We start from the raw sequence: 114748 nt of genomic DNA on the forward strand, positions 1-114748 counted from the left end.
GACGGCGGGCGTCCGGGAACTTCCCGTGCCGGCCGGGGCCGTGAGCCCGGCGGACGGGCTTCCCCGGGCCGGCCGCGCCACGGCGCCCGGCCGCCCCGAGTCGCCGGGCGACGAGGAGTCCCCGGCCGGGGACGAGCAGCTCGGCTCGGCGCTCACCGGCCCGGACGCGAGCCGCGGCGGCCCGGGACCGGCCCGGTCCGGCGCCGGATCCGCCCGGCCCCCCGCCGGAGGCGGCGCGTCTTCCGGGCCACACCCGCCGCGGCAGAGCCGTGGCCGATAGTCTCGCGACATGTCGGTGCACTCAGCGAACTCCTCAGCGACGGCCGCCGCGACCGGCCGTTCCCGCGCGGTGAAGGCCGTGATCCCGGCCGCCGGTCTGGCCACCCGCTTCCTGCCGGCCACGAAGGCGGTGCCCAAGGAGCTGTTGCCGGTGGTCGACCGGCCGGTGCTGCAGTACATCGTCGAGGAGGCCACCCAGGCCGGCATCAACGACGTGCTGTTGATCACCGGACGGGGTAAGACCTCGATGGTGGACCACTTCGACCGCCGCCCCGACCTGGAGGCCCGGCTGGAGAACAAGCCGGAGATCCTGGCCGCGGTGCAGCGCCCCAGCGAGCTGGCCGACATCTACACCGTCCGGCAGCCCGAGCAGCTCGGCCTCGGCCACGCCGTGGGCTACGCCGAGTCGCACGTGGGCGATCAGCCCTTCGCCGTGCTGCTCGGCGACGAGTTCGTGAAGCTCGACCAGCCGCTGCTGCCGGCGATGCTCGAACTGCAGGCCCGCACGGGCGGCGTGGTGCTCGCCTTCTTCGAGGTCGACCCGGCCGACACCAAGCGGTACGGGATCGCCTCGGTGGAGCCGGCCGAGGCCGAGCTCACCGACATCGGCGAGGTCGTGAAGGTCACCGGCATGGTGGAGAAGCCGAAGCCGGAGGAGGCGCCGAGCAACCTCGCCGTGCTCGGCCGGTACGTGCTCCCGGCGACGATCTTCGACGCGATCCGCCGGACGAAGCCGGGCAGCGGCGGCGAGATCCAGCTGACCGACGCCATGGAGCTGCTGCGCAACGAGGGCACACCGGTGCACGCGATCGTCTACCGCGGCACCCGTTACGACACCGGGATGCCGCTGGGCTACCTCCAGACAGTCGTGCAGATCGCCGCCGAGCGCGAGGACTTCGGGGCCGAGTTCCGCAAGTGGCTCGCGGACTTCGTGAACTCCGACGCGTCGGGCGGTCCTAATACATGACCGCGACGGCCGACGCCGAGGCGGCCGCGAACGAGTTGACGCCGCTCGCCGACTACCTGGGCAGTGTGCTGCGCAGGTTACGCGCGCTGCCGCCGCTCGACCTCGACCTCACCCAGGCGTACGGCAACGTCCTCGCCGAGGACGTCGTCGCGCCGCACGCGTTCCCGGCCTTCGACCAGGCGGCCGTCGACGGGTACGCGGCGCGCTGGGAGGACATCTCCGGCGCGGGCCGGGCCGCCGGCGGGCGGGCGGTCCGGCTCAACGTCGTCGGTGACCTCGGCGCCGCGAGCTGGCGGCCGGTACGGCTCACCCCCGGCTCCTGCTTCTCGGTGGCCGCCGGCGCGCCGCTGCCGATCGCCGCCGACGTCGTGGTGCCGGTCGAGTGGACCGACCAGGGCATGGCCGCCGTCGAGATCTACCGCACCCCGAAGCGGGGGTACGGGGTACGCCGGGCCGGCGAGGAACTGCCCGCCGGAACGGTGCTCGCCCGCGCCGGCACGTACGTCAGCCCCGCGCTGGTCGCCGTCTTCGCGGCGACCGGCATCGGGCACGTCGTGGTGCGGCCCACGCCGCGGGTGGTCGTCGTGGCCACCGGCGACGAACTCGTCGACGTGGGACGGGGCAGCCAGCCCGGCCAGGTCGTGGACGCGAACTCGCACGCCCTGACGGCGGCGGCCGCGGAGGCCGGCGCGCTCGCGTACCGCGTCGGGATCTGCGACGACGACCCGGAGGCGCTGCGCGGGCTGCTGGAGGACCAGACGCTGCGCGCCGACCTCATCATCACGACCGGCGGCACCGGCACCGGCCCCGGCGACATGGTGCGCCGGATCCTCTCCCGCCGCGAGGGCGGCCGCGCCGGGCCGGTCACCTTCACCGACGTCGCGCTCTACCCGGGCACGGCGCTCGGCTTCGGCACCGTGGGCGCCGAGGAGGTGCCGGTCGTCTGCCTGCCCGGCGACCCGGGCGCGGCGCTGATCGGCTTCGAGGTGCTGGCCCGACCGGCGATCCAACTGCTCGCCGGCGCCGAGCCGGTGTTCCGGCCCAGCGTCCGGGCGCACCTGCTGGAGACCGTCTCGTCCCCGGGCGGGCTGCGCGAGTTCCGCCCCGCCCACGTCGCCGAGCGGCGCGGCGGCGGCTACACCGTCCAGCCACTCAGCGGCGGGCCGTTCACCCTCTCCGGGCTCGCCGAGGCCAACGGCCTGCTGGTGCTCGGCGAGCGGGTCACGACCGCCGCCGCGGGCTCCACCGTGGACGTCCTCCTGCTGGACCGCCGCCGGTGACCGCTCGGCGTGCCGGCGCGAGCGGTGCGGTCGCGGGCCGTGCCGCCGCGAGCGTAGGGTCCGCCCCGTGAGCCTCTTCCGAACCGGACGCGCGCCCGGTTGGCCGGCCGTCCTCGAGGACGGCCCGGTGGTGCTGCGACCGTACCGGCGCTCGGACGCCGCCGCCTGGTCCGAGGTGCGGCGCGCCAACCAGGCCTGGCTGGCGCCGTGGGAGTCGTCGGTGCCCGGTGACTGGTACGACCTGAACTCGCCGGCCGCGTTCCGCTGGGTCTACCGCGACCAGCGACGCTCCGCGAAGACGGGCGAGGGCATGCCGTTCGCCGTCTGTCTGCGTGAGGACGGCCAGGAGCGGCTCGTCGGGCACCTCAACGTGGGCAGCATCGTGCGGCGGGCGTTCTGCTCCGGGTACGTGGGTTACTGGGTGGACCGTCGGGTCGCCGGCCGGGGTGTCATCCCCACGGCGCTCGCGCTCGCCGTCGACCACGCCTTCGGCCCCGGCGGGCTGCACCGCATCGAGGTGAACATCCGGCCCGAGAACCGGCCGTCCCGCCGGGTCGTGGAGAAGCTCGGGTTCCGCGAGGAGTCGTACCACGTGCGCTACATGCACATCGACGGCGCCTGGCGCGACCACATCGGATACGCGATGACCAGCGAGGAGGTCGCCGCCGAAGGTGGGCTGCTGGCTCGCTGGCACCGCGTACGCGCCGCGGCCAGGTGACGCGTCCCGCGCACGGGATCGGCGCGGCGCGTCCCCATCACGCACCGTCGCCCGTAACCTCAAGTAACTGCAAGCTGTGGCAAGCGCTGCTCGCCCGTACGATCGTCGCGGCCGACACCGGTCGGCGAAAGATCCTGCGGCCGGGCTGCGGTTGCTCCGAATTCGGTGACGGGAGGGGTGAGGGTGCCGACCTCGGTGCTCCTCGCCGTCCTCGCCGCCGCCGGCCTGCTCGCCCTCGCTCCGGCGCTGGTTCGCCGGTACGACGCCACCGAGCGGCTGGTGGCGGAGCGGGCGCAGTCGACGGCGCGGGTGCTCCAGCGCCAGCGCCGCCGCCGTACTGTGCCGGGGCGGCGGCCGGTGCGCCCGCCGCGACACCTCGTCGTCACCCTCAGTGAAAACCCGAACACGGGCAGTCTCGACCGGCCCGTGTCGGCCCCGCCCGCGCCGGCCCGCCGGTCCGCCCGGCTGCGCGCCGTGCCGCCCGCCCCGAACCGGGCCCGCCGCCGGCCGCCGCCGCGCCGCCACACCCCGGCCGTCTACCGGCGCCGCCGGGTGCTCGCCGCGTTGCTGCTGCTCAACGGCGTCGAGCTGATCGGCGTGATCGTGGTCGGCCCCGGGTTCTGGATCAGCTTCGCCGTCACCGGCACGCTGCTCGTGGCGTACGTCGTACACCTGCGGCAGCGGGCCATCGCCGACCAGCGCCGGCGGCGCGCGCGGGCCCGGGAGGCGGCCTGGCTCGCCGCCCGGCAGGCGGAGGTGCGGCGGGAACAGGCCCGGCGCGCGGCGGCCCGCCGGGAGGCGCAGCGCCGGCTCGCGGCGCAGCGCGAGGTGGTACGCCGGGCGGCCATGGGGCTCGACCGGCCCGCCGACCTGCCGCCCGCGGCGAACGGCGGCACGGTGTCCTACCGGCGTGCCGGTGGCCTGCGCGGCCGACCCTACGAGGCCGGCCGCACCACCCACACGGCCTAACCCCCCCCGCGCCCCCGCCCCCGCGCCCCCGCCCCGCGATCTTGCACTTTCGGCCCCTCTTGTGCCCGCTTATGCCTGTTTTGTCGGGGCGGAAGTGCAAGATCGGCGCAGGGGAGGTGTGGCGCGCGGGGGTGGATTCGCCCCCGCGCCGGTGGACCTGTTAGCCTTGTCGCCGGCCCGCCCGGTGTAAGCCGGGTGGGACCGACGCCGGTCCGCCGGCGGAGGGGCTGTGGCGCAGACCGGTAGCGCACCTCGTTCGCATCGAGGGGGTCAGGGGTTCAAATCCCCTCAGCTCCACCCAGCTCACAGGCCGTTTCCCGTGGTGGGAGGCGGCCTGATCTTGTAATGCCGGACCGCCGCTAGCATCGTCGGCATGGCGACGCGGCTCGTGCAGATCAACATGAAGGCTCGGGACGACTCCGCGTTGGGCGGTTTCTGGGCGGAGGCGCTCGGCTGGGGAGTCTCCAGCGAGGGGCCCGGCGTGACCAACCTCGAACCGGAGGGTTTCGCCTACCCCGACCCCGTCGCCGTCTGCATCGACCTCATCGCCTCACCGGAACCCAAGACGGTGAAGAACCGCGTGCACGTCGACCTCGCCACCACCTCGGCGGCCCATCAGGCGGAGGTGGTCGCGCGCCTGAAGGAACTCGGCGCAACCTCCGCCGACGTGGGCCAGGGCGACGTCCCGTGGACGGTCATGGCCGACCCGGAGGGCAACGAGTTCTGCGTGCTGGACCCGCGGCCGCTCTACCGGGACACCGGACCGATCGCCGCGGTCGTGGTCGACTGCGCGGATCCCCGCGCCATGGCCCGCTTCTGGGGCGAGGCCATGGACTGGACAGTGCACGAGGTGACCGACCACCACGCGCTGCTGCGCTCCGCCAAGGGCGTCGGCCCGTATCTGCGGTTCGTTCGGACGCCCGACGTGAAGACCGTGTGGAACCGCGTCCATCTCGACGTGCGCCCGTACCCCGGTGACGACGTGGAGGCCGAGGCGGCCAGACTGCGGACGCTCGGCGCCACGGCCATCGACCTCGGCGACGACGTCCGGTGGACGGTCATGGCCGACCCGGAGGGTAACGAGTTCTGCCTGCTCGCCCCCGCCTGACCCAGACCCTCGTCATCCGCTCACCCCGGCCACGAGCCCGGTCCCTGCGAACGCACCACGGCGGGCCAGGTCGCGGCGACGGTGACAGCGCCCGGGGCCGGCGAGGGGGGATCAGCGCCCGACACGTCTGCGGACGCGCCCCCACGAGGCTCCCGTGTGGTTGGTGAGTTGAGCGGCCCGCGAGGGCAGCGTTCTGGCGACAGGCACGTGTACGGTCATGCGGCCCGCAGGAATACCAGTAGGTGGAGCAGCCGATGGGCTTGTTCAGCATGTTCACCCGCCGCCGCCGCGACGACGAGCCTGTCGACCTGGACGAGCGCTCACCGAGCCTGGGCGTGAGGTATCGGGATCTGCTGCTCATGAACGAGATCGCCAAGAGGGCAGCGGATCTGTCGCAGCCGCGACATGTCGTATTCTATCTCGACGCCCCGTCTGAGGACATCGGGCGTCTCATCGCTGCGGAGGCGGGCACGCACGGGTTCGAGGCCGGGGTGCGTGAGCCTCTCCCGGAGTATCCGGGTAGCTGGACCGTGGTGTGCGAGACCCACACGGTGTTGACGCCGGAGTTCGTTCGCGACAGCGTCGACCTCTTCGAAGCCCTGGCCGAGCGCCATCACGCCGACTACGACGGCTGGGAAGCCGCCGTCTAGCCCACGCCAAGTGCCGTCACGTGCCGTCACGTGACGACGTGACCACTCGTCGGTTCTGCGGCCACCGTGAACCCTCCGCGCGCCTTCCGCTGATAACACGGTGAACCCTTCCCGCGCCCGGACGAAAGGTCGCGTATGAACCAGACAGGGCAAGGCAGGACCGTCGTCGATGTGGAGGACGACGCGTCCGTCATCGGGAGGTCGGCCCGAGAGCCCGAACGTTTCGCCGCCATCTTCGATCGCCACGCTCCCCACATCCACCGGTACCTGGCTCGGCGCCTGGGTCGGGAAGCCGCCGACGATCTCGTGGCGGAGACGTTCCTCGCCGCGTTCCGGAAGCGGCAGCAGTACGACCTTCAGCGGCCCGACGCCAGGCCGTGGTTGTACGGGATCGCCACCAACCTCATCGGTCAGCACTGGCGTGACGAACTGCGCGAGTACCGCCTCCGGCAGGTCCTCGTCGCGGAACGTGACGAGGTGTCCCACGCGGATCGCGTCGCGGCCGACGTGACGGCCCGGGCCGTCCGCCCGCTGCTGACCTCGGCGCTGGCCGACCTGGCGCAGGGGGACCGGGACGTGCTGCTCCTGATCGCCTGGGAGGAGCTGACCTACGAGGAGGTGGCGGCGGCGCTGGAGATTCCGCTGGGCACCGTCCGTTCCCGCCTGAACCGGGCGCGCAGAAAGGTACGCGAGGCGCTGGGCCACGCCGATCCCACCACGACGTTCGAGGAGAGCCTGAGCAATGGATGACCTGCGACTGGTCCGGGAGTTGGGGCGGGACACTCCTCTCCTGGCATCTGACGAACTCGCGCCCGCCCGCGGGCGACTCCTCGCCGCGGTGGCCGCGGCGCCCACGGCCAATCCGATCGGTGCCAACCCGACCGGTGCCCAACCGACGGGTGCCGAGCCGACCGGCGTGAGGCCGACCGGCGCCGAGCGTCGGCGGCGGCCGGGGCGGCCGCGTCGCCCGGTGCGGCGGATCATGCTGGCCGGCTGGACGGCGATCGGTGTCGCGGCGGCTGCGGCCGCGGTGCTCGTCCTGGCACCCGACAAGATCGGCGGCCAGGTCCCGCCCGCCAACGCGGAGGCGGCCCAGGTCCTGCACAACGCGGCGGCCGCAGCGCTCGGGCTTCCGGACGTCGAGCCGCGCCCCGACCAGTTCGTCTACACGAAGAGCCGGTCCGGGGAATCGATGCGGGAGGCCTGGCTGTCGGTGGACGGCACCCGCGACGGGCTGATCCGGGAGATCCCCGCCGGCGAGGTCGAGGAGACCCCGGTGCCCGGCTGCCGTGACGGCCGGGCCGCCACCGTGAAGGGCGGCCGGGTGAACCCGCGCCAGACCGAGCCGTGCACGCCGGCACCCGCGTACCTGCCCGACCTGCCGACCGACGCCGACGCGATGCTGGACTACCTCAACCGGAGCTACAAGGGTGAGCCGGGCGATTCGAACGCCATGGGGAAGGACGTCCTGGCGCTCGTCGCCGAGAACTACCTTCGCCCCCGGTCGCGGGCCGCGCTGTTCCAGGCGGCGGCGGACCTCCCCGGGCTCGAGGTCGTCCGCGACGTGAAGGACGGTGCGGGGCGCCCCGGCATCGGGATCGCCTGGTCGTCCGAGGAGAAGTCCGCCGTGCTGGTCTTCGACGCGGACACCTACGCCTTCCTGGGCATGGCCGACACCCTGGCGACGCTGGAGGTGGCTGTCGTGGACGCGGTGGGCGAGCGGCCCTGAGCACGCTCGGGGAGACGACGAACGAACACCCCGGCCGAGGGGCGTGCCGCGCGACGGCACGCCCCTCGGCCGTCCCATGCCGGCACCAGGCGGACGGTACTCCCGCATGTCGGCCCCCGCTGGTTGAATCTCTTCCCATGGACGACCGGACGCCACTCTCCGCCGACGAGCTGCTCGACATCGTCGACGAGCACGACCATGTGGTGGGGCAGGCGCGGCGCAGCGAGGCGTACGCCCGCCGGCTGCGCCACCGCTGCGCGTTCGTGCTGGCGCGGGACGCCGACGGGCGCATCTTCGTGCACCGCCGCACCGACCGGAAGCTCGTCTTCCCCTCGCTCTACGACATCTTCGTGGGCGGGGTCGTCGGCGCCGGCGAGTCGTACGACGAGGCGGCGCGCCGGGAGGCCGAGGAGGAGCTGGGCGTACGCGGGCTGCCCGCCCCCGTCCCGCTGTTCAAGTTCCTCTACGAGACGCCCGAGCACAGCTGGTGGTCCTTCCTCTACGAGGTGCGCTGCCCGACGGCGGTCGCGCCGCAGCCCGAGGAGGTCGCCTGGTACGCGTTCCTCACCGAGGACGAGCTGGCGCGGCGACTGCCCGAGTGGGAGTGGGTGCCGGACGGCCTGGAGGCGTACCACCGGTTCACGGCCTGGCGCGCGAGCGGCCAGGCGGGATAGCGCGGGCGGCGGTGTCGAGCGCCCGCGGGACAGGGGGCGCAGAGCAGGGGGAGGGGCCGTGCGACTGCCGGCGACAGACGACGGGACGGTCTCCGTCGTACCGGCCAACGAGGCCAGCTGGGACGACCTTCAGGCCGTGTTCGGGCCGCGGGGCGACGCGGCCCGCTGCCAGTGCCAGTGGTTCAAGTACCGGCGCAGCGACTGGCGGTCGGTCCCGGTCGAGGTACGCGCCGACCAGTTGCGCGAGCAGACCGCCTGCGGTGATCCCGAGGCGGGCCGGACCAGCGGCCTCGTGGCGTACCTCGACGGCGAGCCGGCCGGCTGGTGCGCCGTCGAACCGCGCATCGAGTACCCGCGGCTCCAGGGCGCGCGCATACCGTGGACCGGCCGGGACGAGGACCGCGCCGACCCCGCTGTCTGGGCCGTCACCTGCTTCGTGACGCGCGCCGGGTTCCGGCGCAGGGGCGTGAGCCGTGCGCTCGCACGTGCCGCCGTCGCCTTCGCCCGCGACCGGGGTGCCCGCGCCGTCGAGGGGTACCCGGTCGTCGTCGAGCCGGGCGTGGAGATGGCGTGCGGCGAGCTGTTCGTGGGGACCCGCACCGTCTTCGCCGACGCCGGCTTCAGCGAGGTCAGCCGACCCACGCCCCGCCGGGCCGTGATGCGGGTCGACCTCGCCACCTGAAGTCGTGTCGGGCAGCGGCCGGACCGGTCCCGGCCGCTGCCCGACACGACTACGGCCGCCAGGAGCCGGCGGGCCGGAACCGGTGCAGGTACTCCACCACGCCGTTCCTGTCCGCCACGTTGAACACCAGCGTGCCGGTGCGCTTGCCGCCGGCCGCCACGTCACCGGCCTCCATGGACTCCCCGCAGAACGAGGCGTACCCGGAGGCGGAGCTGATCTCCGCCCCGTCCGCCGCCACCCACCGGAAGTAGAGCGGGTTGACCGAGACGGTGCCCTTGGTGACCTCCACCGTCACGTCGGCGAGCAGGTACGTCCCCCGGTCCGGGGCCAGCCCGAACTCCTCGCAGGCCTTGCTCCGGGTGCTGACCTTCGTCACGGTGATCTCGACGGTCCCGTCGTCGTCGCTGATCACCAGCGTGTCACCGATCGCCATGTTCCGGGTCTCGCCGTCGGCGGTGGCGCGGGGGCCCGCCGTCGGGCCGCCGGGTAGCGCCGGTTCCCTGGTGGGCGTGTCGTCCAGGTCCCCCGTCGGCAGCGTGGTGGGGAGCGAGCTGACCGCCTCGTCCGCCTTCTGCGCGCCGACGATCAGCGCCACGGCGCCACCACCGCAGCAGAGCAGGGCCAGCACCGCCACCACGATGACGACGATCAGCACCGTCCGGTTCGACTTCTTCTGCGGGGGCGGATAACCCGCACCGGGCGGGTACGCGCCGGGCATCGGCGGGTACGGCGGCTGCGGCCCACCGGAAGGCGGGTACGGCGGCTGCGGCCCACCGGAGGGCGGGTACGTCGGCTGCGGCGTGCCGAGCTGGTACGGCGGCTGCGGCGCGCCGGGCGCGGGCGCGTACGGCCCGGGCGGCGCCGGCGGCTGGGGCGCGCCCGACACCGGCGGCTGGGGCGCGCCCGACACCGGGGGCGCGGTGGGCGGGGCCCAGGGACTGACCGGGGCCGGCGGAGGGGCGACGGTGGGTTCGCCCGACGCGGGTGGCTGCGGGGCCGCCGAGACGGGAGGCTGCGGGGCTCCCGGCGGGGCCGACACGGGCGGCTCGGCGGGCTGCTGCGGGGAACCCCCGATCGGCGCCCACGGGTTGTGCGGCATCCGGGTCGTCGCGTCGCCCGGATCCCGCGGCGCCGGTGCCGTCGACGGACCGCCCGCGCCTGGCGCGGGGCCGCCCGGCTGCGCAGGCCGGATCGGTGCCGTCGGGAACGCCTCGGTCGGCGGTTCGGGGATCGGCTGGGTGGGCGGCTCGGCCACCGGCTGCGTCGGGGGCTCCGCGATCGGCTGGGTCGGCGGCTCCGGGTTCGCCTGGGCCGAGGGCTCCGCGATCGGCTCGGCCGTCGGCTGGTTCGGGGGCTCCGCGATCGGCTGCGTCGGCGGCGCCGGGAACGCCTGGGTCGGCGGCTCGGCGATCGGCTGGGTCGGCGGCTCCGGCATCGCCTGGGCGGGCGGCTTCGGCATCGGTTCCGTCGGGGGTTCCGGCATCGCCTCGGTGGGGGGCTCCGGCTGCGGCTTGTCGGCGTCGTGCGGCCCGGTGGGCGGCTCGGGGTGGCTCACCGTACTCCTTGAATCGTGCCGTGTGGGGTTGGAATCCCGCCGACGCTACCGCGCCCGGGCGACGGCCCGGCGCGGCGACATGTCCAGGGCGGCGGCATTGCCGGCAGCGCCGCGGGCGGTCAGGGCAGGGGGAGCACCGCGGCGGTACGGACGAGGCCGTCGGACACGGTGAAACGGCCCCGTACCGTCCTCGGTGGACGCGGGACCGGCGCGGCGTCCACCCGGGCCGGTGCGATCCGGGCGGTGAACGAACCCTCGTCCGGGTCGATCTCCAGCCGGGCGTCGGTGAAGTCGAGCCACGTGCCGACCACCGGGTGCCAGACCTTGTAGACGGTCTCCTTGGCGCTGAACAGCACCGCCGGCCAGGAGACGCCGCCCGGCAGCCGGGCGAGGTGGTCGTCCTCCTCGGGCAGGCAGATCATCCGGCGTACGCCCGGGTTGAGCTCCTTGTGCTGCTCGGCGTCCATCCCGACGGCGCGGACGTCGGTGGCGCGGGCGGCGGCGGCCGCGCAGTACCCGCGCGTGTGCGTGATCGTGCCCACCACGCCAGCCGGCCAGACGGGCGCGCGGTCGGCGCGCGACGGCACCGCCTCCTCCGGCAGCCCGAGCGCGGTCATCGCCCGGCGGGCGCAGACCCGCCCCGCGGTGAAGTCCCGCCGCCGGCTCTCCACCGCCCGTTCACTGAGGCAGGCGAGTTCCTCGGCGAGCAGGCGGCCGGTCCAGTCGTCGGGCGTGGCCACGGCCACCGCGACCTCGGGCGGAAGCAGGTCACGCATCACGACCTCCACCACAGCCGTACGCCCCGACGTGGCGCCCGCCGCCGGGCAGGGCGACCCCGGCGGGCAGGCACGCCTGCGGGTGTCGAGGTGACCGCCGGCGGCACATGTGCCGTACGGTCAACTTTCTGACTGCCATGAATGGGCAAGGTACCGCAACGATGTAACGCAGGATTGTCCCGGAACGCGGGTGTGCGTGCCCAGCGTGGGCGCCGACCGCGTGCGGTCGATCCGGGCCGAGCTGCTTCGGCCCCTGTCAGGAACCGGAGAGGGAGTGCGATGACCGGTGGTGCCGAGCCGTCCGGCCAGGTGAGCGACGAACACGCACCGGAGATGCCGGGCTGGAGGTGCGGCTCCTGCGGCGAGGACTGGCCGTGCGCCACGAAGCGCAGCCGGTTGCTGACGGAGTACGGCGACCGGGCGACCCTCAGCGTCTATCTCGGATCCTGTCTCGCCGCCGCCAGCGAGGACCTGCGCACCGCGTCCGTGACGTCCCTTCAGGACCGCTTCATCGGCTGGCTCCCGCGAGGGCCGCGCACGACCTGACCGCGGCGCACCACCTGACGGCCGCGCACCACCTGACCGCCGCAAGCACCGGCCGTGCACTCTCGCGCGCTACCGTCGGCTCCCGTACGCCCGCGTCGGCTCCCGTACGCCCGCGTCGGCTCCCGTACGCCCGCGTCGGCTCCCGTACGCCCGCGTCGGCTTCCCACCCGCCGCCGACTTCCGCGCACCCGCCGTCGGCCCTCCGGTGACCGTCGGTCAGCTGGCGAATCTGCCTCATGAACAGAAGGTGTCCGTCAGGAATCTGACCCAAGTCGACCCGTTGTGCGGGTGGTGCGCGGTGGTTAAGCTTCACCTGCGCGCCCCAATCGCCCGCTTCCCCCGTGGCAGGCGATCGGGGCGCGCTTTTTGTCCGCCCGGGCCCGGTTCCGCCGGGTCAGATCCAGCGGCCGCCCAGCCACATGCGGGCCGACCAGTCCGCGTACGGCATCACCGTGCCCACGAAGATCGGGTAGAAGTACGCGAAGCAGAGCGCCACCAGCAGCATGTAGGCGCCCACGACGACCCCGCCGACCAGCCGGCGGTCGTACCCCGGCTCGCCGGGCGCGGGTGACCGGACCGCGCCGGCGCCCACCCGGGCGGGCGAGATGATCGCGCCGAGCACGTAGACCACGGCGAGCACCAGGAACGGCAGCGCGGGCGCCGTGTAGAAGGAGAACATCGTCCGCCCGTCCAGGGCGAACCAGAACCAGGGCAGCAGGCCGGCGGCCACCATCAGCAGGATGGCCCCCGCCCGCCAGTCCCGGCGGGCGAGGCCGAGCCAGGCCACCGCCACCAGGGCCGGCAGGAACGACCACCACAGCAGCGGGGTGCCGAGCAGCAGGATCTCCGCGGCGCAGCTCGCCGCGCCGCACGGCCCGTCGCTCGACCAGTGGAAGGCCACGGGCCGCCCCAGCAGCAGCCACTGCCACGGCCAGGACTGGTACTTGTGGGGGTCGTCGAGCTGGGCGTGGAAGCCGTACGCCGCCTTGTGGTACTGGAAGAGGTTGATGAGCGGCCCGATCACCGGGGTGTCGCTGAGCGGGGCGCCCGGGTACTTGGAGGCGAGGCGGTAGTAGCCGTCGTCGGTGAGCAGCCAGCCGGACCAGGTGGCCAGGTAGGTGCCCACCATGAGCACCCCGGCCAGCGCGAGCCACGGCAGTTCCTCCACGAGCGCGTTCCGCCACGGCCGGCGTACTCCGGCCGACCGGCGGACGCCGGCCTCCCAGAACAGGACCAGCAGCACGAACGCGGGCAGGAAGTAGAGCCCGCTCCACTTGACGGCGCAGGCGCAGCCGAACAGCACACCGGCGGCGAGCCGCCACCACGGCCACTCCCGCCACCCGCCGGTCGGACGCCCGGCCCGGCCCGGCAGCGTGGGGTCCAGCCCGGCCTCCAGGGCGCGCGCCCAGCGGCGGCGGCGGGCGTCCCGGTCGAGCACGAGCGCGCCGAACGCGGCCAGCACGAAGAAGAGCAGGAAGATGTCGAGCAGGGCCGTGCGGGACAGCACCAGGTGGAAGCCGTCCAGCGCGAGCAGCAGCCCGGCCGCGCAGCCGAGCGCGGTGGACCGGAACAGCCGCCGGCCGACGCGGACGAGCAGCAGCACGGAGAGCGTCCCGACGACGGCCGCCGAGAAGCGCCAGCCGAACTCCGGCGCGGTCGTCACGAGGTGCCCGGGCACGGAGATCCCGCTCTCCGCGTCCTGGTAGCCGAACGCCCACTCGCCGAGCCCGATGAGCCACTTGCCGAGCGGCGGGTGCACCACGTACGACGGGCCGCCGTCCTTGTAGTTCCACTCGACGCCGCGCGAGATGAGCCCGTACGCGTCCTTGGCGTAGTAGGTCTCGTCGAAGATCTTGCCGGCGGGGCCGGAGAGGCCGAGGAAGCGCAGGATGCCGGCGATGAGCACCACCACGCCGGTGGCCGGCCACGACCACCGGTCGAGCCGGGCGTCGACGGTGGCCAGCCGTGCCCGGACCACCGCCGGGATGCCGGCGTCGGAGGCGGGGGCGGCGGGCCGGGCGTCGGCCGTCCGCTCGAACTCCACGTGGACCGCTTTCGCGCTCTGTGCTGTCGACGCACTCGTCACCCGGCGATCGTAGGCTGCGGAGGTGGCCGGTGGCGCCCGTCGTCCCGGATACCGTCACGCTGTCGATCAAGGAGCGGAAGATCCGTGGGTGATATGTCGGATGGCGGGCGTCTCGTCCTGCTCGGCGCGCCGCTCGGCAATCCGGGCGACGCCTCGGCACGGTTCCGGGAGATCCTCGCCGCCGCCGACGTGGTGGCCGCCGAGGACACCCGCCGCCTCACCCGGCTGGCCAGAGACCTCGGTGTCACCGTCCCGGGCCGGATCGTCTCGTACTTCGAGGGCAACGAGGAACGACGTACCCCGGAACTGGTGGAGGTGATCCAGGCCGGCTACGTGGTGGCGCTGGTCACCGACGGCGGCATGCCGAGCGTCTCCGACCCCGGCTACCGGCTGGTCCGGGCCGCTCTCGACGCCGGCGCGCCGGTCACCGCCGCGCCCGGGCCCAGCGCCGTGACCACGGCGCTCGCCCTCTCCGGGCTGCCCGTCGACCGGTTCTGCTTCGAGGGGTTCCTGCCCCGCTCGCCGGGTGCCCGGCGGTCCCGCCTGCGGGCGCTGGCCGGCGAGGAGCGCACCCTGGTGTTCTTCGAGGCGCCGCACCGGGTCGCGGGCGCCCTGGCCGACCTGGCGGACGCGTTCGGCGCCGACCGGCCGGCCGCGCTCTGCCGGGAGCTTACGAAGACGTACGAGGAGGTGCTGCGCCGGCCCCTCGGCGAACTGGCCCGCTGGGCCGCCGAGGGGGAGCCGCGCGGCGAGATCACGCTCGTGGTGGCCGGCGCGCCGGCGACCGCACCGGAGCGCCCCGACGACGACACGCTGCGGGCCGCCGTGGCCGACCGGGAGGCGGCCGGCATGAGCCGCCGGGACGCGGTCACCGACGTCGCCACGGCGTACGGCCTGCGCCGCCGCGACGTCTACGACGTCGTCCACCGCTGACCCGCCCCACGACCGACCGGTCTCCCCCGGGGTCTACCAGGCGGCGGTCAGGAAGCCCAGCAGGATCAGGACGGGGCCGGCGAACGCGGCGCCGACGGCCCAGCGCCGCGCCCGGGGCCCGGACAGCCGGGTCGCGCCGGTCCAGCGGGCGATCCCGGCGCCGCAGCCCACCACCGCCAGCAGTCCGAGCAGCCAGCGCAGGTGGTGGGCGGCGCCCGCGGTGTCGGCGTACGCGGTCGTGCCCCGCGGACCGGTCATCCGGGCGGGGAGCGCGCCGCCGGTGGTCGCCCGGTCGGCCGGTACGCCGCTGACCCGTACCCCGTGTGCGACGAAGCGCCCGCCGTCGGCCGTGAAGATGCCCCGGCAGCGCTGCGTCAACCCGCCCCCCGTGCAGTCGGTGAGCACCACCGTGCCCGCGGTGCGGTGGCCCAGCGCCACCCAGAGCGGACCGGCGCTCACCCACGCGAAGAACGTCGCGACGAGGCTCAGCGCCAGCAGCGCGGCGATCCCGGGCAGCGGGTCGGGCGGGTACGCCGGTCGGCGGTCACGCCGCCGGGCGGCGCGGTCGGGACGGACCCGCTCCGGCGGGAGGTCGTCCCGGATCGGCGTGCCGTCCCAGTGCACCTCCTCGATGGGCTTCCAGTCGGCGGGGTCCTCGTCGGCCGGCGCGCCCACCCGGGCCAGGCGGCGCCAGCGCTTCGGCTGCCGTACGGGCACCCGGCGGGGCAACGCGTCCACCGGCGCCCCGGTGGTCGGCTCCACCTCCACGGCGGGCTCGGCCCGGTCGCGAGCGCGCCCGGTGGCCGCGCGGCTCACCTGGTGCGGTGCCGCCGGGCCGTCCGGCCGCTGCGCCACCTGCCCGGCCCGGCCGAGGAGCGTGGCGTCCTGCCCGGCCCCGCCGGGGAGCGTGGCGTCCTGGCCGGCCCGGCCCGGCCGCGTGGCCTCCGGCTGCCCGGGGCGGCCGTCCGAGGGCGTGGACGGCTCGGGCAGGTGATCCGCCGGGTCGCCCTGCCGTGGCGGCGTGGGCCGCTCCCGCGTCGCCCGCCGGGGGCGCTCGTCCTGCCTCCGGGTTCCTCGTCTGCCAGCCACGACCTTCATTGCACACCAACGACCGGGCCGGGTCGGGCAGCTCAGGCCGTGTGTCGGCGACAAATCGGACCAACGGGGGAGCGGCTCGCGCCCGTCCGTCGACGCGCGGGCCCCATTGGTTCGCAGCCGCCCGGTGCGGGTCACTAGGCTTGCTGGTCATGAGTCACGTTCTCGCGGCGGTTGCCTGGCCGTACGCCAACGGCCCGCGCCACATCGGCCACGTATCCGGTTTCGGCGTTCCCTCCGACGTCTTCAGCCGGTACATGCGCATGGCCGGCCACGACGTGCTCATGGTCTCCGGCACGGACGAGCACGGCACTCCCATCCAGGTGCAGGCCGACGCGGAGGGCGTCACCCCGCGCGAGCTGGCCGACCGCTACAACCGGGTGATCGTCGAGGACCTGCACGGCCTCGGGCTGTCGTACGACCTGTTCACCCGCACCACCACGCGCAACCACTACGCCGTGGTGCAGGAGTTGTTCGAGGGGATGTACCGCAACGGCTACATCGTGCCGAAGACCACCATGGGGGCGATCTCCCCGTCGACCGGCCGGACGCTGCCCGACCGCTACATCGAGGGCACCTGCCCCATCTGCGGCTACGACAGCGCCCGCGGCGACCAGTGCGACAACTGCGGCAACCAGCTCGACCCGGTCGACCTCATCAACCCGAAGTCGAAGATCAACGGTGAGACGCCGGAGTTCGTCGAGACCGAGCACTTCTTCCTCGACCTGCCCGCCCTCGCCGACGTGCTGCGGCAGTGGCTCGACACCCGCGAGGGCTGGCGCCCCAACGTGCTGCGGTTCTCCCGCAACCTCCTCGACGACCTCCAGCCCCGCGCGATCACCCGGGACCTGGAGTGGGGTGTGCCGATCCCGCTCGAGGGCTGGCGCGACCGGCCCGACAAGCGGATCTACGTCTGGTTCGACGCCGTCATCGGCTACCTCTCCGCGTCGATCGAGTGGGCCCGCCGTTCCGGTGACCCGGAGGCGTGGCGCCGCTGGTGGTCCACCGACGGCGAGGGCAAGGACGCCCGGACGTACTACTTCATGGGCAAGGACAACATCGTCTTCCACTCGGTGATCTGGCCCGCGCTGCTCGCCGGCTACTCGGGCGAGGGGGCGCGCGACGGCGAGCCGGGCGAGCTGGGCCGCCTCAACCTGCCCACCGAGGTGGTCTCCAGCGAGTTCCTCACCATGGAGGGGCGGAAGTTCTCCTCGTCCCGCCGGATCGTCATCTACGTCCGCGACTTCCTGGAGCGCTACGACGCCGACGCGTTGCGCTACTTCATCGCGGTGGCCGGGCCGGAGAGCAACGACACCGACTTCACCTGGGCGGAGTTCCTGCGCCGCAACAACGACGAGCTGGTGGCCGGTTGGGGCAACCTCGTCAACCGGTCCATCTCGATGGCGGCGAAGAACTTCGGCGCGATCCCCCCGGTCGACCCGGCGGGCCTCACCGAGGCCGACCAGGCGCTGCTCGCCACCGCCCGGGCCGGTTTCGCCACCGTCGGGGACCTGATCGCGCGCCACCGGCAGAAGCAGGCCATCGGCGAGGCCATGAAGGTGGTCGCCGAGGCGAACAAGTACCTCTCCGAGCAGGCACCGTGGAAGCTCAAGGGCGAGGCCGACAAGCCCCGGATGGGCACCATCCTGCACGTCGCCCTCCAGGTGGTCAGCGACGCCAACACGCTGCTCACGCCGTTCCTGCCGCACTCGGCGCAGAAGGTGTACGAGCTGCTCGGCGGCACCGGCGTGCACGCGCCGATGCCGCGGATCGTCGAGGTGGAGGACCTCGACGGCGGGCCGTCGTACCCGGTGCTGACCGGTGACTACACGCAGGGCGCGCGCTGGGAGTCCGTACCCCTGGAGGTCGGCCGGCCGCTCGCGGCACCGAAGCCGGTGTTCCGCAAGCTCGACCCGTCGATCGTCGACGAGGAGCTGGCCCGGCTCGGCGCCTGAGCGGCGGCGCGGATCCCGCCGCAGGCCCGTACACGGCGGTGCGGCCCGGGGCACCCCCGGGCCGCACCTCACCCGGCCGGCCCGCGGGCCGGCCGTGCCCGGTCCGCGCCCCGCACCAGGCGCGGACCACGTGTGGGCGTCAGGCGCGCGCCATGGTCGGCGCGCCGATGAACTCCATGATCGCCTGGTTGACCTCGTCGGCGTTCGTCCAGGGAATGCCGTGCGGGGCGCCCTTCAACGTGATCAGCCGGCTGCCGGCGAGCATCGGCTGGAGACGCTGGCCGGTCTTCGCGTACGGCAGCACGTTGTCCTTGTCGCCCTGCACGATGAGCACCGGCACGTCGATCTGGGGCAGGTCACCCCGGAAGTCGGTGAGCCAGGCGTCCACGCTGTCGTGGGTGCCCTTCGCGGAGGCCCGCGCGCCGATGTCCCAGTGCGCCCGGTACGCCTCCTCGCTGACCAGCCGTCCCTTGTTCTCGTCCCAGTTGAAGAAGTTGTTGCAGAACTGGGTGAGGTAGGCGAAGCGGTCCTGGATGATCGCCTGCTTGAAACCCTCGAAGAGGCTCTTCTCCACGCCCTCCGGGTTGTCCGCGGTCTGGAGCAGGAACGGCGCGAGCGGGGCCAGCAGGATGGCCCGGTTCACCCGCTGCGAGCCGTACGCGCCGAGGTAGCGGGTCACCTCGCCGGTGCCCATCGAGTGGCCGATGAGGATCACGTTGCGCAGGTCCAGCTCCGTCATCAGCACGTCGAGGTCGGCGGCGAAGGTGTCGTAGTCGTACCCCATCGTCGGCTGCGCGGAGTTGCCGAATCCCCGCCGGTCGTACGTGATGACCCCGCGTTCAGCAGCGGGATGGCCTGCTTCTCCCACGTCGCGCCGTTGAACGGGAAGCCGTGGATCATCACGACCGGCTGACCGGAGCCGTGATCCTCGTAGTACAGGTCGATGGGCGCGGAGTTCTCCGTCCCCACGGTGATGAAGGGCATGCTCTTCTCCTGAATCGGGCTCGGTTCTCTCCTGGCCCCGGCGCATTCCCGTCCGATGCGCCGATATGCCCCCGTCACGCCGCGTCACCCCGCCCGCCGGCGGGCTCCCGTCAGAGCGGGTAGCGGACGTCCACCACCCGGTCGTCGGTCACCTCCGCGCCGGGCGCCCACGTCTCGTACACGCCCCGGTCGTGGCACTGCGCCCCGGTGGCGGCCACCGTGTCCGGATCCGGCCGCCGCAGCCGCACCCGCAGCCAGCCCGCCTCCTCCCGCAGCACGACGCACGCCGCGCCCCGCCACTCCGCGAGCCGCAACCGCCGGGCCACCGTCTCCACCGGGTACCGGGCGGCCCGCGTCATGGCGAGCACCCGGAACCCGCCGGGCAGGTCGGCCACCGCCTCGTACTCGTTCCCGCCGTACGTGCCGACGAGGTGGGTGGAGCGGGCGACGTCCCCGGTCGGCACGTACTCCTGGTCGGGCGACAGCCCGGGGACCGCGGCGAGCAGGTGACGCCACTGCGGCCCGACCATCCGCAGCCAGCCCCGCTGCTCGGCCTGGTAGGTGTAGAGCACCACCTCGACCCCCTCGGCTGGGTAGGCCACGAGGGTGGCGTTCGCCGGCATCGGCAGGTCGGCGAAGTCGCGGGTGACGAACTCCGGGACCAGGTGGGTGCTGGAGGGCACGAAGCCGGTGCCGAGCACGGGCGGGCCCGCCCGGTCCCGGGGCGCGAGCGCCGTGAGGCCGAGGTGCGCCTCGCCCGCCGGCACCTCGTAGTCGACCGGGTCGGCGGCCCGCCACCGCAGGGCGTACGCCACGTCCATGCCGTCGCGCCCGGTCTCCCCGTCTGTGCGCAGCACGGTCGTGGCCGCCGGCGTACGCAGGTGCGCCACGTCGTGCTCGCGGTAGCAGAAGCCGTGCGGCAACCAGCCCCGCACGTACCCGGCGAGCTGCCGCGCCGACAGCATCTTCACCATCCGGGTGCCCCGCCGGACCACCGCCGAGCCGCGCACCGCGGCGAGCACGGGGTCGCCGGCCGCGTCGGGCCGCTGGCTGAGCTGGTGCACGTACGCCCAGCCGCGCTCGCGGTGCACCGGCATCATGAGCGGCGCCTCCGGCTCCTCCGACGCCTCGGGGGCGCCGTGCACCGCGTCGACCTCCGTGACGTGCACGAAACGCCGCCACGGCAGGGCCGAGCCGGGCCGGGGCGACCACTCGAACCCGGCCACCTCGTCGGCGCTGAACAGCTCGTACGCGGCGCCCCGGACGATCTCCTCGGCCGGGTAGACGGCACCGCCGTACGCCACCCGCAGCCCGGTCCGGTCGCTCATCCGGCGACCGTAGAGTCGCTCCGGGTAGCCGAGGTGAACAGCAGGTGGCGGGCGGATGGCCCGGCACGGTGTGTGATCCTTTGGGTGATGACCGAGCCAACCGAACAGACGACCGACCGGACCGAGTCCCGCCGCGCCCGGGCCGCCCGCCGGGCGGGGGAGTTCCCGCCCGCGCCGGAGCCCCTGCCCCGCCCGGTGCTCGACAGCCACACCCACCTGGACATCACCGTCAGCGAGGCCGGCGTGCCCGGCGGCGGCACCGCCGACGACCCCGTCGCCGCGGCCGTCGAGGTCGCCACCCGGGTCGGCGTGGACCGCCTCGTGCAGGTGGGCGTGGACGTCGCGTCCTCCCGCTGGGGGGTGGAGGTCGCGGCACGGTACCCGGCGGTGGTCGCCACCGTGGCCCTGCACCCGAACGACGCCCCCCGCCTGCCCGACCTCGACGAGGCGCTGCGCGAGATCGAGGCGCTCGCCGCCCACGACCGGGTGCGCGGCATCGGCGAGACCGGCATGGACTTCTTCCGCACCGGCGACGAGGGCCGCGCCGCCCAGGAGGAGAGCTTCCGGGCGCACATCGCCATCGCCAAGCGGTACGGCAAGGCGCTGGTCATCCACGACCGCGACGCGCACGCCGACGTGCTGCGCGTCCTCGACGACGAGGGCGCGCCCGAGACGGTGGTGCTGCACTGCTTCTCCGGCGACGCCGAGTTCGCCACCGAGTGCGTACGCCGCGGCTACCTGCTGAGCTTCGCCGGAACGGTCACCTTCGCGAGCGCCAACGCGCTGCGCGAGGCCGCCGCCGTGACCCCGCTCGACCAGATCCTCGTCGAGACCGACGCCCCGTACCTCACGCCCACGCCGCACCGGGGCCGGCCCAACGCGTCGTACCTCATCCCGCTGACCGTGCGGTCGCTCGCCGCGACCACCGGCGCCGACCTCGACGACCTCTGCGCCGCCATCTCCGCGACGGGCGACCGGGTGTTCGGGCCGTGGTGACGTCCCGGCGACGGCCGGGGTGCGCGCCGCTCGCGCCCGCTCCCCGCCTACGCTGCTGCCCATGACCGGTCTCCTCGGCCCGGCGGAGATCCGGGACCTCGCCGCCCGGCTGGGCGTCGCACCCACCAAGAAGCTCGGGCAGAACTTCGTGCACGACCCGAACACGGTGCGGCGGATCGTCACCACGGCCGGGCTCGCCCCCGACGACGTGGCGCTGGAGGTCGGCCCCGGGCTCGGCTCGCTCACCCTGGCCCTGCTCCCGGTCGCCGCCCACGTGCACGCCGTGGAGATCGACCCGGTGCTGGCCGGCACGCTCCCCGAGACCGCGGCGCGGCACGCCGGCCCGGACGCCGCGCGCCTCACCGTGCACCAGGCCGACGCGCTGCGCGTCACCGCCGCCGACCTGGCCGACCCGCCGCCCACCGCGCTGGTGGCGAACCTGCCATACAACGTCGCCGTGCCCGTGGTGCTGCACCTGCTCGCCGAACTGCCCGGCCTGCGGCACGGCCTGGTCATGGTGCAGAAGGAGGTCGCCGACCGGCTGGTCGCCGGTCCCGGCTCCAAGGTGTACGGCGTCCCGTCGGTCAAGCTCGCCTGGTACGCCCGCGCCCGGGCCGCCGGTCGCGTACCCCCGAACGTCTTCTGGCCGGTGCCGAACGTCGACTCCGGCCTGGTCGCCTTCACCCGGCGGGAACCGCCCCGGCCCGACGTGGCCCGCGAGCAGGTGTTCGCGGTGGTCGACGCGGCGTTCGCCCAGCGGCGCAAGACCCTGCGCGCGGCCCTGGCCGGCTGGGCCGGCGGCGCCGACCGGGCCGCCGCCACGCTCACCGCCGCCGGCGTGGACCCCGGCGCGCGGGGAGAGTCGCTCACCGTCGAACAGTTCGCCGCCATCGCCGCGTCGGCTCCGGCCGTCCCCGCCGCCCCGAAGTAGGCTGAGGCCGTGCCCGCCGAGGAACTGATCGTGGAGAAGCCGTTGGACGCCCGCCCGCACGTGCGAGACACCGCACCGTGACCGAGGCCTGGCGACCGGACGGCGAGGACGGGCGGCGCGGAGCCGGCGGGCCGGTGAAGGTGCGCGTGCCGGCGAAGGTCAACCTGCACCTCGGGGTGGGCCCGCTGCGCCGCGACGGCTACCACGAGCTGAACACCGTCTACCACGCGATCTCCATCTACGACGAGCTGACCGCCCGCCCCGGCGACACCCTCACCCTCACGATGGAGGGTGAGGGCGCCGGCGAACTGGCCCTCGACGACTCCAACCTGGTGATCCGGGCCGCCCACGCGCTCGCCGGGTACGCCGGCGTGCTCCCGCACGCCCGGCTGCACCTGCGCAAGCAGATCCCGCTCGCCGGCGGGCTGGCCGGCGGCAGCGCCGACGCGGCCGCCACCCTCGTCGCCTGCGACGCGCTCTGGGGCACCCGGCTCTCCCGCGAGGAACTGGCCGGCATCGCCGCCGACCTCGGCTCGGACGTGCCGTTCCTCATCCACGGCGGCACGGCGCTGGGCACCGGCCGCGGCGAGGCCGTCAGCCCCGTCCTGGCCCGCCCCACCTCCTGGCACTGGGTGGTCGGCATCGCCGACGGCGGCCTCTCCACCCCCGCCGCCTACCGCGAGCTGGACCGGCTCCGCGAGGCCGGCACGGCCCGCCCGCCGCTGGGCAGCACGGACGCGCTGCTCGCCGCGCTGCGCCAGCGGGACCCGCGGGTGCTCGCCGCCGCGCTCGGCAACGACCTCCAGGACGCGGCGCTCGCCATGCGCCCAGCGCTCGCCGACACCCTCAAGGCGGGCGAGGCGGCCGGCGCGCTCGCCGGCATCGTCTCCGGCTCCGGGCCGACCTGCGTCTTCCTGGCCGCCGACGAGGCGCACGCCCGCGGCCTCGCGCGTGACCTGACGGCGGCCGGCGTGTGCCGCGAGGTCCGGGTGGCACACGGCCCGGTGGCCGGCGCGCGCATCGTCTGAACACCCCGGCCGGACCGTCGCCGGGCACCCCACCGGGCCTGTCCGCGTACCCTGGAAGGCCAGGCGTCCCGTGCCCGCCGGCACCGGACGCCTTGATCATGGAAGGTAGGTCGTGGCCAACATCGTCAACCTGGACCGGGTGTCCAAGGGCTACGGGGCGGCCGGGCAGCTGCTCACCGACGTCTCGCTCGGCCTCGACGACGCCGACCGCGTCGGCGTGGTCGGCCTCAACGGCGCCGGCAAGTCCACCCTGCTCCGCCTGCTCACCCGCACCGAGGCGCCGGACGACGGCCGCGTCACCCACCGCCGCGACCTGCGGGTCGCCTGGCTGCCGCAGAACCTCACGCTGTCCCCGGACGCCACCGTCCGGGACGTCGTCCTGGGCACCGAGTGGCTCGACGAGAGCATGGGCGCCGAGCACGAGTGGGCCGGCGACGCGGGCGTCCGGGCCATCCTCGACGGCCTCGGCATGCCGCACCTCGGCCTCGACCAGCCCGTCGGCCCCATGTCCGGCGGCGAACGCCGCCGGGTGGCGCTCGCCGCCCTGCTGGTGCGCGACTCCGACCTGCTGATCCTCGACGAGCCCACCAACCACCTCGACGTCGGCGGCGTCGACTGGCTGGCCCGGCACCTGCTCGGCCGCAAGGGCGCCCTCGTCGTCGTCACCCACGACCGCTGGTTCCTCGACGCCGTCTGCACCACCACCTGGGAGGTCGCCGACCAGACCGTCCGGTCCTACGAGGGCGGCTTCGCGGCCTGGACACTGGCCCGGGCCGAGCGGGAACGGGTCGCCGCCGCCACCGAGGCCCGCCGGCAGAACCTGCTCCGCAAGGAGATCGCCTGGCTGCGCCGGGGCGCACCGGCCCGCACCTCCAAGCCGCGCTTCCGCATCGAGGCCGCCAACGCGCTCATCGCCGACGTCCCGCCGCCGCGCGACACCATGTCGCTGCAACGGCTCGCCACCGCCCGCCTCGGCAAGCAGGTGTACGACCTGGAGGACGTCACCCTGCACGCCGGCCCGAAGGAGATCCTGCGCGACGTCACCTGGCAGGTCGGCCCCGGCGACCGGATCGCCATCCTCGGCGCGAACGGCGCCGGCAAGACGACGCTGCTGCGGATGCTCGCCGGTGTCACCCGCCCGCAGGCCGGCCGGTTCGTCACCGGCTCCACCGTGCGGCCGGCGTTCCTCTCCCAGGAACTGGCCGAGCTGCCCGGCCAACGGCGCGTGCTCGAGGCCGTCGAGGAGGTGGCCCGCCGGGTGCAGCTCGGCGACCGGGAGATCTCCGCCGCCCAGCTCGCCGAGATCTTCGGCTTCGACGACCGGCGGCTCTGGACGCCGGTCAGCGACCTCTCCGGCGGGGAGCGCCGCCGGTTGCAGATGCTCCGCCTGCTCGCCGGCGAGCCGAACGTCCTCCTCTTCGACGAGCCCACCAACGACCTCGACACCGACACCCTCGCGGCGCTGGAGGACCTGCTCGACTCCTGGCCGGGCACGCTGATCGTGGCCAGCCACGACCGCTACCTCATCGAGCGGGTCACCGACGTCGCGTACGGGCTGTTCGGCGACGGCCGTCTCGTGCACCTGCCCGGCGGGATCGACGAGTACCTCGCCCGCGCCGCCACCCAGCCCGGCTCCGCCGGCACCGAGGCGGTGCCACCGACGACCCCGGAGGCCCCGGCCCGCACCGGCCTGTCCGCTGCCGAGGTACGCCAGGCACGCAAGGAACTGACCCGGCTGGAGCGGCAGATCAGCAAACTCGAACAGCGCGAGGCCGGGCTTCTCGACCAGCTCGCCGAGCACGCCACCGACTACGCGAAGGTCGCCGAGCTGGACGGCCAGCTCAAGGACCTGCGGGCCGAACGGGAGCGCACCGAGGAGGCGTGGCTCGCCCTCGCCGAACAGCTGCCCGCCGACTGACGCCGTCGCCCACCACCGACCGGACGCGCAGGTGGGGCCCCCGTGTGCGGCGTCACACCCAGACGTAGGCGAGAATCATGGTCGACCCTCAACCGAACGGCCTTGGAGACTCAGACATGCACACCCCCGTCAACCACCCCGCGCGGCCGATCTACCGGGCGATCGGCGGGCTGGCCGGTCTGTACCTCGTGCTCTTCGGTGTGCTCGGCATCATCACGTGCGCGGGCAACGACGTCCTCGCCCAGGACGACACCCGGGTCCTCGGCCAGGGCACGAACCTCGGCTTCTCGCTGGTCAGCGTCCTGCTCGGGATCCTGGTGCTGGCCGGCACCCTGCTCGGGCGCAACATCGACGTGATGATCAACCAGTGGCTGTCGTACCTGCTGATGGCCGTCGGCCTCGCCGGGCTCGCCTTCCTCCGGACCGAGGCGAACATCTTCAACTTCAGCATCCCCACGGTCATCGTCATCATGGTCCTCGGCCTGGTCCTGCTGCTGGTCGGCATGTACGGCAAGGTCGGCACCGACGAGGAGCGGGACGCCTGGCAGAAGGCCCGCCTCGTGCTCTGATCCGTCACGCCCTCCGGTCACGCCTTACGTTTCGCCGGAGCCCGACCTGCTCCGGGCGGTCATGCCCGTTCCGCAGGTCGGGCTCCGGCGAAACCCGTCTGTGGCCCGCTCGTGCCGGCGGTTCGACCGTCCCCGCCGGCCGGCTCGGCGGTTCGGCGGACAGTTGGCACCTCCGCGCGCGACAATCCTCCGGAACCGGTCATCACGGGCGGAGGAGAGGCTCCATGGCGCACTTCCCGGTGAACCATCCGGCGCGGCCGATCTACCGGGTCCTCTCCGGACTCATCGGGCTCTACATCCTCGTCTTCGGCGTCTGGGGCGTCGCACAGACCGCCGGTGAATCCCTGTTCGGCCGGGGCAGCCACTGGGTGCTCGGGCTCCGCACCAACCTCGCGTTCTCGATCGCGTCGGTGATCTTCGGCGCCTTCCTGCTGATCGGCGCGTCCCGCCGGACCAACCTCGGCCACTACATGAACCTGACCGCCGGCATCGTCTTCCTGGTCGTCAGCATCCTCATGATGGCCGTGCTGCAGACCGAGGCCAACATCCTGAACTTCTCGATGTCGACGGTGATCGTCTCGATGATCTTCGGCCTGGTGCTCCTCGGCACCGGGCTCTACGACAAGATCGGTACGCCGGAGCACGCCGACGAGGAGCGGAACCGGCGCAACCACCCCGTCTCCGAGGCGCACACCCGCCGCTGACCCGGCTCCGCACCGCCGGCGCGGCGGACGGCGGCCAGGACGGTCAGCGACCTCGGGACGTGATGAGCGTGGGCTTCGACTCCAGGTGCGACAGCCCGTTCCACGCCAGGTTCACCAGGTGCGCCGCCACCGTCTCCTTGCGCGGCTTGCGGACCTCCAGCCACCAGCGGCCGGTCAACGCCACCATGCCGACCAGCGCCTGCGCGTAGAGCTCGGCCAGCTTCGGGTCGTACCCACGGCTCTTGAACTCGGCGCCCAGGATGTGCTCGACCTGGTGCGCCACGTCGTTGAGGACGCTGCTGAAGTTGCCCGTCGCCGACATCAGCGGCGACTCCCGGACCAGCACCCGGAACCCGCTGGTCTCCTCCTCGATGTAGCTGAGCAGGGCCATCGCCGCCTGCTCCAGCAGCTCCCGCGGATGGCCGGCGGTGAGCGCCGTGGTGACCCGGTCCAGCAGCGCCCGGACCTCCCGGTCCACCACCACCGCGTACAGCCCCTCCTTGCCGCCGAAGTGCTCGTAGACCACCGGCTTGGAGACCTTCGCCCGGGCCGCCACCTCCTCGACGGACGTCGCGTCGAACCCGCGCTCGGCGAACAACTGTCGCCCGATCAGGATCAGCTGCTCCCGACGCTGGGCCGCCGACATGCGTACGCGGGACGACTTGCCAGCCGCCGCGGCGCTCGACCGTCGCCGGCCGCCGTCCTTGCCCGGGACATCCGCCATCTCGTCACCTCGCTGGCGCTCGGTGACGCCCTGCCGTGGGATGGTTCCTCCGCTGTGCCCGTTCACCTCGCCGCCTCACTGGCGTACGGCCGGAAGACGCTGTCGCGTCGTCCGACCGTACCCGCCTCGGGCCCGGCCCCCGTGTCTCCGTGCCGCGCGGCAAGCCCCCCACCTTGTTCGGTCATCCGGACATACTGCCAGGTAACCGGGGGGTGCATCGCCCGCATTACGGCGCCGCCGGTGACACCATCTTCGCCGCGATCCGCTCCGGCTTCGGCCAGCGGACGTCGTACGCCGCGCCGAGCTTCTCGAAGAACCAGATCACCCGGGCCGAGATGTCGACCTGGCCGCGCAGGACGCCGTGCCGCGCGCAGGTCGGGTCGGCGTGGTGCAGGTTGTGCCAGCTCTCGCCGAAGGACAGGATCGCCAGCGGCCAGAAGTTCGCGGCCCGGTCGCCGTTGCGCATGACGAAGGGGCGCTCGCCGTAGACGTGGCACACCGAGTTGATCGCCCAGGTGACGTGGTGCAGCAGGGCGACGCGGACCAGGCCACCCCAGAAGAACGCGGTGAGCGCGCCCTGCCACGACCAGGTCAGCAGGCCACCCATCACCGCGGGGCCGAGCAACGAGATCGCCACCATCAGCGGGAAGAGGCTGTCGACCCGGCGGATGTCCTTGTCGGCGAGGAGGTCGGGCGCGAAGCGCTCCCGGTTGGACATCTCCCGGTTGAACATCCAGCCGACGTGTGCGTGGAACATGCCCCGGGTCAGGCCCCAGACGCTCTCGCCGAAGCGCCACGGGGAGTGCGGGTCGCCCTCCAGGTCGGAGAAGGCGTGGTGGCGCCGGTGGTCGGCCACCCACTGGATGATCTCGCCCTGGACGGAGAGCGAGCCGGAGACCGCCAGCCCGACGCGCAGCCAGCGGCGCGCCTTGAACGAGCCGTGGGTGAAGTAGCGGTGGTACCCGACCGTCACACCGAGCCCGGAGATCACGTACCAGAACGCGGCGATTCCGACGTCGGTCCAGCTCAACCAGCCGCCCCAGGCCATGGGCACGGCGGCGATCAACGCCGCGAACGGGATCACCACGAACGCCCAGAGGGCGACGAGGATCCCGGGCGACTGGCTGCCCTGGGTCAGTGGCTTTGGTCCGGGTCCGGAGGCCTTCGGTTCGAGGAGAGCGGTCGACATGACACCTCACAGCAAGGGGAAGAGGACGATCTGAAAGCTACGCCTACGTCACCGTAACTTACGGAACCGTAGATCGCACGGGGAAGTTCACGAGTCGGGGTTCGTCGTACCCACGTCCTAGCGTTCGATGCATGACGGACCCACTCGCTTCCGAGGTGCGCCGGCTGCGCACCGTCGAGGGGCTTTCCGTCCGCGAGATCAGGGCGCGGACCGGGGTGGGCCGCAACCGGGTCTACGAGTTGCTGCGTGGAGTTCCGCCACCGGAGTGGACACGTCGTCCCAACGCCAGGGACGACCTGCGTCGCCGGGCGATCGAGCTCCGCGCGAGCGGCTGCTCGCTAGCCGAGATCGCCGCGTGCGTCGGGGTGGCGAAGTCGACGGCGTACCAGTGGGTACGGGACGTGCCGGCTTCGGTGGAGGACGACGCCGTCCGGCAGCGCCGGAAGGCGCACGCGAAGGCGATGTCGGAGGCGCGCTGGACCGCGCACCGGGCGGAGCGGGACGCCGCCCGGGCCAGACAGCACGCGGCGGCCGCCAGGGTGGTGGGCCCACTCGGCGAGCGGGATCTGCTGCTGCTCGGCGCGGCGATCTACTGGTGCGAGGGCGCGAAGTCGAAGCCGTGGCGCCGGGACGACCACGTCCAGTTCATCAACAGCGACCCTGGACTGCTGGCGCTGTTCCTGCGCTTCCTGGCGGCCTGCGGTGTCGACCCGTCGGTGCCGAGCTACCGGGTGAGCATCCACGAGAGCGCCGACGCCGAGGCCGCGACCAGCTGGTGGGCCGGGCGGCTCGGGCTGCCGGCCGACCGCTTCCGCCGGCCGACCCTGAAGAGACACAACCCGTCCACCGTCCGGCGCAACACCGGCACCGACTATCACGGATGTCTCGTGATCACGGTGCCGCGTAGTCGCGAGCTCTACTGGCGAATCGAAGGTATGATCGCCGAGCTGTTCGAAAGAGCGGCCGGCGCGGGCGTTGAAAAAACGGACCGCGATGCTTGACATTCAATGGGGTGTGGGGTAACGGCAACCCGCAGGCCTTTGGAGCCTTGAGCTCCTGGTTCGAATCCAGGCACCCCAGCTCAGGCAGCTTCAACCATTCGTCAAGGCCGTGCCAGTCCTCGGTCGACGTCTGGTTAGCATGGCCGCGACAGTGTCGCCGTCCCGACGGGAGCCACTCGTGTCCCAGCCCCACCTCCGCACCGTTGTCGTGCTCGCCGCCGGTGAGGGCAAGCGGATGAAGTCGGCGTTGCCGAAGGTCCTGCACCCGCTGCTCGGCCGTACCCTGCTCGGGCACGTCCTGAGCGCGGCGGCGCCGCTGGAAGCGGACCGCACCGTGGTGGTGGTCGGTCACGGTGCCGACCAGGTCCGCGCGCACCTCGCCGAGATCGCGCCGGACGCCATCCCGGTGCTCCAGGCCGAGCAGCTCGGCACCGGTCACGCGGTGCGGATCGCGTTGGAGGCCGTCCCGGACGCCACCGGCACGGTGGTCGTCATCAACGGGGACGTGCCCCTGCTCCGTCCCGAGACGGTGAGCGCCCTCGTGCACGCGCACGAGCAGTCCGGCGCCGCCGCGACGGTGCTCGCCGCCGAGGTGCCCGACCCCACCGGCCTGGGCCGGATCGTGCGGGCCGCCGACGGCCGGCTGGAGCAGATCGTCGAGGAGCGGGACGCCACGCCGGCGCAGCGGGCCATCCGGGAGATCAACGCGGGCAGCTACGCGTTCGACGTGGTCCGGCTGCGTGACGCGCTCGGCAAGCTGTCGACCGACAACGACCAGGGCGAGGAGTACCTCACCGACGTCTTCGGCCTGCTGAACTCCGCGGGCGAGCCGGTGGCGGTGCACGTCGCGCCGGACCACGTGGAGACGCTGGGCTGCAACGACCGGGTGGAGCTGGCGGCCCTGCGCCGGCTGCTGCGCGACCGGATCAACGAGGGGTGGATGCGCACCGGGGTGAGCCTGCTCGACCCCGAGACCACCTGGATCGACGTGACGGTCGCGCTGGACCGGGACGCGGTGGTCGACCAGAACACCCAGCTGCGCGGGGCCACGGTCGTGGGCTCCGGCGCCGTGGTGGGGCCGGACGTGACGCTCGTCGACACCGTGGTCGGCGAGGGCGCCACCGTGCTGCGCAGCCACGCGGTGGGCGCCGAGGTCGGTCCGGGGGCCAGCGTGGGCCCGTACGCGTACCTGCGGCCGGCCGCCCGGCTGGCCGGGAAGGCGAAGGTCGGCACGTTCGTCGAGGTGAAGAACTCCGAGGTCGGCCCGGGCGCCAAGGTGCCGCACCTGTCGTACGTGGGTGACGCGACGATCGGCGCGAAGGCCAACATCGGCGCGGCGACGATCTTCGTGAACTACGACGGGGTGAACAAGAACCGGACGGTCGTCGGCGAGGGCGCGTTCATCGGCTGTGACACGAGCCTGATCGCGCCGGTCGAGGTGGGCGCCGGGGCGTACGTGGCGGCGGGGAGCGCGATCACCCAGGATGTGCCGCCGGGTGCGCTGGGGGTGACCCGGGCGCCGCAGCGTGCCATCGAGGGCTGGGTGGCCCGCAAGCGCCCGGGCACGGTGTCCGCGGAGGCGGCCGAGCGGGCGCTGCGGGCGGCGGAGGGTGCGTCGTCGGGTGCCGCGGCGGCAAGCGAAGGTGAGGCAATCCACGGGGATGACCACGCACTGGGCGGGGAATCCCGTGGGGGAGATACTGCAACCGACTAGTCCCCGGCCCACCACCACCGTGCCGGGCAAAACCGACCAACGGGAGCAGACGGGCCCATGGGCAGCATCGTCGCCGAAAACCGCAAGAGCCTGATGCTCTTCACCGGACGTGGCTTTCCGGAGCTGGCCAAGGAGATCGGCGAGGTGCTCGGCGTCGCGCCGACGCCGGCCGACGCGTACGAGTTCGCCAACGGCGAGATCTTCGTACGGTACCGGGATTCCGTGCGTGGTTCGGACGCCTTCGTGGTGCAGTCCGTCACGCACGGCGTGAACACCTGGGTCATGGAGACCCTCATCATGATCGACGCGCTGAAGCGCGGCTCGGCCAAGCGGATCACGGTCGTCCTGCCGTTCTACCCGTACTCGCGGCAGGACAAGAAGCACCGCGGGCGGGAGCCCATCTCGGCGCGGCTGATCGCCGACCTGCTGAAGACGGCGGGCGCGAACCGCATCCTGACCGTGGACCTGCACACCGCGCAGATCCAGGGCTTCTTCGACGGCCCGGTGGACCACCTGTTCGCCATGGACGTGCTGGCCGAGTACGTGGAGCGCCAGTACGCGGGCCGGCCGCTCACGGTGGTCGCGCCGGACTCGGGCCGGGTGCGGGTCGCCGAGCGGTGGACGGACCGGCTGGGTGGCTGCCCGCTGGCGTTCATCCACAAGACGCGGGATCCGCTGAAGCCGAACCAGGTGGTGGCGAACCGCGTGGTCGGTGACGTGGAGGGCCGGGTGTGCCTCATCGTCGACGACATGATCGACACGGGTGGCACGATCTGCCGTGCGGCGGACATCCTGCGCGAGTCCGGCGCCGACGACGTGATCGTCGCGTCGACCCACGCGTTGCTCAGCGACCCGGCGACCGAGCGGTTGAAGAACAGCCCGATCAGCGAGGTCGTGGTCACGAACACGCTGCCGCTGCCTCCGGAGAAGCAGCTCGACAAGATCACCGTCCTGTCGATCGCGCCGCTGCTGGCCCGGGCGATCCGGGAGGTCTTCGACGACGGCTCGGTGACGACCCTGTTCGGTGGCCTGAGCTGACGGTCCGACCGGGATCCTGAGGGTGGTCCGGCGGCCCGGCACGGCCCGCCGTCGACGGGCCGCCACTCAAGGAGTCCGCCGGGGGCGGTGTCCCGCGGCTGGCGGGCGACCGTCCGGGCCGTCCGGTGGGCCACCGTCCGGGCCGTCCGGCGGGACGCCTCCGGGCCGTCCGGCGGTGTGCCGTTCGCGCTGCCCGGCGGGCCGTCGCGTCGCCCGTCGGCGGGGCCCCGGGGCCCGGGTGCGGGGAGGCGGGGACTGGCGGAGGGGCGGGAATCCGCTCGGGTAGACTGGTGCGGTTGCCACGGCGAGGGTGCCCGGCGGGCCGCTGAGGAAGCACCGCACGGAAGCACCGTCATCGACGCGGTGCTCCGGGCAGTCGTTCATGACGCATGAGCCCCAGCGAGCCCCTCGCCCCAGCACCGCAAGACGACAAGCCGCCGCAGCGAAGCATCAGGAGTTTCCCCGTGTCCGAGGTAAAGATCAGCGCCGAGCCCCGCACCGAGTTCGGCAAGGGTGGTGCCCGTCGTACCCGCCGGGCCGGCAAGGTGCCCGCCGTGCTGTACGGCCACGGCGAGAAGCCGAAGCACATCGCGCTGCCGGCCCGCGAGTTCGCGGCCGCGATCCGCAAGGGTGGCGCGAACCAGCTCTTCGCCATCGAGGTGAGCGACGGCACCCAGGTGCTGGCGCTTCCGAAGGCGATCCAGCGTGACCCGATCAAGGACACCTTCGAGCACGTCGACCTGCTGCTCGTCCGCCGGGGCGAGAAGGTCACCGTCGAGGTCCCGGTCGAGCTGACCGGTGAGGCCGCGAAGGACACGCTGATCGTGCACGACCACGACACCCTCTCGGTGACCGCGGACGCCACCCGCGTGCCGGACCACCTGGAGGCGTCGATCGAGGGCGCCGAGGCGGGCGCCCAGGTCACCGCCGGCGACGTGAAGCTGCCGGCCGGTGTCGAGCTGGCCGCCGACCCGGAGCTGCCGGTCGCCACGGTGACCGCCGCGCCGACCGCCGAGCAGCTCGAGGCCACCCTGCCCGAGGTCGAGGAGGCCACCGAGGAGGCCGAGGCCGAGGTCGGCGAGGTCACCGAGTCGTCCGAGGGCGCCGACACCGCTCCGGCCGCCGAGGGCGAGGAGAACGCCGAGGCGCGTACCGAGGCCTGATTCGGCCGGTCCACGTGCGACAGGCGTCCCCGCGCGGTGGGGGCGCCTGTCGGCGTATCCGGGGTGTGTGAGACCGACAGCGGGAAGGGCGGGTCGTGACGGACGAGGCGGGGCCGTGGCTGGTGGTCGGCCTGGGCAACCCGGGCCGGGAGTACGCCGGTAACCGGCACAACGTCGGCTTCATGGTGGCGGACCTGCTCGCGCAGCGGGTGGGCGCGAAGTTCGGCCGGCACCGGCGGGCGGTGGCCGAGGTGGCCGAGGGCCGCCTGGGTCTCGGTGGGCCGCGGCTGGTGCTCGTGAAGCCGCTGACCTACATGAACCTCTCCGGCGGGCCGGTGGCGGCGCTGGGCCAGTTCTACAAGGTGCCGCCGGGGCGGGTGGTCGCGGTGCACGACGAGCTGGACATCGGCTACGGGCAGCTGCGGGTGAAGTGCGGCGGCGGCGAGGGCGGGCACAACGGGCTGCGCTCGATGACGAAGTCGCTGGGCACGAAGGAGTACGTGCGGGTCCGGTTCGGCATCGGCCGGCCGCCGGGGCGGCAGGACCCGGCCGACTTCGTCCTGTCGGACTTCAACGCGGCGGAGCGCAAGGAGCTGGAGTTCCTGGTCGACCGGGCGGCGGACGTGGTGGAGTCGGTCGTGCTCCGCGGGGTGGAGCCGACGCAGAACCTCTATCACGGCGGCTGACTGCGGTGGGCGTACCGGGCCGGTAGTCTGCGCCTTTCGGTGTGCGCGACCGGCGGCGCCGGGTCCCGGCGGGATGTCCCGGCGTCGTGGTCGGGCCCTGGCGACGGGAGCGGATCATGACGAGTCCTCCGATGGTCGACGGCGCGTTCGCCCGGTGGCTGGCGGCCCGTGCGGGCCAGGCGCTGCTGGGGCTGCGGGCGGAGCTGGGGTTCGGTGACCCGGCGGCGCTGAAGTCGGCGGGGGACAAGGTCGCGCACGAGCTGATCCGCACGGAGCTGGCGGCGTGGCGTCCGGGTGACGCGGTGCTCTCGGAGGAGGACGAGGGGGCGCGGCTGGCCTGGGCGGCCGAGGTGAACCCGGGGACGGTGTCCCGGTTGACGGCCGACCGGGTGTGGATCGTCGACCCGCTGGACGGCACGCGGGAGTTCGCCGAGGAGGGGCGCGCGGACTGGGCGGTGCACGTGGCGCTCTGGGCGCGCGACGCGCCGGGCCCGCACGGGCTGGTCGCCGGGGCGGTGGCGCTGCCCGCGCAGCAGCGGGTGCTCGCGACCGACTATCCGCCGGGGTATCCGCCGATGACGGTGGAGGCGGCGGCCGGCCGGGACCGGATCATCCGGTTGGCGGCGAGCCGGAGCCGGCCGCCGGTGTTCCTCACCGACCTGGCCGAGGACGTGGGCGCGCACCTGGTGCCGATGGGTTCGGCGGGCGCGAAGATCGCCGCGGTGGTGACCGGTGAGGTGCACGCGTACATCCACGCCGGCGGCCAGTACGAGTGGGACTCGGCGGCGCCGGTCGCTGTGGCGACGGCCACCGGGCTGCACGCTTCCCGGATCGATGGATCTGCGCTGAAATACAACGAGGCGGATCCACGCCTTCCCGACCTGCTGGTCTGTCGTCGGGATCTCGCCCCCCGGTTGCTTGCGGCGTTGCAGAGACATTCCGGGTAACCTCAACGCAAGTTCTTGACATCCCCGACCGGAAAAGTCTGGAAATCGGATGAGCGAGCGAATCGAGCCCGGGTCATGACCGCCCCCGCATACCAGGTCTCACACCTCGACGCGCTGGAGGCGGAGAGCATCTTCGTGATGCGCGAGGTGGTGGCCGAGATGGAGCGTCCGGTGCTGCTCTTCTCGGGCGGCAAGGACTCCATCGTGATGCTGCGGCTCGCCCAGAAGGCGTTCGCCCCGGCGAACATCCCCTTCCCGGTGATGCACGTGGACACCGGGCACAACTTCCCGGAGGTCATCGAGTACCGCGACCGGCGGGTGGCCGAGCTGGGGCTGCACCTGGTGGTGGCGAGCGTGCCGGAGGCGCTGGCCCGCGGGCTGGTCCGCGAGTCGCCGGACGGGACCCGCAACCGCATCCAGACGCCGGTGCTGCTGGAGGCCGTGGAGAAGCACCGCTTCGACGCGCTCTTCGGTGGTGCTCGCCGGGACGAGGAGAAGGCCCGGGCCAAGGAGCGGGTGTTCAGCTTCCGCGACGAGTTCGGCCAGTGGGATCCGAAGAACCAGCGGCCGGAGCTGTGGGCGCTCTACAACGGCCGGCACCACCCGGGTGAGTCGATCCGCGTCTTCCCGCTGTCCAACTGGACCGAGCTGGACGTCTGGCACTACATCGCGCGGGAGCGGATCGCGCTGCCGTCGATCTACTACGCGCACGAGCGTGCGGTGGTCGAGCGGGACGGGATGCTGTACGCGGTGAACGAGTTCATCCGCCCCCGGGCGGGCGAGGAGCAGTTCAAGGCGCGGGTGCGCTACCGCACGGTGGGCGACGCGTCCTGCACGGCCGCCGTGCGCTCCGACGCCGACACCGTGGAGAAGGTCATCGAGGAGGTGGCCGCGACCCGGATCACCGAGCGCGGCGCGACCCGCGGTGACGACCGGGTCAGCGAGGCCGCCATGGAGGACCGCAAGCGGGAGGGCTACTTCTGATGAGCGTCGAGACCGCCGCGGCCACCCCGGTCGGCGCCGGGCCGGAGGCCCGGCGCATGGACCTGCTGCGCTTCGCCACCGCCGGCAGCGTCGACGACGGCAAGTCGACGCTGATCGGCCGGCTGCTCTACGACACGAAGTCGCTGTTCACCGACCAGTTGGCCGCGGTGGAGGCGGTCAGCGCGGCGCGCGGCGACGAGTACACCAACCTGGCGCTGCTCACCGACGGCCTGCGGGCGGAGCGGGAGCAGGGCATCACCATCGACGTGGCGTACCGCTACTTCGCCACGCCGCGGCGGAAGTTCATCATCGCCGACACGCCGGGGCACATCCAGTACACGCGGAACATGGTCACCGGCGCGTCGACGGCCGACCTGGCGCTGATCCTCGTGGACGCCCGCAAGGGTCTCGTGGAGCAGTCCCGCCGCCACGCGTTCCTGTGCTCGCTGCTGCGGGTGCCGCACCTCGTGCTCTGCGTCAACAAGATGGACCTGGTCGACTTCTCCCAGGAGGTCTTCGAGCGGATCGCCGACGAGTTCACGGCGTTCGCCGCGAAGCTCGAGGTGCCCGACCTGGCCGTGGTGCCGGTCTCCGCGCTCAAGGGCGACAACATCGTGAGCCGGTCGCCGAACATGCCGTGGTACGAGGGCCCGGCGCTGCTGCACCACCTGGAGCGGGTGCACATCGCCAGCGACCGCAACCTGGTCGACGTGCGGTTCCCGGTGCAGTACGTGATCCGTCCGCAGTCGACGACGGTCACGGACTACCGGGGCTACGCGGGGCAGGTCGCCTCGGGGGTGCTCAAGCCGGGTGACGAGGTGATGGTGCTGCCCTCGGGTTTCACGAGCCGGATCGCCTCGGTGGAGACCGCCGACGGCCCGGTCGCCGAGGCGTTCCCGCCGATGTCGGTGACCGTACGCCTGACCGACGAGATCGACATCTCCCGGGGCGACATGATCTGCCGGCCGAACAACGCGCCGGCGGTGGCCCAGGACATCGAGGCGATGGTCTGCTGGATGGACGAGACCCGGCCCCTGCAGGTCGGCGGCAAGTACGCGATCAAGCACACCACCCGCTCGGCGCGGGCGATCGTGCGCGGCCTGCACTACCGGCTCGACATCAACTCCCTGCATCGGGACGAGGCGGCGGGCGAGCTGCGGTTGAACGAGATCGGCCGGGTCCGGCTGCGGACGACGGTCCCGCTGCTCGCCGACGAGTACCGGCGCAACCGGACCACCGGCGGGTTCATCATCATCGACGAGAGCACCAACCGCACGGTGGGCGCCGGCATGATCGTCGAGGCCGGCTGAGTCCCCCCCCGTGACCGGCGTCGCCGGGGTCAGCTTCGCTGCTCGGAGGTGGTGATGGTGGCGCGGGCCGCCAGGCGGCTCCAGATCCGGTAGCCGAGCCAGCGGATGGCGGGGCCGGCCCGGCGGCTGAGCTGCCGCCAGAGGCGCAGGGCGAGGACGAGGCAGGCCGGCGCCAGCAGCAGGACGCCGAGCGCGCCGAGCACACTGTCGGTCGTCGGGGCGATCCCGTTGAGCAGCAGCCCGGCCAGGGCGGCCGCGGTGAACGCCAGGCAGACGACGACGGTCCGCGCGCCGAGCTGCCGGCGTAGCTGCCAGCGCACGGGCGACGGCTGCCGCCGCCAGGTCAGCAGCGACCATCCGGCCACGGCCGCCGGGACCAGCAGCGCGGTGGCGAGCCGTACGGGTCGGGCCGCGTCCACCACCGCGAACAGGACCACGTGCGCCACGGCGGCCAGCGCCAGCACGTCGAACAACCGCCACCACAGGGCGGCGGCCACCACGGCGTGGCGTACGGCGGCCGACCCGTCGTGCGGGTCCGCGGCCAGCGCGTCGGTGAAGCCCCGCGCGGCCCGCCCGACGCGGTCCTGTGCGGCGTCGAACAGCGCGAGCTGGTGCAGGGCCGGCTCGTACGACGGGTCCAGCGCCAGCGCCTGCCGGCAGGCGGCCCGGGCGGCCCGGAGCCGACCCATGCGGGCGTGCACCCGGGCGTCGAGCAGGTGCACCCCGGGCACCTGCGGGGCGAGTTCGAGGGCGGTGTCGGCGTGCCGGCGGGCGACGACGACGCGGGTGGGGTTGCCGAGCGTGAGCAGCGCCTCGGCGAGCAGCGCGTGCGCCTCCCAGACGCCGGCCGCCCGTTCCAGGGCGGCCTGGGCGGCCGCGGCCGCGTACGCGGGCTGGCCGGCGGCGAGCAGGATCCGGCCCTTCTCCACGAGCAGGTGCTGGGGCGTGGCGGCGAGGGCGAGCGCCCGGTCGATGACCCGCAGCGCCTCGGCGAACTGGCCGAGCATGCGGTGGCAGCGGGCGAGGTGGTAGAGGACGCCGACGTGCTCGGGCTGCTCGGCCAGCACGCCCCGGAGCACTTCCACCGCCTCGGCGTGGCGCCCGACCTCGATGAGCGCCACCGCCCGCTGTTGGGCGGCCAACCCGGTGTCGGTCACCTCGTCCCCTTCCCGCTCGCCGGTCGCGGCGACACCCTACCGATCGTCGCGGGTGGACGCGTCACGCGGATTCCGTGCCGGTGGCGGCCCGGCCCCGCGGGTCGGCGTCAGTCGAGGCGGGTGGCGCCGCCGGCCGGAAGCACGGTCACGTGGCCGGGGGCGGGGAAGCCCTTCTTGGCGTACGCGGCTGTGACGGCGTCGGCGACGGCCTCGGCGGCGTCCACCTCGACCAGCGCGAGCACGCACCCGCCGAAGCCGCCGCCGGTCATCCGGGCGCCGAGGGCGCCGGCGGCGAGCGCCGCCTCGACCGCGGTGTCGATCTCCGGCACGGTGATCTCGAAGTCGTCGCGCATGGAGACGTGCGACGCGGTGAGCAACGGCCCGATCTCGCGGACCCGGCCGGCGCGCAGCAGCGCCACCGTGTCGAGCACCCGCTGGTCCTCGGTGACCACGTGCCGGACCCGCCGCCGCGTCTCCGGGTCGTCGAGGCGGGCGAGCGCGGTGTCGAGCTGGTCGATGCCGACGTCGCGCAGGGCCGGCACGCCGAGCCGCGCGGCGCCGGCCTCGCAGGAGCGGCGGCGGGCGGCGTACTCGCCGTCGGCGTGCCGGTGCGGGGCGTGGCTGTCGACGACCAGCATGGCCAGGCCCGCGGCGTGCAGGTCGAACGGGATGTGTTCGACCTCCTCGGTGCGGCAGTCGAGGAAGAGCGCGTGCCCGTCGCGGCAGCGGATGGCCGCCGACTGGTCCATGATCCCGGTCGGCGCGCCGACGTAGACGTTCTCGGCGCGCTGGGCCAGCCGCGGCTGCCGCTCGGCGGGGAGGTCGAGGCCGCCCAGGTCGACAAGGGCGGTCAGCACGGCCGCCTCCAGGGCCGCCGACGACGACAGCCCCGCGCCGAGCGGCACGTCGGAGGCGATCGCCAGGCGGGCGCCGGGCACGTCGTGGCCGGCGTCGCGCAGCGCCCACACCACCCCGGCGACGTACGCGCCCCAGCCGGTGACCCGGCCCGGTTCGGCGACCTCGTCGGCGCCGAAGGTGACGGTCTCGTCGGAGAGCTCGGACCACACCGTCCAGCGGGCGCCGTCCTGCCCGGCGGCGGCGGCCACGGTACGCAGGGGAAGCGCGAAGGGCAGGACGAAGCCGTCGTTGTAGTCGGTGTGCTCGCCGATCAGGTTGACCCGGCCGGGCGCCGCCCAGCGGCCGGCGGGCGGCTCACCGTAGCGGGTGCGGAAGCCGGCGGCGGCGCGCTCGGCGACGTCGGTCATGCCTGCTCCAGGATGTGGGTGCGGTAGAAGATCCAGGCGTCGCCGACCATGTCGTGCAGGGTCGGCTTCTGCGGCACCCAGCCGAGTTCCTCGCGGGCCAGGCGGGAGGAGGCCACCAGTTCGGCGGGGTCGCCCTCGCGGCGCGGGGCGAGTTCGACGGGCAGTGGGTGGCCGGTGACCTCGCGGACGACGTCGACGACCTGCCGGTTGGTGAACCCGTTGCCGTTGCCGAGGTTGTAGATCCGGTGCTGGCCGGGGGTGGCGGCGTCCAGGGCGAGCAGGTGGGCGCGGGCCAGGTCCGCCACGTGGATGTAGTCGCGGACGCAGGTGCCGTCGACGGTCGGGTAGTCGTCGCCGAAGAGCTGCAGCTTCTCCCGCCGGCCGGCGGCCACCTCCAGCGCGATGGGGATGAGGTGCGTCTCCGGGTCGTGCCGCTCGCCGAGCGCGACGGCGCCGTCGAGGTGGGCGCCGGCGACGTTGAAGTAGCGCAGCGAGACGGCCGCGAGGCCGTGCCCGATCGCCTCGGAGGTGAGCGCCATGTCGACGGCCAGCTTGGTCGCGCCGTACGTGTTGGTCGGCGCCGTCACGGCGGTCTCCGGGATCGGCAGTTCGGTGGGGTTGCCGTAGACGGCGGCGGTGGAGGAGAAGACGAGCCGGGGCACGCCGGCGGCGCGGACGGCGTCGAGGAGGGCGAGCGTGCCGACGGTGTTGGTGTGCCAGTAGAGTTCCGGCCTGACCATGGATTCGCCCGCGGCGATGAGGGCGGCGAAGTGCAGCACCCCGTCGAACCGGGCCTCGGGGGTGACGACCTGCGCCGCCTCGTGCACGGGCAGGTCCACGTGGGTGGCGTCGGGGGCCAGCGCGACCCGGTGGCCGGTGCGCAGGTCGTCGAGGACGACCACCTCGTGCCCGGCGTCGAGCAGCATCCGGGTCACGACACTGCCGATGTAGCCGGCGCCGCCGGTGACGAGCAGTTTCATCTCGTTCGCCTCCTGAGGTCGGCCCGGGTCGTGGCCGGTTCGTGCTCACCCTACGGGCGGGCCGGACGGCCCGGACTCCGCGGAAGTCGATTCCATCATAAACTCTCACGATCCAACAGAGTTGAACACGGCGGGCGGGTGACCGGCGTACGCCGTATGGCCGTGCGGAGACCGCGCGCTGTCTACCATCTCTGGCATGCGCGAAGCGGGCGGGCCCGAGCACCGGCGACGCGCGCGGCGACGACCCGGCCGCGAACCCGGGCCCGTCGCCCGGGCCGTGGCCGCGATGGTGGTGCGGGCCGCCGACGCGGCCACCCGGCGCGTGACGGACCTGCTCGGTGCCGGCCCGGCGGCCGGCCGGGAGCGCATCAGCGAGGCCGAGCTGCGCGACCTGGTGGCCGCCAACACGCTGCTCGACGCGGACGAGCGCCGGATCATCGACGAGGTCCTGGTGGCCGGGGCCCGGCTGATCCGCGAGGTGATGATGCCCCGCACCGAGGTCGTCTTCCTCCCCGCCGGCCTCACCATCGCCGAGGCGGCCCGCCTGGTGCGGGTCGAGACGCACACCCGCTACCCGGTCACCGACGGCACCCACGACGACGTGGTCGGGTTCGTCCACCTGCGCGACGTGCTGCTGCGCCCCGAGGGCGACCCGTGCGCCACCGTCGGCGAGCTGACCCGGGAGGTGAAGCGGCTGCCCGGCAGCAAGCGGGTGCTCGCGGCGCTGACGGAGATGCGCCGGGAGGGGCACCACCTCGCGGTGGTCGTCGACGAGTACGGCGGCACGGCCGGCATCGTCACCCTCGAGGACCTCATCGAGGAACTCGTCGGTGAGATCCACGACGAGTACGACGGCACCCCCGACCCGGTGCACGCCGGGCTGCCCGCAGTGGTCGACGGCCGCCTCAACCTGGCCGACTTCACCGAGCGCACCGGCGTCACCCTGCCCACCGGCCCGTACGAGACGGTCGGCGGGTTCGTCATGGCGGCCCTGGGACGGCTGCCGGTCGCCGGTGACGAGGTGACGGTGACGCCCGGCTCGGTCGACGACGGTGACGCCGAACCGGGCGACCCGCCCGGCGGCTGGCTGTTGCGGGTGCTCGCCCTGGAGGGGCGGCGGGTGGCCCGGCTCGCCGTCTCCGCCGTCCGCGTACCCGAGCAGCGGCGCGAGACCGCGGCGCCGGCGGTGACCCGCGAGGCCCGGCCCGCGAACCCGTCCTGACCGGCCGGTGACCGCGCCGGATGCGACCCGCCGGCCCGTCATGACGCTCGCCGCGGCGGGCTGACAGAATTGGCGGCATGCCCGACGTTCCCGCCCGTCCCCGCGTCTTCTCCGGCATCCAGCCGACGGCCGACTCGTTCCACCTCGGCAACTACCTGGGGGCGCTCCGGCACTGGGTGGCCCTGCAGGAGACCCACGAGACGTTCTACTGCGTCGTCGACCTGCACGCGATCACCGCCGGGCACGACCCGAAGACGCTCCGGCAGCGGTCGCGGATCGCCGCCGCCCAGCTCTTCGCGGTGGGCATCGACCCGGAGCAGAGCACCCTGTTCGTCCAGTCGCAGGTGCCGGAGCACTCGCAGCTGGCGTGGGTGCTGGGGTGCATCACCGGGTTCGGCGAGGCGAGCCGGATGACCCAGTTCAAGGACAAGTCGCAGAAGCAGGGCAGCGACCGCTCCAGCGTCGGCCTCTTCACGTACCCGATCCTCCAGGCCGCCGACATCCTGCTCTACCAGGCCGACGCGGTGCCGGTCGGTGAGGACCAGCGGCAGCACCTGGAACTCTCCCGCGACCTCGCGCAGCGGTTCAACACCCTGTTCGGGCGGACGTTCACCGTGCCGGCCCCGCACATCGTCAAGGACACCGCGAAGATCACCGACCTGCAGGAACCGACCGCGAAGATGTCCAAGTCGTCGTCCTCGCCGGCCGGCATCATCGACCTGCTGGAGGATCCGGCCCGCACGGCCAAGAAGATCCGCTCGGCGGTCACCGACACGGGCCGCGAGATCGTCTTCGACGCCGAGGGCAAGCCGGGCATCTCCAACCTGCTGACGATCTACTCGGCCCTCTCCGGACGCGACATCGACGACCTGGTCGCCGCGTACGCCGGCAAGGGCTACGGCGACCTGAAGAAGGACCTGGCCGAGGTGGTGGCCGACTTCGTCCGCCCGATCCAGGAGCGCACCCGCGGCTACCTGGACGACCCGGCCCAGCTCGACAAGCTGCTCGCCACCGGCGCGGAGAAGGCGCGTGCCGTGGCCGCTCCGACGCTGCGTGCCGTGTACGAGCGGATCGGCTTCTTCCCGCCGGTGCGCGGCGAGTAGCGCCGCGACCGCGGGACGGGTTGACGAAGGCCGGTGGCCGGAGAGGTGACGCGCAGCGTGGATCGCAGGGACGGGGCGCCGGGGGAGGGTGACCTCATCCAGATCGGGGTGGCGGTGGACATCCCCGAGCCGTGGGGCGGCCAGCTCACCCGGCGGCGGGCGGAGGCCGGCGACCCGCAGGCGGCGGACATCCCGGCGCACGTCACGCTGCTCGGGCCGACCGAGATCCCGGTGGCCGCCCTGCCGGCCGTGGAGCGGCACCTGGCCGGCGTCGCCGCCGCCCACCTGCCGTTCACCCTCCACCTGCGGGGCACCGGCACGTTCCGTCCGGTGACGCAGGTCGTGTTCGTGGCCGTGGCGGCCGGCATCAGCGAGTGTGAGCTGCTGGCCGCTGCGATCAGCGCCGCGCCGGAACTGCGCCGGGAGACCCGCTTCCCCTACCACCCGCACGTCACGGTGGCCCAGGACGTGCCGCCCGAGGCGCTGGACAAGGCGTACGAGGATCTGGCGGACTTCTCCGCCATGTTCGAGGTGGAGGCGTTCACCCTCTTCTCGCACAGCGGCCAGGCCCGGTGGCAGCCCCGCCGCGACTTCCGGCTGGGCGGCTGAGCGGACGCTGCGGCGGGCGCGCCCGTGACGGTTACCCCCGCGGCGGGCCGACATCGGCGAGGATGACGGCGTGAACGTGATCGGCCGGGTCGAGGCGGGCATCGGCCGCCGGGTGGACGCCGCCCGCCGCCGGTCGCCGGTCTTCGACCACGTGTGGCGGGCCGGTGCGCTCTACGCCCAGGTGCTCGGCGGCCGGCTGGCCGCGGCCATCGCCTACTACGGCTTCTTCGCGGTCTTCGCGCTCGCCCTGGTCGTCTACGCCATCTTCGGCGCGACCCTGGACGACAACAACGAGTTCAGCCTGGCCGCGGGCAGCTTCCTTCAGGACAACCTGCCCTTCCTCGACCCGGCGCAGATCGCCGACAGCAGCGGCACCGTCGGCGTGGTCGGCCTCATCATCCTCACCTTCACGGGGATCGGTTGGATCGAGGCCATCCGGTCCTCGCAGCGGTTGATGTACGGGTTCAACCAGCAGCCCGGCAACCTGGTGATCCGCCGGCTGGTCGACATCGGCGTGATGGTCATCGTGTTCGTGCTGCTCGGCCTCTCGGTGGCCGCCGTCGACGCGCTGGAGTCGGTGCTGCGCTTCCTGCTGCGCAGCACCGGGTCGCTCGGCCTCACCACGCTGAGCGCGATTCTCAGCGTGGTGGTCAACGCGGTCCTCGCGGCGCTGCTGCTGGTCGCCGTGCCGCGACTGCGGATGAGCCGGTCCCGGCTGCGCCCGGTGGTGTGGCTCGTCGCGATCGGCATCACGCTGCTCAACACGGTCGGCCGCTACTACGTCGTCCGCACCGAGCGGAACCCGGCGTACACGGTCGTGGCCGGCGCCGTGGGGCTGCTGCTCTACCTGTACCTGCTCAACCAGTTGCTGCTGTTCGGCGCGGCCCTCGCCGCGACCAGCCGGCGGGGGAGGGTGGTCGACCTGGCCGAGGGCCCGCCGCCGGCCGACCTCGACGAGGACACCGAGCCCGGCGTACCGGGTGGTGCCGGGTGAACGGGGAGGAGCCCGACGTGCTGATCTCGGTCGACCTGGACTCGCCCGTGCCCCCGTACGAGCAGGTGCGCGGGCAGCTCGCCGCCATGATCGGCGACGGGCGGCTCCCCGTCGGCACCCGCCTGCCCACGGTGCGGCAGCTCGCCGCCGACCTCAGCCTGGCACCGAACACGGTGGCCCGGGCGTACCGGGAACTGGAGGGGGCCGGGCTGCTGGAGACGCGGGGGCGCAACGGCACGTTCGTGGCGCCCGGCCGGGACGAGGCGATGGACCGGCTCCAGCGGGCGGCGGCCGAGTACGCGCTCCAGGCCCACCGGCTCGGCGTGCCGCCGGGCGCCGCGCTCGCGCTGGTCCGTGCGGCCCTCGACGCGTCCCGGCCCGGCTGACGGATCCCGCCCGACTGAGGCGTCCCGGCCCGGCTGGTCTGACGCCCTTCGGCCTCGGCCGAGGCGGCCGCGGGCAGCGACGGTGACGGGGATCGGACGAATGTTCCGCGCGGGCACCACGTGACGGACCATGATGGGCCGGTGGGTGCACTTGTGACGTTGGACCTGCCGAGCGACTCGCCGATGCTCGGTCTCCCGTGGATCATCACGTTCGGTCCGTTGAGCGACGAGGACGAGTGGGAGCCGGTGGTCTGCGGCCCGTACGAGCGCCCCCACGCGCTCGCCCTGGCCGAGGCGGTGGTGGCCGAGGAGCAGCTCATGGCGGTGGTGGAACCCCTGCTGCCGGCGCTCTCCGCCGAGGAGGTCCGCAGCGAGATCGCCGCCGCCCAGATCGCCGCGGCCGACGAGGCGGCCCAGGTGGACCAGGCCGACCTCTACGGCGACTTCGAGGACACCATCGACGAGGAGCTGGACGCGGCGGCGGACGAGGCCGGCCGCGGCGAGCCGACCGCCCCGCCGACCGAGGCCGAGCTGCGGGCCGGCTTCCGCCGGATCGCCGAGATGCTGACCGCCAGGGGGGCGTGAAACGCGGCCGCACGGACGTCGGCGCCCCACGGGGCGGACCCCGCGAGGCGCCGACGCCACCTCGCCCCCCACCACAAGGGGTCGGTGCCCAGCCGCCCGCCGGCGCGGAGCACGACGGACGACCAGGTCGGTGTCGAGTTACCCGTTCAGCGGCGTTCGAACCAGGCGGCCGTGTCGACCGGCAGCCACCGGTCGCCGTCCTGCGCCGTGAGGGTCTCGCTGGAGACGAGCGGCTCGCCGTACCCGCCGACCCGGACGGGCGCGCCGCTGATGTTGACGACGCAGGTCAGCGTGACGTCGCCCGCGGCGCGGGAGAAGGCCAGCACCCCGGGCTCGGTCTCCTGCCACGTCACCTCGCCGGCGTCGGCGGCCAGCGCCGGATGCGCGCGCCGGATCCGCAGCGCGCGACGGTAGAGCTCCAGGGTCGATCCGGGCACGCCGGTCTGCGCGGCGACCGAGAGGGCAGCCCAGGTCGCGGGCGCCGGCAGCCAGCTCTCCGCGCAGCCCGCGGGCCCGAAGCCGTACGGGGGCGCGTCGCCGCTCCACGGGATCGGCACCCGGCAGCCGTCGCGGCTCTCGCCGGTGCGCCGGAACGCCGGGTCCTGGCGTACGTCGTCGGGCAGGTCGAGCACCTCGGGCAGGCCCAGCTCCTCGCCCTGGTAGACGTACGCGCATCCGGGCAGGGCGAACATCAGCAGGGCGGCGGCCCGCGCCCGGCGGAGCCCGTCGGGCCCGTCGCCGTAGCGGGTGACGTGCCGCTGCTTGTCGTGGTTGGACAGCACCCACGTGGTCGGCGCGCCGACGATGGTCGCCTCGGCCAGGGCGGTGTCGATGACCTTGCGGAACGACTCGGCCGACCAGGTGGCGTCGAGGAAGTCGAAGCTGAACGCCTGGTGCAGCTCGTCCGGGCCGATGTAGCGGGCCAGCCGCTGCGGCGTCTCGGCCCACGCCTCGGCCACGGCCATGCGGCCGCCCGGGTAGCTGTCCAGGATGGGCCGCCAGGCGCGGTAGATGTCGTGGACCTCGTCCTGGTCGAAGTACGGGAGGCGGCCCTTGCCGAGCAGTTCCACCTGGCGGCGGCCGGTGGTCATCGTGCTGAACCCGACGTCGGGCAGCCCTTCGGCCTTGATCATCCCGTGCGCCACGTCGATGCGGAAGCCGTCGACGCCCCGGTCCAGCCAGAAGCGCAGGATGTCCTCGAACTCGGCGCGGACCTCGGGATGCCGCCAGTTCAGGTCCGGCTGGCTCGGGTCGAACAGGTGCAGGTACCACTGGCCGTCGGCCACCCGGGTCCACGCGGGCCCGCCGAAGATGCTCTCCCAGTCGTTCGGCGGCAGCTCGCCGCGCTCGCCCCGGCCGTCGGCGAACAGGTAGCGCGCGCGCTCGGCCGAGCCGGGGGCGGCGGCCAGGGCGGCCTGGAACCAGGGGTGCCGGTCGGAGGTGTGGTTGGGCACGAGGTCGACGATGATCCGCAGGCCGAGGGCGTGCGCGTCGGTGACCATGGCGTCGAAGTCGGCGAGGGTGCCGAAGATCGGGTCGACGTCCCGGTAGTCGGCGACGTCGTAGCCACCGTCGACCATCGGCGAGGTGTAGAAGGGGGTCAGCCAGAGCGCGTCGATCCCGAGGTCGCGCAGGTAGGGCAGGCGCTGCCGGATGCCCTCCAGGTCACCGACGCCGTCGCCGTTGGCGTCGGCGAAGCTGCGGACGTAGATCTGGTAGACGACCGCGGAGCGCCACCAGTCGGGGTCGGCGGTCGGCGGCGTGGGGCGGCTGGCGGTCATGGTGCGTTCCCCGTTCTCGCGGTACGGCGGCGCCCGCCACGGCGCGGGCGGCAGGGCGTCTGAGCAGAATGCCGGCCGGGGGCTGAAAGAGTCAAGCATTCCTTGCGCAAGAATCGCGCAGTCCTGCCGCCCTCGGCGCGGCCCGCTGGGCGCCGAGCGCCGGGCCGCTGGGCCCCGCGCCGGTGCGGGCCCCGCTGGATGTCCGGCGTCGGTGCGGGCCGGGCCTCAGGCCGGTACCGCCACCGGGGGCGGGCTCGGCCGACGCCCACCGCCACCGGCCGGGCGGGCCGGAGCGGCGGGGGCCACCGCCGTGGAGCCGCGGACGACCAGCTCGGGGCGGAAGAGGTACTCCGAGTGCGGGGCGCCGTGCCCGTTGATCTCGTCGACGAGCGCCCGCACGGCGGCCACCGCCATGGCGGCGACGGGCTGCCGCATGGTGGTCAGCGGGGGATCGGTGAAGGCCATCAGCGGTGAGTCGTCGTAGCCGACCACGGACAGGTCGCCGGGGACCGACAGCCCGCGCTGCCGGGCCGCCCGGACGGCGCCGAGCGCCATGAGGTCCGAACCGCAGACGACACCGGTGACGCCACGGTCGAGCAGCCGCCCGGCGGCCGCCTCGCCGCCCTCGACCCCGAAGAGGGTCAGCTCGGCGAGATCGTCCAGTTCGGACTCCGGGAGCCCGGCCAGCCGGGTCATGGCCGTACGCCAGCCGGCGACCTTGCGCCGCACCGGGACGAACCGGTCGGGCCCGGTGATCAGGCCGATCCGGCGGTGCCCGAGCGCGACGAGGTGGGCCACGGCCAGTTCGGCGGCCTCGCCGTCGTCGCAGGAGACGAAGGGGGCCGCCACGTCCGGCACGTACCCGTTGATCATCACGATCGGCAGCGGTCGGGCGATCAGCGCCCGGTAGCGGTCGTGGTTGGCGGCCGTGTCGGCGTGCAGGCCGGAGACGAAGACGATCCCGGAGACCTGCCGGTCCAGCAGCATCTCGACGTACTCGTCCTCGGTGACGCCTCCGGCGGTCTGCGTGCAGAGCACCGGGGTGAAGCCGCTCTGCGCCAGGGTGGACTCGATGACCTGGGCGAAGGCGGGGAAGATCGGGTTGTCCAGCTCCGGCACCACGAGGCCCACCAGGCCGGCGCTGCGCTTGCGCAGGCGCGCCGGGCGCTCGTAGCCGAGCACGTCGAGGGCGGTGAGGACGGCCTGCCGGGTCTCCGGGGCCACACCGGGGCGGTCGTTGAGCACCCGCGACACCGTGGCCTCGCTGACGTCGGCCTGTTGGGCGATGTCGGACAGTCGAGCGCGCATGGCGGCACTCTAGCTCACCGGCAAGTTCTTGCGAACGGCCCTGCAAGCCCTTCCATTCTCTGAAACCCCTTGCTAACGTCCCGGCAACACGCGACAGCAGCGGCGCCGTCTCCGTGCGCCGGTCAGCACGAACTTTGCAAGGTTTCCACTGGCGGGCGCCCTTCCCCCGGCCGGCCGCCAACGACGACAGGAGTACCGATGCGCATCCGTACCGCGGGTGTGGTCGCCGTCTTCGCCCTGGCGCTGGCCGCCTCGGGCTGCGGCGGCGACAGCGACGAGCCGGCCACCAAGGAGTCCGCCAAGGCGGCCGGCGGCAAGCTGGTGATCTGGGCCGACGACAAGCGGACGGCGGCCCTCAAGCCGTTCGCCGAGAAGTTCGGCCAGGAGAACGGCGTCACCGTCGAGGTGCAGGCCGTCTCGAAGGACCTGCAGACCAACTTCGTCACCGCGTCGCAGCAGGGCAGCGGCCCGGACGTCGTCGTCGGCGCGCACGACTGGATCGGCAACATGGTGCAGAACGGCGCCATCGACCCGGTGCAGCTGACCGCCGACCAGAAGGGCGCCTTCAACGAGACCGCCGTCAAGGCGGTCACCTTCAACGGCCAGCTCTACGGCGTGCCGTACGCCATGGAGAACCTCGCGCTGATCCGCAACACCGCGCTGGCCCCCGAGGCGCCGAAGACCATCGAGGACCTGGTCGCCACCGGCAAGAAGCTCAAGGCGGAGAAGAAGGCCAGCGAGATCCTCTGCCTCCAGTCCGGCCAGAACGGCGACGCCTACCACATCTACCCGCTCTACACCTCGGCCGGCGGATACCTCTTCGGCACCGCGGCCAACGGTGACTACGACCCGACCGACCTGGGCGTGGGCAAGCCGGAGTCGATCGAGGCGTTCAAGAAGATCGGCGCGCTGGGCGAGAAGGGCGAGGGTGCGTTGAAGCGCTCCATCACCCCGGAGAACTCGATCGCCACCTTCACCGGCAAGAAGTGCGCCTTCCTCGTCTCCGGCCCGTGGGCCGTGGCCGACGTGAAGAAGGCCAACATCGCGTACGACATCACCCCGGTCCCCGGCTTCGCGGGCGGCAAGGAGGCGCAGCCCTTCGTCGGCGTCCAGGCGTTCTACGTGGCGTCGAAGGGCAAGAACAAGGCGCTCGCGCAGGAGTTCGTGGCCAACTACGTGACCAGGCCGGACCTCGCGGTGGCGCTCTACCAGGCCGAGCCCCGGCCGCCGGCGCTGACCGCCGCGCTCGACCAGGTCAAGGGCAGCGACCCGGACCTCGCGAAGTTCACCGAGGCCGGCGAGAACGGGCAGGTGCTTCCGGCGATCCCGGCCATGGCCGCGATCTGGGACCCGTTCGGCAAGGCGGAGGCCGCCGTCATCGGCGGCGCCGACCCGGCCAAGACGATCACCGCGGCCGGCAAGACCATCGCAGGCCAGATCAAGTAATGAGCACGTCGCCGTCCGGCCCGGGGCCCGCACCGCAGGCCCCGGGCCGGGAGCCGGTCGGCTCCCGACCCGAGAAGCGTCGTGCCGCGCGTGACCACGCGACGACGACCATGACCGGCCTCGCGGCCAAGGTGGTCCTGCTCGGCCTGGTGGCCGGGATCGCGATCTGGGCGGCCTTCCCGCTCGTCGAGGCGGAGAAGTGGGTGGGGCTCGCGCTGCTGGCGGCCACCACGGCCGGGCTGTTCTACCTCTACCTGACCCGCCGGCACGTGCCGGCCAAGTACCTGGTCCCGGGCACGCTGTTCCTCGTGGCCTTCCAGGTGTTCCCGGTCCTCTACACGGCGAGCACCGCCTTCACCAACTTCGGCGACGGGCACCGCGGCAGCAAGCAGGACGCCATCGTCGCCATCCAGACCGCCTCGGTGAAGCAGGTGCCGGGCTCCGCCGAGTACGCCCTCACCGTCGCCACGAAGGGCGACCCCGCCACCGGGCCGCTGGTCTTCCTGGTCACCGACCCGGCCACCGGCACCGTCTCGGTCGGCGACGCCGACGGCCTGCGCCGGCTCGGACCCGACGAGGTCACCGTGGCGCCCGGCGGCAAGGTCACCGCTGCCGACGGCTTCACCGTGCTGAACTTCGGCCAGGCCAGCGCGCGCAGCCAGGAGATCACCGAGCTGGTCGTGCCGACGGCCGGCGGCGCGCTGCGCTCCTCGGGCCTGTCCCGCGCCTACGAGGGCACGGCCGTGCGGGCGTACGACGCCGGCTGCGACTGCATCCGGGACAGCGAGACCGGCCGCACCTGGGCCGCCGACGAGTCGACGGGCTCCTTCGTGGCCGCCGACGGCGAGCGGCTGGCGCAGGGGTGGAAGGTCGGCGTCGGGCTCCGCAACTTCACGCGGGTGCTCACCGACGAGAACATCTCCGGGCCGTTCCTCGGCACGCTGATCTGGAACTTCGCCTTCGCCATCGGCTCCACGGGCGGCACGTTCATCCTGGGCACGCTCGTCGCGCTCGCGCTGCACTCGCCCCGGATGCGGGGCACCAACCTCTACCGGGTGCTGCTGATCCTCCCGTACGCCATGCCGTCGTTCGCCATGCTGCTGATCTGGCGGGACATGTTCAACACGGACTTCGGCCTCATCAACAACCTCTTCGGCCTGAGCGTGAACTGGTTCGGCCAGGAGTGGTCGGCCCGGGCCGCGGTGCTGCTCGTGCAGCTCTGGCTCGGCTACCCGTACATGTTCCTGGTGGCCACCGGCGCGCTCCAGGCCATCCCACGCGAACTGACCGAGGCGAGTTCGGTGGACGGCGCCTCGCCGTGGCAGTCGTTCCGGTCGGTCACGATGCCGCTGCTGCTCATCGCGCTCTCCCCGCTGCTGATCTCGTCGTTCGCGTACAACTTCAACAACTTCAACGCCATCTACCTGACCACCGAGGGTGGGCCCTTCCCGGCCGACAACCCCACCAACGGCGCCACCGACCTGCTCATCACCTACACCTACCGGCTGGCGTTCGGCGGGCAGGGTGCCGAGTTCGGGTTCGCCGCGGCCATCTCGCTCTTCATCTTCACGATCGTCGCCGTGGTCTCGGCGGTCAGCTTCCGGCGCACCCGCAAGCAGGAGGAGGTGTACGCATGACCGCGCTCACCGGGTCTCCGGTCACCGACGCCGGCTCACCACCGGTCGGCCGCCGGCCGGCTCCGCGCGGGAACCGCTGGTTCGCGCGGGTGGGCTGGCGGCACCTGGTCGCCGTGCTCGCCGTCCTGTTCAGCCTCTTCCCGATCGCGTTCGTGCTCTCGGCCGCGCTCAATCCACTCGGGACGCTCTCGTCCACCGAGCTGGTGCCGACCGAGGGGGTGTCGTTCGGCAACGTCAGCGAGTTGTTCGCGCGGACCGAGTTCGCGCGGTGGTTCGTCAACTCGCTGCTCATCGCCGGCCTCGCCTCGCTCGCGTCGATCGCCCTGTCGGCGCTCGCGGCGTACGCCTTCTCCCGGATGCGGTTCCGCGGGCGCCGGGTCGGGCTGCTCTCGCTGCTGCTGATCCAGATGTTCCCGCAGTTCCTGGCGATCGTGGCGATCTTCCTGATCTTCACGACGGTCACCGACCTGTGGCCGGCCATCGGCTTCAACACGCCGTGGGGGCTCTTCCTCCTCTACATGGGCGGCGCGCTGGGCGTGAACACCTGGCTCATGAAGGGCTTCTTCGACACCCTGCCGCGGGAACTGGACGAGTCGGCCACGATGGACGGCGCCACGCACGCCCAGATCTTCTTCCGGATCATGCTGCCGCTCGTGGCGCCGATCCTCGCCGTGACCGGGCTGCTCGCCTTCATCGGCACGATCAACGAGTTCCTGATGGCGAACGTATTCCTGACCGACACCGACTCGAAGACCCTCGCCGTCGGCATGTACGGCCTGTTGCAGGGCGACGAGCGGAACAACAACTTCGGGATCTTCGCGGTGGCCACGCTGCTCACCGCCATCCCCACCGTGCTCGTCTTCCAGTTCCTCCAGCGCTACATCGTCTCGGGCCTCACCGCCGGGGCCGTGAAGGGATAGCAGCACCCATGCCACTCCAGCCGCACCACGACGGCTCGGCCCGGTACGTCCCCGAGCAGGAACCCGCGCTCGGGGACACCGTCGACGTGTTCGTCCGGGTGCCCACCGGGGCGGACGTGCGCGAGGTGCACGTGCGCACCACGGGCGACGGCGAGCCCGGGTTCACCGAGGCCGTCGTGGACCGGGTCGACGGCGACGAGGTCTGGTGGCGGGCACCCGTCGAGGTGCGCAACCCGGTGAGCAACTACCGGTTCCTGCTCACCGGCCGGCACGGGTACCGCTGGCTCACGGCCGCCGGGCTGGTCGACCACGACGTGCCGGACCACGGCGACTTCAAACTGGTCAGCCACGCCGCGCCGCCGGCCTGGGCCCGCGACGCGGTCATCTACCAGATCTTCCCGGACCGGTTCGCCCGCTCGGCCGCGGCCGACACCCGCCCGCTGCCCGACTGGGCGATCCCGTGCGACTGGGACACCCCGGTGATCGGGCGCGGCCCCGAGACGCCGTACCAGTTCTACGGCGGAGACCTGGACGGGATCACCGAGCGCCTGGACCACCTGGACCGGCTCGGGGTGAACACCGTCTACCTGACCCCGGTCTTCCCGGCCCGCTCCAACCACCGCTACGACGCGTCGGACTTCGACACCGTCGACCCGCTGCTCGGCGGGGACGCCGCGCTGGCCCGGCTCGCCGACGCGGTGCACGCCCGGGGCTGGCGGCTGCTCGGCGACATCACGAGCAACCACACCGGCGACGCGCACCGGTGGTTCACGGCGGCCGTCAGCGACGTGCGCGCGCCCGAGCGGGAGCTGTACTACTTCGACGAGCTGACCGGGGACTACGAGTCGTGGAAGGGGGTCAAGTCGCTGCCGAAGCTCAACTGGGGCAGCGCCGAGCTGCGGCGGCGGTTCGCCACGGCACCCGACTCGGTGCTGCGGCGCTGGCTACGGGAACCGTACGCGCTGGACGGTTGGCGGGTGGACGTCGCGAACATGACCGGGCGGCGGGGCGCCGACGCGTACACCCACGAGGTGGCGGCACTCCTGCGGGCCGTGGTGGCGCAGACCCGGGCGGACGGCCTTCTGATGGCCGAGCACGGCCACGACCACACCGGTGACCTGGACCGGGACGGCTGGCACGGCACCATGAACTACGTCGGCTTCACCGACCCGCTCTGGTCCTGGCTGCGCCACGGCGACCACCCGCTGCCCAACTTCCTCGGCACGCCGGGCGGGGTCCGCCGGCGCGACGCCGGTGCGGTGCTCGCCACCATGAACGCGTTCCGCTCGCTGGTCTCGTGGCGCGCGTACACGCACTCGTGGCAGCTGCTCGGCTCGCACGACTCGGCGCGGATCCGCACGGTGGTCGGGGACGCGGCGCGGCAGGAGGTGGCCGCCGGCCTGCTCGCCACCCTGCCCGGCATCCCGATGATCTTCGCGGGGGACGAACTGGGCCTCACCGGGGACATGGGCGAGGCGTCCCGCACGCCGATGCCCTGGCACCGGCCGGAGAGCTGGGATCAGGCCACCTTCGCCGCGTACCGGGCCCTGGTCGCGCTGCGCCGGAACGAGCCCGCGCTGCGCCACGGCGGCCTGCGGTGGGTGCACCACGACCCGGACACCCTGGTCTTCCTGCGGGAGTCGCCGGACGCCACGGTGCTGGTGCTGGCCCGCCGCGCGGCCGGCTCCCCGGTCCGGGTGGCCGGGCTTCCGGCCGGCGAGAACGTGTACGGCGGGGCGCCCGCGCTGCGTCCGGACGCCGAGGGAGTCGTGACGCTGCCCGGCGACGGCCCGACCTTCCAGGTGTGGCGCGCCCGCTGACCGGGCCCGCCCCGGGGTGTCACCGGCGCGGGGTGGCGTCGAGCAGGGCGCGGACCCCGGCGAGGTAGGTGGCGCGGTCGGGCGCGCCGGTCAGGATGCGCTGGGTGAACCAGCCCGGCACGAAACCGAACAGTGCCGCGGCGGTGGCGTCCGGGTCGGCGTCGGCGGGCAGCTCGCCGGCCGCCTGGGCGTGCCGGACCAGCATCCCGAAGGCGGTGCGGAAGCCGGCGTACTTCTCCGCCACGAAGGCGGCGAGGGCCGGGTCGCGCTGCGCCTCGCCCCAGACCTGGATGGCGATGCGCAGGGCCCCGTCGTCGCCGAGCTGGGTCTCGACGTACGTGAGGATGCGGTCGAGCGCCTCGACCAGGGGGAGTGGCGGTTCCTGCGCGGCCAGTTCCTCGAGCACCCGGCTCGCGCCTCCGATGGCCTGCTCGGCGATCGCGTTGATGAGATCCGTCTTGCTGGGGAAGTAGCGGTAGACCGCGCCCACCGAGAGGCCGGCCTCGGCGATCACGTCCTGCATCGACGTGCGGTGGAACCCCTCCCGCAGGAAGCACCGGCGGGCGGCCTCGACGATCTGGCGGCGGCGGGCCGCGCGGTGCTCCTCGGTGACTCGTGGCACGCCGCACATCCTAAAGCGAACGTTCGTTCTTGACACCGTGACGGTGGGAGCGGAGCCTGATTTTAAGAGAACGAGCGTTCGTTTTAGAGGAGTTGCCATGCCCGCGACATCCGTCCGCAGCCACCCGCCCGCACGGCTCGCCCTCCTGGTCGCCGTCCTGGCGGTGGTCGTGTTGGCGCTGCTCGTCCCCCTGTTCGCGGCCCCGGCGGCCAACCTGGCGCCGCGCGACCTGCCCGTCGCCGTGGCCGGACCCCCACCCGTCGCGGGCGAGCTGGCCGACCGGCTCGCCGCGGCCCGCCCGGGCGCGTTCGAGGTCACCACCCTGGCCGACGCCGCGGCCGCCGACCGGGCGCTGCGCGACCGGCAGGTGTACGCGGCCTTCGTCGCCGGCCCGGACGGCGTCACGCTGCACACCGCCCCGGCGGCCAGCCCCACGGTGGCCGCCCTGCTCACCGAGGCCGCCGGGCAGCTCTCCGGCGGGCGGCCCGTGCCCGTCGTGGCGGTCGTGCCCGCCGACCCGGACGACCCCCGCGGCGCCGGGTTCGCCGCCGGCTTCCTGCCGTTCGCGATGGCCAGCCTGCTCGCCGGGGCGCTCCTGGTCCTGCTGGTGCGCGGACGCGTGGCCCGGGTGGTGGGGCTGCTCGCGTACGCGGTGCTCGCCGGGGCGGCCGGCGCCGCCGTGCTGCACGACTGGCTCGGGGTGATCGGCGGCGACCGGCTCGCCGAGGCGGGGGCGATCGGCCTCTTCGCGCTCGCCGCCGCGGCCACCGTGACCGGGCTCGGGGCGCTGCTCGGCCGGCCCGGTATCGGGCTCGGCGCACTGCTGGTGTTCCTCGTCGGCAACCCGTTGTCGGCCGTCTCCGCCGCCCCCGAGCTCCTGCCGCAGCCCTGGGGAGCCGTGGGACAGTGGCTCCCGGTCGGCGCGGGCGGCACGCTGCTGCGCGCGACGGCGTTCTTCGACGGCGCCGGCGGCGGCACGGCGCTCGCGGTCCTGGCCGGCTACGCCGTGGTCGGCCTGCTCCTGACCCTGCTCGCCCGGGGCGCGGCGCCCTCGCCCGCAGCCGTCGAACCCGGCGAGGCGCGGCCGGCGGCCGTCGCCGCCTGACCTGCCGTCGCGCTCCCTGCTTCCGGGAAGTAGTGGCCTCCCCGGCGCGTCGAGGCCACTACTTCCCCGATGTCGTGTCGATCCCGCGTCGATCCCGTCGGCCGACGTGCCGCGCCCCGGGGGCCCCTACTACAAAGCGTCGTTGATAGGGGAGGATGGAGCGCGTGGAAGCTCTGAGGCTGATCCTTCTCTACGTCCATCTGATCGGGTTCGCGCTGCTGCTGGGTGGCTCCATCAGCCAGTACGTCAGCGGACGGCTGCGCATCAACGCGGCCATGCTCTGGGGTGCCGTGATCCAGTTGCTGACCGGCATCGGGCTCTCCGCCCCGCTTCGCGACGGCGACGAGCCGTCCCCGGCGAAGCTCGGCACCAAACTGGTGATCGCCCTGCTGATCTTCGTAATGGTGTTCTTCTCCCGAAAGCGGGAAACCGTCAATCGTGGCCATTTCCTGGCAATCGTCGGGTTGACCCTGGTCAACGCCGCGGTGGCGGTCTTCTGGCGGTAACGTCGGCCGGAGAGGACGCTTCCGAACCGGACTTTCGCGACGCCGTGGCGCACGCCTACCGGCACGAAGAGTGATCTGCCCCACGGGACGGTTACGTAGGGGTAACAGGCGCTCAACAGTCGTGCACGATTGTCGGCCGGTGGGTGGGCGCGGGCGTACGCTCCCGTCCGTAACGTGGGACGCCGGCGGCGAGAGCGCAGGCCGGCTCAAGGGCAGCCACCGCACAAGGCGCGGTGTGCGATGGGAAGGAGACGTCTTGCGCTCGGTGCGTGGGATGCGGATCGCCTCGATCGTGGCGGCGGGTGGGCTCGTACTGAGCGCCGCCGCGTGTGGCGAGGCGCCGGATGAGAACAACGGCGCCGGTGACGGTGGCAGCAAGTTCAGCGCCTGCATGGTGACCGACGTCGGCGGCATCGACGACAAGTCGTTCAACACCTCCGCCTGGAAGGGCCTGGAGGAGGCCAAGGCCGCCAACAGCAACATCGACATCAAGTACGTGGCGTCGAAGGCCGAGGCCGACTACGAGCCGAACCTGACGCAGTACGTCAACCAGAAGTGCGACTTCATCCTGGCCGTCGGTGGCCTCATGGCCGACGCCACCAAGAAGATCGCCCAGGCGAACCCGAACCAGCAGTTCGGCATCGTCGACGCCAACCCCGGCGTGGACAACATCTACCCGATGCAGTTCGACACCGCTCAGGCGGCGTTCCAGGCCGGCTACCTGGCCGCCGGGATGACCAAGACCGGCAAGGTGGGCACCTACGGCGGCCTGCCGATCCCGCCGGTGACCATCTTCATGGACGGCTTCGTCGACGGCGTCGCGTACTACAACCAGACCAAGGGCAAGAACGTCCAGGCGCTGGGTTGGGACAAGGCGACCCAGAAGGGCTCCTTCACCAACGACTTCGCCAAGCAGGACGAGGGCAAGAAGGTCTCCGACGCGCTGGTCGCCCAGGGCGCGGACATCATCATGCCGGTCGCCGGCGGCTCCGGCCTCGGCACCACCTCGGCGGCGAAGGCCTCGGGTGGCAAGTACAGCGTCATCTGGGTCGACGTCGACGGCTGCGAGAGCACCCCGGACTGCTCGGCGATCCTGACCACCGTGGTCAAGAACATCCCGGACGCCGTCAAGGAGGCCGTGCTCAAGGCCGCCGGTGGCGAGAAGCTCCAGGCCACCCCGGGCTTCGTCGGCACCCTGGCGAACAACGGCGTCTCGATCGCCCCGTACCACGAGTTCGACAGCAAGGTCCCGGCCGAGCTGAAGGCCGAGGTCGAGAAGATCAAGGCGGACATCGCCGCCGGCACCATCACCGTCACCTCCAAGGCTCAGCCGACCAAGTGACGACCGCCCGGCTTCCCCGGTGAGATCATCGGGAGGCCGGCGGGCAGCACCGTACGACCGATCCGGCCGCTCTGGCCCGGCGGAGAACCCGCTGGGCCAGAGCGGCCGAGTCGCGCACCACGGCGACCGGCCCCCGTCCGGGCCGGGACGGCAGCTAGGCTGCACCATCGCTCGCACTCCAGGAGGTTGCGCTGAGACTCGAACTGCGCGGCATCACCAAGCGGTTCGGTGACCTGGTCGCCAACGACCACATCGACCTGACGGTGGAGCCTGGAGAGATCCACGCCCTGCTCGGCGAGAACGGCGCGGGCAAGTCGACCCTCATGAACGTGCTCTACGGGCTGTACCAGCCCGACGAGGGCGAGATCCTGGTCGACGGTGAGCCGCTGAAGCTGCGCGGGCCCTCCGACGCGATCGGGGCCGGGATCGGCATGGTGCACCAGCACTTCATGCTGGTGCCGGTCTTCACCGTCGCCGAGAACATCATGCTCGGCGCGGAGCAGGTGCGGGGCGGAATCGCCGGTTTCCTCGACCGGCGGCGGGCCCGCCGCGAGGTCACCGAGGTCTCGGAGCGGTACGGCCTGCGGATCGACCCCGACGCCGTCATCGAGGACCTCCCGGTCGGCATCCAGCAGCGGGTGGAGATCGTCAAGGCGCTCACCCGCGACGTCGACCTGCTCATCCTCGACGAGCCGACCGCGGTGCTCACCCCCCAGGAGACCGAGGAACTGCTCACCGTCATGCGGTCGCTCAAGGCCGCCGGCAAGTCGATCGTCTTCATCACCCACAAGCTCGGCGAGGTCAAGGCCATCGCCGACCGGATCACCGTGATCCGGCGCGGCAAGGTCGTGGGCACCGCCTCCCCCGAGGCCAGCCGGGACGAACTGGCCGCGCTGATGGTCGGACGCAGCGTCCGGCTCACCGTCGAGAAGGCCCCGGCCACGCCCGGCCGGCCGGTGCTCGAGGTCTCCGGCCTGGTCGTCGACGACGACCGGCAGGTCCGCGCGGTCGACGGGGTCGACCTGACCGTGCACGCCGGTGAGGTGCTCGGCGTGGCGGGCGTGCAGGGCAACGGCCAGACCGAGCTCATCGAGGCGATCATGGGCCTGCGGCCGGCGCTCGCCGGCTCGGTGACGCTCGACGGCGAGCGGATCGACGGCTGGTCGACCAAGAAGGTGCTCCGCGCCGGCGTGGGCTACGTGCCCGAGGACCGCAGCGTCGACGGGCTGGTCAAGGAGTTCAGCGTCGCGGAGAACCTCGTGCTGGACATGTACGACCGGCCTCCGTTCGGCGGTGGTCTCGCGCTCCGGCCGGACGCCATCGCGGAGTCGGCGAAGGAACGCATCGCGCAGTTCGACGTCCGGACCCCGTCGGCCGAGGCTCCGGTGGGCACGCTGTCCGGCGGCAACCAGCAGAAGGTGATCGTGGCCCGGGAACTCTCCCGGCCGCTCAAGCTCTTCATCGCCGCGCAGCCGACGCGCGGTGTCGACGTGGGGTCGATCGAGTTCATCCACGGCCGGGTCATCCACGAGCGGGACGTCGGCACCGCCGTCCTCGTGGTGTCCAGCGAGTTGGACGAGGTGATCGGGCTGGCCGACCGGATCGCCGTGATGTACCGCGGCCGGATCATCGGTGTCGTCGGCCCGGACACGCCCCGCGAGCAGATCGGCCTGCTGATGGCCGGTGTGAGCCCGGAGGTGGCGGCCGAGCAGGCGGGTGACGCGTCGGAGAGCGGCACGGCCTCCGCCGACGCCCCACGTAACGAGGACGAGGCATGAGCGAGCGCAGCGAGCGAATCATCGGGCACAGCGCGGTGGAGCCTCATGACGGCGCCGACCGGAGGGAGGTGCCGGCATGAGCGAGCGCAGCGAGCGAATCATCGGGCACAGCGCGGTGGAGCCTCATGACGGCGCCGACCGGAGGGAGGTGCCGGCATGAGCGAGCGTCAAAGGTCGGGTTCGCCCGACAAGGACCCGGCGAGCGAAGCGCAGGCCGCGCAGGACTCGCTCGGCAACACCGAGCGGGCCGAGGACGCGACCACGCCGGAGGCGGCCCCGGCCACCGGTGGGACGGAGCCGAAGCCCACCCTCGGGCGGCTGTTCCTGGAGAACCTCTGGGCCGCGAACACCGTCACGGTCACCGTGCTGTCGCTGGTGCTGGCGATCGTGGTCGGCGCGATCCTGATGATCATCTCGGATCCGGACGTCCTCTCCACCTACTCCTACATCACGGCCCGGCCGTCGGACGCGCTCAACTCCAGTTGGACGCTGGTGAGCGAGGCGTACGCGAACCTCTTCAAGGGCGCGATCTTCGACCCCGAGGCGTTCTCCGGCTGGCTCGACGGGAGCAACGGCTGGCAGGCGGTCCTCGCGCCGATCAGCGAGACGCTCACGTACACCGCGCCGCTGGTCTTCACCGGCCTGTCGGTGGCGCTCGCCTTCCGTGGCGGCCTGTTCAACATCGGCGCGCAGGGCCAGGCCACCATCGGCGTGGTGCTGGCGGCGCTGGCCGGCTTCCTGCTGCCGCTCCCGCCCGGCCTGCACCTGCTCGTGGCGCTGCTCGCGGGCGCGCTCGGCGGCGCGATCTGGGGCTTCATCCCGGGCATCCTCAAGGCGCGGACCGGCGCCCACGAGGTGATCAACACGATCATGCTCAACTACATCGCCACGTACTTCCTCACGTGGTTGATCGTGCAGAACGGCGTGCAGGACCCGAACCGCACCGACGCCATCAGCCGGCCCGTGGACCCGTCGGCCCAGCTGCCGCGGCTGCTCGGCGACAACCTCCGGGTGCACGCCGGCATCCTGCTCGCCGTGCTCGCCACCTGGGCCGTGGCGTGGCTGCTGAACCGCTCGACGCTCGGCTTCGAGTTGCGCGCGGTGGGCGCCAACCCGGACGCCGCCCGCACCGCCGGCATCAGCGTGACCCGCACGTACGTCCTGATCATGGTCTTCGCCGGGCTCCTGGCCGGCCTGGGCGGCTCCAACATGGTGCTCGGCTCGACCGCCAGCGCGCTCACGCCGCTCGTGGTGGCGCAGATCGGCTTCGACGGCATCCTCGTGGCGCTGCTCGGCCGGGTGAAGCCGTGGGGCGTGGCGCTCGCCGCGCTGCTCTTCGGCGCCCTCCAGGCCGGCGGCAACCGGATGCAGTCGTACTCGGGGATCTCGCTGGAGCTGGTCACCGTGCTCCAGGCGCTGATCGTCATCTTCATCGCCGCGCCGGCCCTGGTGAAGGCGATCTTCCAGCTCCGGGCCGCGCGGGCCGCCCGGTTGCAGACGAGCCTGGCGAAGGGCTGGTAACTCATGTCCACCATGGCTGTCCCCGACGTCGCGGTCGCCCCGGTCGACGAGGGCTTCTGGAACCGCAACCGCAAGGTCGGCCTCGTCCTGCTGGCGCTCGGCCTGATCGCCGCGGTGCTCTTCGGCGCGCTCGCCACCGACCAGCGGGCCCGGTTCACGCTCAGCGAGGACGCCGCCGGCGCGGCCCTGGAGATCAACGGCACGTTCGGCGCGATCCTCTTCGGGGTCGTCGCGCTCGCCGCCGGCGCGGCGTTGCTCGCCGGGCTGCCGAAGCGCTGGTTCCTCACGGTCCTCGGCGTCGGGCTCGTCGCCTTCGTGTTCTCGTTCCTCTGCTGGCAGGTCTCCGCGGCCCCGGCCGGGCAGAACTTCATGCCGCTCGTCAACATCATCCGCGGCACGTTCATCCTGGCCCTGCCGCTGATCTTCGGCGCGCTCGCCGGCGTGCTCTGCGAGCGGTCCGGTGTGGTCAACGTGGCCATCGAGGGGCAGCTGCTCATGGGCGCGTTCAGCGGCGCCCTCTTCGGCAGCATCTCCGGCAACGTCTGGGTGGGCCTGGTCGCCGCGGCCATCGGCGGCGCGTTCATCTCGCTGCTGCTGGCGATCTTCTCCATCCGATACCTGGTCGACCAGGTCGTCATGGGCATCGTGCTGAACCTGCTCGCGGTGGGCGTCACCGGCTTCCTCTACGAGCGGCTCATGCAGACCAACACCGAGCGGTACAACAGCGCTCCCCGGTTCAGCAACTGGGAGATCCCGCTGCTCAAGGACATCCCGGTGATCGGTCCGGCGCTGTTCCGCGGCAACATCTTCCTCTACCTCGGGCTGCTGCTGGTCCTGGTGATCCACATCGCGCTGTTCCGCACGCGGTGGGGCCTGCGTACGCGCTCGGTCGGTGAGCACCCGACCGCCGCCGACACGCTCGGCGTCCGGGTGCTCGGCCTGCGGTACCGCAACGTGCTGCTGGCCGGCGTGGTGGCCGGCATCGGCGGTGCCTCCTACACGCTGGCGCTCTACTCGTTCACGAAGAACATGATCGGTGGTAAGGGCTTCATCGCCCTGGCCGCGCTCATCTTCGGGCGGTGGAACCCCACCGGCGCGCTGCTCGCCGCGCTCTTCTTCGGCTTCGCCGACCAGCTCGCCACCTACCTGAGCACCATCAACAGCGTGATCCCCAGCCAGTTCCTCGCCATGCTGCCGTACCTGGCGACGATCCTGGCCGTGGCCGGCCTGGTCGGGCGGGTGCGGGCGCCCGCCGCCGACGGCAAGCCGTACGTGAAGGGCTGACGGACCCCGGCGGACGCGCGACGCGCGCCCGCCGGGCCACGGGCCTCGCGGCGGCCCGGCCTGCGGATACGGCAGAATCGGAGCCATGGAGATCGACTGGGAGCGGCTGCGTGCCGCCGCCACCGAGGTGATGCGGCACGCGTACGTGCCGTACTCGAAGTTCCCGGTCGGGGCGGCCGCCCTGGTCGACGACGGCCGGGTGGTGGTCGGCTGCAACGTCGAGAACGCCGCGTACGGGGTGGTGCTGTGCGCCGAGTGCGGGGTCGTCTCCTCGCTGCACGCCACCGGCGGTGGCCGGCTCGTGGCGCTCTCCTGCGTCGACGCGAACGGTGAGCCGCTCATGCCCTGCGGGCGGTGCCGGCAGCTGCTCTGGGAGCAGGGCGGCCCGGAGTGTCTCGTCGAGGCGAAGGGCGGGCCGCTGCGGATGGCCGAGCTGCTGCCGCACGCGTTCGACGTGGAGGACCTGGAGGCGGTCACCGGCGAGACGTCCGTGCCGGCGGTGCCGGAGCGCCTGGCGGCCCTGCGCGGGCGGGGCACCGTCTTCGTGCACCCGGACCTCTCCGCCGGCCAGCAGGTCTGGACGGCCTACTGGGAGCGGTCCGCCGGCGACGACGTGGGCGCCGAGACGGGCGTGCTCGAGGAGGGCCCGAGCTGGGACGACCCGGCGGACGCGATCACCTGGGGCCTGGCGCGCACGCCGCGTGTCGTCGTGGTGGACGCGTCGGGCACGATCTACTGGGCCGGCGAGGGGGAGCCGCCGACGGAGATCCCGGTGCGGTGGGGTGGCTGACGCCGGGCTCGTGATCGGCGGTTGCGCTCGGGGATCGGGCCGACCAGCACCGGCTCCGGGCGGTCAGGCTTGATCCCTCCGCCGGTGACGGCCGACCCGATCCCGGGTGGTCACCGGCCGCGTGTCCGTCACAGTGACAATCCTCCGCCGGTCCCGCGCGGTCGCGGTGGACCGTCGCCCGCCACGACCGGGCGCGTGGGCCCGTCGCGCGACAACTGATAGGAACGTGAAGTGAGTGCTTTTACCGCCGTGGACGTCATCCGGACCAAGCGGGACGGGGGTGTGCTGTCGGACGCGCAGATCGACTGGGTGGTCGACGCGTACACCCGGGGTCTGGTCGCCGACGAGCAGATGTCGGCGCTGGCCATGGCGATCCTGCTGCGCGGCATGACCGGCCCCGAGATCGCCCGCTGGACGGCCGCGATGATCGCCAGCGGTGAGCGGCTCGACCTGTCGGCCGTCGAGCGGCCGACCGTGGACAAGCACTCGACCGGCGGCGTCGGCGACAAGATCACCCTGCCGCTCACGCCGCTCGTGGCCGCCTGCGGGGCCGCCGTGCCGCAGCTCAGCGGTCGCGGCCTCGGGCACACCGGCGGCACGCTCGACAAGCTCGAGTCGATCCCGGGCTGGCGGGCGGCGCTCACCAACGACGAGTTCATCGCCCAGCTCCGCGACGTCGGCGCGGTGATCTGCGCGGCGGGGGCGGGGCTCGCCCCGGCCGACCGCAAGCTGTACGCGCTGCGCGACGTGACCGGCACCGTCGAGGCCATCCCGCTGATCGCCAGCTCGATCATGAGCAAGAAGATCGCCGAGGGGACCGGCGCGCTGGTGCTCGACGTGAAGGTCGGCTCCGGCGCGTTCATGAAGTCCGTCGACCAGGCCCGCGAGCTGGCCCGCACGATGGTCGAGCTGGGCGGCGCGCACGGTGTGCGGACCGTCGCCCTGCTCACCGACATGTCCACCCCGCTGGGCGTCACCATCGGCAACGCCGTCGAGGTGACCGAGGCGGTCGAGGTGCTCGCCGGGGGCGGCCCGGCCGACGTGGTCGAGCTGACCCTGGCCCTGGCCCGGGAGATGCTCGACGCGGCCGGTCTCACCGACGTCGACCCGGAGGCGGCGCTGCGTGACGGCCGCGCCATGGACGTGTGGCGGGCGATGATCCGCGCCCAGGGCGGCGACCCGGACGCACCGATGCCGACCGCCCCGGAGGTCGAGGTCGTCCGCGCGACGGCCGACGGGTACGTCGAGGCGGTCGACGCGTACGCCATGGGTGTGGCCGCGTGGCGGCTCGGCGCGGGGCGGGCCCGCAAGGAGGACCCGGTCAGCGTCCCCGCCGGGGTGGTGCTGCACAAGCGTCCCGGTGACCCGGTGCGTGCCGGCGAGCCTCTCTACGAGCTGCGGGCCGAGCAGGCCGACCGGATCCCGGCCGCGCTGGCGGAGGCCGCCCGCGCGGTGACGGTCTCGCCGGACGCGCCGGTCCCGGCACCGTTGGTGATCGAGCGGATCGGCTGAGCCCGACTCGGGCGGGCCGCCATGACCCGCGCCACCCGGGACGGCTATCCTGCCTGGCCAGGGGGGACCACCGGCGCTGAGCCGTCGCGAGCAAGGGAATCGCCGTGACCGTACCTGCCCCCGACCCCCGTGAGGTGCGTGAGGCGAGCCTGGACGAGCTGTCCCGGCTCGACCTGCCACTGCCGCCGCCGCAGTTCCCGCTGGTGTGGGAACCCGGCGACCAGATCGAGCTGCGTCCCACCGCCGAGATCGAGGCGCGGATCGCGGTGCTGCACCTGATCCTGGCCCGCTGCTTCGGGATGCCGCCGCAGGCGGCGATGAGCTGGCTGCTCACCTCGCACCTGGTCGAGATGGTCACCCCGCCGGAGTGGCAGTTCGTGACCGGCAGCAAGGGGGACCACCGCTCGTTCGTGCTGCACCACGACGCGCTCTTCGCGCTCGCCTGGGTCCTCGGCCTCACCAAGCAGCTCGATCCGACGCTGCCCGTGGACGAGCGGCTGGTCGAGCGGATGCCGGACATCGCCCGTGGGGAGACGTTCGCCCAGTGGCGGTCCCGGATCCTGGCCGCGCCGCAGCACCCCGCCGACGCGGCCGCCCTGCTCGACCTGCACTACTGCCTCGACTGGGCGTATCTGGAGCTGGAACGGCACGGCCGCGCCCGGCCCGGCCTGGTCGACGCGAACGCCATCGGCCAGCGCCGGTGGGCGCTGGAGTGGGCGGTGATCCTGCGCGGGCCGTACCACGACGATCCGCCGGGGTGGGAAGAGGTGGACCTCTCCACCTGAGCGCTGCTCGTCGCGCCCGAGACCGCGCCGCCGACGGGCGCCGCGCTGCCCGCGCCCGCGCCGCCGACGGGCGCCGCGCTGCCCGCGCCCGCGCCGCCGGCGGACGCCTGCGCTGCCCGCGCCTGTCGTCAGCGCGGCGCCGGCCGCCACACGGCGAGCCGGACGGCCACCGTGACCCGGACCGGTTCGGCCAGCGCCGTGACGCGCCCGGCCAGCCCCGCCGGGTCGGTGTGCCAGGCGCTCGGGCCCATGCCGACCAGGGTGGCCACCTCCGGTCGGGTCAGCGCGAGTTCCCGCCGGTGCACGGTCTCGGTCGACCGGACGAAGTGCCCGCCGAGGCTGCCGGCCACCCGGTCCTCCTTGGCCGGGTCGACCCGCAGCAGCCCGAGGGAGCCGACCAGCTCGGCGAGATGGTCCTCGGCCGGTGTCACCACCAGCAGCGCCCCGCCGGAGCCCAGCACCCGGTGGAACTCCGCGCCGTTGCGCGGCGCGAAGACGTTCAGCAGCAGGGTGGCCGCCCCGTCGGCGAGCGGCAGCCGCTGCCAGGTGTCGGCCAGCGCCGCGGCCGCCCGCGGGTGCGCGCGGGCGGCGCGCCGCAGCGCCGGCTTGGAGACGTCCAGCGCCAGGCCGACGGCGTCCGGCAGCGCCGCCAGCACCGCCGCGAGGTGCCGGCCCGTGCCGGCTCCGGCGTCCACCACGAGGGGGTACGCGCCGGCGGCCGGCCCGACCTCGGCCACCGCCACCTCGGCGAGGGCCGTCGAGATCAGGTCGTAGTGCCCGGCGGCCAGGAAGTCGGCCCGGGCGGCCACCATCTCGGCGGTGTCGCCCGGGTGCGGGGCGCGGCCGGCGAGCAGGTTCACGTACCCCTGCCGGGCCACGTCGAAGCTGTGCCGGCGCGGGCAGCGCAGCGCGCGGGCGGTGCCGGCGTACGCCTCGGCGAGCGGCTCGCCGCAGACCGGGCAGCGGAGCCGGTCGAGGATGCGGGCGTCCATGTCAGATGTCCCGGAGGGTCGGCACCGTGCGGGCCGGGCGGTGGTCGTCGTCGCGCAGCTGCACGCCGACCACGGTAGGCCCTGCCGGCGGCGGGTCGACCCGCACCCGTCCCTTCCGTCCGGCGGGTCGAACCGTGCCGGTCCGGTCCGGGCCGGGGTCGAGCCGTCCCGATCCTGTCCTGGCCGGGGGTTGTCGATCGTGTCCGGCGCGGCGGGTCGACGCCGCCGCCGGGGGTCACGGCGACGGCCGGCCCGGTGCGGAGAGGTGGTCGACGACCCGGTGGCTGAACGCGGCCAGCGCGGCGAGTTCGTCCGGGGTGAGCAGGTCGATGAGGTGCTTGCGGACCGCCGCGACGTGGCCGGGGGCCGCCTCCTCGATGGCGCGGCGGCCCTCCGGGGTGAGCACGACGACGGCTCCCCGGCCGTCCGAGGGATGTTCCTCCCGCATGACCAGGCCGCGCTGCTGCATCCGGCTCAGGTGGTGGGAGAGCCGGCTGCGGGACCAGAGCATCCGGTCGGCCAGCTCGCTGACCCGCAGTCGCTGCTCGGGCGCCTCGGACAGGTCGGAGAGCACGTCGTAGTCGGGCTCGGAGAGCCCGGCGTCCCGCATCAGCTCGCGGGCCAGTTCGAGGTCGAGGAGCCGGCGCATCCGGCGGTAGCCGCGCCAGGCCCGGTCCTCGTGCGCGTCCAGCCAGCGGGGTTCGTCCATGGTGTGATCCTAGCCAGGTAGTTGACATATCACCAAGACGGTCTCTAGGGTCGATGACATGTCAACTACTTCGTCCGGGTCCCGGACGACCCACCCCGACAGGAGTGACCGCGCCATGCCGCGCCTGAACGTGATCGTCGCCAGCACCCGTCCCGGCCGCGTGGGACGCCGTATCGGTGACTGGTTCACCGAGGTCGCCACCCGCCACGGCGCCTTCGACGACGTACGCCTGGTCGACCTCGCCGAGGTCGCCCTGCCCTTCCACAACGAGCCGCACCACCCCTCCGAGGGGCGCTACGTGTACCGGCACACCCGCAGGTGGAGCGAGACGACCGCCGCGGCGGACGCCTTCGTCTTCGTGATGCCGGAGTACAACTACGGCTTCAACGCGCCGCTGAAGAACGCCATCGACTACCTCTACCGGGAGTGGCAGCACAAGCCGGTCGGCTTCGTGAGCTACGGGATGACCTCCGGCGGGCTGCGGGCCGTGCAGATGATCAAGCAGGTGGTGACCACGCTCAAGATGGTGCCGGTCAACGAGGCGGTGACCATCTTCCTGCGGCAGGCGCTGGACGAGTCCGGCGCGCTGATCCCGGACGCGGGTCGCGACGCCGCCGCCGACGTCATGCTCGACGAGATCGCGCGGCTCTCCGCCGCCCTCTCGACGCTGCGGGTGCCGGCGTGAACGCGCGGCTGTGGGAACTCTTCGGAGAGCGCGGGCGGGGCGTCCTCGTGACCCTGCGTCGGGACGGGCGGCCGCAGTTGTCCAACCTCGACTACCTGGCCGAGCCGGGGCTGATCCGCTGCTCCAGCACCGGCGACCGGGCGAAGGTCCGCAACCTGCGCCGCGATCCGCGGGCGAGCTTCCACGTCACGACCGCCGACGGCGGCGCGTACGCGGTGGCGGAGGGGACGGCGACCGTCACGCCACCGGCGGCAGCCGAGGACGACGAGACGGTCGAGGAACTGGTCGAGGTCTACCGGCGGATCCGCGGCGAGCACCCGGACTGGGCCGAGTACCGGGCGGCCATGGTCGCCGACGGCCGCGTGGTGCTCCGCATCGCGGTCGAGCGGGTGTACGGGTGGCGGCCGTGAGGGCGCCCGACCGCAGCGGGTGGTGGCCGTAACGCGCCCGGCCGGTCCCGGCGCGGTGCCGCCGGCGCCTGACTAGGGTCTGAGCATGGTCGCGACTATCCGGTACGAGGACATCGTCAAGGTTCCCAAGGCGCTGCTGCACGACCACCTCGACGGTGGCCTGCGTCCCGCGACGATCGTCCAGCTCGCCGAGGAGGTGGGCCACGAGCTGCCCACCACGGATCCCGACGAGCTGGGACGCTGGTTCGTGGCGGCGGCCGATTCCGGCTCGCTGGAGCGCTACCTCGAGACGTTCGCGCACACCGTCGCCGTCATGCAGACCGCGTCGGCGCTGCGCCGGGTGGCCGCGGAGTGCGCGCTCGACCTGGCCGCCGACGGGGTGGTCTACGCCGAGGTGCGCTTCGCTCCCGAACAGCACCTGGAGCGGGACCTCACCCTCGACGAGGTGGTCGAGGCGGTGCTCGCCGGTTTCGAGGAGGGCAGCGCCCAGGCGGCGGCGGCTGGCATGCCGATCCGGGTGGGCACGCTGCTCACCGCGATGCGGCACGCCGCCCGTTCGCAGGAGATCGCCGAGCTGGCCGTGCGGCACCGGGACGCCGGCGTGGTGGGCTTCGACATCGCCGGCGCGGAGGCCGGCTTCCCGCCCACCCGTCACCTGGACGCCTTCGAGTACCTCCAGCGGGAGAACTTCCACTTCACCATCCACGCGGGGGAGGCGTTCGGGCTGCCGTCGATCTGGCAGGCGATCCAGTGGTGCGGCGCGGACCGGCTGGGCCACGGGGTGCGGATCGTCGACGACATCAGCACCGAGGGGCCGAAGCCGGTGCTCGGCCGGCTGGCGGCGTACGTGCGCGACAAGCGGATCCCCCTGGAACTCTGCCCGTCGTCGAACGTGCAGACCGGCGCCGCGCCGTCGATCGCCGAACACCCGATCGGGCTGCTGCGCGACCTGCGCTTCCGGGTGACGGTGAACACCGACAACCGCCTGATGAGCGGCACCTCGATGTCGCGGGAGATGGCGCTGCTCGCCGACGCGTTCGGTTACGGCTGGGCCGAGCTGCGCTGGTTCACCATCAACGCGATGAAGAGCGCGTTCATCCCGTTCGACGAGCGGCTGCGGATCATCGACGAGGTGATCAAGCCGGGCTACGCCCCGCTCGTGGGGGACTGATCAGCGGCGCACCGGGTGGCCGGCGAGCAGGCCCGCCACCCGGTGCAGCACCTCGCGTCCCCGGGCCGCCTCCGCGCCGAGCCCGGTCTGCCGGCGCAGCACCGCCGGCTCGGAGCGCAGCAGCGCCACGCCCCGGCGCAGCAGGACGCCGGGCGCCTTCCGTTGCTCGGAGAGGTCGCGCGCCAGGCGGCGGAGGAACGTCGCGCCGCGGGGCCGGCGCAGCGCGTACGCCCCGGCGAGGAAGCCGCGGCGGCGGCACTCGGCGACGATGTCAGCGGCGAAAATCCCTTCGGCCACAAAAAGTGGCGATCCGGCTATGTCAAATGTCCGGGTGGCCACTCGTCGATCCGCGCCGATCGCATATACGGGCACTTCGGCCCGCCCCTCCTGGGCCAGTCGGGCAATGGTCTCCACGGCCGCCTCGGCATCCCAGGACAGGGGCGACTCCCAGTCCACCTGCCCGTCGCGACGCGGCAACGTAGGGTCATCGCCGTCCTTGTAGAAATCGTCGAGGCAGAGCACCGGAAGTCCGGTTCGCTGGGCTATGTACGACTTTCCGGAGCCCGACGGCCCCGCGAGCAGGATCACGCGGTAGGGGTGGCTCATTACGTGCTGTTACTCCGACCAGACAGTGTGCAATCAAAACGCTTCAACATCCCATCACACCATCTGCGCCTGCCAACCTGGACTTTCTCTTTGCCGGACGGCGTGATGGAATCTCGGGGGTCCGACCCGCCGGGTCGGTCGCTGGGCGTTGCCCGGGGCAACGCGCGAACGCTGTGATCGCGAGGGCGGTGACGTGAGCAAACGGCCACAGGCGGCGGGCTCCTTCCTGTCGCGGCTGCGCCAGCCGGCCAGCCGGCTCAGGGACATGCCGATCTGGTCCAAGCTCGGTCTCATCATGATCGTGCCGACCATCGCCACGGTCGTGGTGGGCACCAACGGCCTGGTCGACCACCTTGAGACACTCAACAATGCCAACCGGGCCGGTGACCTCGCCAATCTCTCGGGCTACTCCGGTGACCTGATCGACACCCTCCAGGACGAGCGCACCACGGCCGTGTTGCTGCTCGTGTCGAAGCAGGGCCAGGCGAGGGCGCAATACCAGGAGGCGTACAACCGGGTCAACACCCGGGTGGAGCAGTCGAAGACGCCGTACCTGCGGCAGCGGGGAACCATCAGCGACCTCCCGGCGAGCATGGAGAGCCAGCTCGACGAGATCGCCCAGAGCCTGACCGAACTCCCCGGCATCCGCAGCCAGGTCTACAACGGCAAGATGCGGCCCGCCGAGGCGGTCCAGGCGTACGAGGGCCTCATCAGCGACCTCCTCGCCATCCGCGACTCGGCCACCCAGCTGGCCGGTGACAACGACCTGAGCGACCGGATGCGCGCCGCCGCCGCCGTGGCGCGGGAGAAGGAGTTCCTCTCCCAGCGCCGGATCGTGGTGCACGAGGCGCTGGCGCGGGGGGAGATGGATCCCGCCCTGCGCACCGAGTACATCTCCAGCGGCACCGGCCAGGAGCAGGCCGTCCAGAACTTCAAGGCGGTGGCCACCGAGGAGGAGGCCCGCTTCCACGACCAGACCATCGCCGGCGGCGACCGCCGCCAGGCCGAGCAGTACCTGGGCTGGATCAACGGCAACACCAGCGGCAAGATGACCGGCGCCCCGTTCGGGCCGGACCAGTGGGACGCGGCCATGGTCGCCAACGCGAAGCTGATCCGGGCCGTGGAGACGAAGCTCGACGGCGACGTGGTCCGCCGCGCCGAGAACATCCGTTCCGACGTGCAGCGGCAGGTGTTCCTGGAGACGGGCCTGCTGCTCAGCATGCTGTTGCTGGCCGTCCTCTTCGCGTACCTGGTCGCCCGGTCGATGGCCCGGTCGCTGCGCGAACTGCGCCAGGGCGCCCTCGCCGTCGCGCAGTACGGGCTGCCGCAGGCCGTGGCCCGTCTGCGGGACCCGCAGGTGAGCAACCAGCTCACGCCGGCGCAGCTGGCCACCCAGATCGCCGAACCGCTGCCGGTCCGCAGCAAGGACGAGTTCGGCCAGGTGACCGAGGCGTTCAACGCCGTCCACCTGGAGGCCGTCCGCACCGCCGCCGAGCAGGCCGCGCTGCGCGCCTCCGTCGCGACGATGTTCGTCAACCTGGCCCGCCGGTCGCAGATCCTCGTCGACCGCCTCATCGGGCACCTCGACCGGCTCGAGCGGGGCGAGGAGGACCCGGACCGCCTCGCCGAGCTGTTCCAGCTCGACCACCTGGCCACCCGGATGCGGCGCAACGACGAGAACCTGCTGGTGCTCGCCGGCGCGGACTCCACCCGCGTGCAGCGGGAGCCGGCCGCCCTCATCGACGTGCTGCGCGCCGCCCAGTCGGAGGTCGAGCACTACACCCGGATCGAGTTCGGCGTCATCGACCGCGACATCGAGATCGCCGCGCACGCCGTCAACGACCTGGTGCACCTGGTCGCCGAGCTGTTCGACAACGCCACGGCGTTCTCGCCGCCGGACTCGCAGGTGCTGGTCGAGGCCCGCCGGGTCGGCGACCGCGCCTCGCTCTACGTCGAGGACCGCGGCATCGGCATCAGCCCCGACCAGTTGCAGGAACTCAACGAGCGGCTGGCCACGCCCCCGCAGGTGGACGTGGCCGTGTCCCGCATGATGGGTCTCGTCGTGGTCGCCCGCCTCGCCTCGCGGCACGGCGTCCGGGTGGAACTGCGCCCCGGCAACCAGCGGGGCACCGTCGCGGAGGTCACGCTGCCGACGTCGGTGCTCGTGCCCCGTGCCCTCTCCGGGCGGGTGCAGCAGCCGCCGGCGCTGCCCGCCCCGGCCGGTGGCGCCCCCGGGACCGGCCCGGTGCCGTCCTTCGGCGGGCCCCCGACCGGCCCGGCGCCGACCTTCGGCGCGCTGCCCGCGCTCGGCGTGCGGCAGAGCGAATCCGGCAACCAGGTCACCCTCGGCGGGCGCCCGTTCGACCCGGCGTCGCCCAACGGCTCGGGCGGCACGCTGCCGGCCGGCCCGTCGCGCGGCATGCCGGCCTGGTCGGACCTGACCGGTGCCACGGCGGCCAACGGCGCCGGCACGTTCACGCCGCGTCCCGCCAACGGCCAGCCGGTCGACCCGCTGCCCCAGCGGCGTGCCGGCGACGCCGACCAGCCCGGCGGCCAGTCCCCGGCCATCCCGCGGCAGTTGCCGAGCAGCCCCGAGGCCACCCCGTACTCGCCGCCGCCCGTCTCCGCGCCGCCGCTGCCACCGGTCTCGGGCGGCCCGGTGTCCGGCTCGCCGGTCTCCGCGCAGCCGTACTCGGGTCCGCCGGTCTCCGCGTCGCCGTACGCCGGTCCGCCGGTCTCGGCCTCGCCGTACGCGGGCCCGCCGACCTCCGCCTCGCCGTACTCGGCTCCGCCCGTGTCCGGCCAGCCGTACTCCGCCCCGCCCGTGTCGGGCCAGCCGTACTCGGCACCGCCGGCCGGTGCGCAGCCCTACTCGGCCCCGCCGGCGAGTGGTCAGCCGTACTCGGCGCCGCCGGCCGCTCAGCCGTACTCGGCGTCGCCGGCGAGCGGCCAGCCGTACCCGGCCGCGCCCGCCGGTGAGCAGGCGTACCCGGCGCCGGCGGCGAACCCGTTGCCGTCGCGGCCCACGGCGTCGGCTCCGCCGGCCTGGCCGCCGGTCGCCGACGCGGACCGGGAGACGGCGACGCCGGCGGTGCCCGAGCGGCTCGCCGCCGCCCTGGACATGACCACCGAGCTTCCGCGGGTGCCGCGGGCCGAGGGCCAGCCGGCCGCGACGCCGGCCCCCGCGCCGGCGCCCACGCCGACGCCCGCCGCGGCGCAGACCCGGCCCACGCCGGCTCCGCAGGGCCAGAACCAGCAGCGGTACGCGGACGAGACGATGGAGCTGCCGATCTTCCGGGAGCTCGAGTCGGCCTGGTTCCGCACCCGCCGACCGGGGCCCGAGGAGGCCGGCGCCGCGAAGCCGGCGGCGACGAACGGTGCCCCGACCCAGCAGTTCGCCGCGGTCGACGCCACCGGTCACGCCGTCCAGAAGACACCACCCGGGACGACAGGTAACGCACCGATGGCAGACACTCCGACGGCCGCAGGGACGTCGCGGGACAACGGGTCGAACGCGAACGGGGGCAGCGGCCTCACCGGCGCCGAGAGACTCCCCAACCGCCGGCCCTCACCGCAGACCAACGGTTGGGAGACCGCCGCCGACGACGGCTGGCGGGCCGCCTCGGCAGCCAGTGAGGTGCCGGTGCGGGCGACCACCCCGACGGGGCTGCCGAAGCGCACCCCGATGGCGCAGCTGGTTCCCGGCGCGGTCGACAAGCCCACCACGTCGGTCCAGCGGCGTACGCCGGAGGGGGTCCGGGGCCTGCTCTCGGCCTACCACCGGGGTGTGCAGCGGGGGCGTAGCCACCCCTCGGACAGCAATCCGACCAGCCCGGAGGGAACTCCGGGAGGGCAGCAATCCTCGCAGTCTGGCTCAGGCCCAGTGGCCGGGAGCGGGCAGAAGGAGCATGAAGGATGACTACTACGCAGGATCTCGGTTGGCTCCTCGCCAACTTCGCCGACCGGGTACCGGGGGTCGCGCACGCGGTCGCCGTCTCCGCGGACGGCCTGCTCCTCGCGGCGTCACGGGATCTCCCGCGTGACCGTGCCGACCAGTTGGCCGCCATCGCGTCCGGTCTGGTCAGCCTCACCCAGGGCGCGGCCCGCTGCTTCGAGGGAGGCGCGGTGCTGCAGACGGTCGTGGAGATGGACAATGGCTTCCTGTTCCTGATGTCCATCTCGGACGGCTCGTCCTTCGCGGTCCTGGCCGCCCGGAGCTGCGACGTCGGGCAGGTCGGCTACGAGATGGCGCTGCTCGTCGACCGGGTGGGCGACGCGCTGACGCCCCAGCCGCGCGCCGCCGCGGGAATGCTGGGCTGACGCCCTGCTGACCCAGGTCGGCAAGGCGGTTACGACGACAACAGACGGGCTCCCTGGTGGAGCCGGTGCCGGGTACGAAGGAGGTGAGCGGCGACATGGCCGATCGTGATGAACCGACCGGCGCGTTGGTCCGTCCATACGCCGTGACCCGCGGTCGTACCCGTCCTCGACTCGACATCGCGCTGGAGGCGCTCGTCGAGACGACGGTGCGCGGCCGGGCCGCTGCCAACGGCAGTGGTGGAGGGGGCCGCGAGCACCAGTACATCGCCGCGCTGTGTGACGGACGCGTCCAGTCGCTCGCCGAGATCGCGGCGCGGATGCAGCTCCCGCTCGGTGTGGCCCGGGTGCTCATCGCCGACATGGCGACGGACGGCCTGGTCGCGGTCCATGAGCCGACCATTCTGGACGACTCGAACGACGCGGTGGGCACTGAACTGCTGGAGAGGGTGCTGAGTGGACTTCGCAGGCTCTGACATGTCGCACCGCCCGCCGACCCCGAGCGGGCGCGTGACGTCGGCGAAGATCGTTATCGCCGGTGGATTCGGCGTCGGCAAGACGACGCTGGTCGGCTCGGTCTCGGAGATCACGCCGCTGACCACGGAGGCCATCATGACCTCCGCCGGTGTGGGCGTCGGCGACACCCGGCAGGTGCCGGGCAAGGCGACGACCACGGTGGCCATGGACTTCGGCCGCATCACGATCGACCGTGACCTGATCCTCTACCTGTTCGGTACGCCGGGTCAGACGCGGTTCTGGTTCATGTGGGACGAGCTGGTACGCGGCGCCATCGGCGCGGTCGTGCTGGTCGACACCCGACGGCTGGCCGACTGCTTCGCGGCGATCGACTTCTTCGAGCACCGGCGGCTGCCGTACCTGGTGGCCATCAACTGCTTCGACGGGATGCAGTACCACGACCCGCAGGACGTGCGGGAGGCGCTGGCGATCTCGAACGAGGTGCCCGTGGTGGCCTGCGACGCCCGCAACCGCGAGTCGACCAAGCACGTGCTGATCTCGCTGGTCGAGTACGTGCTCACCATGCGCCGGTCGCGGGCGGTCGCGCCGGCCTGACGGTCGTTCGTCGACGCGCCCGGTGCGGCTTGGCCGCACCGGGCGCTCACGGTTGCCCAGAGGAGCCTCGTAGGCCCGGTCGCTCCCTCATCAGCGGGCACTCCTCACTGTCCAGATGAAACGTCGTGCGCCGGTCTGGCGCCCCCTGGCACGCCGGTGGGCCTCGTTCAGCGGTACACCCGCCGTGCGGTCCACAGGGGCCTCATACGCCGGTTCCTCCCGCTAGCACCGCACTCCACCGGGGGCGCCGTCCACAGAAGACTTCGTAGGCCCGGTCGGGCCCGATTGGCGCCCTCGGCCGCAAAGAGCGCCATTGCTGCCCGCCCCCGCCGCTGGCGTGCGTTCCCCGCTGTTCACAGGGAGCCCCATGCGCCGGTTCCTCCCCGCCCGACCCCATCTGACTCTGCTCGACTGGCCGCATCCGCACCGGCCCTCTGCCCACAGGGGACCCGTCGCTCGCCGCTCACACGACCGGTGCCCCACCACAGCCGCACGCGCCCGCCGGTGGGTCCCGGTCTCCCGTGGCGGCGGCGTCTGCGCGCAGAAGCCCACAACTTCCTGGATGTTGTGGCCTCGGCCGCACTGGGAGGGAACAACATCCCGGATGTAGTGGGATCATCGGCCGCCCGCCCCCGGCACGCGGCCCCGGCACCGGGCCTGCCTCCAGCGCCGGCCCGTCGGCCCGTCGTCCGACCCCGGCACGCGGCCCGTCGTCCGACCCCGGCACGCGGCCCGTCGTCCGGCCCGGCATTAGGCGCAGCTTGAAGCGGCGGCCTGACCACTCGGTCGGGACACGGTGGAGCCCTCGTCCGAATCCGGCGGCGTGCCGGGTCAGGCGGGGGCTCTCGTGGCGGTGTCAGGAGCGGTAGCCGGCGGAGCGGTATTCGTACTCCCGGTCGTCGTCGCGGTCGCCGTGGTCGCGGCTGAAGTCCCATCCGCCGGCGGCCTCCCGCCCGGGGCGTCCGCCCACGGCGAAGCCGCCGATCTCCTGCCCGCGACGCCAGCCGCGGAAGTAGCCGGTGGTGTTCTCGGCGAGGCTCGCGGCGTCGCGGACGATGCGCAGGGGCCGTTCCTCCCGCAGCGGGGAGCCGGGCACCAGGTTGGCCTGCGGCACGCGCTTGGGCAGCCCGGCCTTGGTCTCGGCTCCCACGGCGGGTCGAGCGGCCTGCTCGGCGGCCTGCCAGCCGCTGTCGGCGGTGGTCGACCAGTCGAGGTCCACGTCGTCGTTGTGCCCGACGAACCAGGCCGACTTGGCCTGGGCGAAGATGAGCAGGTCGCCGTCGCCGCTCTCGTCGGACACGGGCGGCGGCCGGTGCTCGACCGGAGGTGGCGGCCGGTGCTCGACGGCCGGGCGCTCGGAACGGGCGGCGGGGCGGCCGGTACGGCCGGGGTCCGGCCCGTCCACCAACCGCAGCGGCGGCACCTCCAGGTGCTGGCCGGTGTTCTCCCGCAGCGCCCGGTCCTCCAGCGGCGGAGGCTCCACGAGCCGCAGCATGGGCGGCTCCTGCGGCAGGTCGTCGGCGAGCCACGGCGGGGTGACCCGCTCGCCCACACCCGGGTCGGTGGGCGCGTCGACGCCGCGCTCGCCGTACGAGTACGCGGCCGGGTTGTTCGGGGAGCTGTCGGCCGGGTTCTCGGGGTTGTTGACCAGCGGCCAGTTGGCCCGCGAGCCGGGCGGCGCGGACTCCGCGTCGGGACGGGGAGCGGGCACCGGGATGGTGAGGTCGGTGGCGCTGAACCCGCCCGTGGGCGGGCCGGAGTCCCCGTTGGTCTTGGGCCGGGGCGGGATCACGGTGCGCTGCCGCTCGGCGCGGGCGCTGTTGATCGCCGCGGTGGTCAACGTGGGCCGGAAGGGCTCGCCCGCCTCGGCCGGCGGCACCTTGCCCCGCTGGGACGGCGCGATGGGCGTGATCCCCGGTGGCGGGGGCGGCGGCGCCGAGACGGGCCGGTTGGTGGGTGCGTCCGTCCGCCCGGGCGGGGCGGACACGGGTGGGCCGGCCAGGGCGGCCGGGGTCACCGGCTCGGGTGCGACGGGCGGCGGCGTGACGGGTTCGGGTGCGACCGGCGGCGGTGCGACCGGCCGTGGGGCCGGCGGCGGGCTGCCCGCGGAGACCGGCTCGGGACGGCTGCGCCGACCGCCCGAGGACGTGGGCTCGGCGGCCGCGGGACGGAGCGTACGCAGCCCCGCGCTGGTGTTCCCCATGCCGGGCAGGTCGTGGTCGCCCCGACGGGCGGCGGCGCGGCGGCCGGGGGCGGGCGTGGTGACCCGCGTGTTGAGGGCGCCCACGAGCGCCTCGCAGCCGGCGTCGCAGGCCCGTACCGAGGCGACCGCCTGCCGGACGGTCTCCGCGACGGCGGACGTGAGCGTGCGGTTGACGGTGGCTCGGCGCGGCGTCTCCGAGATGGCGACGCGGAGCGCCGTGACGGCCTCCTCGATCTCGGCGGCCTCCGCGACGCCGTCGGCCACGAGGTGCGTGACGATGGCGTCGGCGGCGACGGAGACCTCACGGCCGCGGGCGACGGTGCCGCCGAGCATGCCCGGCTCGGGCAGCGCGTCGAGCACGGCCAGCGGGACCGGCTCGGCCGGATCCGGGTACGCCCGCAGCGCGGCCGGGTAGAGCTCCCGGAGCACCTCGCGCAGCGCCACGGCGGCGGAGTGGCGGCCACTCGCGAGCGCGGCGTGCGCGGCGAGGACCTGCTTGTAGCCGGCGAGGTCGCGGGGCGCGGGGAGGGTGACCGCGGAGAGCGCGCCCGCCTGCAACGCGCGGGCCAGGCCGACGGCCCGCCGCTCGGCCGGCGGTGACTGCATCTCCTCCAGGGAGTCGTCGTCGGCGAACCGTTCGGCGAAGTCGTCGACCGAGTCGTCGTCGGCGATGGCCAGGGGACGCCCGGCCGCGCTGAGCAGCGAGGTGACCGTGTGGTCGTCGCTGTCGGCGGCGATCGCCGCACCGCTCGGCCCGCCCGACCGCTCCACGAGCAGCGCGACCAGCTGGGCGTAGCCAGCGGGGTCGTCGCCGATCTCGCAGACATGCAGCAGACGTCCTGCGTCATCGACCACAGCGGACGTCAGCGTCGAGCCGGCCGAGGCCGGTCGGTCGGCCGGATCCGCCGAGGCCAGACCGCAGTACACGCGCACGAGCGCCACGGCGTCGTCCTCCTCCCGGGACAGGTGTTCCTCTGCCAGAGACTGATGCTCCCCGGTCGGGGTCAGTCGCGCCAGTCCACGACCGCAGAGATCTTGCCGACAATCGTGCGCCAACCGAGACTTGCGGTTTGTGCCCCGATTTTCTTCAGCCGCCGCCGGGCGAGGAAGGCGCCGATCCCACCGTTGACCGTGCCCCGCAGGGCCTCGTCCAGGTCGTCGAGGCTGGAGCCGGTGGAGAGCATGTCGAGCACGGCGGGTAGCCGCAGGGCGTACGAGAGGTCACGCGCGATCTCCCCGGCCTCGATCAGCAGCGTCGGATCCCACGTGTCGTGCCCGCCGCGGAGGTTCTCCACGACCAGGTCGAGCTCGTAGGTGTCCTCGTCCAGCGGGGCGATGTCGGCCGGTTCCACCCGTTCGGACAGTTCTCGCCAGCTGTCCAGTTGGGACAGATCGTTGGGCGCACCGGACCGGATGAAGCTGACCAGAGATTCCGGCGTCTTGAAGAGCAGCAGCCGACCCTTGTGGCTGAGGAAGAGCGGCACCTCCTCGTCGCCGGACTCGTCGGCGGCCTCCTCCTCGTCGGTGTCGGCCTCCTCGTCGCCGGACTCGCGGCGGCGGCGCGCGTCCTCCTCCTCGCTCTCGGCGAACTCCTCCGCCACGTCCTCGTCGAGGATGACGACGGTCTCGTCGTCCTCCTCCTCGATGACCTGGCGGCGGGCGAGGAACGGGTCGTCCTGGTCCCGTTCGGTGACGTCGGTGGGTGTCACCTCGCGCGCCGGCCGGTACGTCCGCAGCGTGAAGCCGGTGCCGGCGGGAAGGGCGATCTCCACCGGGTCGATCCCGACGGACTCCCAGAGGGACCGGTCGGCGTCGGCTGCGGCACGACCGGTGTCGGTCTCCTCCGGCTCGACCGGGTCGGCGGTGTCGTCGAGCTCGGGCTCGTCGGCGTCGGGCCGTTGAGGCGACTGGCGGGCCACGCTGACCTCCGTGTGCTTCGGGCTGCCCACCCGCCGGCGCGTCGGCCGGCGAGTGACTCTGGGCACATACCCTAGTGGGCCTCTCCGGGGCGGCGGTGCCCGCACCCCGAAGGCCGGTCGCCGGCTCCCTGGCGATCTCGCCCGTCAACCTGTAGCGTAGCTACGCATGAAGGCCCAGGCGCTGCACGGACACCTCGACGCCCTGCTGCTGGCGGTGCTGGAGGGGGGCGCCCTGCACGGCTACGCCATCATCGAGGCGCTCCGCGCCCGCAGCGGCGGCACCCTCGACCTGCCGACGGGCACCATCTATCCCGCCCTGCGCCGCCTGGAGCGGGCCGGGCACGTGGTCAGCACCTGGAGCACCGTCAACGGGCGGGAGCGGCGGACGTACCAGCTCACCGACTCCGGGCGCCGGGCGCTCGCCGGGGAGCGGGCCGGCTGGCGCGAGTTCAGCACGACCGTGGGGCGCTTCCTCGACCCCGTCGGCGACCTGCCCGGCACGCCGCCCGCCGCACCCGCCTGACGTCACCGGCCGGGGCTCAGCGCGTCGCGAGCAGCCAGGTGCGGGCGGCCCGGCCGATCCACAGGTAGCCGGCGCCCACCACCATCGCCCCGATGATCATCGGGGGCCAGGTGAGAGCCGCGTCCCAGAGCCCGACCGACCAGCCGAACAGGCTGGCGCCGGTCAGCACGCCGATCGCCAGCGAGGCGAGGAGCCCGACGCCGGCCAGCCGGACGAGCGCCGGCAGGGCGGGATGCGCCGACCGCGCCGCGACCCGGACCAGCAGCAGCCCGGCCGCCGCCAACGCGAGCGCCGCCACCCAGACCCCGTTCACCGAGGCCGAGAGGAACAGGTAGCCCTCTGGCGGCCGGGGGCCGTCGCTCCAGCTCGCACCCCGCCAGGTCAGGTCCCCGCCCACCACCAGCACCGAGGCGAGCGCGAGGACCCGCAGCGACAGCCCGCGCAGCGCCCCCACGGCGAGTTCGGCCTGCCAGGCCGGCAACAGCTGCGCGGGACTGCCGAACTCGGCCACCGCGCGCCGCTCGGCCTCCGCGCCGGGCAGCCCGTCCGCGCGGTACGCCTCGACCGCGTCGAGCAGGCCGTCCCGCGCCTCGGCCAGCAGGTCGGCCTTCATCCGGGCCGGGCCGCGCAGCCGCACGGCCAGCTCCCGCAGGTGATCCTCCACGAGGACGTCGTCGTAGCGCGGCATGGTCCCACCCTGCCACGTCCGCGACGTCCCGTCGTCGGGGAGAACCCCGGGACGACCCCGAGGGACGGTCAGGGGGTCAGGGCCAGGTACCCGCGTTCGGCCGCCTCCTGGAGCAGCCACTGGTCCCGGTACCAGCCGGGCGCCGCGACCAGGTCGGCGTGCCGGCCGCGCTGCACCACGCGCCCGGCGTCCAGGACCACGATCTCGTCCAGCCCGACCAGGCCGGTGAGCCGGTGGCTGATCAGCAGCACCGAGTGCGCGGCCGGCGTGGCGGCCAGCGCCGAGGCGAGCACCGCGTCGGCGGCGCTCGGGTCCAGCCCCTCGGTCGGCTCGTCGAGCACCAGCACGGGCGGCGCGGCCAGCAGCGCCCGGGCCAGGGCGAGGCGCTGCCGCTGCCCGCCGGAGAGCTGCCCGCCCTCCTCGCCGACCACGGTGTCCCAGCCGGCCGGCTGGGCGCGTACCCAGTCCAGCAGGCCGGCGGCGGCCGCCGCGCCGGCCAGCTCCTCCTCGCCCGCGCCGGGCCGGCCGAGCAGGAGGTTCTCCCGGACGGTGGCGTGGAAGACGTACGCCTCGGCGAGCAGGCCGCCGACCACCCGGGGCAGCTCGTCCTCGGCGTACGCGGCGAGGTCCCGCCCGCCCACCGTCGCCCGGCCGCCCTCGGGGCGTACGGCGCCGGTCAGGACGGCGGCCAGGGTGCTCTTGCCGGCGCCGCTCGGGCCGACCACGGCCACCCGCCGTCCCGGCGGAAGGTCGAGGGTCACCCGGTCGAGCGCCGGCGCGGCACCGGCCCGGTACCGGACCGTCACCTCGTCGAGCCGGACCTCGTACGCCTCGGCCCGGATCGCCTCGGGCCCGCCCTCGTCCGCGCGGCCGGTACCGGCCGGCGGGGCGCTCGGCGCCGCGGCGGTCGCGCCGCCGGGCGGGATGGTCGGAGCCGTGGCGGTCGCGTCGGCGGGCGGGGTGGTCGGGGCCGTGGTGGTGTCGCCGAGCAGGGCGGCCACCCGGGTCAGCCCGGCGCCGAGCTGGGTCCGCTGGCGGGCCGCGCCGACCAGCGCCAACGCGATCTCGACGGCGCTCAGGGTGCCGACCGCCAGGACGCCGACCAGCACGCCGGGCACGTCGGCGGCGAGCGCGACGAGCACCACCGCGCCGGCCGTGAGTCCCGCGACGAGGGTGCCCACCGCGTCCACCGCGAATCCGGCGGCGGCGAGCCGGCGTTCCAGGCGCGCGAGCCGCCGGGCGCGCCCCGTCGCGGCGTCCAACGCCGAGTCGGTGGCGCCGAACGCGGCCAGGTCGGCGGCGCCGTGGGTCAGGTCGACGGCGTCGGCGGCCAGCGCGCCGCGCAGCGGGGCCAGTTCGGCCGCGCTGCGCCGGGTCAGCGCGGTGGCCAGGACGGGCAGCGCGAGCCCGGCGACGAGCAGCCCGGCGGCGAGCACCGCGGCGGCCGGTGGCGAGATCAGGACGGCGCCGCCCACCGCCACGACGCTCACGAGCACCGCCGCGGCGCCCGGGACGAGCACCCGGAGCAGCAGGTCCTGGACCGCCTCCACGTCGGAGACGAGCCGGCTCAGCGCGTCCCCGGAGCGCGGGGCGCGCGCCCGCCGGGCGGCGAGGGTGGCGAAGACCCGGGCCCGGACGTCGGTGATCATCCGGAGCACGGCGTCGTGCCCGGCGAGCCGTTCGGTGTAGCGGAGGACACCGCGGCTGATCGCCAGCGCGCGCACGGCGACGATGGCCACGGTGAGCCGGTCCAGCGGTGGCCGTCCGGCGGCGCTCATCAACAGCCAGGTGGCCGTCGCCATGAGGGCCAGCCCGGCGAACTCGGTGGCGGCGGCGAGCAGGCCGGCCCCGACGAGGCGGCCGAGGTACGGGCGCGCGAGCCGCAGCACGGCGCGCTCCGCCGCCCCGGCGCGTACGGGGGGCGCGGGCCGGTCCGCGGTGCGGACGGGCGGGTCGACCGCCGCGGGGCCGGCCACGTCGAACTCGGCGGGGCCCGTCACCGCCCCGCCGGTGCGGTCCGGCCGGCGACGTCGGGGGGCGGTGCTCATCGGGTCGCCTCTCCGGCCGGGGTGGGCACCAGTTCGGTCACCCGGCCGTCCTCGATCCGCAGGATCCGGTCGGCGTTCTCCAGCAGCGCCGGGCGGTGCGCGACCAGCAGGGCCGTACGGCCGGCCACGAGGCGGCGGGTGGCCGCCAGGACGACCGCCTCCGACGCGCTGTCCAGCCGCGCGGTGGGTTCGTCGAGCAGCACGACGGGGGCGTCCCGGAGGAACGCCCGGGCCAGCGCCACCCGTTGCCGCTGCCCGCTGGAGAGGCCGTGCCCGCGCTCGCCGAGCACCGTGCCGAGGCCCTCGGGCAGGCCGGCGACCACCTCGTCGAGCGCCGCGTCGCGGACCGCGGCGGAAAGCGCCGCGTCGGGGGTGTCCGGCGCGCCGAGCCGGATGTTGTCGGCCAGCGAGGCGGCGAAGAGGTGCGCCCGCTGCGGCACCCAGGCGAGCTGGCGCCGCCAGGCGTCCAGGTCGGCGTCGGCCAGGTCCACCCCGTCGACGGTCACCCGGCCGCTGGTCGGGGTGACGAAGCCGAGCAGCAGCCCGAGCAGGGTGCTCTTGCCGGCGCCACTGGGGCCGATGACGGCGATCCGCTCGCCCGGCCGGACGGTCAGCGTCACGTCGCGCAGCGCCGTGGTCCGCTCGTACGCCACCGTCACGGCCTCGAACCGGATCTCGCCCCGGCCGTCCGGCACCGGGCGCGCGCCCGCCGCGCCGTCCCGCGTCGGGGCCGGCGCGCCCTCCTGCACCGCGAACGCGTCGTTGAGGGCGGTGAGCCCCTCCATGCTGGCGTGGAACCGGCTGCCGGCCGCCCGCAGCGGCAGGTACGCCTCGGGCGTGAGCAGCAGCACCAGCAGCGCGGTCTGCAGGGCGAGCCCGCCGCCGAGCAGCCGGATGCCGACCGGCACCGCCACGAGCGCCACCGAGAGGGTGGCGACCAGCTCCAGCACGAGGGCGGAGAGGAACGCGATGCGCAGCGTCCGCATGGTGGCGGCCCGGTGCCCGTCGGCCATGCGGCGCACCACGTCGACCTGGGCCCGGGCGCGACCGAAGGCGCGCAGCGTGGGGAGCCCGGCGACCATGTCGAGGAAGTGCCCGCCGAGCAGGGACAGCCGCCGCCACTGGCGTTCGGTGGCGGCCTGCGCCTGCCACCCGAGCAGCGCCCCGAAGATCGGGATCAGCGGCAGGGTCAGCACGATGATCACCGCGGAGCTCCAGTCGGCGAGGCCGATCCGGGCGACCACGGCCAGCGGGACGGTGACGCTGAGCACGAGCTGCGGCAGGTAGCCGGTGAAGTAGGCGTCCAGCGCGTCCAGCCCACGCCCGGCGAGGGTGGCGAGCTGCCCGGCCCGCTGGCCGGCCACCCAGCCGGGCCCGTGCCGCCCGACGGCCGCGAGCAGGTCGGAGCGGAGCGCGGCCTTGACCGTGGCGGCCACCCGGGCGGCCACGGTGCCCTGTGCCCAGACCAGCAGCGCGCGGGCCGCCACGGTGGCCGCGAAGCCGGCCAGGGCGGGCCGGTCGAGGCGTCCGTCGAACGCGGTGGCGAGCAGCGCGGCCAGTGCGGTCGCCTGCGCGACGACCAGCCCCGCGGCGATCACCCCGAGCAGGGCGAGCAGGGCGAGGTCGCGGCGGGCCGCGGGGACCCGACGCAGCAGACGCGGGTCGAAGGGGCGGCGGTTCACCAGTACACCGGTGCCCTGCCGTCGATCCGTCCCCGGAACACCCACCAGCACATCAGTTGGAAGCCTAGTAGGGCCGGCGCGAGCGGCAGCACGAGCCAGCCGAGCAGGCGCAGGGTCGGCTCGCTGGCCGCCGCGTCGGCCACGGTCAGGGACGCGCCCGGATCGACCGTGGAGACGAGCACGAAGGGCCAGAGGGCCGCGCCGACCAGCGCCACGGGCAGCGCCAGGGCCACCGACGTGGCGGCGAAGGCCAGCCCGGGCCGCCGGCGGTGGAGCGCCGCCCGGGCCACCAGCAGCGCCGCGACCAGCGCCACGGGCAGCAGTACGCCGAGCGCCGGTCGCTGCACGGCCGCGCGTACCCGGTCGGAGAGGAGACCGAGGACGGTGGCCGCGCCGACCGCGGCGAGCGCCACCGGGACCAGCCGGCGGGTGAGCCGGGCGGCGCCCGCGGCGTCGGCGGCCGGCAGCCGGAGTGCGAGGAAGGCCGCGCCGTGCACCGCCACGAGCGCCACCGTGGCCAGCGCGGCGGCCGCCGCGAACGGGGTGAACAGGTGGCCGAGCCCGGCGACGTGGCCGTCGGCGTGCAGCGGTACGCCCTGGAGCAGCCCGGCGAGCAGCGCGCCCCAGCCGAGCGCGGCGAGGGCACTGCCCACGACCACGACCCGGTCCCACCGCGCCCGGATCCGCTCGCGGGCGGGCCGGCTGCGCAGCTGCACCCCCGCGGTCACCAGGATCACCCCGGCGAGCGCGCCGAGCACGGCCGGGTAGAACCCGGCGAGCAGTTCGCCCTCCAGCAGCGGGAACGCGCCGAACAGGATGCCGACGGCCGCCACGAGCCAGACCTCGTTGCCGAGGAAGAACGGGCCGACGGCGTTGAGGGCGGTCCGGCGGCGGCGCGGGTCGGCGTCGCCGGCCAGTGCGAGACCGACGCCGTAGTCGTAGCCGCCGAGGACCAGGTAGGTGGCGAAGAAGAGGCCGAGCAGGGCGTACCAGGCGAGTTCCACGATCGCTCCTCACGCGAAGGCGGGTTCGGGACGGAGGTCGGCGGGATGGCCCGGCGGCCGGCCGAGGGCGGGATCGTCCGCCCCGCGGGCGGCGTGCCGGGCGATGAGCGTCCAGTTGGTGACGGCGAGCGTGCCGAGCAGCAGGCTGAACCCGATCAGGGAGGCGAGCATCACCGGGGCGGCCACCGGCGAGACGGCCTGGTCGACCGGAAGCAGCCCGTACGCCACCCAGGGCTGGCGGCCGACCTCGCGGGCGATCCAGCCGAGGATCACCGCGACGAACGGCAGCGGCAGGCCGAGCAGCAGCAGCCAGAGCGGGAAGCGCAGCCGGATGACCCAGTCCCGCCAGAGCAGGGGCAGCAGCAGCCAGAGCGCGCCGAGGCCCAGGCCGATGAGGATCATGAAGCCGAGCCCGACGTTGGCGAGCACGGGCGGGGTGTAGTCGCCGGGGCCGAACCGGGCCGTCCACTCGGCGATGAGCGCGTCCGCGTCGGCGCCGCTGCCGAACTTGGTGGGCTGCACGGCGCCGACCGGGCCGAACTGCGCGAAGCCGAAGCCCTGCACCAGGGTGATGGCCAGCGCCGCGGTGACCAGGCCGATCCGCAGCGAGGCGCGGAAGAGCGCGAAGTCGGGGGTGCGCCGGATCAGGTGGTAGGCGCTGACCGCCGCCATCAGCATCCCGCCCACCAGCAGGGCCGCCGAGACGACGTGCCCGAACGCCATGCCGAGGCTCGGGTTGGTGAGCAGCGCCGGGAAGTCGGTGAGGTGGGCAATCCCGTCGCGGACCTCGTAGCCGACGGGGTTCTGCAACCACGAGTTGGCCACCATGATCCAGAACGCCGAGGCGTACGCGGTGAGCGCCACGCCCCACAGCAGCGCGAGGTGCACGCCGCGCCGCAGCCGGTGCCACCCGAAGATCCACATGCCGAGGAACGTGGACTCCAGGAAGAAGGCGACCAGTGTCTCGATGGCCAGGGGCGCGCCGAAGACGTTGCCGACGTAGCGCGACAGCCCGCTCCAGTTCAGCCCGAACTGGAACTCCATGACGATGCCGGTGGCGATGCCGAGCACGTAGTTGATGACGTACAGCTGGCCCCAGAACCGGGTCAGCCGCTCGTACTTCGGGTTGCCCGTGACGACCCAGGCGGTCTGGATCCCGACCAGGAGGGTGACCAGGCCGAGTGTGACGACCACGAAGAGGAAGTGGATCGACGTCGTGGTCGCGAACTGAAGTCGGGCGAGGAGCAGGGTGTCCATGGCCGGCTCTCCAACGGTTGGCTCGCTTGTCGTAGAGAGCCTACACGTAGATTCCCTACCTATAACTACTACATCATGTCGTAGTCGACTTTACGACAAGACGTAGTAGTGATGGGGGTCGCTCGATCAGCTGAGGAAGAGCGAGATCGGCATCGCGACGAGCGTCGAGGCGACGGCCAGCGCCGTGAGCAGCAGGATCCGGGGCGGCTCGGCGACGACCAGCAGGCGCTGCACCCGGACGTCCAGGTCCCGGTCACCGAGCCCGAGGGCTCCCGCCGGGGTGACCCGGTGGCCCGCCGTGGCGAAACGGCGCAGGGCGGCGGCCAGCGACTCGGGGTGCAGCTCGCGCGCCTTGTCGTCGGCGCGCATCTCGACCAGCAGGGCGACCCGCTCGTACGCCTCGCGGACCCAGCGGACCCACGGCAGCGCGCGGCTGAGCGCCGTGAACGGCAGCAGCACGAGGTCGTGCCGCTCCTGGGCGTGCGCCCGCTCGTGGGTGAGCACCGCGTCCAGTTCCGCGCGGTCCAGCAGGCTCAACGCGCCCGCGCTCACCACCACCCGCGGCCGCACCCCCGGCAGGCAGTACGCCGCCGCGCTCGGGTGGTCGAGCACCAGCGCCCCGGGTACGGCCGGGTCGTCCCGGGCCACCAGGGCGAGCAGCTCCCGGTGCCGGCGCTGGGCGCGCAGCGTCCCGTGGATGCTGCGTACGGTCGTGGTCAGCAGCACGGCACCGATGCCGAAGCCGACACCCACACCGGCCAGGTGCAGGACGTTCACGCCGGCGGGCAGCCGGTCGTGCAGCAGGTCGTCGAAGAGGGCGACCAGGGCGCTTCCCGGCGGCAGGTCGTACGCGGCCAGGCCGAGCGCCATCGGCAGGCCCATCGCGGCGAGGCCGACCGCGAGCCCGACCGCCTGCCAGCAGACGATCGCCACGCGGGGGCTGTGCCACGGCCAGGTCGAGCGGGCCAGCACCTGGGCGGTCAGCCAGCAGGCCAGCACCGTCGCGGCGAAGTGCAGAGCGTACGCCACGGCCGCCGCCCCCTACCTGTCCGCTGCCTCGTCGGCCGGCGGACGGGTGACCCGCCCGCTCGTCGGCCCCTCGATCCGGTCGGTCAGGGCGCCCGGACCGGTGTGCCCGCCGCCGGTGTCGGCCGGCCGGGCAGTGCCCTGCCCGCCCGGAGCACCGCCCGTGGCCTCGGCCGCCAGAGCGGCGCGCAGCACCTCGGCCTCCGTGCCGGTCACCGAGCGGGCGAAACGCACCAGCGCGGCGTCCCGGCTGCCACCGAGGTCGAGCGCGTCGAGCATGAGCTGGGCGATGTGCGCCTCACGGCTGGCCGCGGCCCGGTACCGCCAGGCCCGCCCCTCCCGCTGGCGCTCCACCATGCCCTTGCCGGCCAGCCGGTCGAGCACGGTCATCACCGTCGTGTAGGCCAGCTCCCGACCGGCCAGCGCGTCGGCGACCTCGCGGACGGTCACGCCGTCCGACGTGCTCGGGACCGTGTCCCACAGCACGTCCATCACCGCACGTTCGAGATCACCAAGCCGCGTCACAGACCAATCCTACCCCCCGTAGTAGACCCGCCCATCTGAGACAGGGCAGACCAGCCAGCCGCGGGGGGCCAACGCCACGAGGTCGCCGCCCTCGACGCGCCCCGCCCAGCCCGCGCCCCGGACGCGCCCCGCCCGCGCCCCGGACCCGACAACATCCAGGATGTAGTGGCCTCAACCACGCCCCGACCCGACAACATCCAGGACCTTGTGGTCTCCCGCCCGACCCGACAACGTCCAGGATCTTGTGGCTTCGACCGTGGGCCGATCCGACGACTTCCGAGAAGTGGGCGGCCCGCCCCACGCCGATCCGCCGGCAGTGGGGAAGGCGTGCCCTGGACCGCGCCCCCGGCCGGACGACAGGGACGTCGTGGCCGGCGTGCGCGCCGAGGCGAGGCGACGACATCCGGGTAGTTGTCGCCTCGACGGCGCGGCCACCCCACAACTTCCGGGAAGTTGTGGCCTCGCTCGCCCCTCGAACCAACAACATCCAGGAACTTGCGCGATCTTGATGAGTGACCGCGCCACGCCGAGGGCGTCGTGCGGTGGCCCGCCGGGTGGCCGTTCGACCGACGGACTGGGAGGGCACAACGGGTCGCGCACGACCCTTGATGTGGGCACTTCCGGGTGCAGCGTTGATCGACTCGATGCCGCCGGCATCGGCGGCAACGCGCTGTCCGGGACACCCGCTGCCAGCGGCAGGAGTGGATCTGCTCCGGTCACCCGCAGATCAAGCACCCACGCCCGCCAGAGCCCACAAGCCCAACCCCACGGACGGGCCTGGACCACCGAGGTTTCGGGGGAGCCCCGCCCGCGGAGGGATCAAGCCTGACCGCCCGGAGCGGGTGGGGCTCTCCCGAAACCAGCAGAGGAGCCTCTCCCGAAACCAGCAGAGGAGCCTCTCCCGAAACCAGCAGAGGAGCCTCTCCCGAAACCAGCAGAGGGACGTGGGCGCCCCGGCACCGGCAGAGGAATGTGGCCCCGAAACCGGCGAAGGGGCGTCGCGGCGGAACCGCAGAGGGACGTGGCCTCCCAGGAAACCCGGATCAGACCCCCTTCGGATGCCACACGGTCTTCGTCTCCAGCAACGCCGTCATGCGCGTGAGCCCCGGGTCGGCGAACCAGTCGTGGTCGGCCGGTGCCGGCCGGAGCACCCGCTTCAGGTTCTCCGCGGCCCTGACCTCCAGGTCGGCCGCCTGCTCGGCGTCGGTGACCCCGGTCAGGTCGATGGCGTTGACGTCCATGTGCGCGGCCAGCGTCGGCACGGTCTCGGACAGCCGGCCGGTGAGGATGTTGACCACGCCGCCGGGCAGGTCGGAGGTGGCGAGCACCTCGGCCAGCGTCACGGCGGCCAGCGGTTCGGTCGGCGAGGCCGCCACGACCACCGTGTTGCCGGTCACGACGGCCGGGGCGATCACGCTGACCAGGCCGAGCAGCGCGGGCCGCTCGGGGGCCACCACGGCCACGACGCCGGTCGGCTCGGGCGCCGAGAGGTTGAAGTACGGGCCGGCCACGGGGTTCGCCCCGCCGTACACCTGGGCCAGCTTGTCGGACCAGCCGGCGTACCAGACCCAGCGGTCGACGGCCGCGTCGACCTCGTCGCCGGGCACGCCGAGCGCCACGAACTGTTCGCGCCGGCCCTCCAGCATCTCGGCCACCCGGTAGAGGACCTGACCCCGGTTGTACGCGGTCGCGCCGGCCCAGCCCTTCACGGCGGCCCGGGCGGCGACGACCGCGTCCCGCGCGTCCTTGCGGGAGGCCAACGACACATTCGCGTCCTGCACGAGATACGACCGCCCCGACTCGCTGCGTGGGAACTTCCCGCCGATGAAGAGCTTGTACGTCTTGCGTACCGCGACCCGCTCAGACATTGAGGTACGCCTCCAGCCCGTGCCGGCCGCCCTCGCGACCGTAGCCCGACTCCTTGTAGCCGCCGAACGGCGAGGTGGGGTCGAACTTGTTGAACGTGTTGGCCCAGACCACGCCGGCGCGCAGCCGGTCGGCCATCCACAGGATCCGGGAGCCCTTGTCGGTCCAGATGCCGGCCGACAGCCCGTACGGCGTGTTGTTCGCCTTCTCCACGGCCTCGGCCGGGGTGCGGAACGTGAGCACGGACAGCACCGGCCCGAAGATCTCCTCCCGGGCGATCCGGTGGGCCTGGGTGACGCCGGTGAAGATGGTGGGGGCGAACCAGAAGCCCCGCTCGGGCAGTTCGCACGGGGGCGACCAGCGCTCGGCGCCCTCGGCGGAGCCCGCCTCGGAGAGTTCCCGGATCCGGGCCAGCTGGGCGGCCGAGTTGATGGCGCCGATGTCGGTGTTCTTGTCGAGCGGGTCGCCGACCCGCAGTTGGGCCATCCGCCGCTTCAGCGACTCCAGTACCCGGTCGGCGACCGATTCCTGGATCAGCAGGCGGGAGCCGGCGCAGCAGACGTGTCCCTGGTTGAAGAAGATGCCGTTGACGATGCCCTCGACCGCCTGGTCGACGGGCGCGTCGTCGAAGACGATGTTGGCGGCCTTGCCGCCCAGCTCCAGGGTGAGCTTCTTGCGGGTGCCGGCCACCGCGCGGGCGATGGCCCGGCCGACCTCGGTGGAGCCGGTGAACGCCACCTTGTCGACGCCGGGGTGCTCGACGAGGGCGCGGCCGGTCTCGCCGGCGCCGGTGACGATGTTGACGACGCCGGCCGGCAGGTCGGCCTGCTGGCAGATCTCGGCGAAGAGCAGGGCGGTGAGCGGCGTGGTCTCGGCCGGCTTCAACACCACGGTGTTGCCGGCGGCGAGGGCCGGGGCGATCTTCCAGGCCAGCATGAGCAGCGGGAAGTTCCAGGGGATGACCTGCGCGGCCACGCCGAGCGGCTTCGGGTCGGGGCCGAAGCCGGCGTACGGGAGCTTGTCGGCCCAGCCGGCGTAGTAGAAGAAGTGCGCGGCGACCAGCGGGATGTCGACGTCGCGGGACTCCTTGATCGGCTTGCCGTTGTCGAGTGACTCCAGCACCGCCAGCTCGCGGGAGCGCTCCTGGATGATCCGGGCGATGCGGAACAGGTACTTGGCGCGGTCCCGGCCCGGCATGGGGCCCCACACCTTCTCGTACGCCGCACGGGCCGCCCGGACCGCGCGGTCGACGTCGCCAGCGCCGCCCTCGGCGACCTCGGCGAGCACCTCCTCGGTGGCCGGGTTGATCGACTTGAAGCTTCCGCCGTCGGTCGGGTCGACGAAGGTCCCGTCGATGAACAGCCCGTACGCGGGCTTGATGTCCACCACCGAGCGGGACTCGGGGGCGGGGGCGTATTCGAACATCGCGCTCAGTCCAGGGTGAAGTAGTCGGGACCGGAGTAGACGCCGGTCTTCAGCTTGGTGCGCTGCATCAGCAGGTCGTTCAGCAGGCTGGACGCGCCGAAGCGGAACCAGTCCGGGTCCAGCCAGTCCGGGCCGACCGTCTCGTTGACCATCACGAGGTACTTGATCGCGTCCTTGGTGGTGCGGATGCCGCCGGCCGGCTTCACGCCCACCTGGCGGCCGGTGGCGGCGCGGAAGTCGCGGACCGCTTCGAGCATCACGAGCGTCACGGGCGGGGTGGCGGCCACCGGGACCTTGCCGGTCGAGGTCTTGATGAAGTCGGCGCCGGCCAGCATCGCGAGCCAGGAGGCGCGCCGCACGTTGTCGTACGTGGCCAGCTCGCCGGTCTCCAGGATCACCTTGAGGTGGGCGTCCCCGCAGGCCTCCTTGGTGGCGACGATCTCGTCGTACACCTCGGAGTAGCGGCCGGCCAGGAACGCGCCCCGGTTGATCACCATGTCGATCTCGTCGGCGCCGGCCTCGACGGCGGCCCGGGTGTCGGCGAGCTTGACCTCCAGCGGCGCCTGCCCGGACGGGAAGGCGGTCGCCACGCTGGCCAGGTGCACCTGAGATCCGCGCAGCACCTCGGCCACGTACGGGACCATGGCCGGGTAGACGCAGACGGCGCCCACGTGCGGGCAGGACGGGTCGGCCGGGTCGGGGCGCAGCGCCTTGGTGGCGAGGGCCCGCACCTTGCCCGGGGTGTCGGCGCCCTCGAGGGTGGTGAGGTCGACCATCCGGATGGCCAGGTCGATGGCCTGGGCCTTGGCGGTGGTCTTGATGGATCGGGTGCCGAGCTGTGCCGCCCGCTGCTCCGCGCCGACCTGGTCCACGCCGGGCAGGCCGTGCAGGAAGGTCCGCAGAGCGGTCTCGGATCGTCCCAGCTCGGAGAGGTCCGACCGGGCCGACGTCGCTGTCGCCGTCATGGCAGGAAGTCTACGCATCCAGCGACACAGTGATCTTGGTCACGTCGGGTGGGCGCGGGGTCCGTCGGGGGTGAGCGACGTCGCCCCGTCCGCCCGCGGGCGCACCCCCGGCCGGGAGGGGGCGGTAGGTTGAGCGATCGTGGACGTACACGTCATTGACCACCCGCTGGCCCAGTCGCGGCTGACCGCCATGCGGGACGAGCGCACCGACTCCTCCTCGTTCCGGGCGGCGCTGCACGAACTGACCACCATGCTGGTGTACGAGGCGGCGCGCTCCTTCCCGGTCGAGCGGTACCCCATCCAGACGCCGGTGACCGGCACCGAGGGCACCCGGCTGGCCAACCCGCCGCTGCTGGTGCCGGTGCTGCGCGCCGGTCTGGGCATGGCCGACGCCGCGCTCGGGCTGCTGCCCGAGTCCTCGATGGGCTTCGTGGGACTGGCCCGCGACGAGACGACGTACGAGCCCCGCGCCTACATGGAGTCGCTGCCCCGGGACCTCACCGGCCTCCCGGTGCTGGTGCTGGACCCGATGCTCGCCACCGGCGGCTCGCTGGAGCACTGCTGCCGGTTGCTGGCCGACCGGGGCTGCACCGACATCACGGTGCTGTGCGTGCTGGCCGCGCCGGCCGGCATCGAGCGCCTGGAGCGTTCCGGCCTGCCGCTGCGCCTGGTCACGGCGTCGATCGACGAGGGCCTCAACGACCGGAAGTTCATCGTGCCGGGTCTTGGCGACGCCGGCGACCGCCAGTTCGGCGGCATGCCCCGCTTCTGACCTCCGCCCCCGACCGGCCCGTCGCGCGACGCGGTGGACCGGCCTCGCACGGCTGCTGAGACGGCCCGCCGACCCCACCGGTCGGCGGGCCGTCGCCGTGTCCGCGGCCGGACGTACCCGGTTGCCCCGCGTCGACCGGTAACGATCCGCCCCACCGGAGACACACAACCGTTGTCCATGCAACGACGGCGGTCGGGAGAGCGATCTGATGAAACCCGTGGGTGAGCGGGGCGAGGACTGGTTCACCAGCATCTACGCCACGCACTACCCGGACATCGTCCGGTACGGCATACGCCGGCTCCGCGACGCCGACGCGGCGGCCGAGCTGGCCCAGGACGTGTTCGTCGTCGCGTGGCGGCGGCGGAGCGAGGTGCCCGAACGCCCGCTCCCGTGGCTCTACACCGTGGCCCGGCACACCCTGGCGAACCGGTGGCGGCACGGGCGGAGCCAGCCCACGCCGCTTCCGCTCGCCGACGCGAACCAGGTGCCCGGGCGGCTCGTCGAGCCCGAGGCCCTGGCCTCGATCGTCGACCTGCGCCGCGCGCTGCGCGCGCTCCCGGAGGCCGATCAGGAGATCCTGCGGTTGGTCGGCTGGGAGGACCTGAGCGTCGGGGACGCCGCCGTCGTCCTCGGCTGCAGCCGATCCGCCGCGGCGGTGCGACTCTTCCGAGCCCGGCGGCGCCTGCGGTCCGTCCTGGCCGCCTCCACCCCGGTCCCCGACTCCCGGCCGGCGTCCGCCCATGTCTGAGAGGAGCAGCATGAAGCTTCAACAGCAGGTCCGGGACCTCCTGGGCCCGGCCGACCCGGCGCGGGACGCCGTCGTGGCACCGGCACCGCTCACCGCGCACGACGTGATCCTCCGTGCGGAGGACGCGACCGCGACGCCGGGCGGACCGGCGGGGCGGAACGCGTCCCGCCGCACCGTGCTCGTCGGCGCGGCCGCGGCCGTGGCCGTGCTCGGGTCCGCCGGGGTGGCACAGGTGCTCCGCAACGGGGCACCCACCGGAGCGGTCCCCGCGCAGCCGTTGGCCGGAACCGTTCTCGAACCGGTGGCCTACGAGGTCCCCGCGGGCGTGCCGGCCGGGCCGCACCTGCGGGCGCTCGCCGCCCGCCTCGTGGACGGCCCCCCGGACGAGAGCCGCGGCTACTACTCCTACCAGCGCACCAGGTCGTGGGGTGGTTTTGCGACCGTGTCGCCCGAGGGCTACATGATGAGCTTCGTGCGGGAAACGCGTGAATGGGTGGCGGACGACGGCCGCCGCTGGCAGGACACCACGCCCCTGGGCGTCGAGTTCCCCGACGCGGCGTCCCGGGAGTACTGGTCCGCGCGGCCACAGTCGCCCAGTGCCGACCCCTCCGCCACCAGGCCGCCGGAAGGGATCCGTGAGATCCCGCGCGACCTGGTGGAGCGGCGGTTGCCGGCCGACCGGGCGGAACTCGCGCGCTGGCTCCGGGCCGACCGGCCGGCGGGCGAGCTGGCCATGCGCACGTACCAGCTCTACAGCAGTTTTCTCGTGCCGCGGCGGACCCGGGCCGACCTCCTCACCATCCTGGCGGAGAAGCCCGGCTTCGTGTGGCACGGCCGGGTCGTCGACCGGGCCGGCCGCCGGGGCGTGGCCGTCACCGCCGAGCTCGTCCCACCGCCGGGGCAGAGCCCGCAGCGGGCGCAGATGCTGCTGGTTTTCCACCCGTCGACGGGCGAACTGCTCGCGTACGAGTACCTGGAGACGGCCCCGAAGCACCGCGTACTGCACTACCTGCTCGTCCTCGATGCCCGTCGCACCGACACGGTGAGCTGACCGACCCGCGTGCGGCGCCGACGGCGCGCGGGAGCGCGGCGCGCCGTCGGCGCGCAGTGGTGCACGGGGTGCGCGCACCCACTAGCGTCTGCGCCCATGACTGGTGTTGCGCTCGCCGAGGAGTTGCTCCTGCTGGCGTACGACGACGAGACGGGCCGGGCGACCATGCCCCGGATCAGCCTCGACCTGGGCATGGCCGCCGCGGTGCTGATCGAGTTGGCCCTCGCGGGCCGGGTCGCGTACGCCGACGGGAACCTCACGGTGGTCGACCCGACGCCCACGGGCGAGCCGATCGCCGACGGGGTGCTCGCCCGGATCGCGGAGGACACCCCGCACACCCCGTCCTCCTGGGTGCAGCGGCTGCGCCACGGACTGCGCGACCGGATCCTCGGTGACCTGTGCAGCCAGGGTGTGGTGCGTGACGTGGACGAGACCGAGCTGGGCTTCATCCACGTGCACCGCTACCCGGTGGTGGACCCCTCCGTGGAGGAGGACACCCGGCGCCGGCTGGCCGCGGCGCTCACGAGCGGCGTGGCTCCGGACGAGCGGACGGCGGCGCTGGCCACGCTGGTGGCGGTGCTGCGGATGGAGTCGGCGCTCGGGGTGAGCGGGGAGGCCGCCGAGGACGCCCGCCGCCGGCTCGCCGAGATCGCCAGCGGCGCCGGATTCTCCGGCGAGGTCAGCCTGGACGACTCGGTGGTCCGCCCCTCGGTGGGTCTGGTCGTGGCGGCCCTGGCCCGGGCGGTCGACGCCGCCCTGGGCCCCCGCCGCTGACCCTCCCCCGCGATCTTGCACTTTCTGACCCGACAAAGCGGGCCTGAAGCCGCAGAGCGGGGGCCGAAAGTGCAAGATCGCGGGGGAGGGGCTTACAGGCCCAGGGCCTTGGCGATCTCCGCGCGGAGGTCGGTAACCGCGGCCTGCGCGCGGGTCCGCGCCGCGGCGACGTCGCCGTCCGCGACCGGCTCCACCACCTCCAGGTACGCCTTCAGCTTCGGCTCGGTGCCGGACGGGCGGATCACCACCCGGGCGGTGGCCGTCCGCAGGATCACCACGTCCGCCTCGGGCAGCAGGTCCTCGGTCGTCTCGACGGGGCGCCCCAGCAGGGTGGTCGGCGTGGCCGCCCGGATCCGGGCCATCGCCTGGGCGATCTCCCGGAGGTCGTCGACCCGCACCGAGAGCTGGTCGGTGTGGTGCACGCCGAACTCGGCGGCCAGTTCGTCGAGGCGGTCGGTGAGCGTACGCCCCTGCGCCTTGAGCCCGGCCGCCAGCTCGGCGACGGTCAGCGCGGCGGTGATGCCGTCCTTGTCCCGGACGAGGTCCGGGGCGACGCAGTAGCCGAGCGCCTCCTCGTACCCGAACACCAGCGGCACCGACCCGTCGCCGGCCCGGACGATCCACTTGAACCCGGTCAGCGTCTCGTCGTACGGCATCCCCCGGGCGGCGCACATGGCCCGCAGCAGCGACGACGACACGATCGTGGTGGCGTACAGGCCGGTGACGCCGCGACGCATCAGGTGGTCGGCGAGCAGCACCCCCACCTCGTCACCGCGGAGCATCCGCCACCCCGTCCCGCCGTCGCGTACGGCCACCGCGCAGCGGTCCGCGTCCGGGTCGTTGGCGATGGCGATGTCCGCGCCGGTGGCGTCGGCGAGCGCGACGAGGCGGTCCACCGCGCCGGGCTCCTCCGGGTTGGGGAACGAGACGGTGGGGAAGGCCGGGTCGGGTTCGGCCTGGTCGGGCACCACCCCGGGCACGGGGAAGCCGGCCCGCGCGAAGGCGGCGGTGAGTACGGCGGCGCCCACACCGTGCAGCGGCGTGTACGCCACGGACAGGTCCCGCGACACGTCGGGCGCGGCCACCGCGGCGGCCCGTTCCACGTAGGACGCCACGAGGTCGTCGCCGAGCACCTGCCCGGGCGGGCCGAGCGGCACGTCGGCGAGCGGGCCGACGGCCCGGATCGCGGCCTCGATCCCGGCGTCGGCGGGCGGCACGATCTGCGCCCCCGCGCCGAGCGCCCCGCCGAGCTGCGCCCCGAGGTAGACCTTGTAGCCGTTGTCCTGCGGCGGGTTGTGGCTCGCGGTGACCATGACCCCGGCCACGGCGTCGAGGTGGCGCACCGCGTACGCGAGCACCGGCGTGGGCAGCGGGCGGGGCAGCAGCAGCGCGGGCCGTCCCGCCCCGGTGGCGACCTGGGCGGTGCGCGCGGCGAACTCCCGGGAGCCGCGCCGCGCGTCGTACCCGATCACCAGCGGGCCGGTGCCGCCCTGCGCGGCGAGCCAGTCGACCAGCCCGGCCGCGGCCTGCGTGACCACCGCGAGGTTCATCCCGTTGGGGCCGGCGCGCAGTGGGCCGCGCAGCCCGGCGGTGCCGAACGTCAGCGGGCCGGCGAACCGGTCGGCGAGGTCGGCGGCGCTGTCCGGCAGCCGGTCGAGGACCGCCTGCAGTTCGGCCCGGTCGGCCGGGTCCGGGTCGTCGTCGAGCCAGCGTCGGGCTCGCTCGCGGAGGTCGTCGATGTCAGTGGTGTCCGCCGGCATGCCTCTTGATAGCACGCCGGCGGATCACCGCTGACGGTTCCCTCCGGTCCCGTGACCTCGCTCAGCTCGCGTCGGTGAGCTTGAAGGTCCGCACCATCTCGTCGAAGATCGGCTTGCTCTCCGCGAACCGGGCGTCCGTGGAGGTCAGGTAGAAGGAGTAGACCTTCCCATCGCTCACCACGCCGCGCCACACGCCGTGCCGCATCGTCTCGCCCTCGCCGCAGGTGTACTCGAACTCGGCGGCCGGCTTGCCGGCCAGCTCCTGCTCGGTCATGGCGATCTGGTTGTACGGCTTCGCGCAGCTCTTCGCCTTCTTGAGCAAGTTCGCGGCGATCTCGGCCCAGCGCATCGAGCTGTCGCCGCCGAACTTCTCGGTGAGGATCCGGACCTTGCGGCCGCCGTCGTCCTCGGGATCGACGTAGTCGATGTAGACGCCGCCGGTCGCGCGCTCCCAGCCCTTCGGCACCATCACCTGGATGCCCCGGGCCGAGTGCTCCTGCATCTCGATGCCCGGGCCGGCCGGCTCGGTGGCGGTCGGCTGGGCCTGCGGGGCGGGCGGGGTCTCGTCGTCGCCGCCGGTGAACAGGACGACCGCCCCGACGAGGAGCACCACGGCGAGGCCGCCGGCCGCCGCCAGCTGCACGTTGCGCGGCCACCCCTTGACCGTACGGACCAGCTCGGCGCCGACCCGGCGGACCCGGTCGAGCGGGCTGCCCGCGCCGGGCGCGCCGCCCGGCTGCCCGGCGCCCGGGGCCGCCCACGGGCCGCCGCCGTACGTGGCGCCGACCCGCTGGGTGGCGTCGGGCGCTCCCGCGTACGGCACGGCCTGGGTGGCGTCCGGGCGGACGCCCCAGGTGACCGGCTGGGTGGCGTCGCGCTGGGCGGGGTCCACCCGCTGGGTGGCCTCGGCGCCGCCGTAGGTGCGACCGGCGGCCGGCCGCCCGGGGGGCGGCATGGCCCCGGTGGGCGTGTGCAGCGGGCCGGCCAGCGCGTCGGCGCTGGTCTCGTCGAGGGCGGCGGCACCCGCCGCGGGGGCGGGCTCCGGCCGCTCGCCCCGGCGCAGCGCGGCCAGCCGGTCGGTCAGCGACTCGCCGGGGGCGAGCATGGCCCGGCCGCCGATCTGGCCGGTGGGCTTCGGCTCGGGTGCGGCCGGCACCGGGGGAGCCGCGGACCGTTGCACCGGCATCACGGCGTACGGGTCGGTCATCGAGTGCACCGCGGCGGCGTTGTTGCTGAGCGGGCCGGCCAGGAGTTCGCGGAGCATGGCCCGGGAGGTGTGGACGTCGAGCCGGCGGGCCGGGTCCTTCTCCAGTAGGCCCATGAGCACGGCGGTCAGCGGGCCGCTGCGCTGCGGCGGGGCCGGCGGGTCCTCCACGACGGCGTGCATGGTCTCGATGGGGTCGCCCTTGTCGAAGGGCGGCCGCCCCTCCACGGCCGTGTAGAGCGTCACGCCGAGCGAGAAGAGGTCGCTGGGCGGGCCGAACTCCTGGCCCATGGCGCGCTCGGGGGAGATGAAGTGGGGCGAGCCGAGGACCATCCCGGGCGTGGTGAGCTGCACGTCCGTCGGCATCCGGGCCACACCGAAGTCGGTGAGCACGCAGCGACCGTCGGAGCAGATCAGCACGTTGGCCGGCTTGACGTCACGGTGCAGCACGCCGATGGCGTGGGCCACCTCCAACGCGCCCAGCAGCGCGATGCCGATCTTGGCGACGACGCGCGGGGCGACCGGCCCGTCCTCGATGACCATGTCGGCGAGGCTGCGGGCGTCCAGCAGTTCCATCACGATCCACGGCCGGCCACCCTCGGTGACCACGTCGTAGACCTGCACCACGGCCGGGTGCTGGATCGCGGCGGCCGCGCGGGCCTCGCGGAGGGTGCGTTCGTACATGGCGTCGCGGTCGCTGGGGGCCAGCCCCGGGGGGAGGACGACCTCCTTCACCGCCACGTCCCGCCGCAGCAGGGTGTCTGTCGCGCGCCAGACCGTACCCATGCCGCCGTTGCCCACCGCGGAACGCAGTTCGTAGCGACCACCGATGGTGGTGCCGGGTGCCGCGCGTCCACTGGGGGGACTGACAGGTCCGCCGCTCCAGGTCGGGATCTGAGTCACAGAAAAGCCACCGGGGGATATCGAGGGGGCTGGGACACAACCTCCCTATCTTGCTGGTTCCGACGCCCGATGCGAAAGCCGACGCTCGGACGTTTATCGAAGTGAACGGTGCGTACCCGACCGTTCACCTGCCGTCGACCGACGCGGACGCAGTGTGCGGAATCCCTCACCCGCAGCCGCCGCGGCTCGTCCTACCATCCGGTGATGAGCGAACGGCGGTCAAGCGAATCCGGCTTCCCCATCAAGGGCGTCTACACGGCGGGCGACCTTCCGGATGACCTGGACGCCCGGCTCGGCGCGCCGGGCGAGTTCCCGTACACCCGCGGGGTCTACCCGACGATGTACACGTCCCGCCCGTGGACGATGCGCCAGTACGCCGGCTTCGGCACCGCCACCGAGTCCAACGCGCGCTACCACCAGCTGCTGCGCGCCGGCACCATGGGTCTCTCCGTCGCCTTCGACCTGCCGACCCAGATGGGGTACGACTCCGACGACCCGATCGCGCACGGCGAGGTCGGCAAGGTCGGGGTCGCCATCGACTCCATCGAGGACATGCGGCTGCTCTTCGACGGCATCCCGCTGGACAAGGTCTCCACCTCGATGACGATCAACGCGCCCGGCTCGGTGCTGCTCCTGCTCTACCAGCTCGTGGCCGAGGAGAACGGGGTGCCCGGGTCCGCGTTGAACGGGACCATCCAGAACGACATCCTCAAGGAGTACATCGCCCGCGGGACGTACATCTTCCCGCCGAAGCCGTCCCTGCGGCTGGTCGCCGACACGTTCGGCTACTGCCGCAAGGAGGTGCCGAAGTGGAACACCATCTCCATCTCCGGCTACCACATGGCCGAGGCGGGGGCGAGCCCGGCGCAGGAGATCGCGTTCACCCTGGCCAACGGCGTCGAGTACGTCCGCGCGGCGCTCGCGGCCGGGCTGGCCGTCGACGACTTCGCGCCACGGCTGTCGTTCTTCTTCGTGGCCCGGACGACCCTGCTCGAGGAGGTCGCCAAGTTCCGCGCCGCACGGCGGATCTGGGCCCGGCTCATGCGCGACGAGTTCGGGGCGAAGAACCCGAAGTCGATGATGCTGCGCTTCCACACGCAGACGGCGGGCGTGCAGCTCACCGCCCAGCAGCCGGAGGTCAACCTCGTGCGGGTCGCGGTGCAGGGGCTGGCCGCCGTGCTCGGCGGCACCCAGTCGCTGCACACCAACAGCTTCGACGAGGCGATCGCGCTGCCCACCGAGAAGGCCGCCCGGCTCGCGCTGCGGACCCAGCAGGTGCTGGCGTACGAGACCGACCTGACCGCCACCGTCGACCCGTTCGCGGGCTCGTACGTGGTCGAGGCGATGACCGCCGAGATCGAGGAGGCGGCCACCGGGCTGATGGACCGGGTCTTCGAGTACGGCTCGGCGGTGGACGCCATCGAGGCCGGGTTCCAGAAGCGCGAGATCGAGCAGTCGGCGTACCGGATCGCCCAGGAGATCGACTCGGGTGAGCGGGTGGTCGTGGGGCTCAACCGGTTCCAGATCGACGAGGAGGAGCCGTACGAGCCGCTGCGGGTGGATCCCGCCATCGAGGCGGCGCAGGCGGAGCGCCTGGCCGAGCTGCGGCGTACGCGCGACGCGGGCGCGGTGCAGCGGGCCCTCGCGGAACTTCGGGCGGCGGCGTCCGGCACCGAGAACGTGCTCTACCCGATGAAGGAGGCACTGCGCGCCCGCGCCACGATCGGCGAGGTCTGCGGCACGCTGCGTGAGGTGTGGGGCCAGTACCGGCCCAGCGACCGGTTCTGACGGCCGCACCGGCCGGCTCCGCTCCGCGGCCGGCCGGCTCCGCTCCGCGGAGCTGTCGTGTTTCCGCTGGTCAGACGCTCGATCGCGGGCTCTGGAAGGCGCTACAGTCGGAAGTCCGGTTCCCCGGCACGGCGGGCTCTCCGCCGGTCCGGGCGGCACGCGCGACGCGGCCGTGCCGCCGCCGGTCCGGCTCGGGCGACGCGGCCCCGACGGATCCGGCGTGTGCCCGCGAGGTTTGCGGGTACCCCGGCCGGGTGAACGGGAACGGACACCCTGTGCGCTCCTGTCGCACTCGTACATGTGAGCGTCTGTTCCGGCTCGTTGCGGAGCGTGGTCGGTTAATTGGCGGACTGTCAGTTAATCAAGCCGACTAATGCGACAATTCGCAACGAAGGCCCGAGAGGGTGCGCGCACATTCGTGACCGCCGAATCGGTTACGCGTTGTAGGAGGTGAGGCGGCCGATGGCAGCGTCCGAACGCGATCTACCTGCGGTCCCGCGGCTCTCCGAGCGCTCCCAGCAGGGCATTCGTGACGCTGTGCGCTCCGATCATTACCGGAACGAGGTTGCGCAGCGTCACCGGCGGAGGTCTAGGCTGTCTGCTGTTCATGATGATCCATCCATTCCTAGTGAACGAGAATTCGACGTGACGAGTGCGTTGACGCTGCCGACCGGCAGCCAGCTGGCGCCACCGTGGCCGGAGGCGCCGTCCGGGTCCCAACCGTTGCCCTTCGAGCTGGACCAGTTGCTCGCCCTCCGCGTACCCGGGCTCATCGCCACCCGCCGTCACATCCACGCGCACCCGGAGCTGTCGGGCAGCGAGTTCGACACCGCTGCCCTGGTCGCCCGGGAACTCTCCCTGGCCGGGCTGAACCCGCGGATGCTGCCGAAGGGCAACGGCGTGCTCTGCGACATCGACGGCCGCCCGGACGGCCCGGTGGTCGCCCTGCGTGCCGACATCGACGCGCTGCCGCTCACCGACGTCAAGGACGTGCCGTACCGCTCGACCGTGGACGGCGTCTGCCACGCCTGCGGCCACGACGTGCACACGACGATCATGCTGGGCGTGGGCATGCTGCTGGCCCAGCTCGCCGAACGCGGCGAGCTGAACGGGCGCGTCCGGCTGATCTTCCAGCCGGCCGAGGAGATCCTGCCCTGCGGCTCCCTGGAGGTCATCGAGGCCGGTGGCCTGGACGACGTGGTGCAGATCTTCGCGCTGCACTGCGACCCGAACCTGCCCGTCGGCCGCATCGGCCTGCGGGTCGGTCCGATCACGGCGGCCGCCGACAACGTGACCGTCCGGCTGACCGGCCCCGGCGGGCACACCGCCCGGCCGCACCTGACCGTCGACCTCGTCGACGCGCTCGGCCGCCTGGTCACCGAGGTGCCGGCGCTCGTCGGCCGCCGGGTGCCGGCCAACAGCGGCCTGCTGCTGGTCTTCGGCCACGCGTCGGCCGGCACCCGCTACAACGTCATCCCCACCGAGGCGTGCGCGGCCGGCACCCTGCGGGTGATGGACCGCGACACGTGGGAACTCGCCCCGAAGATCGTCGGTCAGGTCGTCCGGGACGTCATCGCGCCGACCGGCGCCACCGTCGACCTGGAGTACCTGCGGGGCCGTCCGCCGGTCAGCAACGACGCCAAGGCCATCCAGATCCTCACCGCCGCCACCACGGCGGCGCTCGGTCCGGACGGCGTGGCGGAGACGCCACAGAGCATGGGCGGCGAGGACTTCTCCTGGTACCTGGAGTACGTCCCCGGCGCCCTGGCCCGGCTCGGCGTCGGCCGGTCCGGCCCCAACGTCGACCTGCACCGCGCCACGTTCGACGTGGACGAGCGGGCCATCCCCGCCGGCATCCGGGTCATGGTGCAGACCGCGCTGCGGGCACTGGAGGCGGCGGCGCGCTGACCGGCGGCGTCTCCCGGCGACGCCGCCGCCGGCGCAGCACCACCATCAGCGCCGTCAGCGGTACGCCGAGCGCGACCAGCCACGGAAGCACCGCGCCGAGCACGGTCAGCAGGACGTTCAGCGAGGTCACGAACACCTTCCAGCCGCCGCGCAGCCCGGTCAGGAAGCCCAGCTCCGTCTCCTCGCTGGCCTCCGTCGTGCTGGCACCCGACCCGACCAGGCTCAACGTGATGGTGGAGAGCGCCGTGAGGTCGGCGAGACGGCGCTTCTTCGCCTCCAGCGACGCCAGGTCGGCCTCCCGCTTGGCCAGCTCGCCCTCCAGCGACACCAGGTCGCTGATCGTGGTCGCCCGGGCGAGCAGACGGCGGCCGTTCTCCACCCGGGCGCGCTGGGTGGCGATGCGCGCGTCCAAGTCGACCGTCTCCTCGGTCACGTCCTCGGTGTGGATCTCGCGCCGTTCCTGCCGGCCGAGCCCGGCCAGCTCGTCGACGACCGCCGTGAACCGCGCCGCCGGGACCCGCAGCTCCAGCTCGGCGCTGGCGTCGTCGGCGGTGCTGTGCCGGCGGTCGCCGCCGACGAAACCGCCCGCCGCGGTGACCGCCTCGACGGCGCGCCGCGCGGCGCCGTCCACATCGTCCACCCGTACCCGCAACGTTCCCGTGTAGATGATCGACCGCTGGTCGACACGCAGGTCCGGTGAACCCGCGCCGCTCGCCGGGGGAGCGCCGGCCCCGCCGCGCTCCACCGTCCCGCGTTCCGGAGCGCCGGCGGCCGGGGCGGCGTCCGAGGCCGCGCGGTCGTCACCGCCGGCTGAACTGCACGCGCCCACCGCCACCATCGCCGCCAGCCCGAGGGCCACCACGGCCGCGCCACGACCCCGCCTTCTCCGTACGTCCATCCCCGCTCCCATCTCCGCTCACCCGGTGGGCGATACCTCGGACGTGGCGCGCCAGCACGCCGGTTCCGGCAGACTGCGCTGAGGACGTCACGATTCGATAATCGAGGAGTCACGATGCAGCTCACCAAGTACGCCCACTCCTGCGTCCGGGTGGAGCACGACGGGGGAGTGCTCGTCATCGACCCCGGCGTGTTCAGCGATCCGGCGGCGCTGGACGGGGCGGACGCGGTGCTGATCACGCACGAGCATCCCGACCACCTGAACGCCGAGGCGGTCACCCGGCAGCTCGAACGGCGGCCCTTCACGGTGCACGGCCCGGCCGCGCTCTCCGCCCCGCTCGGCGACGCGGCCGAGGTGCTGCGGCCGGTCCAGCCCGGCGAGTCGTTCACGGCGGCCGGGGTGGCGATCCGCGCGTACGGCGGACGGCACGCGGTGATCCACCCGGACATCCCCGTCGTCGAGAACCTGGGGTACCTGATCAACGACGTGGTCTACCACCCGGGCGACTCCCTCGTGGTGCCGGACGTCCCGGTCGACACGCTCTTCGCCCCGATCCACGCCCCCTGGTCGAAGTTCTCCGAGGTCGTCGACTTCATCCGGGCGGTGGCCCCGCGCCGGGCGTACGCCCTGCACGACGCGCTGCTCAACGACAACGGGTACGCCGTGCTCGACCGCCAGTACACGGCGCTGTCCCGCACCGACTACCGGCGGCTGGAACCCGGTACCCGGCTGGACGCCTGAGGCGATGCCCGGCCCCTCGCCCGAGCTGCTGCACCAGCTCTACACCACGCCCCCCGACCGGTTCGTGGCCGCCCGGGACGCCGCCGTCGCCGACGCCCGCCGCGCCGGTGATCCGGCCACCGCCCGGCAGATCGCCCGGCTGCGGCGGCCCACCGTGGCCGCGTGGCTCGTGAACCTGCTCGCCATCCGGCGCCCCGAGCTCGTGGCCGACCTGGTGCAGCTCGCCGAGGCGCTCCGCTCCGCCCAGCGCGAGCTGCGCGGCCCGCGGCTGCGGGAGCTGTCCGCGCAGCGGCGCGCCGTGGTGGGCGCGCTCGTCGCCGAGGTGCGCAGGCTGGCCTCCGAGGAGGAGGGAGCGCCGGCGGCCGGGAAGCTGCCGCTCGCCGAGGTGGAGGCGACCCTCAACGCGGCGCTCTCCGATACCGAGGTTGCCGAGCAGGTGCGGGCGGGCCGGCTGCTCCGGGCGGCCAGCTACGCCGGCTTCGGCGAGGTGCCCCGCCCGCAGTTGCGCCTGGTCACCGGCGAGGAGGAGGAACGTCCGGCCCGGCGGGAGACCGGCCGGGCGCCCGCCCAGCGCGCCCCGGGCGGGCGGGCGGCCGAGCGCGCCGCGGAGCGGGCCGAACGGGAGGCGCGTGCCGAGCGGGCGCGGCAGCGGCGAGCACTGGAACGGGAGCTGGCGAAGGCGCGTACCGAACAGGAGCGGGCCGAGTCGGAGCTGGCGGAGGCGACGACGGCCGAGCGCGACGGCGCCGCCGCGCTCGACCGGATCGAGGCCGAGCTGGCGGAGCTGGAGCGGCGGCGTGCGGTCGCCGAGCAGGAGCTGAGTCGCGCCAAACTGGCCCGGCGCGGGGCCGAGCGGGCCCTCACCGCGGCCCGGCGGCGCACCGGCGAGGTCGAGGCGGCCGTGGAGGCCCTCGACGCCGAGGAGGGGGATGCCGGGACGGGCGGTGGCGAGGCAGACTGACGTCGATGGACGGACGTGGGGAACGGGCGGGCGGGCCCGCGCCGGGCGGCGGACGGCCGATCGGTGGTCCGCACGGGCGGCGCCGATGACGCCCGAGCAGATCGCCGCGGCGAGCAAGCCGATGGTGCTCGACATCGGAGACGCCTTCACCCGCTGCCCGGTGACCCTGCGGCGGGCCCGGCTGCTCGGCATCTCGGGATGGGCCTTCTACGTCACCGGCCGTGCGGGGGTGCTCGGCGACGTACGTGCCGAGACGGCGGCCGCCGCGCTCGGTTTCCTCGCCCCGGACGCGGTGGCGGACGGCTGGGAGGGCGCGGCCCGGACGGTCCGCCCGTCCGAGGTGGCCGCCGCGACGCTGGCCGAGTGCTGCCGGTGGGGCTCGGAGAACCTGGACGACGCACCGCGGGTGGAGCGGCTCGTCAACCTGCTGGAGCGTACGGTCCACGCGGCGGACGGCAGCGGCCTGCCGCTCTTCGCCGCCGGGCGGGCCATGCCGGTGCCCGGACGCAGTGCGGGGGCCCGGGCCGCCGCGGCGCTGCGGTTGCTGCGCGAGTACTTCACCGGCGCGTACCTGCTCGCCGTCCGCGCCAGCGGGATGACGCCGCGGGAGGCGGTGCTCGCCGGGCCGGAGGGGGAGGCCGGCGCCATGGCGTGCGGCTGGCCGCCGCCGTATCCGCCGGTGGGGCCGCTGGTCCGGCGGCGGTTGTGGGCCGAGGCGGTGACCGACCGGCTGGCCGCGCCGGCGTTCGGGGCGCTCGGACCGGTCGACGGCGTGGAGCTGGTGGACCTGCTGGCCGCCGTCCGCGCGCACCTGGGCACCGCGGTCCGCTCCCACCCGGCCGCCTGACCCGGGGACCCACCCGGTCGATCATGAGGTTGGTGCCGCGACACGCCGTGGCGCGGGGCGACAACGTCATGATCACGGTGCGCAAGGGGGCCCGCGGGCGGTAATTCGGAGGCGTGCGGCCGCGCGCGCTGTCAGGATCGGCGCCGTGACCCTTCCCGCTGGCTGGAGCGCGCGCCGGCCCACCCTCGACGACGTGCCGGCGATCCTCTCGGTGGTCCACGCCGCGGACACCTTCGCCGTCGGCTACCCCGACTTCGACGCCGCCGACGTCGAGGCGGCGCTCACCGCCCCGTACGTCGACCCGTCCCGCGACTCCTGGCTGGCGCTGGACCCGGAGGGCGCGGTCGTCGGCTGGGCCACCCTCGACAACCCCACGGGCGTCGGGCGGGAGTTCGTGGAGGTCTACGTCGACCCGGAGCGGGGCGCGCACGTACGGGGGCCGCTACTGGTCCGTCAACTCCAGCGGGTCGCCGAACGCGCCGCCGAGCGTTCCCTGCCGGCGCTCACCGTGCGCTGCGCGGTCTTCGAGCCGGAGCGGGACTGGCAGCGCATCCTCACCGACGCCGGCTTCTCCCTGGCCAAGCGCTACGTCCGGATGCACCGGTCGCTGGCCGACCTGCCCGCCGAGCCGCCCCCGCCGCCCGGCGTGACCGTTCGCCCGGTCCGCCCCGACGACGAACGGGACCTGCGCGACTTCCACCGGATCTTCGACACGGCGTTCCGGGACACCCCCGACTACGAGCCGCTCGGCTACGCCGAGTGGCGCAAGAAGATCACGCAGCACGGCACGACCTGGGACGAGTGGTTCGTGGCCGAGGTCGACGGGGTGGCGGCCGGCGCGTTGCAGTCGTCCGACCAGGCGCTCGACCAGAACGAGGGTTTCGTGCGGAGCCTGTCGGTGCTGCCCGCCTACCGGCGCCGGGGGGTGGGCGCCGCGCTGCTGCGTCGGGCCTTCACCGGGTACGCCGAGAAGGGCCGGACCTCGGCCGGCCTGGGGGTGGATCTCACCAACCCGACGACCCCGCTGTCGCTCTACCGTTCCGTCGGCCTGCGGGAGACCCGCTGGACCGACATGTACGAACTCGTGGTCCCGGCCGCGGCGTCGGGTGTGTGATGGACGACCCGGGCGGGGGCCGACGAGCCGCCGGCCCGGGGCCGGGAGCAGACTGGGCGTGTGCGATACGCGCTACGCCGACGCGGTGCCGGTGGGGCGGGACCGCAGCTCGGTGACGTAGTCGTCGGGCGCGCCCGCCTTCTCGGCGGCGTTCGCGATCTCCGACAGGTACCACGAGGTCGGGAGGCCGCCCTCGTACCCGTCGAAGACGTAGATCCACGCGGTCACGTCGCCGTCGAGGGTGGAGATCCGTACGTGCAGCTTGCGGTAGGTGCCGGACGTCACACCCTCGATCTCGTCGAGCTGGGCGGCGTCGTACGGGTGGATGTCGTAGAGCGCCACGAAGACCCGGTCGCCCGGGGACTCGACCACCGTGCTGACGGCGCCCTCCCAGCCGATCACGTCCTCGCCGGCGAAGGTCAGCCGCCAGCCCTCGAGCCAGCCGGTGCCCACCATCGGCGAATGCGGGCAGTAGGCGCGCATCCGCCCGGGGTCGAGGTTTGAGCCGTAGGCGGCGTGAAGACGCACGGCGATGACGATAGCCCGGCGGACGGGTGGGGGAGAATACGACGGTGCGTGTCGGACAGGTTCGGGAGAAGAAAGTCACTGTGAGCATCGACGAAGGGCGAGCGCTGTGAGCCGGATCGTGATCATCGGCGGCGGGCCGGCCGGCTACGAGGCGGCCCTGGTCGCCGCACAGCTGGACGCCGACGTGACGGTCGTGGAGGCCGAGGGTGCCGGTGGAGCCTGCGTACTGTCCGACTGCGTGCCGTCCAAGACGTTCATCGCCAGCTCAGAGGTGGTGACCGGCTACCGGGACACCGAGGAGTTCGGCGTCCACTCCGACGGGCTGGAGGCGGTCACGGTCGACGCGCAGGCCGTGCACCAGCGGGTCAAGCGGCTCGCGCTCGCCCAGTCGGCCGACATCCACGCCAAGCTGGTCAAGGCCGGGGTCACGTTCGTGGCGGGCACCGCCCGGCTCGGCGAGGACACGCTCGGTCACACCCACCGCGTGGTGGTGACCCCCGCCGACGGTGGCGCGGAGTACACGATCGACGCCTCCACCGTCCTGGTCGCCACCGGCGCCACCCCCCGCCAGCTGCCCACCGCCGTCCCCGACGGCGAGCGGATCCTCACCTGGCGCCAGGTGTACGACCTGCCCGAACTGCCGGAGCACCTGATCGTGGTCGGTTCCGGCGTGACGGGCGCCGAGTTCGCCAGCGCGTACCTCGCCATGGGGATCGAGGTCACCCTGGTGTCCAGCCGCGACCGGGTCATGCCGCACGAGGACGCCGACGCGGCCATGGCCATCGAGCGGGTCTTCCGCACCCGGGGCATGAGCATCCTCAACAACTCGCGCGCCGACGCGGTCCGCCGTACCGAGGCCGGCGTCGAGGTCGAGCTCTCCGACGGCCGCAAGGTGTACGGCTCGCACGCGCTCATCGCGGTCGGCTCCGTCCCCAACACCGCCAACCTGGGGCTCGCCGAGTACGGCGTCGAGCTGGCCCCCGGCGGCTACGTGACGGTCGACCGCGTGTCCCGGACGAACGTGCCCGGCATCTACGCCGCCGGCGACTGCACCGGGGTGCTGCCGCTGGCCAGCGTCGCGGCCATGCAGGGCCGGATCGCGATGTGGCACGCGCTCGGCGAGGCGGTCCGCCCGCTGCGGCTGCGGACCGTCGCCGCGAACGTCTTCACCGACCCGGAGCTGGCCACGGTGGGTGTCTCGCAGAACGAGGTGGACGCCGGCAAGGTGCCAGCCCGTCAGGTGATGCTGCCGCTGGCGGGCAACGCCCGGGCCAAGATGGCCGACCTGTCCGACGGCTTCGTGAAGCTCTTCTGCCGTCCCGCCAGCGGCCAGGTGATCGGTGGCGTCGTGGTCGCCCCGAAGGCCAGCGAGCTGATCCTGCCGATCACCATGGCGGTGGAGAACAACCTCACCGTCAACGAGCTGGCCCAGACGATCACGATCTACCCGAGCCTCTCGGGGTCCATCACCGAGGCCGCCCGCCAGCTCATGCTCCACGAGCTGGAGTGACGACCGGGCTGTCCCGCCGCACCGGACGCGGCGGCACCGGGCTCGTCCGTGCCGGGTGTCGCCGTCCGGCCGCGACGAACCCGCGCCGCTGCCCCGCCGCGACCAGCCAGAGCGCCACGGTGGCGAGCAGACCCACCTCGGTGAGGATGAGCAGCCGCTCCACCAGGCCGATGAGGACGCGTCCGCCGGGGTAGGCGGACCAGACCATCGCCCCGGCGAGGGCCAGGCTGGCCAGGGCGAACCCGCGCAGCCACCGCCCGGCGCCCGGCAGCGGCCCGGCGAGCAGCCAGCCGGCGGCGGGCAGGGCGAGGAAGGCGACCACCGAGGCGTACCGGTGGACGTAGGCCGCGGTGTCCATGGGCAGCCCGGGCTCGTTCGTCGGCACGACGGCGGCGAGCAGCAGGCCGCCGCCCCAGACCGCGAGCAGCGACTGCGCCCACCGCCGCCGGGCGGCGGACGCCGAGCCGTACGCGCGGTGCAGCGGGGGCAGGAGCGCGGCGGTGGCCACGGCGAGCACCACCATGGCCGCGTCGATCACGCCGCCGCGGTCCGAGACGGCGAAGTCGCTGACGGTCAGCGACCAGGGGGACAGGTCGTCGTTCGCCTCGAGGTGGCCGATCACGGCGAGCACGGCCGCGAGGGCGATGCCGCCGAGGGCCAGGAGGCCGGCACTGCGGGTTCCACGCATGCCAGAAGCCTGTCGTCCGGGGCACCCGAAGCGGATCGGGGCGCGTCACCGAAATCGTTCCCCGGGACCACCCCTACGTGGACCGGTCGCCGGTGGGCGGGACGGCGGCTGGCGGCGTGGCCGCGTTCAGTCGGCGCGGGCCCGGCGGGCGGTGACGACCGTCATCACCCAACCGGCCGCGGCGAAACCGGTCGCCGCCACGGCGGCGATCACGGCGAGGCGCCAGGTCGACGAGGCCAGGGCGCTCCCGCCCAGGTGCCCGACCAGCGCCCCGTACGTGGCCCAGCCCAGCGCGGCGGCCGTCTCGTACAACAGGAAGTGGCGGTACGGGTAGTGGCTGCGGCCGGCCGAGAAGCAGGCCGCCATCCGGCCGCCGGGTACGAACCGGCAGAGCAGGATCACGAGCGGCCCCGGGCGCCGGAGGCCCTGCGTGACCCGGTCGGCGACCCGCCGGGCCCGGCTCGGCTCGCCGTGCCGTGGGAGCCGACGCTCCGGCGCGAGCCGCCCGATGAGGTAGCAGGCGAGGTCTCCGGCCAGCACGCCGGCCGTGCCGACGGCGATCGTGAGGGACAGGTCGAGGCCGCCGTAGACGGTGAGCGCCCCACCGGTGATCATGATGGCCTGGGTGGGGATCACGGGAACGAACGCGTCCACCAGCAGCAGTCCGAGCAACGCGAGGTACGCCCATGTCGGCGACGCGACGTCAGTGAGTAGTTCGGGCACGCCTGCCACCTCGGATGGGGCCGATCGGATGCACTGAGCCTGACGGCGTGTCGGACGTCACCTCGGACAGCCCCGGCCGGTGGTGACCATGGACACGGCAGGGCCACCCCTGTTCAACGAGCCTCTGCCGCCCCCGGTGACGGTCGGCGGATCGGCGCGCGTGCGCGTACCGTTGTGCGGGCGTGGCCCGCCTTCCGTCGGGTCCCCCGTTTCCGATGGGCGGGCCGCTGCGGGCCGCCGGCAGGTCCCGTGCCGGCGGCCCGCCTCCGTCCCGGGCCGCGCCTCCATCCGGGGCCGGGCCTTCGTCCTGAGCCGGGCCTCCATCCGGGGCCGGGCCTCCGTCCTGAGCCGGGCCTTCGTCCTGAGCCGGGCCTTCGTCCGGGGCCGGTGGCCGCCCGGCCGCCGCCGGATCGGGCCCCGCCACAAATGCGGGTGCTCCGCCTGCGGCCTCCGCGTACCGTCACCGCATGCACAGTGCGGGCCTGACGACGACGCCGGGAGACCCCGGCGTCCCGCACTGACGTTTCCGTCCACGCGGCCCCGGGGCGATCCGCCCCCGAGGGCCGCGCGGCGTTCGGTGACCAGGTCGCCTCCGGGTCGTACCCGACCAGGGAGAGCGACATGATCGACCACCGTAGGCTCGGCCGGGAGCTGGAGCTGTTCGTCTCCGACCCCCTCGCGGGCGCCGGGCTGCCGATCTGGCTGCCGGCCGGTGCCGCCGCCCGGCACGCCGTCGAGGAGTACGTCCGGGAGCTGGAGCGCCGTGCCGGCTACCAACACGTCTACTCGCCGCCGCTGGGCAAGCGCGAGTTGTTCGAACGCTCCGGCCACCTCGGCTACTTCGCCGAGGACATGTTCCCGCCGATGCGGCTCTCGGCCGACGACGAGTTCGTGCTCCGGCCGGCGCTCTGCCCGCACCACGCGCTGGTGTTCGCCGCCCGCGGCCGCTCCTACCGGGAGCTGCCGTTGCGCATCGCCGAGCTGGGCGGGATGTACCGCGCCGAGCGGTCCGGCGTGCTCGGCGGGCTCTCCCGGGTGCGCGCCATCTCGCTGAACGACGCGCACAACTTCTGCGCCCTGGAGCAGGTGGGGGAGGAGGTCGGGGAGATCCTCCGGCTGATCCGCGAGGCGCACGCCGCGCTCGGCGTCCGCCCGGCCGGCTTCCGGCTGTCGCTGCGCGGGCCGGGACAGCGGTACGTGGGGGACGACGCCCAGTGGGCCCGGGCCGAGGAACTGCTGCGCGACGCCCTCGCCGGGATGGCGTACGCGGAGGCGCCCGGCGACGCCGCCTTCTACGGGCCGAAGATCGACATCCAGATCGTGGACGCCGCCGGCCGGGAGTCGACCCTCGCGACCGTGCAGCTCGACTTCGACAAGCCGGAGCGGTTCGACCTGTCGTACACCGACCGGGACGGCTCGCGGCGGCGGCCCGTCATGGTGCACCGGAGCCTGGTCGGCAGCATGGAGCGGCTCTTCGCGTACCTCATCGAGGTGCACGAGGGCGCCTTTCCCGCCTGGTACGCGCCGGTCCAGCTCGCGGTGCTGCCGGTCGGGCCCGGGCAGGCCGCCGCCGCGGCCGACCTCGCCCGTCGGGGCGAGGCGGCCGGGCTGCGGGTCGAGGTTGACGCGGACGGATCGTTGGGGTCCCGGGTCCGGGACGCGGCCCGCCGGCGCGTGCCGTACGTCGCGGTCGTCGGCGCCCGGGAGGCGGCCGGCGGGCGGGTCGCCCTGCGGCTGCGCGACGGGCGCGAGCTCGACCCGATGCCCGTCGCCGCCGCGCTGGAGCTGGTCACCGGCGTGGTGGCCGCCCGCTCCGCCGACCTGCTGCCCCACTGACCCGCTCACACCGGGAGCGCCCCCTGTGCCGGCACCGGCCGGCGGGGGGCGTCACCGGGCTCGTCCTCCTCGGTGAGCGCCTGCGTGAACTGCGACTGGTAGAGCCGGTGGTACGCGCCCCGGGCCGCCAGCAGCTGCTCGTGTGTGCCCTGCTCGACGATCCGGCCGTTCTCCATCATCAGGATCAGGTCGGCGTCCCGGATGGTGGAGAGCCGGTGCGCGATCACGAAGCTCGTCCGGTCCGAGCGCAACGCGGCCATGGCCCGTTGCAGCAGCACCTCGGTGCGGGTGTCGACCGAGCTGGTCGCCTCGTCGAGGATGAGCAGCGACGGCTCGGCGAGGAACGCCCGGGCGATCGTGATGAGCTGCTTCTCGCCCGCGCTGACGTTGTTCCCCTCCTCGTCGATGACCGTGTCGTAGCCGTCCGGCAGGCTGCGGACGAAGCGGTCCACGAACGTCGCCCGCGCGGCGGCGATGATCTCCTCCTCCGTGGCGTCCGGGCGGCCGTAGGCGATGTTGTCCCGGATCGTGCCGCCGAACAGCCACGTGTCCTGCAGCACCATCCCGATCCGGCCGCGCAGGTCGTCGCGGCGCATCGTGGTGATGTCCACGCCGTCGAGGGTGATGCGGCCGGCGTCCAGCTCGTAGAAGCGCATGATCAGGTTGACCAGCGTGGTCTTGCCGGCGCCGGTCGGACCGACGATCGCCACGGTGTGGCCCGGCTCGGCGACCAGCGACAGGTCCTCGATCAGCGGCTTGTCCGGCTCGTAGCGGAACGACACGTGCGAGAACTCGACCCGGCCGCGCGGCTGCGTCACACGGGCGGGTTCGGCCGGGTCGGGGCTCTGCTCCTCGGCGTCGAGGACGGCGAAGACCCGTTCCGCCGAGGCCACGCCCGACTGGAGCAGGTTGGCCATCGACGCCACCTGGGTCAGCGGCTGCGTGAACTGCCGCGAGTACTGGATGAACGCCTGCACGTCGCCGAGGCTCATGGCGCCGGACGCGACCCGCAGCCCGCCGACCACGGCGATGGCCACGTAGCTCAGGTTCCCGATGAACATCATCGACGGCATGATGATCCCGGAGATGAACTGCGCGCCGAAGCTGGCCTTGAACAGCTGCTCGTTCTTCTCGGTGAACGCGGCCTCGACCTCGCGCTGCCGTCCGAAGACCTTCACCAGCTCGTGGCCGGTGAACGCCTCCTCGATCTGGCCGTTCAACTCCCCGG

At 73.6% G+C, this 114748-nt stretch carries 102 protein-coding genes, 2 tRNA genes and 1 pseudogene (2 of these 105 cut by a window edge); 69 read left to right on the top strand and 36 right to left on the bottom strand.

Annotation, left to right across the window (positions count from 1 at the left end):
• The 12 genes from D7I43_RS06740 to D7I43_RS06795 form a co-directional block, all read left to right on the top strand.
• Positions 1-280, top strand: the end of a protein-coding gene (locus D7I43_RS06740) for a diguanylate cyclase (RefSeq protein WP_192902090.1). 2147 nt of this gene lie to the left of the window's left edge; the window shows 280 of its 2427 coding nt (coding positions 2148-2427); its start codon lies off the left edge, out of view; its stop codon occupies positions 278-280.
• A gap of 9 nt (positions 281-289) precedes the next feature.
• The gene (locus D7I43_RS06745; protein ID WP_120327525.1) at positions 290-1246 is read left to right on the top strand and encodes a UTP--glucose-1-phosphate uridylyltransferase; all 957 of its coding nucleotides are present in this window, start codon (positions 290-292) and stop codon (positions 1244-1246) included.
• Entirely contained in the window at positions 1243-2526 is a 1284-nt protein-coding gene (locus D7I43_RS06750) for a molybdopterin molybdotransferase MoeA (protein ID WP_120327526.1), read from the top strand. The genes D7I43_RS06745 and D7I43_RS06750 overlap by 4 nt, the downstream gene beginning before the upstream one ends.
• Positions 2527-2593: 67 nt before the next feature.
• Complete coding sequence (locus tag D7I43_RS06755; protein WP_120327527.1) at positions 2594-3244, top strand: GNAT family N-acetyltransferase; 651 nt, start codon at positions 2594-2596, stop codon at positions 3242-3244.
• Positions 3245-3421: 177 nt separating this feature from the next.
• Positions 3422-4213, top strand: coding sequence for a divisome protein SepX/GlpR (gene sepX / locus D7I43_RS06760; protein ID WP_192902091.1), 792 nt, complete (start codon positions 3422-3424; stop codon positions 4211-4213).
• A gap of 223 nt (positions 4214-4436) precedes the next feature.
• A tRNA-Ala gene (locus D7I43_RS06765) sits at positions 4437-4510 on the top strand.
• A 76-nt stretch (positions 4511-4586) separates the two neighbouring features.
• On the top strand, positions 4587-5321 hold the full coding sequence (locus D7I43_RS06770; protein WP_120327529.1) for a VOC family protein: 735 nt from the start codon (positions 4587-4589) through the stop codon (positions 5319-5321).
• 242 nt (positions 5322-5563) lie between these two features.
• Positions 5564-5971 (top strand): ribonuclease E inhibitor RraB, encoded by a 408-nt coding sequence (locus D7I43_RS06775; protein WP_120327530.1) that lies wholly within the window; start codon positions 5564-5566, stop codon positions 5969-5971.
• A 135-nt stretch (positions 5972-6106) separates the two neighbouring features.
• A complete protein-coding gene (locus D7I43_RS06780) occupies positions 6107-6721 on the top strand; it encodes an RNA polymerase sigma factor (RefSeq protein ID WP_120327531.1) in 615 nt (204 codons plus the stop codon).
• Positions 6714-7700, top strand: a complete 987-nt coding sequence (locus D7I43_RS06785) for a CU044_5270 family protein (protein WP_120327532.1) — start codon at positions 6714-6716, stop codon at positions 7698-7700. The genes D7I43_RS06780 and D7I43_RS06785 overlap by 8 nt, the downstream gene beginning before the upstream one ends.
• A 137-nt stretch (positions 7701-7837) precedes the next feature.
• Positions 7838-8374: an NUDIX hydrolase gene (locus D7I43_RS06790; RefSeq protein ID WP_120327533.1), complete on the top strand. Its 537-nt coding sequence runs from the start codon at positions 7838-7840 to the stop codon at positions 8372-8374.
• Positions 8375-8432: 58 nt separating this feature from the next.
• Positions 8433-9056 carry a GNAT family N-acetyltransferase gene (locus D7I43_RS06795; RefSeq protein WP_120327534.1) on the top strand — a complete coding sequence of 208 codons (624 nt, stop codon included), beginning with the start codon at positions 8433-8435 and terminating at the stop codon, positions 9054-9056.
• Between the two features lie 49 nt (positions 9057-9105).
• Here D7I43_RS06795 and D7I43_RS34055 read toward each other — a convergent pair whose 3' ends face one another.
• Positions 9106-10611: a DUF4352 domain-containing protein gene (locus tag D7I43_RS34055; protein WP_275670818.1), complete on the bottom strand. Its 1506-nt coding sequence runs from the start codon at positions 10609-10611 to the stop codon at positions 9106-9108.
• Positions 10612-10730: 119 nt separating this feature from the next.
• The gene (locus D7I43_RS06805; RefSeq protein ID WP_120327760.1) at positions 10731-11387 is read right to left on the bottom strand and encodes a 4'-phosphopantetheinyl transferase family protein; all 657 of its coding nucleotides are present in this window, start codon (positions 11385-11387) and stop codon (positions 10731-10733) included.
• 279 nt (positions 11388-11666) lie between these two features.
• Here D7I43_RS06805 and D7I43_RS06810 point away from each other — a divergent pair, with 279 nt between their 5' ends.
• The gene (locus tag D7I43_RS06810; RefSeq protein ID WP_120327535.1) at positions 11667-11933 is read left to right on the top strand and encodes a hypothetical protein; all 267 of its coding nucleotides are present in this window, start codon (positions 11667-11669) and stop codon (positions 11931-11933) included.
• Positions 11934-12327: 394 nt separating this feature from the next.
• On the opposite strand, the gene D7I43_RS06815 is transcribed toward D7I43_RS06810, so the two are convergent.
• Entirely contained in the window at positions 12328-13977 is a 1650-nt protein-coding gene (locus D7I43_RS06815) for a dolichyl-phosphate-mannose--protein mannosyltransferase (RefSeq protein ID WP_420870187.1), read from the bottom strand.
• Between the two features lie 135 nt (positions 13978-14112).
• Here D7I43_RS06815 and rsmI point away from each other — a divergent pair, with 135 nt between their 5' ends.
• A complete protein-coding gene (gene rsmI, locus D7I43_RS06820) occupies positions 14113-14952 on the top strand; it encodes a 16S rRNA (cytidine(1402)-2'-O)-methyltransferase (RefSeq protein WP_396844988.1) in 840 nt (279 codons plus the stop codon).
• A 33-nt stretch (positions 14953-14985) separates the two neighbouring features.
• Here rsmI and D7I43_RS06825 read toward each other — a convergent pair whose 3' ends face one another.
• On the bottom strand, positions 14986-16041 hold the full coding sequence (locus tag D7I43_RS06825; protein WP_240032830.1) for a hypothetical protein: 1056 nt from the start codon (positions 16039-16041) through the stop codon (positions 14986-14988).
• A gap of 158 nt (positions 16042-16199) precedes the next feature.
• On the opposite strand from D7I43_RS06825, the gene metG reads away from it, so the two are divergent.
• Entirely contained in the window at positions 16200-18002 is a 1803-nt protein-coding gene (metG, locus tag D7I43_RS06830; RefSeq protein WP_120327538.1) for a methionine--tRNA ligase, read from the top strand.
• A gap of 139 nt (positions 18003-18141) precedes the next feature.
• On the opposite strand, the pseudogene D7I43_RS06835 reads toward metG, so the two are convergent.
• Positions 18142-18986, bottom strand: a pseudogene (locus tag D7I43_RS06835) (alpha/beta fold hydrolase).
• 110 nt (positions 18987-19096) lie between these two features.
• Positions 19097-20314: a hypothetical protein gene (locus D7I43_RS06840; protein ID WP_120327539.1), complete on the bottom strand. Its 1218-nt coding sequence runs from the start codon at positions 20312-20314 to the stop codon at positions 19097-19099.
• A gap of 87 nt (positions 20315-20401) precedes the next feature.
• Here D7I43_RS06840 and D7I43_RS06845 point away from each other — a divergent pair, with 87 nt between their 5' ends.
• The 6 genes from D7I43_RS06845 (at position 20402) to D7I43_RS06870 (ending at position 26460) form a co-directional block, all read left to right on the top strand.
• Positions 20402-21310, top strand: coding sequence for a TatD family hydrolase (locus D7I43_RS06845; RefSeq protein ID WP_120327540.1), 909 nt, complete (start codon positions 20402-20404; stop codon positions 21308-21310).
• A 61-nt stretch (positions 21311-21371) separates the two neighbouring features.
• Positions 21372-22241, top strand: a complete 870-nt coding sequence (rsmA, locus tag D7I43_RS06850; protein ID WP_120327762.1) for a 16S rRNA (adenine(1518)-N(6)/adenine(1519)-N(6))-dimethyltransferase RsmA — start codon at positions 21372-21374, stop codon at positions 22239-22241.
• 77 nt (positions 22242-22318) lie between these two features.
• Positions 22319-23269 carry a 4-(cytidine 5'-diphospho)-2-C-methyl-D-erythritol kinase gene (locus tag D7I43_RS06855; RefSeq protein ID WP_120327541.1) on the top strand — a complete coding sequence of 317 codons (951 nt, stop codon included), beginning with the start codon at positions 22319-22321 and terminating at the stop codon, positions 23267-23269.
• 112 nt (positions 23270-23381) lie between these two features.
• Positions 23382-25187, top strand: coding sequence for an ABC-F family ATP-binding cassette domain-containing protein (locus D7I43_RS06860; RefSeq protein WP_120327542.1), 1806 nt, complete (start codon positions 23382-23384; stop codon positions 25185-25187).
• A gap of 116 nt (positions 25188-25303) precedes the next feature.
• Positions 25304-25756: a DUF4383 domain-containing protein gene (locus D7I43_RS06865; protein ID WP_120327543.1), complete on the top strand. Its 453-nt coding sequence runs from the start codon at positions 25304-25306 to the stop codon at positions 25754-25756.
• Positions 25757-25980: 224 nt separating this feature from the next.
• Positions 25981-26460: a DUF4383 domain-containing protein gene (locus D7I43_RS06870; RefSeq protein ID WP_120327544.1), complete on the top strand. Its 480-nt coding sequence runs from the start codon at positions 25981-25983 to the stop codon at positions 26458-26460.
• Positions 26461-26503: 43 nt separating this feature from the next.
• Here the strand turns inward: D7I43_RS06870 and D7I43_RS06875 are convergent, their stop codons facing one another.
• Together D7I43_RS06875 and D7I43_RS06880 are read right to left on the bottom strand one after the other, a co-directional pair.
• Positions 26504-27184: a TetR/AcrR family transcriptional regulator gene (locus D7I43_RS06875; protein ID WP_120327545.1), complete on the bottom strand. Its 681-nt coding sequence runs from the start codon at positions 27182-27184 to the stop codon at positions 26504-26506.
• Between the two features lie 226 nt (positions 27185-27410).
• Positions 27411-28373, bottom strand: coding sequence for an acyl-CoA desaturase (locus tag D7I43_RS06880; RefSeq protein ID WP_120327546.1), 963 nt, complete (start codon positions 28371-28373; stop codon positions 27411-27413).
• A 131-nt stretch (positions 28374-28504) separates the two neighbouring features.
• Here D7I43_RS06880 and D7I43_RS06885 point away from each other — a divergent pair, with 131 nt between their 5' ends.
• From D7I43_RS06885 to cysN, 9 genes are all read left to right on the top strand, one after another.
• Positions 28505-29374: a helix-turn-helix domain-containing protein gene (locus D7I43_RS06885; protein ID WP_120327547.1), complete on the top strand. Its 870-nt coding sequence runs from the start codon at positions 28505-28507 to the stop codon at positions 29372-29374.
• A gap of 7 nt (positions 29375-29381) precedes the next feature.
• Positions 29382-29453 (top strand) — tRNA-Gln (locus D7I43_RS06890).
• A 60-nt stretch (positions 29454-29513) separates the two neighbouring features.
• The gene (gene glmU, locus D7I43_RS06895; protein ID WP_120327548.1) at positions 29514-31088 is read left to right on the top strand and encodes a bifunctional UDP-N-acetylglucosamine diphosphorylase/glucosamine-1-phosphate N-acetyltransferase GlmU; all 1575 of its coding nucleotides are present in this window, start codon (positions 29514-29516) and stop codon (positions 31086-31088) included.
• A 57-nt stretch (positions 31089-31145) separates the two neighbouring features.
• On the top strand, positions 31146-32126 hold the full coding sequence (locus tag D7I43_RS06900) for a ribose-phosphate diphosphokinase (RefSeq protein ID WP_120327549.1): 981 nt from the start codon (positions 31146-31148) through the stop codon (positions 32124-32126).
• Between the two features lie 464 nt (positions 32127-32590).
• Positions 32591-33289, top strand: coding sequence for a 50S ribosomal protein L25/general stress protein Ctc (locus D7I43_RS06905; RefSeq protein ID WP_120327550.1), 699 nt, complete (start codon positions 32591-32593; stop codon positions 33287-33289).
• A 95-nt stretch (positions 33290-33384) separates the two neighbouring features.
• Positions 33385-33975, top strand: a complete 591-nt coding sequence (pth, locus tag D7I43_RS06910) for an aminoacyl-tRNA hydrolase (RefSeq protein WP_120327551.1) — start codon at positions 33385-33387, stop codon at positions 33973-33975.
• Between the two features lie 116 nt (positions 33976-34091).
• Positions 34092-34922: an inositol monophosphatase family protein gene (locus D7I43_RS06915; protein ID WP_120327763.1), complete on the top strand. Its 831-nt coding sequence runs from the start codon at positions 34092-34094 to the stop codon at positions 34920-34922.
• A gap of 75 nt (positions 34923-34997) precedes the next feature.
• Positions 34998-35906 carry a sulfate adenylyltransferase subunit CysD gene (gene cysD / locus D7I43_RS06920; RefSeq protein WP_120327552.1) on the top strand — a complete coding sequence of 303 codons (909 nt, stop codon included), beginning with the start codon at positions 34998-35000 and terminating at the stop codon, positions 35904-35906.
• Entirely contained in the window at positions 35906-37216 is a 1311-nt protein-coding gene (gene cysN / locus D7I43_RS06925) for a sulfate adenylyltransferase subunit CysN (RefSeq protein ID WP_120327553.1), read from the top strand. The genes cysD and cysN overlap by 1 nt, the downstream gene beginning before the upstream one ends.
• A 29-nt stretch (positions 37217-37245) precedes the next feature.
• On the opposite strand, the gene D7I43_RS06930 is transcribed toward cysN, so the two are convergent.
• From D7I43_RS06930 to galE, 3 genes are all read right to left on the bottom strand, one after another.
• On the bottom strand, positions 37246-38373 hold the full coding sequence (locus D7I43_RS06930) for a tetratricopeptide repeat protein (protein ID WP_120327554.1): 1128 nt from the start codon (positions 38371-38373) through the stop codon (positions 37246-37248).
• A gap of 107 nt (positions 38374-38480) precedes the next feature.
• On the bottom strand, positions 38481-39638 hold the full coding sequence (gene galK / locus D7I43_RS06935) for a galactokinase (RefSeq protein WP_120327555.1): 1158 nt from the start codon (positions 39636-39638) through the stop codon (positions 38481-38483).
• The gene (gene galE, locus D7I43_RS06940; protein ID WP_120327556.1) at positions 39635-40618 is read right to left on the bottom strand and encodes a UDP-glucose 4-epimerase GalE; all 984 of its coding nucleotides are present in this window, start codon (positions 40616-40618) and stop codon (positions 39635-39637) included. The genes galK and galE overlap by 4 nt, the downstream gene beginning before the upstream one ends.
• A gap of 286 nt (positions 40619-40904) precedes the next feature.
• On the opposite strand from galE, the gene D7I43_RS06945 reads away from it, so the two are divergent.
• From D7I43_RS06945 to D7I43_RS06970, 6 genes are all read left to right on the top strand, one after another.
• Positions 40905-41840: a hemolysin family protein gene (locus tag D7I43_RS06945; RefSeq protein ID WP_240032849.1), complete on the top strand. Its 936-nt coding sequence runs from the start codon at positions 40905-40907 to the stop codon at positions 41838-41840.
• Between the two features lie 77 nt (positions 41841-41917).
• A complete protein-coding gene (trpS, locus tag D7I43_RS06950; protein ID WP_120327558.1) occupies positions 41918-42943 on the top strand; it encodes a tryptophan--tRNA ligase in 1026 nt (341 codons plus the stop codon).
• Between the two features lie 57 nt (positions 42944-43000).
• The gene (locus D7I43_RS06955; RefSeq protein ID WP_192902092.1) at positions 43001-43552 is read left to right on the top strand and encodes a 2'-5' RNA ligase family protein; all 552 of its coding nucleotides are present in this window, start codon (positions 43001-43003) and stop codon (positions 43550-43552) included.
• A gap of 70 nt (positions 43553-43622) precedes the next feature.
• Positions 43623-44546 (top strand): YihY/virulence factor BrkB family protein, encoded by a 924-nt coding sequence (locus D7I43_RS06960; protein ID WP_120327560.1) that lies wholly within the window; start codon positions 43623-43625, stop codon positions 44544-44546.
• Positions 44543-44932, top strand: coding sequence for a GntR family transcriptional regulator (locus D7I43_RS06965; protein ID WP_240032831.1), 390 nt, complete (start codon positions 44543-44545; stop codon positions 44930-44932). Before D7I43_RS06960 ends, D7I43_RS06965 begins: the two co-directional genes overlap by 4 nt.
• A gap of 141 nt (positions 44933-45073) precedes the next feature.
• Positions 45074-45517 (top strand): hypothetical protein, encoded by a 444-nt coding sequence (locus tag D7I43_RS06970; protein ID WP_120327561.1) that lies wholly within the window; start codon positions 45074-45076, stop codon positions 45515-45517.
• Between the two features lie 146 nt (positions 45518-45663).
• Here the strand turns inward: D7I43_RS06970 and D7I43_RS06975 are convergent, their stop codons facing one another.
• Both D7I43_RS06975 and D7I43_RS06980 read right to left on the bottom strand, forming a co-directional pair.
• Complete coding sequence (locus tag D7I43_RS06975) at positions 45664-47298, bottom strand: glycoside hydrolase family 13 protein (RefSeq protein ID WP_120327562.1); 1635 nt, start codon at positions 47296-47298, stop codon at positions 45664-45666.
• A 225-nt stretch (positions 47299-47523) separates the two neighbouring features.
• Positions 47524-48606, bottom strand: a complete 1083-nt coding sequence (locus tag D7I43_RS06980; protein ID WP_240032832.1) for a LacI family DNA-binding transcriptional regulator — start codon at positions 48604-48606, stop codon at positions 47524-47526.
• 198 nt (positions 48607-48804) lie between these two features.
• Between D7I43_RS06980 and D7I43_RS06985 the strand changes: the two genes are divergently transcribed.
• The 4 genes from D7I43_RS06985 to D7I43_RS07000 are packed head-to-tail and all read left to right on the top strand — an operon-like array spanning position 48805 to position 54429.
• The gene (locus D7I43_RS06985; RefSeq protein WP_120327563.1) at positions 48805-50052 is read left to right on the top strand and encodes a sugar ABC transporter substrate-binding protein; all 1248 of its coding nucleotides are present in this window, start codon (positions 48805-48807) and stop codon (positions 50050-50052) included.
• Positions 50052-51689, top strand: a complete 1638-nt coding sequence (locus D7I43_RS06990; RefSeq protein WP_120327564.1) for an ABC transporter permease subunit — start codon at positions 50052-50054, stop codon at positions 51687-51689. The genes D7I43_RS06985 and D7I43_RS06990 overlap by 1 nt, the downstream gene beginning before the upstream one ends.
• A complete protein-coding gene (locus D7I43_RS06995; RefSeq protein ID WP_120327565.1) occupies positions 51686-52609 on the top strand; it encodes a sugar ABC transporter permease in 924 nt (307 codons plus the stop codon). The genes D7I43_RS06990 and D7I43_RS06995 overlap by 4 nt, the downstream gene beginning before the upstream one ends.
• A gap of 8 nt (positions 52610-52617) precedes the next feature.
• On the top strand, positions 52618-54429 hold the full coding sequence (locus D7I43_RS07000; RefSeq protein WP_120327566.1) for a glycoside hydrolase family 13 protein: 1812 nt from the start codon (positions 52618-52620) through the stop codon (positions 54427-54429).
• A 19-nt stretch (positions 54430-54448) separates the two neighbouring features.
• Here D7I43_RS07000 and D7I43_RS07005 read toward each other — a convergent pair whose 3' ends face one another.
• Positions 54449-55051 (bottom strand): TetR/AcrR family transcriptional regulator, encoded by a 603-nt coding sequence (locus D7I43_RS07005; protein WP_192902093.1) that lies wholly within the window; start codon positions 55049-55051, stop codon positions 54449-54451.
• 97 nt (positions 55052-55148) lie between these two features.
• Here D7I43_RS07005 and D7I43_RS07010 point away from each other — a divergent pair, with 97 nt between their 5' ends.
• The 9 genes from D7I43_RS07010 to D7I43_RS07050 all read left to right on the top strand — a co-directional run bounded on the left by D7I43_RS07010 (position 55149) and on the right by D7I43_RS07050 (position 65674).
• Positions 55149-56156 carry a hypothetical protein gene (locus D7I43_RS07010; RefSeq protein ID WP_120327568.1) on the top strand — a complete coding sequence of 336 codons (1008 nt, stop codon included), beginning with the start codon at positions 55149-55151 and terminating at the stop codon, positions 56154-56156.
• Between the two features lie 164 nt (positions 56157-56320).
• On the top strand, positions 56321-56662 hold the full coding sequence (locus tag D7I43_RS07015; RefSeq protein WP_120327569.1) for a hypothetical protein: 342 nt from the start codon (positions 56321-56323) through the stop codon (positions 56660-56662).
• 274 nt (positions 56663-56936) lie between these two features.
• Entirely contained in the window at positions 56937-58004 is a 1068-nt protein-coding gene (locus tag D7I43_RS07020; protein WP_120327570.1) for a BMP family lipoprotein, read from the top strand.
• Between the two features lie 251 nt (positions 58005-58255).
• Positions 58256-59782, top strand: a complete 1527-nt coding sequence (locus tag D7I43_RS07025) for an ABC transporter ATP-binding protein (protein ID WP_338041994.1) — start codon at positions 58256-58258, stop codon at positions 59780-59782.
• Positions 59783-59938: 156 nt separating this feature from the next.
• The gene (locus tag D7I43_RS07030) at positions 59939-61303 is read left to right on the top strand and encodes an ABC transporter permease (RefSeq protein WP_120327572.1); all 1365 of its coding nucleotides are present in this window, start codon (positions 59939-59941) and stop codon (positions 61301-61303) included.
• Between the two features lie 3 nt (positions 61304-61306).
• Positions 61307-62587, top strand: coding sequence for an ABC transporter permease (locus D7I43_RS07035; RefSeq protein WP_120327573.1), 1281 nt, complete (start codon positions 61307-61309; stop codon positions 62585-62587).
• A gap of 85 nt (positions 62588-62672) precedes the next feature.
• Positions 62673-63377 (top strand): cytidine deaminase, encoded by a 705-nt coding sequence (locus D7I43_RS07040; RefSeq protein WP_120327574.1) that lies wholly within the window; start codon positions 62673-62675, stop codon positions 63375-63377.
• 231 nt (positions 63378-63608) lie between these two features.
• A complete protein-coding gene (locus tag D7I43_RS07045) occupies positions 63609-64889 on the top strand; it encodes a thymidine phosphorylase (RefSeq protein WP_120327575.1) in 1281 nt (426 codons plus the stop codon).
• Between the two features lie 104 nt (positions 64890-64993).
• Complete coding sequence (locus D7I43_RS07050; protein ID WP_120327576.1) at positions 64994-65674, top strand: DUF4272 domain-containing protein; 681 nt, start codon at positions 64994-64996, stop codon at positions 65672-65674.
• A 128-nt stretch (positions 65675-65802) separates the two neighbouring features.
• Here D7I43_RS07050 and D7I43_RS07055 read toward each other — a convergent pair whose 3' ends face one another.
• Together D7I43_RS07055 and D7I43_RS07060 are read right to left on the bottom strand one after the other, a co-directional pair.
• On the bottom strand, positions 65803-66666 hold the full coding sequence (locus tag D7I43_RS07055) for a putative RNA methyltransferase (protein ID WP_120327577.1): 864 nt from the start codon (positions 66664-66666) through the stop codon (positions 65803-65805).
• Between the two features lie 235 nt (positions 66667-66901).
• Entirely contained in the window at positions 66902-67375 is a 474-nt protein-coding gene (locus tag D7I43_RS07060) for a MarR family winged helix-turn-helix transcriptional regulator (protein WP_120327578.1), read from the bottom strand.
• A gap of 115 nt (positions 67376-67490) precedes the next feature.
• On the opposite strand from D7I43_RS07060, the gene D7I43_RS07065 reads away from it, so the two are divergent.
• The 3 genes from D7I43_RS07065 (at position 67491) to D7I43_RS07075 (ending at position 69641) form a co-directional block, all read left to right on the top strand.
• Positions 67491-68060, top strand: a complete 570-nt coding sequence (locus D7I43_RS07065; protein ID WP_120327579.1) for an NADPH-dependent FMN reductase — start codon at positions 67491-67493, stop codon at positions 68058-68060.
• A complete protein-coding gene (locus D7I43_RS07070; RefSeq protein ID WP_120327580.1) occupies positions 68057-68470 on the top strand; it encodes a PPOX class F420-dependent oxidoreductase in 414 nt (137 codons plus the stop codon). The genes D7I43_RS07065 and D7I43_RS07070 overlap by 4 nt, the downstream gene beginning before the upstream one ends.
• A gap of 85 nt (positions 68471-68555) precedes the next feature.
• Entirely contained in the window at positions 68556-69641 is a 1086-nt protein-coding gene (locus tag D7I43_RS07075) for an adenosine deaminase (RefSeq protein ID WP_120327581.1), read from the top strand.
• Here D7I43_RS07075 and D7I43_RS33520 read toward each other — a convergent pair whose 3' ends face one another.
• Positions 69642-69938, bottom strand: coding sequence for a hypothetical protein (locus D7I43_RS33520; RefSeq protein WP_240032833.1), 297 nt, complete (start codon positions 69936-69938; stop codon positions 69642-69644).
• A 502-nt stretch (positions 69939-70440) separates the two neighbouring features.
• On the opposite strand from D7I43_RS33520, the gene D7I43_RS07085 reads away from it, so the two are divergent.
• The 4 genes from D7I43_RS07085 (at position 70441) to D7I43_RS07100 (ending at position 75635) form a co-directional block, all read left to right on the top strand.
• Positions 70441-74166 carry a sensor histidine kinase gene (locus tag D7I43_RS07085; protein ID WP_120327583.1) on the top strand — a complete coding sequence of 1242 codons (3726 nt, stop codon included), beginning with the start codon at positions 70441-70443 and terminating at the stop codon, positions 74164-74166.
• Positions 74163-74567, top strand: coding sequence for a roadblock/LC7 domain-containing protein (locus D7I43_RS07090; protein WP_109901346.1), 405 nt, complete (start codon positions 74163-74165; stop codon positions 74565-74567). The genes D7I43_RS07085 and D7I43_RS07090 overlap by 4 nt, the downstream gene beginning before the upstream one ends.
• Positions 74568-74662: 95 nt before the next feature.
• Positions 74663-75040, top strand: a complete 378-nt coding sequence (locus D7I43_RS07095) for a DUF742 domain-containing protein (protein ID WP_120327765.1) — start codon at positions 74663-74665, stop codon at positions 75038-75040.
• A gap of 1 nt (position 75041) precedes the next feature.
• Complete coding sequence (locus D7I43_RS07100) at positions 75042-75635, top strand: GTP-binding protein (protein ID WP_120327584.1); 594 nt, start codon at positions 75042-75044, stop codon at positions 75633-75635.
• 856 nt (positions 75636-76491) lie between these two features.
• On the opposite strand, the gene D7I43_RS07105 is transcribed toward D7I43_RS07100, so the two are convergent.
• The gene (locus D7I43_RS07105) at positions 76492-78804 is read right to left on the bottom strand and encodes a serine/threonine-protein kinase (protein ID WP_120327766.1); all 2313 of its coding nucleotides are present in this window, start codon (positions 78802-78804) and stop codon (positions 76492-76494) included.
• A gap of 38 nt (positions 78805-78842) precedes the next feature.
• Positions 78843-79787, bottom strand: a complete 945-nt coding sequence (locus D7I43_RS07110; RefSeq protein ID WP_120327585.1) for a DNA primase — start codon at positions 79785-79787, stop codon at positions 78843-78845.
• Between the two features lie 136 nt (positions 79788-79923).
• On the opposite strand from D7I43_RS07110, the gene D7I43_RS07115 reads away from it, so the two are divergent.
• Complete coding sequence (locus D7I43_RS07115; protein WP_120327586.1) at positions 79924-80280, top strand: PadR family transcriptional regulator; 357 nt, start codon at positions 79924-79926, stop codon at positions 80278-80280.
• 16 nt (positions 80281-80296) lie between these two features.
• Here D7I43_RS07115 and D7I43_RS07120 read toward each other — a convergent pair whose 3' ends face one another.
• The 10 genes from D7I43_RS07120 to deoC all read right to left on the bottom strand — a co-directional run bounded on the left by D7I43_RS07120 (position 80297) and on the right by deoC (position 92766).
• Positions 80297-80968: a permease prefix domain 1-containing protein gene (locus D7I43_RS07120; RefSeq protein ID WP_120327587.1), complete on the bottom strand. Its 672-nt coding sequence runs from the start codon at positions 80966-80968 to the stop codon at positions 80297-80299.
• Between the two features lie 68 nt (positions 80969-81036).
• Positions 81037-83016: a thiol reductant ABC exporter subunit CydC gene (cydC, locus tag D7I43_RS07125; RefSeq protein ID WP_120327588.1), complete on the bottom strand. Its 1980-nt coding sequence runs from the start codon at positions 83014-83016 to the stop codon at positions 81037-81039.
• A complete protein-coding gene (gene cydD, locus D7I43_RS07130) occupies positions 83013-84698 on the bottom strand; it encodes a thiol reductant ABC exporter subunit CydD (protein ID WP_120327589.1) in 1686 nt (561 codons plus the stop codon). The genes cydC and cydD overlap by 4 nt, the downstream gene beginning before the upstream one ends.
• A complete protein-coding gene (locus tag D7I43_RS07135) occupies positions 84695-85702 on the bottom strand; it encodes a cytochrome d ubiquinol oxidase subunit II (RefSeq protein ID WP_120327590.1) in 1008 nt (335 codons plus the stop codon). The genes cydD and D7I43_RS07135 overlap by 4 nt, the downstream gene beginning before the upstream one ends.
• A 9-nt stretch (positions 85703-85711) precedes the next feature.
• Positions 85712-86959, bottom strand: a complete 1248-nt coding sequence (locus tag D7I43_RS07140; RefSeq protein WP_120327591.1) for a cytochrome ubiquinol oxidase subunit I — start codon at positions 86957-86959, stop codon at positions 85712-85714.
• 126 nt (positions 86960-87085) lie between these two features.
• Positions 87086-87988: a M56 family metallopeptidase gene (locus tag D7I43_RS07145; protein WP_120327592.1), complete on the bottom strand. Its 903-nt coding sequence runs from the start codon at positions 87986-87988 to the stop codon at positions 87086-87088.
• Positions 87989-88000: 12 nt separating this feature from the next.
• Positions 88001-88510 carry a BlaI/MecI/CopY family transcriptional regulator gene (locus D7I43_RS07150; protein ID WP_120327593.1) on the bottom strand — a complete coding sequence of 170 codons (510 nt, stop codon included), beginning with the start codon at positions 88508-88510 and terminating at the stop codon, positions 88001-88003.
• Between the two features lie 1043 nt (positions 88511-89553).
• The gene (locus D7I43_RS07155) at positions 89554-90378 is read right to left on the bottom strand and encodes an aldehyde dehydrogenase family protein (protein ID WP_120327594.1); all 825 of its coding nucleotides are present in this window, start codon (positions 90376-90378) and stop codon (positions 89554-89556) included.
• Positions 90371-91801, bottom strand: a complete 1431-nt coding sequence (locus tag D7I43_RS07160) for an aldehyde dehydrogenase family protein (protein WP_120327595.1) — start codon at positions 91799-91801, stop codon at positions 90371-90373. The genes D7I43_RS07155 and D7I43_RS07160 overlap by 8 nt, the downstream gene beginning before the upstream one ends.
• A 5-nt stretch (positions 91802-91806) precedes the next feature.
• Positions 91807-92766, bottom strand: coding sequence for a deoxyribose-phosphate aldolase (gene deoC, locus D7I43_RS07165; RefSeq protein WP_120327596.1), 960 nt, complete (start codon positions 92764-92766; stop codon positions 91807-91809).
• A 139-nt stretch (positions 92767-92905) separates the two neighbouring features.
• Here deoC and upp point away from each other — a divergent pair, with 139 nt between their 5' ends.
• From upp to D7I43_RS07185, 4 genes are all read left to right on the top strand, one after another.
• Positions 92906-93538 (top strand): uracil phosphoribosyltransferase, encoded by a 633-nt coding sequence (gene upp, locus D7I43_RS07170; protein WP_120327597.1) that lies wholly within the window; start codon positions 92906-92908, stop codon positions 93536-93538.
• Positions 93539-93746: 208 nt separating this feature from the next.
• The gene (locus D7I43_RS07175; RefSeq protein ID WP_120327598.1) at positions 93747-94286 is read left to right on the top strand and encodes an RNA polymerase sigma factor; all 540 of its coding nucleotides are present in this window, start codon (positions 93747-93749) and stop codon (positions 94284-94286) included.
• Positions 94287-94296: 10 nt separating this feature from the next.
• Positions 94297-95337 carry a CU044_5270 family protein gene (locus tag D7I43_RS07180; protein ID WP_120327599.1) on the top strand — a complete coding sequence of 347 codons (1041 nt, stop codon included), beginning with the start codon at positions 94297-94299 and terminating at the stop codon, positions 95335-95337.
• Positions 95338-95433: 96 nt separating this feature from the next.
• Complete coding sequence (locus tag D7I43_RS07185; protein ID WP_120327600.1) at positions 95434-96111, top strand: GOLPH3/VPS74 family protein; 678 nt, start codon at positions 95434-95436, stop codon at positions 96109-96111.
• Between the two features lie 92 nt (positions 96112-96203).
• On the opposite strand, the gene D7I43_RS07190 is transcribed toward D7I43_RS07185, so the two are convergent.
• Together D7I43_RS07190 and D7I43_RS07195 are read right to left on the bottom strand one after the other, a co-directional pair.
• The gene (locus D7I43_RS07190; protein WP_120327601.1) at positions 96204-97871 is read right to left on the bottom strand and encodes a phospho-sugar mutase; all 1668 of its coding nucleotides are present in this window, start codon (positions 97869-97871) and stop codon (positions 96204-96206) included.
• Positions 97872-97932: 61 nt separating this feature from the next.
• Positions 97933-99978 (bottom strand): serine/threonine-protein kinase, encoded by a 2046-nt coding sequence (locus D7I43_RS07195; RefSeq protein ID WP_120327602.1) that lies wholly within the window; start codon positions 99976-99978, stop codon positions 97933-97935.
• A gap of 204 nt (positions 99979-100182) precedes the next feature.
• On the opposite strand from D7I43_RS07195, the gene D7I43_RS07200 reads away from it, so the two are divergent.
• Positions 100183-101766 carry an acyl-CoA mutase large subunit family protein gene (locus tag D7I43_RS07200; protein WP_120327603.1) on the top strand — a complete coding sequence of 528 codons (1584 nt, stop codon included), beginning with the start codon at positions 100183-100185 and terminating at the stop codon, positions 101764-101766.
• 645 nt (positions 101767-102411) lie between these two features.
• A complete protein-coding gene (locus tag D7I43_RS07205; protein ID WP_120327604.1) occupies positions 102412-103674 on the top strand; it encodes an amidohydrolase in 1263 nt (420 codons plus the stop codon).
• Here the strand turns inward: D7I43_RS07205 and D7I43_RS07210 are convergent.
• Entirely contained in the window at positions 103628-104572 is a 945-nt protein-coding gene (locus D7I43_RS07210; RefSeq protein ID WP_120327605.1) for a DUF4349 domain-containing protein, read from the bottom strand. The genes D7I43_RS07205 and D7I43_RS07210 overlap by 47 nt on opposite strands.
• Positions 104573-104686: 114 nt before the next feature.
• Between D7I43_RS07210 and D7I43_RS07215 the strand changes: the two genes are divergently transcribed.
• The 4 genes from D7I43_RS07215 (at position 104687) to D7I43_RS07230 (ending at position 108235) form a co-directional block, all read left to right on the top strand.
• A complete protein-coding gene (locus D7I43_RS07215) occupies positions 104687-105313 on the top strand; it encodes an MBL fold metallo-hydrolase (protein WP_120327606.1) in 627 nt (208 codons plus the stop codon).
• Between the two features lie 4 nt (positions 105314-105317).
• Complete coding sequence (locus D7I43_RS07220) at positions 105318-106274, top strand: coiled-coil domain-containing protein (RefSeq protein ID WP_120327607.1); 957 nt, start codon at positions 105318-105320, stop codon at positions 106272-106274.
• Positions 106275-106359: 85 nt separating this feature from the next.
• A complete protein-coding gene (locus tag D7I43_RS07225; RefSeq protein ID WP_120327608.1) occupies positions 106360-107121 on the top strand; it encodes an SCO6745 family protein in 762 nt (253 codons plus the stop codon).
• 145 nt (positions 107122-107266) lie between these two features.
• Complete coding sequence (locus D7I43_RS07230) at positions 107267-108235, top strand: GNAT family N-acetyltransferase (protein WP_120327609.1); 969 nt, start codon at positions 107267-107269, stop codon at positions 108233-108235.
• 72 nt (positions 108236-108307) lie between these two features.
• Here D7I43_RS07230 and D7I43_RS07235 read toward each other — a convergent pair whose 3' ends face one another.
• The gene (locus D7I43_RS07235; RefSeq protein ID WP_120327610.1) at positions 108308-108763 is read right to left on the bottom strand and encodes a gamma-glutamylcyclotransferase; all 456 of its coding nucleotides are present in this window, start codon (positions 108761-108763) and stop codon (positions 108308-108310) included.
• Positions 108764-108869: 106 nt separating this feature from the next.
• Between D7I43_RS07235 and D7I43_RS07240 the strand changes: the two genes are divergently transcribed.
• Positions 108870-110273, top strand: a complete 1404-nt coding sequence (locus D7I43_RS07240; protein ID WP_120327611.1) for an NAD(P)H-quinone dehydrogenase — start codon at positions 108870-108872, stop codon at positions 110271-110273.
• On the opposite strand, the gene D7I43_RS07245 is transcribed toward D7I43_RS07240, so the two are convergent.
• Both D7I43_RS07245 and D7I43_RS07250 read right to left on the bottom strand, forming a co-directional pair.
• Entirely contained in the window at positions 110251-110961 is a 711-nt protein-coding gene (locus D7I43_RS07245) for a DUF998 domain-containing protein (RefSeq protein WP_120327612.1), read from the bottom strand. The genes D7I43_RS07240 and D7I43_RS07245 overlap by 23 nt on opposite strands.
• 126 nt (positions 110962-111087) lie before the next feature.
• Positions 111088-111684, bottom strand: coding sequence for a DedA family protein (locus tag D7I43_RS07250; RefSeq protein ID WP_120327613.1), 597 nt, complete (start codon positions 111682-111684; stop codon positions 111088-111090).
• Positions 111685-112305: 621 nt separating this feature from the next.
• Between D7I43_RS07250 and thrS the strand changes: the two genes are divergently transcribed.
• On the top strand, positions 112306-113520 hold the full coding sequence (gene thrS, locus D7I43_RS07255) for a threonine--tRNA ligase (protein ID WP_120327614.1): 1215 nt from the start codon (positions 112306-112308) through the stop codon (positions 113518-113520).
• Positions 113521-113525: 5 nt separating this feature from the next.
• Here the strand turns inward: thrS and D7I43_RS07260 are convergent, their stop codons facing one another.
• Positions 113526-114748, bottom strand: partial view of an ABC transporter ATP-binding protein gene (locus D7I43_RS07260; protein ID WP_120327615.1) — the 3' portion only. 829 nt of this gene lie beyond the right edge of the window; only the last 1223 of its 2052 coding nucleotides appear in the window; its start codon lies off the right edge, out of view; the stop codon is at positions 113526-113528.

Origin of the sequence: Micromonospora globbae (assembly GCF_003610785.1) — a bacterium.
Taxonomy (GTDB): Bacteria; Actinomycetota; Actinomycetes; order Mycobacteriales; family Micromonosporaceae; genus Micromonospora; species Micromonospora globbae.

What these genes read in the sequence shown, in the direction of transcription:
- D7I43_RS06745 (WP_120327525.1), top strand. Translation starts at nt 290, where the DNA reads ATGTCGGTGCACTCAGCGAACTCCTCAGCGACGGCCGCCGCGACCGGC.
- D7I43_RS06750 (WP_120327526.1), top strand. Translation starts at nt 1,243, where the DNA reads ATGACCGCGACGGCCGACGCCGAGGCGGCCGCGAACGAGTTGACGCCG.
- D7I43_RS06770 (WP_120327529.1), top strand. Translation starts at nt 4,587, where the DNA reads ATGGCGACGCGGCTCGTGCAGATCAACATGAAGGCTCGGGACGACTCC.
- D7I43_RS06780 (WP_120327531.1), top strand. Translation starts at nt 6,107, where the DNA reads ATGAACCAGACAGGGCAAGGCAGGACCGTCGTCGATGTGGAGGACGAC.
- D7I43_RS06785 (WP_120327532.1), top strand. Translation starts at nt 6,714, where the DNA reads ATGGATGACCTGCGACTGGTCCGGGAGTTGGGGCGGGACACTCCTCTC.
- D7I43_RS06790 (WP_120327533.1), top strand. Translation starts at nt 7,838, where the DNA reads ATGGACGACCGGACGCCACTCTCCGCCGACGAGCTGCTCGACATCGTC.
- D7I43_RS06805 (WP_120327760.1), bottom strand. Translation starts at nt 11,387, where the DNA reads ATGCGTGACCTGCTTCCGCCCGAGGTCGCGGTGGCCGTGGCCACGCCC.
- D7I43_RS06810 (WP_120327535.1), top strand. Translation starts at nt 11,667, where the DNA reads ATGACCGGTGGTGCCGAGCCGTCCGGCCAGGTGAGCGACGAACACGCA.
- rsmI (WP_396844988.1), top strand. Translation starts at nt 14,113, where the DNA reads ATGTCGGATGGCGGGCGTCTCGTCCTGCTCGGCGCGCCGCTCGGCAAT.
- metG (WP_120327538.1), top strand. Translation starts at nt 16,200, where the DNA reads ATGAGTCACGTTCTCGCGGCGGTTGCCTGGCCGTACGCCAACGGCCCG.
- D7I43_RS06840 (WP_120327539.1), bottom strand. Translation starts at nt 20,314, where the DNA reads ATGAGCGACCGGACCGGGCTGCGGGTGGCGTACGGCGGTGCCGTCTAC.
- D7I43_RS06845 (WP_120327540.1), top strand. Translation starts at nt 20,402, where the DNA reads ATGACCGAGCCAACCGAACAGACGACCGACCGGACCGAGTCCCGCCGC.
- rsmA (WP_120327762.1), top strand. Translation starts at nt 21,372, where the DNA reads ATGACCGGTCTCCTCGGCCCGGCGGAGATCCGGGACCTCGCCGCCCGG.
- D7I43_RS06865 (WP_120327543.1), top strand. Translation starts at nt 25,304, where the DNA reads ATGCACACCCCCGTCAACCACCCCGCGCGGCCGATCTACCGGGCGATC.
- D7I43_RS06870 (WP_120327544.1), top strand. Translation starts at nt 25,981, where the DNA reads ATGGCGCACTTCCCGGTGAACCATCCGGCGCGGCCGATCTACCGGGTC.
- D7I43_RS06875 (WP_120327545.1), bottom strand. Translation starts at nt 27,184, where the DNA reads ATGGCGGATGTCCCGGGCAAGGACGGCGGCCGGCGACGGTCGAGCGCC.
- D7I43_RS06880 (WP_120327546.1), bottom strand. Translation starts at nt 28,373, where the DNA reads ATGTCGACCGCTCTCCTCGAACCGAAGGCCTCCGGACCCGGACCAAAG.
- D7I43_RS06885 (WP_120327547.1), top strand. Translation starts at nt 28,505, where the DNA reads ATGACGGACCCACTCGCTTCCGAGGTGCGCCGGCTGCGCACCGTCGAG.
- glmU (WP_120327548.1), top strand. Translation starts at nt 29,514, where the DNA reads ATGGCCGCGACAGTGTCGCCGTCCCGACGGGAGCCACTCGTGTCCCAG.
- D7I43_RS06900 (WP_120327549.1), top strand. Translation starts at nt 31,146, where the DNA reads ATGGGCAGCATCGTCGCCGAAAACCGCAAGAGCCTGATGCTCTTCACC.
- D7I43_RS06915 (WP_120327763.1), top strand. Translation starts at nt 34,092, where the DNA reads ATGACGAGTCCTCCGATGGTCGACGGCGCGTTCGCCCGGTGGCTGGCG.
- cysD (WP_120327552.1), top strand. Translation starts at nt 34,998, where the DNA reads ATGACCGCCCCCGCATACCAGGTCTCACACCTCGACGCGCTGGAGGCG.
- cysN (WP_120327553.1), top strand. Translation starts at nt 35,906, where the DNA reads ATGAGCGTCGAGACCGCCGCGGCCACCCCGGTCGGCGCCGGGCCGGAG.
- galK (WP_120327555.1), bottom strand. Translation starts at nt 39,638, where the DNA reads ATGACCGACGTCGCCGAGCGCGCCGCCGCCGGCTTCCGCACCCGCTAC.
- galE (WP_120327556.1), bottom strand. Translation starts at nt 40,618, where the DNA reads ATGAAACTGCTCGTCACCGGCGGCGCCGGCTACATCGGCAGTGTCGTG.
- D7I43_RS06945 (WP_240032849.1), top strand. Translation starts at nt 40,905, where the DNA reads ATGGTGGTGCGGGCCGCCGACGCGGCCACCCGGCGCGTGACGGACCTG.
- trpS (WP_120327558.1), top strand. Translation starts at nt 41,918, where the DNA reads ATGCCCGACGTTCCCGCCCGTCCCCGCGTCTTCTCCGGCATCCAGCCG.
- D7I43_RS06975 (WP_120327562.1), bottom strand. Translation starts at nt 47,298, where the DNA reads ATGACCGCCAGCCGCCCCACGCCGCCGACCGCCGACCCCGACTGGTGG.
- D7I43_RS06980 (WP_240032832.1), bottom strand. Translation starts at nt 48,606, where the DNA reads ATGCGCGCTCGACTGTCCGACATCGCCCAACAGGCCGACGTCAGCGAG.
- D7I43_RS06985 (WP_120327563.1), top strand. Translation starts at nt 48,805, where the DNA reads ATGCGCATCCGTACCGCGGGTGTGGTCGCCGTCTTCGCCCTGGCGCTG.
- D7I43_RS06990 (WP_120327564.1), top strand. Translation starts at nt 50,052, where the DNA reads ATGAGCACGTCGCCGTCCGGCCCGGGGCCCGCACCGCAGGCCCCGGGC.
- D7I43_RS06995 (WP_120327565.1), top strand. Translation starts at nt 51,686, where the DNA reads ATGACCGCGCTCACCGGGTCTCCGGTCACCGACGCCGGCTCACCACCG.
- D7I43_RS07000 (WP_120327566.1), top strand. Translation starts at nt 52,618, where the DNA reads ATGCCACTCCAGCCGCACCACGACGGCTCGGCCCGGTACGTCCCCGAG.
- D7I43_RS07010 (WP_120327568.1), top strand. Translation starts at nt 55,149, where the DNA reads ATGCCCGCGACATCCGTCCGCAGCCACCCGCCCGCACGGCTCGCCCTC.
- D7I43_RS07020 (WP_120327570.1), top strand. Translation starts at nt 56,937, where the DNA reads ATGCGGATCGCCTCGATCGTGGCGGCGGGTGGGCTCGTACTGAGCGCC.
- D7I43_RS07030 (WP_120327572.1), top strand. Translation starts at nt 59,939, where the DNA reads ATGAGCGAGCGTCAAAGGTCGGGTTCGCCCGACAAGGACCCGGCGAGC.
- D7I43_RS07035 (WP_120327573.1), top strand. Translation starts at nt 61,307, where the DNA reads ATGTCCACCATGGCTGTCCCCGACGTCGCGGTCGCCCCGGTCGACGAG.
- D7I43_RS07040 (WP_120327574.1), top strand. Translation starts at nt 62,673, where the DNA reads ATGGAGATCGACTGGGAGCGGCTGCGTGCCGCCGCCACCGAGGTGATG.
- D7I43_RS07055 (WP_120327577.1), bottom strand. Translation starts at nt 66,666, where the DNA reads ATGGACGCCCGCATCCTCGACCGGCTCCGCTGCCCGGTCTGCGGCGAG.
- D7I43_RS07060 (WP_120327578.1), bottom strand. Translation starts at nt 67,375, where the DNA reads ATGGACGAACCCCGCTGGCTGGACGCGCACGAGGACCGGGCCTGGCGC.
- D7I43_RS07065 (WP_120327579.1), top strand. Translation starts at nt 67,491, where the DNA reads ATGCCGCGCCTGAACGTGATCGTCGCCAGCACCCGTCCCGGCCGCGTG.
- D7I43_RS07075 (WP_120327581.1), top strand. Translation starts at nt 68,556, where the DNA reads ATGGTCGCGACTATCCGGTACGAGGACATCGTCAAGGTTCCCAAGGCG.
- D7I43_RS07090 (WP_109901346.1), top strand. Translation starts at nt 74,163, where the DNA reads ATGACTACTACGCAGGATCTCGGTTGGCTCCTCGCCAACTTCGCCGAC.
- D7I43_RS07095 (WP_120327765.1), top strand. Translation starts at nt 74,663, where the DNA reads ATGGCCGATCGTGATGAACCGACCGGCGCGTTGGTCCGTCCATACGCC.
- D7I43_RS07100 (WP_120327584.1), top strand. Translation starts at nt 75,042, where the DNA reads ATGTCGCACCGCCCGCCGACCCCGAGCGGGCGCGTGACGTCGGCGAAG.
- D7I43_RS07115 (WP_120327586.1), top strand. Translation starts at nt 79,924, where the DNA reads ATGAAGGCCCAGGCGCTGCACGGACACCTCGACGCCCTGCTGCTGGCG.
- D7I43_RS07120 (WP_120327587.1), bottom strand. Translation starts at nt 80,968, where the DNA reads ATGCCGCGCTACGACGACGTCCTCGTGGAGGATCACCTGCGGGAGCTG.
- cydC (WP_120327588.1), bottom strand. Translation starts at nt 83,016, where the DNA reads ATGAGCACCGCCCCCCGACGTCGCCGGCCGGACCGCACCGGCGGGGCG.
- D7I43_RS07140 (WP_120327591.1), bottom strand. Translation starts at nt 86,959, where the DNA reads ATGGACACCCTGCTCCTCGCCCGACTTCAGTTCGCGACCACGACGTCG.
- D7I43_RS07155 (WP_120327594.1), bottom strand. Translation starts at nt 90,378, where the DNA reads ATGTCTGAGCGGGTCGCGGTACGCAAGACGTACAAGCTCTTCATCGGC.
- D7I43_RS07160 (WP_120327595.1), bottom strand. Translation starts at nt 91,801, where the DNA reads ATGTTCGAATACGCCCCCGCCCCCGAGTCCCGCTCGGTGGTGGACATC.
- deoC (WP_120327596.1), bottom strand. Translation starts at nt 92,766, where the DNA reads ATGACGGCGACAGCGACGTCGGCCCGGTCGGACCTCTCCGAGCTGGGA.
- D7I43_RS07175 (WP_120327598.1), top strand. Translation starts at nt 93,747, where the DNA reads ATGAAACCCGTGGGTGAGCGGGGCGAGGACTGGTTCACCAGCATCTAC.
- D7I43_RS07180 (WP_120327599.1), top strand. Translation starts at nt 94,297, where the DNA reads ATGAAGCTTCAACAGCAGGTCCGGGACCTCCTGGGCCCGGCCGACCCG.
- D7I43_RS07185 (WP_120327600.1), top strand. Translation starts at nt 95,434, where the DNA reads ATGACTGGTGTTGCGCTCGCCGAGGAGTTGCTCCTGCTGGCGTACGAC.
- D7I43_RS07190 (WP_120327601.1), bottom strand. Translation starts at nt 97,871, where the DNA reads ATGCCGGCGGACACCACTGACATCGACGACCTCCGCGAGCGAGCCCGA.
- D7I43_RS07200 (WP_120327603.1), top strand. Translation starts at nt 100,183, where the DNA reads ATGAGCGAACGGCGGTCAAGCGAATCCGGCTTCCCCATCAAGGGCGTC.
- D7I43_RS07210 (WP_120327605.1), bottom strand. Translation starts at nt 104,572, where the DNA reads ATGGACGTACGGAGAAGGCGGGGTCGTGGCGCGGCCGTGGTGGCCCTC.
- D7I43_RS07215 (WP_120327606.1), top strand. Translation starts at nt 104,687, where the DNA reads ATGCAGCTCACCAAGTACGCCCACTCCTGCGTCCGGGTGGAGCACGAC.
- D7I43_RS07220 (WP_120327607.1), top strand. Translation starts at nt 105,318, where the DNA reads ATGCCCGGCCCCTCGCCCGAGCTGCTGCACCAGCTCTACACCACGCCC.
- D7I43_RS07225 (WP_120327608.1), top strand. Translation starts at nt 106,360, where the DNA reads ATGACGCCCGAGCAGATCGCCGCGGCGAGCAAGCCGATGGTGCTCGAC.
- D7I43_RS07245 (WP_120327612.1), bottom strand. Translation starts at nt 110,961, where the DNA reads ATGCGTGGAACCCGCAGTGCCGGCCTCCTGGCCCTCGGCGGCATCGCC.
- thrS (WP_120327614.1), top strand. Translation starts at nt 112,306, where the DNA reads ATGATCGACCACCGTAGGCTCGGCCGGGAGCTGGAGCTGTTCGTCTCC.